We start from the raw sequence: 93597 nt of genomic DNA, 5'->3' as shown, positions 1-93597 counted from the left end.
ACAACTACTGAAGTTACTTCATCACAATTTGTCGGATTAGTTACTTCACATATTTTGTACGTTACATCGTAGTTTCCTGCTGGTGTATTTGGAGATACGGTTACAGTTCCGTCTGGATTTAATGTGAGTCCTGTTGGTACAGTTACTGGCGTTAATTTTACTTCGCCTGCGTTGGTTCCGATAACTACATCTACTCCGTTTAATTTATCGTTAGCTGTTAATGGTGGCGTTTTTCCGCCTGTGTTTCCGTTAATTGGAGAAGTCGTTTCGGTAATTGCTTCGATTAATGGTTTATCTACGATTATTTTAACTGTAGATGTACTACAATTTGTAATATTTGAAAGATCACAAATAGTATAATCAAATGTATAAGTTCCAGATGGAGTATGCGGATTTACACTTACCTCACCAGTAGCTGTATCGAAATTTACTCCAGACGGTAACGTACTAGCTAAAGTAATTTTTACTTGATTTGATATCACACTAACGCAATTCAATAAATCATTATTCAAAACGTTTGAAACTGCAATACCTCCTACATAACTATTTATTGAAACCCCTAAATCATCGTTAGATTTAATCGGACCAAACACAGTGACCGTTTGTGTACAAGTAGAAATATTACCATTATTATCAGTAACTGTCCAAGTTACAGTTGTAATTCCAATTGGGAACATAACAGGAGCGTCATTCGTTACTGAAGCGATTCCACAATTATCAGAAACAGTTGGTGAAATTAAAACAATTGTTGCTGTACATAAACCCGCATCTGTATTAGCTATAACCGCTGCTGGACAACTAATAACTGGTTTTTCTGTATCGGTAATGATGATCGTTTGCTCACATGATAATGAGGCATTACCTGAAGCATCGGTAGCTGTCCAAACTATTTTTGTTGTTCCCACAGGATATAAATCTGTCAATGATTTACTGTCTGAACGAACTCCTGTAAAAGTGAATGTTGTCGAACAATTATCGGTTGCTGTTGGATTTACAATAGAAACGGTTGCTCCACATTGTCCTGAATCAGCGATTTGGTTAATAGCTGCTGGACAACTAATAACTGGCTTTTCTGCATCAGTAATAGTAACTGTTTGCTCGCATGATGTTGAGATATTCCCTGAAGCATCATCTGCTAAAACTGGTTTAACTGGTTTAACTGGTTTTTCTGCATCGGTAATAGTGATCGTTTGCTCACATGATGCTGAGATATTACCTGAAGCATCGGTAGCTGTCCAAACTATTTTTGTTGTTCCTACCGGATATAAATCTGTCAATGATTTACTGTCTGAACGAACTCCTGCAAAGGTGAATGTTGTTGAACAATTATCTTTCTGCATCGGTAATAGTGATCGTTTGCTCACATGATGCTGAGATATTACTTGAAGCATCGGTAGCTGTCCAAACTATTTTTGTTGTTCCTACCGGATATAAATCTGTCAATGATTTACTGTCTGAACGAACTCCTGCAAAGGTGAATGTTGTTGAACAATTATCGGTTGCTGTTGGATTTACAATAGAAACGGTTGCCCCACATTTGTTAGCATCAGCGTTTTTGTTAATAGCTGATGGACAGGTGATAAATGGCTTTTCTGTATCGGTAATGGTAATCGTTTGCTCACATGATAATGAGGTATTTCCTGAAGCATCGGTCGCTGTCCATACTATTTTTGTTGTTCCTACCGGATATAAATCTGTCAATGATTTACTGTCTGAACGAACTCCTGCAAAGGTGAATGTTGTTGAACAATTATCAGTTGCTGTTGGATTTACAATAGAAACAGTTGCACCACATTGTCCTGAATCAGCGATTTGGCTAATAGCTGCTGGACAACTAATAACTGGTTTTTCTGTATCAGCTACAACTACTGTCGAAGCAGTAGAAGTTTCTTCACAAAAAGTAGAACCACTTATGATTCTTACTTTATAATCTCCATTTGAGGTTACAACTAATGTTGAAGCTGTCTCCCCATTGATAACTGAATTATCTTTGTACCAAACATAACTAGGAGAAATCGCATTGGTAACTGCTGTTAGTGTAGTAGTTAAACAAGCTTTTAATATTCCTGTTATTGTCGCTGTAGGCAAAGAGCTAACAGTTACAACTCTTTCTGCTGTAGCATCATCACAACCTCCAGTTCCAGTTACTGTATACTTAATTGTTGCTACCCCAGTTCCAACTCCAGCAATTGTTCCTGTTGATGCGTTTACTGTAGCTACTGCCGTATTACTACTACTCCATCTTCCTCCAGCAGCACCTCCTGATAATGAAAAAGCAGTATTTTCTGTTATACAAATATTTTGATTTCCTGATAACGTTCCTGCAATAGGAGTTTCTGTTACAATAACTTTTACTGCGATTCTTTCACTCTCACATCCATTAGTTGTTTGACTAGCATAATATGTATTTGATTCCAATAAGTCAGTCTCTTTATACAAAATACCACCCGTTAGAGCATTATACCATTGAATACCTGATCCTGTAGCAATTAAATCTTTAATTTTTTTAGCATCTACAAAGCAAAAATTTTGCTCTGTAGCCGTTGGCATAGCTGGCGTAGCTGGTTGTGCATTAATTACTGCAGCAACTGATTCAGCTGATATGCAAGCCCCTAATGTTGCCTTTACAGTATAACTTCCTGCTGGTGCTGTTACTGTAGCTCCATTTCGGTTAACTCCTGTTGACGGCGTGATTGTATAGGTATAAGTCGAGTCATAATTCGTAATTGTAAAACTTCCTGTAGCTGTTGCACACGTTGGTTGTGTTACATCGCTTACTGCTGGTATATCCGGTGTAGCTGGTTGTGCATTAATTACTGCAGCAACCGATTCTACAGATGCGCAAGTTCCAGAGGTAGCTTTTACAGTATAACTTCCTACTGGTGCTGTTACTGTAGCTCCATTTCGAACAACATTTGCCGATGGTGTGATTATATAAGTATAAGTTGGGTCGTAATTCGTAATTGTAAAACTTCCTGTAGCTGTTGCACACGTTGGTTGTGTTACAACACTTACTGTTGGCATATCCGGTGTAGCTGGTTGTGCATTAATTACTGCAGCAACCGATTCTACAGATGCGCAAGTTCCAGAGGTAGCTTTTACAGTATAACTTCCCGCTGGAGCTGTTACTGTAGCTCCTGTTTGAGAAACTCCTAGCGATGGAGTTATTGTATAAGTGTAATTTGGGTTATGATTAGTAATTGTAAAACTCCCTGTAGCTGTTGCACACGTTGGTTGTGTTACAGCACTTACTGTTGGCATAGCTGGTGTAGCTGGTTGCGCATTAATTACTGCAGCAACTGATTCTACAGATGCGCAAGTTCCAGAAGTAGCTTTTACAGTATAACTTCCTGCTGGCGCTGTTACTGTAGCTCCACTTTGGGTAATTCCTTGTGATGGCGATACCGTATAAGTATACGTTGGGTTATAATTAGTAATCTCAAAACTTCCCGTAGCAGTCGTACAAGTTGGTTGCGTTAATGTAGTTAATGTTGGTTTTGGAATCGATGCATTCATCGTTACCACTCCATTTATTGTAGCTGCTGAACATGGCATTGTATGTCCAACTGTTGTTATCGTATAATTAGCATTTGCCGTTGGAGTTCCTGAAATAGTTACTGTTCTTGCTGTTAAATCGACAACGGACTTTAACTCTGTTGGCAAATTTGTTACTATGGCATTTTTTGCGCTTCCTCCAAAAGTATAAACCGTAGTTGGAATTGCTGTTCCTGTACAAACTACCGGATTTTGTGTACCGCTGGTAAGCACAATTGTTGAGGCATCATTTATAACTGCTGCAACCGCAATTCTCGATGTTGTAGTACAACCTTCGGTCGTAGTAGCACCTACATAATAAGTAGTCGTAGTTGATAAGTTTGGAGTAATAAATTCTGCTCCTGTTCCTAATACCTGTTCACTTACCGGATCCGCATACCATCTGATAGTATCAGCTCCTGTTGATGCAGTTGCCTTTAGTGTTAATGCTGCCATACCACAGCTAGAGGCTTCTGTAGTTGAATTTATTGTTGGCCTAGTATTTATCGATGCTTTAACTGCAGTCCTTGTTGCTGTAGCACATCCGTTATCAGTTGCATCAACATAATAAGTTGTAGTAGTAGTTAAGCTTGGTGTTGTAAAACTTGTACCTGTTCCTAATGACGCGCCACCTGTTGCTGCAGCATACCAATTAATTGTTCCTGAAGAGGCTGTAGCGCCTAAAATCACTTCTCCAGTATCACATCGTCCCGCAGGTGTTGTTCCTGTAATTGTTGGTATTGCATTAATAACAAAATTAGTAGCAGTTCGACAACCTGTGCCACTACCACAAGCTGCATAAAAAACTGTAGTTCCTGCCTTATTTATATCTATTAAGCCTGTAACTGTAGTTGGATCAAAAGATGCTCCGCTACCTACTTTAGTGCCGCCCGAAGCCGATGTATACCATTGTATAGTACCTGAACATGTAGAAGTAGCCTTTAATGATCCTTTTACTCCTTGGCAAGTAGAAACTCCTGTAGTTGTTGGCGCCCCAGCAACTGCATTAATAGTTATAATATCAGTAGAAACCGAAGTACATCCATTTTCGTTTGTAGTTGTCACTACATAGTTATTTGGCACTAAGCCCGAAAAGATTCCTGTTGTATTAATTACTGGTGCTGTTACAGGATTAATTCCTTTTAATGTATAACTTATTCCTTCACCATTTGCAGGGGTTTTTACCGTTATTGTTCCTGTTGGTGTATCACAAGTTGATTGTACCACTTCAACTGTAGGAACATCTGGCAAAGCAAATATTTTTATATCATCTTCTGTTACAGTTGCGCCATCGCCTTTAAAGTTCGTTCCTGGCACATCGATTTGGTTAACGCCTTCATATTTTTTATTTATAGTTGTACCATACGCGTTTACAGCTGCCGTAATTTTTCTAGTAGGATTGGCAGTTGTACGTGTAGGATCAAAGTATAAAGCTTGTGCATTAGAACTATATGTACCAGCAGCAATAGGCGCTATAACTTTCCCAACCAAGATTATCGTAACCACTCCATTTTGAGCAATATTAAACCCTCCAAACACAGGATTATTCTTAGATGTAACTGTATTACTTAAAGCACCAGAAGGACCAGTAGTATCTGCTGAATATGTTGCCGTAGCAGAATCAAATTCGATACCTGTTGGAAAATAAAAGTCTAAATCGACCCCGGCAGCATTTCCTACCCCTGTATTTTTTATTTGTATTTCATAAGAAACCTTCTCTCCAATCGAATTACAAGCTGATGCTTTAGGTAACGATTTTACTTTGGTATCCAGAATAGGAAAACAATTTGAGTTAACCTGTAAATTTGGCGGTAGATCTTTAGAGATAAAAGTCGATACATGTCCATTTACGCCCTCATTAGCACCATGGACATTAGAACCAGTTCCACTTCCTTTATTAGTTTTACCTGCCAAACCACCAGTTACATTGGTAGTAATTTTTACAGTCCCCTCAAGATTATGTCTAATGATTCCACCACCACCACCACCACCTGGTCCGTGTTCGTTTTTAGTATCATTTTCTGTATTCCCTCCATTTCCTCCTTTTGCATTAATTGTAATATCTCCAGTACTGATATTAGAAATATTCAACAATACTGTCCCTCCAGCTCCAGCTCCTCCAGCTCCATCTGGTGTACCACCATATGCACCCGGAGCACCATTTCCTCCATTAACTTCAATTAACCCAGTACCTTGAACTGTTCCTGCATTAATAAGTACAATAGCTCCTCCGACACCTCCTTTTACACCATCGATAGCATTATTAGCATCTCCTGCGCCACCGCCACCTCCCATTATAAGTCTTGTTAATTCTGGTGTAGCATCTAGGTAGGATCTAAAACCAGGTCTTCCTCCCCCAGTATAAATTGGCCAAGTTTGTCCTCCAATTCCTTGCCAACCATAACCACCTAAACCACCAAAACCACCGTTACCACCACCGCCACCACCGGTGTTGTGGTCATTACCACCTCCACCAGCATTGGCAGGAGCTCCTCTACCTGAAGAACCTGCTGGCATACCTTCAACTTTATTATCTACCTGGTTATAACCGTCCCACATATATCTAGGCGTTCCCGCAATTCCTTCTCCTTTTCCTGAAATATAAGTTTTTGAAGCATCACCAACATAAGAAGTCGCATCATTTACACCTGAAAAAGCTTTAGGACTATATCCTCCTCTAAACCCTCTTGCTGTTCCATCAATAGAAAATCCATTAAAATCAAATGTTCCAGAAACATTAAAAGCAATAACTCCACCTGCAATACCATTAAATGGTGGTGTCGTTATCTTAGAAGTTAGCTTTAAATTAGAGTATTGTGGTACTCTAACAATTTGAAATGTTCTCTTCCCTCTCGTAGGTGTTGCATCCGCATTAAAAAAACTATTAAAAGTACCTCCATTAGTACCGGTACCTTTAAAAGTTAAGTTACCCCCTGCTAACGGAACACTATTGGTTGCAATAACATATTCAAAAACACCTGTATTACCAATAAGTGTAAATCCTGTACCCCCTAAATTGTCAGGACCACTATTTGAATTTCCTGAACCATAATTGGCATCATTCCTATAATCAATAATAGCATCCTGCATTTGGATAATCAAAATCAAATCCCCTGCAGATATTTGTATTGTACCGAAAACATTATTATGCTTATCCGTTGTAGGCACTTTGCCTAAAACTATAGATTGAGCTCCTTTACTTAAAGTTGTATTATCACTAACAGGATAATAAGTATTTATAGAACTTGATACTGTAACGGGACCATCTCCTCCTGGCGTTCCACAAATCTGTGAAAATAAGCTAGTTGAAAATAAAAGAAATGCAATGAAAAAGGTTTGCTTAAAAAAATTAAGCATTTTAAGAGTAGAATTATACATAAACAGTTTTGTTTTGGGTAATACTATAATTGTTCGAAAACCCAATGAAGGAATTCGAAGAGAATAAATTAAATAAGAGGGATTGTTCTACCGAAGATCTAAGGAAAAGATCTTTCAAAATTTTATAAAAGAAAAATAAAATAAGGGCCATAAATAAATTAGCTTCGACTCAAATTCGTCTTTAAGATTATAGAAATAGGTAGTTTGGTGGGGCGAAAGTATATAAAGGGTAAAATAATAACTAGATAACTCGTCGAACTACCTGTTTTATCGTTGAAGTACTCTTTTTTTCGAATAAATGTAGATTTTATCGAGAAAAAAATTAACAATTTAGCAACTAAAAGTTTTTATAACAACAACAAAAGTCATTTCGCGCACTAACTTCAACGCAAAAATTCATAACTTATTAAAGTTCAAATAATAGAATAAAAAAATACGCAACGTAGGGTTGCGTATTTTATACTTTCACGAGTAACTTATACTCAAATTTATTGCAAATTTTACTTTAAAAAATAATTTTATTAACAATTAAAACAGAACATCTACCCCTAATTAACAAATTATCCAAAATAAAAAAGCTATTTCAAGAAATTGATATTTCGTTTTAAACCATCAAATTTTGTTCTTTTTAAAGGGGAGTTTTTAAATACCACTTGAAAGGTTTCTTCAGTAATCTCTAACCACTCTTTTTTCGACATTGCCATAACATCTGGGTTAGGATTAAACAGTGGTTCTGAATGTGCTTTAGAAAATCGATTCCAAGGACAAACATCTTGACAGGTATCGCAACCAAATGCCCAATCATCAAATTTCCCTTTCATTTCTTGTGGAATATTTTCTTTGAGTTCAATTGTAAAATAGGAAATACACTTACTCCCATCAACTACATAAGGAGCAACAATTGCCTGTGTGGGACAAGCATCGATACAAGCTGTACATGAACCGCAATGATCTGTAGTGGCATAATCATATTCTAAGTCTAAATCAAGAATAAGTTCGGCAATGAAGTAAAAAGAGCCTACTTTTTGTGTAATTAAATTACTGTTTTTGCCTATCCAGCCTAAACCACTTTTGGCAGCCCAGGCTTTATCCAAAACTGGAGCGGAGTCAACAAATACACGACCAGAAACATCACCTATTTGCTCTTGAATGGAAAAAAGTAATTTTTTGAGTTTTTCTTTAATTACAAAATGATAATCTTGTCCATATGCGTACTTCGATATCTTAAAGCTATCATTTTCCTGAGTTTCGGAAGGGTAATAATTAAGTAATAACGACACTACACTTTTGGCATCATCAACTAATAAAGTAGGATCTAACCGCTTATCAAAATGATTTTCCATATAGGCCATTTGACCATTATGGTTTTTATTAAGCCAATTTTCTAACCTTGGGGCTTCTTGTTCCAAGAATCCTGCTTTAGAAATTCCACAAGATAAGAACCCAAGCCTTTTGGCTTCGGATTTAATAAATTGTGAATATGTGCTTTTTGAATTTATCAATGTAAATTTAATATGAAACGGTTTTAGCCCTGATGGGAGCGACATCCTTTTTTTGGCTTTTTAGCCAGAAAAAGATATAGCGGACAGCAGGAAATAGCTTCAAAAAAATTAAAATAATCCGCCTTGAATATTGGTATTTATTCTACCTAAATGTTTGTATGCTTTGTCGGTAACTTCACGTCCTCGTGGAGTTCTCATAATAAAACCTTCCTGAATTAGGAATGGCTCATATACTTCTTCGATGGTTTCGCTACTTTCGGAAACTGCTGTTGCCAATGTAGACAATCCAACTGGCCCTCCTTTAAATTTACTAATAATGGTAAGAAGGATTTTGTTATCCATCTCATCCAAACCATGTGCATCAACATTTAATGCCTTTAGTGCATATTGTGCAATAGCCAAATCGATAGTTCCGTTTCCTTTAATTTGTGCAAAGTCACGAACACGACGCAATAATGCATTTGCGATACGAGGTGTTCCACGACTACGGCCTGCAATCTCGATTGCTGCATCTAAAGAAATTGGCATTTTTAATATCGAAGCACTTCTTTCTACAATTGAAGTTAAAAGTTCTGTAGTGTAATATTGTAATCGTGACGAGATACCAAAACGAGCACGCATAGGTGCTGTTAACAAACCTGAACGTGTTGTTGCGCCGATTAAGGTAAATGGATTTAAATTAATCTGAACTGTTCTTGCATTAGGCCCAGACTCTATCATGATATCTATCTTAAAATCTTCCATTGCCGAATATAAGTACTCTTCGACAATAGGACTCAAACGATGGATTTCATCAATAAATAGTACATCTCTTTCTTCGAGATTAGTAAGTAATCCAGCTAAGTCACCAGGTTTATCCAGAACTGGCCCTGATGTAATCTTTATACCAACCTCTAATTCATTAGCAAGTATGTTTGCCAAAGTAGTTTTTCCAAGTCCCGGAGGACCATGAAAAAGCGTATGATCTAATGCTTCGTTACGCTGATTAGCTGCAGCAACAAAGACTTTCAGGTTTTCTAAAACCTGATCTTGACCCGCGAAATCATCAAAAGAAAGCGGTCTTAATTTTTTTTCAAGATCAAACTCTTCAGAGTTATAGCGGTTCGTTGTTGGATCTAAATTTTCATTCATTTAGCAAAGATAGAGAAAGAAAAAGGAAGTCAAAAAAAAACCTCTACTATGAGTAGAGGTTTTAAATATTTTTAGTGATGAAGAACTTCTTCTCCTTCTTTCATTGGTACGTTTTGAGGTACAAAATCAACGTCATAGTTTGGATTACTATAGTCATATGGCCAACGGTAAACGTGAGGAATTTCTCCTGGCCAGTTACCGTGAATATGCTCAACTGGTGTAGTCCACTCTAAAGTTGTAGATTTCCATGGGTTTTGTACTGCTTTCTTACCGTAGAAAATACTACTAAAGAAATTGTATAAGAACACTAATTGGAAAGCTCCTCCAACTAAAGCAAACACAGTTATTAAAACGTTTACGTTTTGTAAATCATCAAATAACGGGAAGTTTGTATTAGTATAGTAACGTCTTGGTAAACCTGCTAATCCGATAAAGTGCATTGGGAAGAATACTCCGTAAGCACAAACTGCAGTTACCCAAAAGTGAATATATCCTAAGTTTTTGTTTAACATTCTACCATACATTTTAGGGAACCAGTGGTAAATACCAGCAAACATTCCGTAAAGTGCAGAGATACCCATTACTAAGTGAAAGTGAGCAATTACAAAATATGTATCGTGAACGTTAATATCTAAAGTACTATCTCCTAAGATGATCCCTGTTAAACCTCCAGTAATGAAAGTAGAAACCATTCCGATAGAGAACAACATTGCTGGATTAAATTGTAAGTTACCTTTCCATAAAGTTGTAATCCAGTTAAATGCTTTTACAGCAGAAGGAATTGCAATCAATAATGTCGTAAATGTAAATACAGATCCTAAAAATGGATTCATTCCAGAAACGAACATGTGGTGTCCCCAAACGATTGTTGAAAGGAATGCAATTGCTAAAACTGACATAATCATCGCTCTGTATCCGAAAATTGGTTTACGAGAATTCGTAGCCATAATTTCTGAAACAAGTCCCATCGCTGGTAAGATTACAATGTAAACTTCAGGGTGCCCTAAGAACCAAAATAAGTGTTCGAATAAAACTGGTGAACCTCCTTGGTAATGTAAAACTTCTCCAGCAATATAAATATCAGATAAGAAGAAAGAAGTACCAAAACTTCTGTCAAAAATCAATAATAATGCAGCAGATAATAATACCGGGAATGAAATAACTCCAATAACAGCAGTTACGAAGAATGTCCATATAGTTAAAGGTAATCTTGTCATAGACATACCTTTTGTTCTTAAGTTAATAACAGTTACGATGTAGTTTAATGACCCCATCAATGATGAAGCAATAAAGATTGCCATAGAAACTAACCATAATGTCATACCTGTTCCTGAACCAGGAATTGCTTGTGGTAAAGCACTTAATGGAGGATAAATTGTCCAACCAGATGAAGCAGGTCCAGCTTCAACAAATAAAGAACTTAACATTATAACTGCTGATAAGAAAAATAACCAGTATGAAATCATATTCATGAATCCAGAGGCCATATCTCTTGCACCAATTTGAAGCGGAATCAATAAGTTACTAAAAGTACCACTCAAACCAGCCGTTAATACAAAGAATACCATGATGGTTCCGTGTATGGTAACTAATGCAAGATAAACATCATTAGTCATTACTCCATCTGGTGCAAATTTATCTCCTAATAAAACATTAAATATTTTAAAAGACTCTTCAGGCCATGCTAATTGCATTCTAAAAAGCAAGGACATTGCAATACCAATTACCCCCATAATAATACCTGTTATAAGGTATTGTTTGGCAATCATTTTGTGATCAATACTAAAGATATATTTAGTAATGAATGTCTCTTTATGGTGGTGTTCGTGTTCGTGATCTTGTCCGTGATCGTGACCTTCTGCTGACATATATGTATACTTTAAATTTCTTAAATAAATATTATTTCATAGCTACTTTAGGAGCTTCTACTTTAGCAGTAGTATCAACTTTGGTAGTATCAGTGCTTCCTGCTGCACCTTCTGCTGGAGCTGGAGCAACTGCTGCTTTAATATCCTGAGCTAATGTAGCTTTTTCGCTTAACCATTTTTTATACTCTTCTGGTGTATCAACAACTATTTTCATTTGCATGTTGTAGTGAGATGTTCCACAAATTTTATTACAAAGTAATAAATAATCAAAAGTATAAGGGTCAAGAGCTGTTTCTCCTTTTGCAACTAGCTCAACACTTTTCTTAGAACGTAGTTCATTAATATGAGCAACTTTCTTTACCATGTACTCTAAGTCTCTATATTCTGCAGTTGTGTAAACTGGCGTGAAAGCAAATTCTGTAACCATACCAGGAACACAGTTCATTTGCGCTCTAAAGTGAGGCATGTAAGCTGAGTGTAATACGTCTTGTGAACGCATCTTGAAATGTACTTTCTTTCCTTTTGGTATATGTAATTCTGAAACCACAATATCATCTTGTGCATATGGATCAGACATATCAACTCCTAAAGTATTTACACCTTCGATTAATCTTACGTTAGCTTTACCTAAAACATTATCAGGTCCAGCATATCTTGCAGTCCATTTAAATTGTTGAGCATATAATTCGATAACAACTGTATCTTCATCTTTGTCAACAAACATAATATTATTCCAAGCATATAATCCGTAAAGAATTAATCCTGCCAAAACAACTGCTGGAATAACACTCCAAAGTGCCTCTAATCTATTATTATCAGCAAAGTATAATGCTTTCTTATCTTTTTCTCCTTTATATTTAAAAGAAAAATAATAAAGTAATCCTTGAGTTATAAATTGAACTACAAAAATCAAAACCCAAGTAATGTTCATAAGGCTATCAACCAAACTACCATGCTCAGAAGCTGGCGTGTGTAATACTAATGGCCCCCATTTTAACAATCCATATATTGTAAAAATATAAATGAATGCTAAAAATCCGAACATTAAATACCCTTGAACATTATTATCATTATCAGATGCAACCTGAGAATCGTCCGATTTTGCTCCTACCTGAGTAAGATCAAATATCTTGGTCAATTGCCATAATGCTACAGCTAATAAAACTAAAACTATAATTACCAACAAACTTGTCATCTGTTTATTTCTTTAAATATTAATAATGAAAATGTTTACTTTCTTCTATAAATGGATTTCTTTTTGGTAACAAAGGAGCTTTAGTTAATGCAGTGAAAACTACAAAAATAAATAAACCTAAGAAGAAAAGTACTGATGCAATTTCTGAAACACCAATGAACCATCTATCACCTACTGTACCAGGCATAATCATATTGAAGAAATCAAGATAATGTCCTAATAAAATTACAATTCCAGCCATAACAATTACCCAGCTAATTCTCTTGAAATCAGTATTGATTAAAATCAACAATGGGAAAAGAAAATTCATAACAACAGCTCCAAAGAAAGGAAGGTTATAAAGTTGAATTCTTGTAACAAAATAAGTTACCTCTTCAGGAATATTTGCATACCAAATCAACATGAATTGTGAGAACCATAAATAAGTCCAGAAAACACTAATACCAAACATAAATTTAGCAAGGTCATGAATATGGCTTGTATTAACATGCTCTAAATATCCTTTAGATTTCAAGTATACAGTCACTAATGCAATTGTAGTGATACCACTTACAAAGAAACTAGCAAACACATACCATCCAAACAATGTACTGTACCAGTGTGGATCGATAGACATAATCCAATCCCAAGACATAATAGACTCAGAAACGATAAAGAACACTAAGAATCCAGCAGTCATTTTGAAATTCTTTTTGTAGTTCAAATCATCTTTAGCTTCGTCTTGTGCAAGACATCTTTGTCTAGTATAGTAGTTATACAAATTCCATCCAATCAAGAATATTGCAGCTCTAATAATCCAAAAAGGAAAATTTAAATATCCTGCTTTATTAGCAATGATTGCATCGTAATTTGGGCTTTTAGGATCTGTTACTCCATCTCCTAACCATACAAACATATGGTTGAAGTGCAGTCCACAAAATACTAAAATTATAAAAAATATTACAGAACCTACAGGTAAGTAAGCAGTTATACCTTGCATAACTCTAAACAATACTGGAGACCATCCTGCTTGGGCAACTTGTTGAATAGCGTAAAATGCAAGAACTCCCATAGAAAGTAGCAAAAAGAAAATACAAGCAACATATAATGCTGACCATGGTTTATTTTGCAATTGGTGTAAAACATGGTTTAAATGTTTTGTATGCTCATCTGCAGCACCAACTTGAGCGTGTTCTTTTTTTCCTTCAGCATGTGCTTCATGAGCTGGCTCAGCAGTTTCATGAGTCGCTTCTCCATGACCACCATGAGACTCAGCAGCTAGTATTTTTTCAACTTCTTGAATATCTTTAGGTGCATTTAAAAAACCATACCCAATACCCAAAAGACCTACAGCCATTAAGATGAAAGAAAAAGTTTTTAATTTACTTGAAAATGTATACATATCTAATACGATCAGTTTGTTCAACAATTATTATAATTGGCTTTTTAGTTTTAGAACATAGTCAGCAACTAACCAACGTTCGTGAGTACTTAATTGATTTGCATGAGAACCCATTGCATTTAATCCGTAAGTCTCAACATGAAAAATACTTCCTTCAGTAATTACCCTGTCTTTATAACTAGGAACTCCAAGAAATTTTTCTCTTTCTACCAATTTACCTTTTCCATTTCCAGTTGCACCATGACAACTCATACAATAGATTTCAAAAAGTTCTTTTCCTTTTTCTGAATTTCTATCTAAAGAATCTAAAGGTGATTTCAAATTAGCTTTTGCTAATTCATAACCTGCTGTAGAATTCTCATATTCATAAGGTTCAAAACCTCTGTTAATAGTTCCTTTTACTGGAAGTTGACCTTCCTTTCCTCCTTTAAAAATATTAGCCTCTGCATATGGTTCATACGCTAAAGATTCATACATATTAGGGAAGTACTGATAGTTTGGTGCCGAATTATTGTGGCAAGATGAAACTAAAATAGTTATACCAACTAAAAGTGTTATTTTATATATACTTTTCATAGCTACAATTAATTCTTTTCTATTACTTTAACTTCTACAGCTCCCGTGTTTTGGAAAAAAGAAACTAATTCCTCTTCATTATCATTAACAGCGATTTCCATTAGGAAATGATCATCTGTTGTTCTTACATCAGGATTTTCTGCTTCTTTGAATGGCCATAATCTACTTCTCATATAAAAAGTGATTACCATTAAGTGAGCTGCGAAAAACACAGTCATTTCAAACATAATCGGCACGAATGCAGGCATGTTTTGAATGAAACTGAAACTTGGTTTTCCACCAATATCTTGAGGCCAGTCGTGAATCATAATATAACTCATCATCGTAGTCGCAACTGTTATACCAATACATCCGTATATAAAAGAACATATTGCTAATCTTGTTGGCGCTAAGCCCATTGCTTTATCCAATCCGTGTACCGGAAATGGAGTAAATACTTCTTCAATATGATGATGTGCAGCTCTAGTTTTCTTTACAGCATCCATCAAAATATCATCGTCATTATAAATGGCGTATATTACTTTATTACTCATGGTGTGAATCTTTATTTGCTCTTTCTCTAATGTAATTATCTCCTGTTCCTTTCAAAATAGTTTTCACCTCTGCCTGAGCAATAACTGGGAATGTTCTAGAGTAAAGTAAAAACAATACGAAGAAGAATCCAATTGTTCCGATGAAAATTCCAATATCAACAAATGTTGGTGAGAACATTGTCCAAGAAGATGGAAGGTAATCTCTATGTAAAGAAGTAACAATAATTACGAATCTTTCAAACCACATTCCAATGTTTACAACAATTGAAATTATAAATGAGAACATGATACTCGTTCTTAATTTTTTGAACCACATGAACTGTGGAGAAAAAACGTTACATGTCATCATTGACCAATATGCCCACCAGTAAGGTCCAGTAGCTCTGTTTAAGAATGCATATTGTTCGTATTCTACTCCTGAATACCAAGCTACAAATAACTCAGTAATATAAGCAACACCTACAATAGAACCCGTAATCATGATTACGATATTCATTAATTCGATGTGTTGAACTGTAATATAAGCTTCAAGATTAGAAACTTTTCTCATAATGATCAACAAGGTGTTTACCATTGCGAATCCAGAGAAAACCGCTCCTGCAACGAAGTAAGGAGGGAAAATTGTAGTATGCCATCCTGGAATTACAGATGTAGCAAAGTCCATAGATACAATTGTATGTACAGAAAGTACAAGTGGAGTAGCTAAACCTGCAAGTACTAAAGATACTTCTTCAAAACGTTGCCAGTCTTTTGCTCTACCGCTCCATCCAAAACTCAAGATAGAATAAACTCTTTTATTAAAAGGAGTAATTGCTCTATCACGTAGCATAGCAAAATCAGGTAGTAAACCAGTCCACCAGAAAACTAATGATACTGAAAGGTACGTAGAGATTGCAAAAACGTCCCAAAGTAATGGTGAGTTAAAGTTTACCCATAATGAACCAAATTGATTTGGTATAGGTAATACCCAGTATGCTAACCATGGACGTCCCATGTGAATAATTGGAAATAAACCTGCTTGTACAACAGAGAAAATTGTCATTGCTTCGGCAGAACGGTTAATCGCCATTCTCCAACGTTGACGGAAAAGTAATAATACTGCAGAAATCAAAGTTCCGGCGTGACCAATACCTACCCACCAAACAAAGTTTGTGATATCCCAAGCCCAACCAACTGTTTTATTTAATCCCCATGTTCCGATACCTGTAGATACGGTGTAAATTATACAGCCTAATCCCCAAAGGAAAGCTGTTAATGCGATTGTAAATACAATCCACCAATGTTTATTTGCTTTACCTTCAACAGGTGCAGCTACATCTACAGTTACATCGTGATAAGATTTATCACCTATAACTAAAGGTTTTCTAATGGGTGCTTCGTAGTGAGACGACATAATCCTTTATATTGTTTCTTAATTAATAATTTTTTGTACTAAGTATTTCTAACTTTAACGTGATAAATCACATTAGGTTTTGTTCCTACATGCTCTAATAAGTGATACATTCTATCATCAGCAGCTAGTTTAGTAACTTTGCTTTCTGTATCATTCACATCTCCAAATACCATAGCACCAGAAGAACAAGCATTAGAACAAGCTGTTTGGAATTCTCCATCAACGATAGCTCTACCCTCTTTCTTAGCATTTAATATTGTAGCTTGTGTCATTTGAATACACATAGAACATTTTTCCATAACTCCACGAGAACGAACGTTTACGTCTGGATTCAATACCATACGACCTAAATCATCATTCATGTGATAATCGAATTCACTGTTTTTGTTATACAAGAACCAGTTAAAACGACGTACTTTATATGGACAGTTGTTTGCACAGTAACGAGTACCAACACATCTGTTATAAGCCATTTGGTTTTGTCCTTGACGACCATGTGAAGTTGCAGCAACTGGACAAACAGTTTCACAAGGTGCATGATTACAATGTTGACACATAACCGGCTGGAAAGAAACTTGTGGATTATCTCCAGCTTTTTCCATTTCGTTAAATGTAGACAATGAACTTGACAATCCTGCTATATTTTCTTTTCTTTCGTTGTCTCCAGCAAAAGTACTTTCAGAAGAGTAGTATCTATCGATACGCAACCAGTGCATATCACGACTTCTTCTTACCTCGTCTTTACCTACAACTGGTACATTATTTTCAGCGTGACAAGCGATAACACAAGCCCCACATCCTGTACAAGCATTTAAATCAATTGAAAGATTAAAGTGATGTCCTGTAGAACGATCAAATGAATCCCATAAATCGACAGATGTAGCTGCTACTTCATTGTGATCTAAAGATACTTTTGGTTGTTCGTTCCAAAATTCAGCATCTTTAGTATTAAATATTTCAAGAGAAGTTTCTTTTATAATATCCCCTCTTCCCATTAAAGTTTTTTGACCTTGAACACAAGCAAACTCATGCTCTCCACTAGCTTTTGCAAGCTTAACAGATTGTACATCATTAAAACCTTTATATAAAGAGTAAGCATTTAAACCTACAATCATTTCTTCTTTTAGAGCAGCTTTACGTCCATAACCTAAAGCTAAACCAATAGTACCTACCGCTTGTCCTGGTTGAACAATTACTGGTACGTTTTCTAATTTTACTCCATCAGCAGTTGTAATAGTAGCATAACTTCCGTTTAAACCTCCATTAGCAACAATTTCATTAGACATTTGTAACTTCTTAGCATCAGCATTAGAAACAGTTACATAATTATCCCAAGAAACTCTAGTGATTGGATCTGGAAACTCTTGCAACCAAGGATTGTTTGCTTGTTGTCCATCTCCCATTCCTGTTTTAGTATATAATACTAATTCGAAATCACCAGAAGCTTTAGATTGTGATACTGCATTTGCAGCAGCACTATAATCAACAGAACCTGCAGAAAGTGCCGAAGCAGTTCCAACAAAAATACCATCGTGTAAAACTTTATTCCAAGTAGAACCTGCAATTATTCCAGAAGCATTTGCTTTGATATAATCGTAGAATGTTCCAGAATTTCCTGTTAGAGATAACAAAACATCTTGAAATTGTTTTGTATCAAATATAGGACGAATAGTCGGTTGAGTAAGACCATAAGTTCCTTTTGTAATAGATACATCGTTCCAAGCCTCTAAGTAATGAGGAACTGGAGCAGCAATTGTTGCAAGCTCAGCAGTTTCATCTTGTTTTAAAGAGAAAGCAACAGATGTTTTTACTTTTTTCAATCCTGCAACGAAAGATTCGCTATCTGCTAATGTATAAACTGGATTAACTCCACTCATAAGTAATGTATGAACGCTACCTGCTTTCATATCATTAATTAATTGAGCTACTTTAGCATCAGATCCTTTTCTTATTTGTCTTGTTTCAGAAGTTGTAAAAGCCTCACTCACCAACGCTTGGTTGATAGCTAAAACTAATAACTGAGCATTTTTATCTTGAATTCCTGATACTAATACTCCTTTTGAACCAGCAGCTTTTAATTGTTGAGCTGCTTTAGTTACTTCTGCTTTAAACTGACTGTCTAAATTAACAGCTACAGAAGAACCTGTTACAACATTATATATATGAACTAATGCTTGTTTTTGATTTGCAGTCGACATAGGTAAACGCTTATCAGCAGCAGCACCAGACAAAGTCATATTTGCTTCTAATTGGAAGTGACGAGACATTTTTCCATTTCTAGGAATACGTCCTTGTGCATAACCTGAGTCATACCCTCCTCCTTGCCAATCTCCCAAGAAGTCAGCTCCTACCGAAACGATAAGTGAAGCTTTTGAGAAATCGTAATTAACTAAAGCTCTTTCACCATAAACTGTTTCAAATGCATCCAAAGCAGATGATGACGATACCGCATCATAAACAACATGTTTTGCATTAGGGTTTTTAGCTATAAACTCAGCAATTAATTTTTCAGTAGATGGACTTGCCAAAGTATTTGTTAATAATACAATTTGACCACCTTTAGCATTCGCCTCAGCAATACTAGATTTAATTTTTAAATCAACAGCAGACCAAGTTGAATTTTTTCCTTCCAATTTAGGTTCTTTCAAACGCATACTATCATATAATGATAATATAGACGCATGGATTCTAGCATTGGCTGAAAATTTCGCTCCTGAAATTGTGTTATTGTCAATTTTAATAGGACGCCCTTCACGTGTTTTTACTAAAAGATTAGCAAAATCGAAACCATCAAAAACAGTTGTTGCATAATAATCAGCTACACCTGGTATGATTTGTTCTGGTTGCAGTACATAAGGTATCGATTTGTGAACAGGGCCTTCGCAAGCTGCAAGCGTAACTGCTGCAGTACTAAACCCAACGTACTTTAAAAAGTCACGACGTGAAGTTGAAGACGATGCTAATGCATCTGCATTTCCTAAAAATTCATCAGTAGGAATTTCTTCAACAAATTCGTTATTTCTAAGCGCCTCAACAATAGAACTATTTTCGTCTAGCTCTTCAACACTTTTCCAGTATTTTTTGTTTGATGACATTGTATATAAATATTAAAATCTTAATAATTTGATTAATAGTGGCATTTACCACACTCTAAACCTCCCATTTGCGCTGCAGTTAATTTCTCTACACCGTATTTTTTAGAAAGCTCTTCATGTATTTTAGCATAATACTCGTTTCCTTCCATCTTAACATCAGTTTTTCTATGGCAATCAATACACCATCCCATTGTTAATTTAGAATACTGTTTCATGATTTCATACTCTTGTACTGGACCGTGACAAGTTTGACATTCGATACCAGCAACCGAAACGTGTTGTGAGTGATTAAAGTATACAAAATCAGGTAAATTATGAATACGAACCCATTTTACTGGTTGTGTTTTCCCTGTATATGTTTGAGTAGCTTTATCCCATCCAACTGCATTATACAATTTTTGGATTTGCTCATCATAGAATGCTTTGCTGTACTCAGGAGTAGCAGTAGATTCAGCAACCTCTGATATGTTTTTATGACAGTTCATACAAACATTCAAAGAAGGAATACCAGCAGTCCTACTTACACGAGCAGCAGAGTGACAATATTTACAATTGATTTCGTTATCTCCTGCGTGAATTTTGTGAGAATAGTGAATTGGCTGAATTGGCTCATAATTCTGATCTACACCTACTTGCATTAAGTAAGCATACACAAAATAACCACTTGCCAATAACAGGAATATAGAAGCAACTAAAACCAAAAATTGATTTCTAGCAAACGCTTTCCATAATGAAACTCTTGGCTCTTTTGGAGCAACATCGATTCCATTTGCTTTCGCAACTTTTCTTAATACATTGTTTACTAAGTAAAGCATCACTACTAACATACCCATTACCAGAGCAAGTGCCCCTAGGATTACGCTATTAGAAATAGCCCCACTTTCACCTCCTGTACCCGGAACAGCAGCAGTTGCCGTTGGAGTTTTAGGCTCAGCCTTAGGCTCAGAAGTATAAGCAATAATGTTATCAATATCCCCTGTTGATAATTGAGGAAATGGAGTCATCACTGCTTTGTTGTGATCAGCAAAAAGCTTCACAGCAACTGGGTCACCTGATTTAATCAAATCAGAGCTATTATGAATCCACTTGTACAACCAAGCTTTATCATGTTTTGCCGACACGCCTCTTAATTCAGGACCTGTCGATTTCCCATCTAGTTTATGACATGCAGCACAATTTGCATTAAAAAGTTCTTTACCCTTTACCGGATCACCTCCCTGAGTTGCTACAGTAGCAGCAGCATCAGGCGCTGCTGGAGCAGCAGCATCTTGTGCAAATGAAGTTAGCGAGAAAATTAACGTTAGCCCTAAGCTTAAAAATAATTTCCTTGAGATCGAATTATGGTTACCCACCTTTTCCATATTGTATAATGATTATCTACTAAAATTTGGTACGGTTTTTTCTGTATACGAATTACACAAAAAAGAATACCTTCTTTTAAAACTTGCACAAAAATACAATTTAAGAACTATTCTCAAAACCTTAAAATAGTCTTAAATACCAATTTATATCAATTCTAAATAATTTTTCTAATATCTATTTATATATTAAATACTATTTTTGCATAAAAACCATCACATTATGAGAATTTTAACCCCTAGAAGGAAAACACTTTACACATCATTACTACTAGTTTTGGCATATAACATTAACGCACAAGATCAAAACATTGCACTAAACCAAGACCCCAAATTCGAGCAATTATTGAATGAAAAACGTAAAATTAACCCGTCAATTAGCGTTAACGACAGTTACAAAATCCAGATTTTTAGCGGCAAGAGTGAAGAAGCAAAAAAAACACTGATTGACTTCAAACAAGAGTTCAAAAACATCGATGGAACAATAATTTTCAACACCCCAAACTATAAAGTTATGGTTGGAAATTTTAAAAGTAAAATTGAAGCTGAGAGAAATTTAGCCGACATAAAAAAGAGATATAAAAATGTATTTCTTATCAAACCAGGCAAATAAAATCATCATTTTAACACATAAGAAAAAGACAAAATCCATTCAACTTGAATGGATTTTGTCTTTTTTATTAGCCTTAACTAAAGGCAGTTTTATTTTACCAAATAACTCTAAAAAACTACCCAAATCACACATATTCAAATAGATAAAACTTAAAAATCTAGAATTCTTAATCAATACAACCCTTCCTTTAAGCTCATTATTTCCAAATACCAACCATCCTCATTCTCGCCCAATTCTTAGGTACAATTATTATTATCCCCCATTAAAAACAAACTCCATTCTTAAAGTATATTATTCTTGTATTGCCTCACTTCTTTTTTAGCCGCAGCCAAATCTTTTTGAAAATCTGCATTATCTCTAAGCCTATCCACAGTTACCTTACCCATCACCCTACCCATTTCTACATCGCTATACCAATGCGCATGACAAATAATACGGCTTTCGCCAAAATCATACCCTCGTTCCAAAATCATTTTTTCATTCTCAGGGAAAATTTCTTTAAATACTAATGCCCACGCCCACCCTACAGCAGTATGACCAGAAGGAAATGAACCAACTTTACGAAGAACTTCCTCTTGCTCCGGAGTACAAGTTTTGACATTATTCATCACAAATGGACGCTCTCTGTTATAATGATTTTTAGCCGCATAGGTTGACAAACCTGCATCTGTCATTATTCTACGCATAAGTATATAAAGCTTAGGAGTCTTTTCTTCACTAATTACAATCCCTAAAGTTGATTCAAAAGATTTTGCCGCTGCGGGAAAAGAGAGATTAGCATCCTTCTTAGCTTGCATGAATCGCATATCATCATAAGATTCAACTGCTCTTTTTGCATATTCTAAATCAATAGAAAAAGACGCAGAAGTATATTCTGGAGGTGGCGGTAACAACATTAAACTATTTGGCATTTCTTCCTCAGACAAATACCCCTGTAACAAACCTGGCATAACTTCTCTTAGCTGCTCAACATTTGTAAAATTGTAAGCAACATTTTTTGAATTAACTTTAAAAGACGTTAATCCCTTAATAATATGAAATATTTTAAACCTCATAAAAAACTTGATTAAAAACATTTACACCACAAAAGCTCCTTTAACACAACAAAAGCATTTTCATGATAAAAATTCCTTAACCCATTTTAATTTATACCATATAAAACAAAACACATTTGATTACCAATACTCCTATAATTTAGAGTACAAATAACAAGTAACACTTATATAAAGGACGGAATAATACTTTTGTCGCTTCTAAACATATTTCATCTTTCTGTTTCATATTCTAATTTGCAACCTATCCATTCTTAATATTTACGTTTTATATCAATAAACTACTGAATTTTGTAGTCACATTCACATAATTAACTTTTACCTAATACAACTAAGCCAACATCTTAAAAAAACATAATCATGAAATCAAAAGTTTTTTCAACAAGCGCACTGTTATTTGGAATGTTATTACTGCCAATTCTAGCATGTTCACAAGAAGAAGTCGCTAGTCTGCCAAATGAGCCTTTTAACAGCTCTCTTTATAGTCTAGACCCTCAAGATTTAACAATAGAAGAAGGATCCATTAATGATTTCAATTCCTTCAAAAAACAAAAACCTACTCCGCCATGGTTTGTTAAGCGCTTTAAGGTTACTGCTGGTATTTTTTTTCCTATAAACAACACTAAGGTTGAAGTAGGAAATCAAAATCATACTTTTGGAACAACAATAGATTTTGAAGATGATTTAGGCTTCCGCGAATCAACAACTACTTTCTTAGCTAATTTACAATGGCGAATATCTCGTAGATCAAGATTAGACCTCAGTTACTTTAACCTAAATCGTGATTCTCATCATACACTACAAAAAGATATCGAGTTTAAAGATCATACCTATACCGTTAATTCAGACATTACAGCCTTTTTTGATACGAATATCTATATGATTTCATATGGCTACGCATTTCTTACTAGTCCGAAATATGAATTAGGCTTAATGCTTGGAGTACACGTTCTAAAAAGTGATGTCGGTATCAACTTCGAAGGAAATACCGCAAGTATTGGCTATGAAGATAGCTTTGGTTTTACCGCTCCTCTACCAGATATAGGAATATGGGGTGGGTATGCTTTTACAGATAGACTAGCTCTCAATGGTAATATTAGTTACCTTTCAGTAAAAATAGACAACATAGACGGAAAAATCATTAGTTACAATTTCTCCCTCATGTATGAAGTCGTAAAGAACTTAGATCTCGCTTTAGGTTATACAGGACTAAACTTCACTGTAGATGCAGAAAAAAACAGAGCACAAGGTTATTTAAAATGGGGATATAACGGACCTTCTTTAACCGTATCTTATTCTTTTGGTAAAAAGAAATTCTAGCACATAACAAAAAAATCCCGACAAGTCGGGATTTTTTTTTGAAAATATAAAATTCTATTTCAATTTCTTTTTGATTGCTACTTCATGGTAAGCCTCGATCACATCACGCTCTTCGATATCATTGAAGTTCTTAATTTGAATACCACAATCGTATCCTTTAGAAACTTCTTTAACATCGTCTTTGAAACGTTTCAATGCCAATAACTCTCCAGTAAATACTACAACACCTTCTCTAATAATTCTGATTTTAGAGTTTCTTGCAATTTTACCATCCATCACCATACATCCTGCAATAGATCCAACTTTAGAAATTTTGAATATCTCTCTAATTTCTGCAGTTCCAAGAATTTCCTCTTTCATTTCAGGAGCTAACATTCCTTCCATTGCATCTTTTAAGTCATCGATAGCAGCATAAATAATAGAGTAGTAACGGATATCGATTTCTTCTTTATCTGCTAACTGTCTTGCATTTCCTGCTGGACGAACATTAAATCCGATAATAATCGCATCTGATGCAGAAGCCAACATAACGTCAGTTTCAGTAATCGCTCCAACTCCTTTATGGATAATATTAATTTGAATTTCTTCAGTAGACAATTTAGAGAACGAATCAGATAATGCTTCAACAGAACCATCCACGTCACCTTTAAGAATCACGTTCAATTCTTTAAATTGACCAAGGGCAATACGACGACCAATTTCGTCTAATGTAATATGTCTTTGTGTACGTACAGATTGTTCACGCATTAATTGAGAACGTTTAGACGCAATTTGTTTTGCTTCTTTTTCATCTTCAAATACATTAAACTTATCACCTGCAGTTGCCGCACCATCTAAACCTAAAACAGATACTGGAGTTGACGGACCAGCTTCTAGAACTGTATGCCCTCTTTCATCATGCATGGCTTTAATTTTACCATGATGTTTTCCAGCTAGCATATAATCTCCAATTTTAAGCGTTCCGTGTTGTACTAAGATAGTCGAAACATATCCTTTTCCTTTATCTAAGAAAGCCTCAACAACAGTTCCCTGTGCTGCTTTATTAGGGTTTGATTTTAAATCTAAAATCTCAGCCTCTAATAATACTTTTTCTAATAAGTCTTTAACACCTAATCCTGTTTTTGCAGAAATATCATGCGATTGGATTTTTCCTCCCCAATCTTCTACAAGTAAATTCATACTTGCCAATCTTTCTTTAATTTTCTCAGGGTTAGCATTTGGCTTATCAACTTTATTTATAGCAAATATAATTGGTACCCCTGCAGCTTGTGCGTGAGAAATCGCCTCTTTTGTTTGTGGCATGATATCATCATCCGCCGCAATTACAATAATAGCAATATCGGTAACTTGAGCTCCACGTGCACGCATCGCGGTAAACGCCTCGTGACCTGGTGTATCTAAAAATGCGATTTTTTGACCATTATCCAATGTTACACCGTATGCTCCAATGTGTTGTGTAATTCCTCCAGACTCACCAGCGATAACATTTTCTTTACGGATATAATCCAGTAAAGATGTTTTACCGTGATCGACGTGACCCATTACAGTAACAATTGGCGCTCTTACAACTAAATCTTCTTCTTTATCTGCAACTACTTCGATAGCTTCTTCGATATCTACAGTAATAAACTCAACTTCATAACCAAACTCATCGGCTACAATAGTTAATGTTTCTGCATCAAGACGCTGGTTCATGGTAACCATGATACCAAGTGACATACAAGTACCAATAACTTTAGTAATTGGCACATCCATCATAATTGCAATTTCACCTACAGTAACAAACTCAGTAACTTTAATAGTTTTACTTCCTTCGTCTAAAGCTCTTTGCTCATCATCAGATTTCTGACGGTGTGTGTCTCTCTTATCCCTACGGTATTTAGCAGCTTTTGATTTTCCACCTTTACCTTGTAGTTTTTCAAGCGTTTCTCTAATTTGGTTTTTTACTTCCTCTTCAGTAGGCTCTACTTTTGCAACAATTGCAGGACGGTTTCCTTTTACAAAACCTGGTCTTGCACTTCTGTTAGCATTAAATCCTCCTCCAGCTCCTCCTGTATTTGGAGTAATTTTATTAGGATTTGGTGTTCCTGGTGGCGTTGCCGGTCTAGGCGCACCTGGCTTAGGAGCAATTCTTTTACGCTTATTTTTATTAGCGTTATTTGCAGCTGCTCCTGGAGCTCCTGGTTTATTAGGAGTTATCTTTGGATCTTCTTTCTTCTTTTTAGGCTTATTAAATTGAGATAAATCAATTGTTTGACCAGTAAGAGTAGTACCAGATAATTTTTGATATTGTGTTGTTATCGATTCTTCAACAGGAGGCGTAACTGGAGCAACAGGTTCTGCTTTTACAACAGGTTCCTTTACTGGAGCAACTACAACTGGCTTAGACTCTTTTTTCTCAACAACTTTCTCAACAACAGGTTTTTCTTCTTTTTTCTCAGCAACAGGAACTGGTGGTTGTACAGGTTGAACTACCTCTTTTTGAACAGGTTTTTCTTGCTTTACAACTTCCTTAGGTATTTCAACTTTTTCTGGCTCTGCTACTGAAGGAGTGTTTGGAATAATTGCAGGCTTTTTCGGATTTAAATCAATTTTACCAACTTGAACTGGACCAGTTACAACAGCTCTCGCTTTTATAACCTCTTGTTGTTTTTGGCGCTCTTCGTCTTGTTTGCGTTTGTCTTCAATTTCTTTTTCGCGTTCTACACGCAATGCTTCTTTCTCTTTTCTCTTTTCCTCACCAACTTCTTTAGAAGCCTCCTTATTTCCCTTATCGCCCGCAAATTGGCTTTGTAGGATATTAAATTCCTGATTAGAAATTTTTGCGTTTGGATTTGCATCAATAGCAATTCCCTTATCTTTTAGATAATCCACAGCTCTTTCTAATGAAATATTTAATTCCCTTAAAACCTTGTTTATTCTTATTACTCTCTCTTCAGACATAAAACCTTTTTATTATTACCTATTCGTTGTGTTGTGAGAAAGATAGACTAACTATCAAACTCTTCTTTTAGTATTCGCATTACATCTAAAATCGTTTCCTCTTCTAGGTCTGTTCTTCTTACTAAATCTTCTACTTCTTGTTTTAAAATACTTTTTGCAGTATCTAATCCTATTTTAGCAAACTCTTCGATAACCCAATCTTCGATTTCATCAGAGAACTCAGTTAATTCTACGTCATCGTCTTCACCGCTTGCTACATCACCTTCTCTAATAACATCAAGCTCATAACCTGTTAATTGGCCAGCCAGTTTAATGTTATGACCACCTCTACCGATAGCTTTAGAAACTTCTTCTAATTTCAAGAAAACTTCGGCTCTTTTTGTTTCTTCATTAATCTTAATTGAAGATACTTTTGCAGGACTTAAAGCCCTGGTAATATATAATTGAATGTTACTAGTATAATTAATAACATCTATATTTTCGTTTCCTAACTCACGTACAATTCCGTGAATACGAGATCCCTTCATACCTACACAAGCTCCAACTGGGTCAATTCTGTCATCATAAGAATCTACCGCTACTTTTGCTTTTTCACCAGGAATCCTAACTACATTTTTAACTGTAATTAAACCGTCGAAAACTTCAGGAATTTCTTGTTCAAACAATTTCTCTAAAAACTTCTCAGAAGTTCTAGACATAATAATTTGAGGTTTATTCCCTTTTAATTCAACACTTTCAATAATACCACGAACGTTATCTCCTTTACGGAAAAAGTCAGATGGGATTTGTTTTTCTTTTGGTAAAACAATTTCATTTCCTTCATCATCGACCAAAATTACAACTCTTGGGCGAACATGATGCACTTCGGCAGTATAAATATCTCCAATAATATCTTTAAATTGCTTGTAAAGATTTGTATTATCGTGTTCATGTATTTTAGAAATAAGGTTTTGACGCAAAGCTAAAATAGCTCTTCTACCTAAATCAATTAATTTTACTTCTTCAGAAACTTCTTCACCAATTTCAAAATCCGCTTCAATTCTTCTTGCTTCAGTCAAAGTAATTTCTTCATTTTCAAAATCTAGATCTTCGTCGGCAACGATTACTCTTCTTCTCCAAATTTCCATATCTCCCTTATCAGGATTTATGATAATATCGAAGTTATCATCTGAACCGTATTTTTTCTTCAATGCATTTCTAAATACATCTTCTAAAATTGCCATAAGCGTTACACGATCAATAAGTTTATCATCTTTAAACTCTGAGAATGAATCGATTAATGCTAAATTTTCCATGCGAATTCTTTAATTAAAATGTTACTGTAACAATTGCCTCTTTAATTTCTGTATAAGGTATTTGTTGCTCTTTTTGAACTGTTTCTTTTCCTTTTCCTATTTTCTTAGGTTCTCTTGCTTCCCAAGACAAAATTATGAAATCTTCATTAGCATCAACTAATTCAGCCTCAATTTTTTCACCATTAGTATTCACAATCAATGTTCTACCAATGTTCTTCTTGTATTGTCTAACCATTTTTAATGGTGAACCAACTCCTACCGAAGCCACTTCCAAAGAAAAATCTTGTTCTTCTCTGTCCAAATTATTCTCAATAGCACGGCTAACATCAATACAGTCTTGCAAGAGCACACCATTATCTCCATCCAAAGATACAATTATCTTGAAAGCATCGGTAATGGTTAAGTCTATTAAAAAAATTGATGGTTTTTCTAAGAGACCTTCAGCTATTAATACGTTTACTTTTTCTTTAAATGTCATACTTTTATAAAAAGAGGGGACATTTAGTCCCCTCATTATTTAGATTTTAATAAATAACGGTGCAAATATAGTGTTTTTTTATAAATCAAAATAAATTGATTGCTGTAAAAATATTTCTTATCTTTATTAAAGCATTAAAATAAATGATTTTTCACATAATTTAACACCACAAAGTTATGAAACGCATTTTAGTTCCTACCGATTTTTCTGAGCATGCAGAAGACGCTTTAAAAGCCGCTGCACAAATCGCTAAAAAAAATAACTCTGAGATAATCATACTTCATACACTAGAATTACCTAGCCAAATGAATGATGCAATTACTGGCGGAATCAGCATCCCTGAGACCATGTTATTTATGAAAAAAGCCAACGAAATGCTTTCTAAAATCACCGAGAGACCCTACCTAGACGGACTTACAATAACTGAGATGGTAAAACTCGACAGACCAGCTGAAGGAATTGCAAAAGTAAGTAATGAACATGAAATCGACTTAATCGTTATGGGCTCACATGGCTCTTCTGGATTTGAAGAATTACTTATAGGATCGAATACTGAAAAAGTAGTTCGCCATTCTGAAATTCCAGTTTTGGTCATTAAAAAACACATGGAAACTTTTAAAACTACAAATTTTGTTTTTGCTTCAGATTTCTCAAAAGAAACTGAAAAACCTTTTAAAAAATTGATTGAATTTACCAAATTCTTCGATTCTAAATTACATTTAGTCATGATTTGCACTCCAAATAGTTTCAAACCGACTCATGTTGCCGAAAAAATAATGAATGATTTTATCGCCCCATTCAATCTTAATAATTATTCAACCAACATTTACAACGACACTAATATAGAAAACGGTATTATAAATTTCTCTAATAGTGTTGACGCTGATTTAATCGGAATGTGCACACATGGAAGAACTGGATTCGCACACTTCTTTAACGGAAGCATTAGCGAAGATTTAGTAAATCATGCGATCCGCCCAGTAATAACTTTTAAAATTTAAGAACACAATCACCATTAACACAAAAGCTTCTCAATTGAGAAGCTTTTGTGTTAATAATTTTAGACTTAAAGAATTTCAATGCGTTCCTTTATGCTACTGCATTTAGTAATGGAGCAATAATAGGCTCTAAAACAACTATTAGCTTTCCAACTTCATCCAGCAAACCTCCCCCTTGTACTTGTTTCATTTCAGAAGAATCTAACTTCTCAAACTCAAATTTTTTTAAATTGTCCATAATTTTAATTTTTATAATTATTATTTAGTTAAACAAAAATAAACTACAGTATTTTTTATTAGATCAAATATACATAAAATATTGACAATCAAGAAGTTAATTGCAAAATTATTATTATTTCGAGATAAAAACTATATTATTTAGCCATGAAACACAATTAAATAATTGTAAAAAACCGTATCACAGAAGTGTATTCTAAATCAATTTGTTAAAAAAATTAACTTCAGATATATAGAATATCATTTACTTTACTTTGTAATCGCATAGATTTTGGGATTGATCTCAAAACAACATTACTATTTATAATTTACAGCAGCTCGCTGTAAAATATACAAAATGAGAAACCTAAATTTCTCATTTTTAGCATTTTTTCAAAATACTCTAATTCAATAACTTAAATTACATCAATCAATTACATCAACTGCATTATTCAATAGCCCCCCCTAAGTTGAAGAAGCTTGAACTCATCACCGATAAGATTACCAACAGGTTTTACTAAACGACTCAATATCCTCCCTCCTTGTACTTCTTTCATTTCTGAAGAATCCATCTTCGCAAATTTGATTTTTTTTTTAAAATTGTCCATAATTTTGATTTTTAGAATTATTATTTAGTTAAAACAAAAATGAACTGCAGTATTTTTTTTGCCGAATCAAATATACATAAAACACTAGTAGACAGGTAGTTGTGTTGAGAAATATCATTTTTTAAGACATGAACATTACTAAAGAAATACAAAAAAAACTTGTTGACCCGAAGTGCGATCAAATAGAAGAAATTTTAGCATATAATCAATTTTATTTACAAATAAGTAACCTCAGAATATTAAAGTATCGTTTGCATTATTTTGTAATCCCGCAGGTTTTAGAATTAACCCATTACTATTTAGTCAAAACAAAAATGCCGCAGTATTTTTTTTGCGATATTTAATATACGTAAAACACCAACATGCGGTTTTACAAATCAGCTATTATTTTCAAAATAAAAATTATACTGTTTAAAAACACAATTAAAAGAAAGACAAAAAACCTTATTGATCGTTTTGCTTTATTTACATCCCCAGCTTTTGCACATGATCCAGAATTGGAATTTGGAATTTCAAAAATTAGATTTTCTTTCTTTTACTTTATTCCATAAAAAAAGCCTCTCGATTGAGAGGCTTTTTATGTTGGTCTACAAGGACTCGAACCTTGAAAGACTGCACCAAAAACAGTTGTGTTACCATTACACCATAGACCAGCAATGCTGTTAAGCGAGTGCAAATTTAAAGCTTTTTTTAGTTTGTGCAAATTTTTTTATATCGCACCATACAACAAAACCTTTTTACAAAAAAATCAAATTGAAAAAAAATTAAATAAAAAGAGAGATTACCAAACAGCAATCTCTCTTTTTAAACTTATCATCATCTCCCCATGAAGTTTTTTTTTAAAATCTCCTAAGACATCTGACTTTATTGCATAAAAAAAGCCTCTCGATTGAGAGGCTTCTTATGTTGGTCTACAAGGACTCGAACCTTGAAAGACTGCACCAAAAACAGTTGTGTTACCATTACACCATAGACCAGCAGTGCTGTTAAGCGAGTGCAAATTTAAAGCTTTTTTTAGTTTGCGCAAACTTTTTGAACAAAAATTTGAAAAAAAATTGATTTTTTTTCGAACAAAGCTCCGCCGTTTCTCGAAACCTATTCAGAAACAACATGTTAGTTTTTGTAATTACTTTTTTAGAAAAATTTGTTAATGCTAGTTTGATTACATAAAAAAACATTTTCTTTGTAAGATAAAATAAGGACAAATTTTTAATACCTAAATATGGCACAATTCAACTTTAATAAATGGAATACAATTATTGGTTGGTTAACATTTACAATCGCTTTAATAACTTACACCCTAACTGTCGAACCTACCATGAGTTTTTGGGATTGTGGCGAGTACATCGCTACAGCAGCTAAGCTTGAAGTTGGTCACCCTCCTGGTGCCCCTTTATACCAAATGATGGGTGCTTTCTTTGCCATGTTTGCAATAGATAACCAGCATGTGGCATTAATGGTTAATATGATGTCTGTTTTTTCAAGTGCCTTTACAATATTATTCATGTTCTGGTCGTCCTCTATTATCCTTAAAAAATTAGTTGGTCGTTTTGCCGAAGTAAATCAAAATAACGCTATTGTAATTTTAGGAAGTTCTTTTGTAGGGGCTCTAGCCTATACTTTTTCTGATAGTTTCTGGTTTAATGCTGTCGAAGCAGAGGTTTATGCTATGGCATCCTTATTAATCGCTTTACTTTTTTGGTTGGGATTACGTTGGGAACAAGACATGAATACTCCAAGAGGAAATAAATGGTTACTAATTATTTCATTAGTTGTAGGTCTTTCATTTGGAGTACACTTCATGGCTTTGCTTACAATTCCAGCAATTGGATTTCTTTATTTCTTTAAAAATTACGAAAAAGTTACTATCAAAAACTTCATTGTTGCCAATATAGTAGTTGTAGCTGTCTTATTATTTATCTTTATATTATTACTTCCTTTAACGATGGCTTTCTTTGGTAAAACCGAGATTTTCATGGTTAACGAAATGGGATTACCTTTTAACTCAGGAACTATATTTGTTGCCTTAGCTTTTATCGCTTTCTTTTATTTTGGATTACGTTACACAAAACAAAAAGGACTTGTTTTTTACAACACTATAATTCTTTGTATCTTATTCATTTTAATTGGATTCTCTACTTGGTTAATGCTACCTATCAGAGCAAATGCTAATACTGTAATTAACGAAAACAAACCTTCGGATGCGACCGAAGTACTTGCATATTACAACCGTGAACAATACGGTGTAAACCCATTGTTTTACGGACCTCAATACACGGAAGTTTTTGCAGGATTAGATAAAAACACTCCTTATCTAGACAAAAAACCGAATTACGAAAGAGACTATAAAACTGGTAAATATATTATTACCAATAATTATAAAAATGCAGTACAAAATACTGACGATGCCCAAAAAGCTTTTTTACCAAGAATGTGGAGTACTGAGCATGTAGAAAACTACATTAACTTTACTAATCCTCCTGCATTTAAGATAAACCCAAATTATCCTTATGAAGATGATTTGCAAAAATACGGTATCGACCCAAGTCAATTATCTGAGGATGAGTTTAACAAAGCAACTGCTCAACTTAGACATGAAGTTGAAAAAACAATCACTGAATTCAGAAAAGCATACGCTCAAAAACAAATTGATAATGAGGGTTATGTGAAATTCTTAAGAAGTTATGGCGATTATTTAATTGTTGAAAAACCAACAACTGCAGACAACTTTAGCTTTATGTTCGAATACCAATTCGGATATATGTACTGGAGATATTTAATGTGGAACTTTGTAGGTCGCCAAAGTGACACTCAAGGGAAATATGATAATTTAGATGGAAACTGGATCAGTGGAATCAAATTTATGGATTCAATTCATTTAGGTTCTCAAGACAATTTACCATCGGATGTATTAAATAATAAAGGAAGAAATGTTTACTTCTTCTTGCCTTTCATCCTTGGTTTAATTGGTTTAATGTACCATGCAAATAAAGATTTAAAAAGTTTCTATGTCCTATTAGCTTTATTCTTATTTACTGGTTTAGCATTAAAAATTTACCTAAACGAAAGACCTTTTGAACCTCGAGAGAGAGATTATGCATTAGTCGGATCCTTTTATGTATTTGCAATCTGGATAGGATTTGGGGTCTACGCACTCTATGAAACCCTGCAGAAATATATAGCACCAAGAATTGCCGGACCTATAGTTATTGCCGGAAGCTTACTTGCTGCTCCGATACTTATGGCTTCTCAAAACTGGGATGATCATGATAGATCTAATAAATATACTGCTGTAGCAATGGCTAAAGCGTATTTAAACTCATGTGATCCTAATGCCATTTTATATACCATTGGAGATAATGATACCTTCCCGTTATGGTACGCTCAGGAAATAGAGAAAATAAGAACCGATGTTAAAATCGTAAATACAAGTCTATTCATGACCGATTGGTATATCGATCAGATGAAAACAAAAACATACGAATCGAATGCATTACCAATATCTTTTGTTCATGAACAATATGTAGGTGATAAATTAGATTATGTGGCGCATATTCCAAAAATAGATAGTCGTTGGGACATTAAAGGTTTTATTGATTTTATAAAAAACCCTAAGTCAACAGTTGAAATGCAAAACGGACAAACGATTCACTTTTATCCAACTAATAAACTCCGTCTTACTATAAACAAGGATAATATTATCAAGAATAAAGTAGTTGCTCCTAAGTATTACGACTCTATTGTTCCTTATATCGACATTGATATTAAAGGAAGTGCTTTATACAAAAATCGTTTAATGATGCTTGATATATTAGCTAATAACGATTGGAAAAGACCAATTTATTTTAGTGGTGGTGCTTTTGATGATGAAGATTATTTATGGCTAAAAAACTATCTACAATTAGACGGAATGGTGTATAAACTTGTACCAATTAAAACCGTTCCTAATAAAGATGGCGGACCAATGGATATGGGACAAATTGATGCCGATAAAATGTATGATATCGTAATGAAATGGGATTGGGGTAATAGCGAAAGCGATAAAATTTATCATGATCCAGAAACAAGACGTAACAGTATCACGTATCGTACTAATCTTTCCAGATTAATGAAACAATTAATTACTGAAGGTAAAATTGACAAAGCCAAAAATATTATCAATTTAGCTATGACAAAAATGCCATTAGATAAATTTGGTTATTACTCATTAGTTGAGCCTTTTGCTAAAGGATATTATGATGTTGGCGAAAAAGCCAAAGCACATGATTTACTAGAAAAGTTAATAAACAAATACAAAGAAAATCTAGATTATTACAGCCATTTAGACCCATCTGAACAAACAAGTCTGGCTATTGATATAATTACTGATATCGAAAGATACAGAAGCTTATTACAAGTAATGAAGGAAAGTAAAGATTTACCTTTTTACAACAAGCAAAAAGCAATTTTCAATACTTATGTAAATGTTTTCGAGCGATTTGGTCGTGAAAAAGAATAAATAATATTCTAAAAATATAATAATTAAAAAATGTAGCGCTATTGAAAAATACCGCTACATTTTTTATTTTTACATAAACTAAAATTTCAGAAAATGAGTTTTTACTGGATTAAGACGAACAAGCTGATAAAACGATTCTTCTCTAACTATTATTGGGACATTCCTAATAAGGAGAATAAAGTTTATTTAACTTTTGATGACGGTCCAACTCCCGAAATCACAGAATGGGTTTTATCTGAACTAAAAAAACGCGATGCCAGAGCCACTTTCTTTTGCATTGGCAATAACATCGAAAAACACCCCGAAATTTTCAAAAAAGTAATCACCGAAGGTCATTCGATAGGAAATCATACTTATGATCACTTAAAAGGCTGGAAAACGACCACAAAAACGTATTTAGACAATAGTCTTTTATGCGGCAAACAAATCCAGAAATCTTCTACTGAAAATCTTCAGCCTAAGATTTTTCGTCCTCCTTATGGCAAAATCACCAAATCGCAATCGACACAATTACGCCAATTGGGGTATAAAATAATAATGTGGGATGTTTTAAGCGCAGATTTTGACCGAAGCATATCTCCAGAAAAGTGCTTACAGAATGTAATAAAAAATGTAAAATCAGGAAGCGTAATTGTTTTTCACGATAGCATTAAAGCATCGCAAAACCTTAAATTTGCATTACCAAAAACATTAGATTATTTAAAGGAAAACAATTTTATATTTGATGTTATTTATTAAACATACGGTCATTTAATAAAACACATAAAGAATACTACAAGTTTAGTATTCAGAAGAAATTAGAATTGTTCTTGTACAATCCCTATAATAGTATTTGCATCCAATTCGCCGGATTGCCTCCAAATCATTTGACCTTCTTTATAAATCATTAAAGTAGGTAGTCCTTTTATTCTTAGTGCATCAGCCAATTCCTGATTTTTATCCACATCAATTTTAATGACTTTGGCTTTATCGCCTAGCGCAGCTGCAACATCTTTTATTACAGGATGCATTGACACTGATGATTCGTTCCAATCGGTGTAAAAATCAATTAACACTGGAACTTGAGCATTTATAAGTTCTCCAAATTTTGACATAAAATCAACTATTTAATCTTTTTAAATCTACTAAAAAGAGATTATTATATACAAATGTAGCATTTTTAACGAATTATGCCACATCCTTCCCTTTTTTTAGTTCAATCACGGTTATTTCGGGCATAATCCCTACACGTCCTGGATAAGCATGAAATCCAAAACCACGATTTACATATACATAGCGACCTGCGTTTTCATACAAGCCAGCCCATTGTTTATACACATATTGTGCCAAGCTCCATTTAAAATAGCCCGGAATTTCAATCCCAAACTGCATTCCATGAGTATGTCCTGACAAAGTAAGGTGAAAATTCTTAGGATGATTTTTTATTTCATACTCCCAATGACTAGGATCATGACTCATTAATACCTTAAAATCATCTTGTTGAACACCTTGCGAAGCTTTATTTAAATCACCCGCTTTTTTAAAATTATGTCCCCAATTTTCAACACCTACCAAAGCGATTTTATCCTCTCCTTTTTGAATGTAAGTATGTTCATTCAATAATAATTGAAAACCAATTTGTCCGTATAAGCTTTTTATAGCTTCAAAGTTTTCATCTTTCTTTTGTTCAGATGGCCAAGTAACATATTCGCCATAATCATGATTTCCTAAAACCGCATATTTACCAAATTTAGGATCTTTTATTTTATTAAAAGTCTCTAACCAAGGATGCATTTCGGTAGCATGCGTATTAACGATATCTCCCGTAAACAAAATCATATCCGAGTTTTGTTCATTTACTAAATCAACGGCATAGCTTATTTTCTCTGGATTATCAAAGCTTCCCGAATGCACATCAGATATTTGTGTAATCGTAAATCCATCAAAAGCATCTGGTAAATCTGGAAAAAATACAGTTTGCTTGATTACTTTAAAATTATATTTTCCTTCAAAAATTCCATAAATTAAAGACAGAAAAGGAACTGCTGCCAAACCAACTGCCAATTGACTCACAAATTTTCTTCGGCTCGGAATTACGCTATCTTTCGTTAAGTTAGGATTCTCGATAAAATAGTTAACTAATCCAGCTCCTACACGAAAAATATCTTCGCCCAAAAGCACTAATGTTATTACAATTTTTGGTACATAAACCACCAACATCAGCCCCATTGTAAACATGGTTTGCTTAGTTTGCCCAATAGAACGGTCAAATTGCGTAAAGGAATATATTATAAATATAAAAAGTAGTAAACTTATTATTTGGTAACTTATCAGGAGCCATCTTAGCTTAATCAATGTTCTAACAGCCTGAAAAGAATAAAACTCTATAAATAAAAAAAGAGCACAAATAATTATAAAACGAATGACCATTGGAAAAATTTTTAAGCAAAGTAACAAAGAATGAATATGTGAAAACTTTTTGTTATCAAAATTTTAACGCAAACAATAACAAAAAAAGCTGGTGATTTTACTCACCAGCTTTCCACCTACTAAAACTATTATCCTACCTACCCCCTTATATAAATTATTAACCCTAATTTATAGTAAGTAGAATATTAATCAAACCCTTATTTTTTAGCTTTTGCAGCCTCTGGTTTAGCTACTTCAGTTTTTGTAGCTTCAGCTTTTTTATCTGCTTTCTTTTTAGCATGTTTAGTAGCTTTCACTTCTTTTGTTGGAGTCGTTTGAGCTGGAGTTGTTTGAGCATTTACCATTGCTGTTGTTCCTAAAACTGCTATAGCTAGCATTAATACTTTTTTCATGATTGTTAGTTTTATGATTATTATTATTTCATTATTTATAGGTCAAAGATATATCTGCTAAATGAAGATTAAATGAAGATTTACCTTGCCTAAAAATTTTAACTTTTAATTAGGCTTTGACGCTATTTGGAAACAATAACAAAAACGTAGTACCCTCATTAGGAGTCGAGGTTACCTTAATCTCTATATGATGAAAAGAAGCTATACTATCGGCTATAGCCAAGCCTAAACCTTGACCATCCTGATCAGAACTAATTCGGGTAAATCGATTAAATATCTTTTCGACTTGAGTTTCATTCATTCCTATTCCCGAATCAGAAATAGACAAATAGTAATGTTGATTTAAAAACCCATCGCTAATAGTAATACTTCCGTTCTCTTTATTATATTTTATTGCATTGGTAACTAGATTATACAATAGGATATGCATGAGCGTATTGTTACCCATAAAATTAAAATCATGCTCCATTTTATTAGAGAATTGCAATCCTTTATCATCAATCCTATCTTGTAAATCATCGTACAATCCGTTTACAATTCCATAAAAATCAATTGCTTCATTGGCAGCATATTGATTATTTTCGATTCTGGAAATTAACAATAAGTTATTGATTATTTTTTTCAGCATATCCAATGTCCTGAGTGAGCCTGCAATTTTATCAACTGCATTATCATCCAAAGATTCATTTTGTAATAAGTTCTCGAATTTATTTTTTAATAATGCAATCGGGGTTAAAAGTTCATGAGAAACATTGGATATAAATTGCTTTTCTTTTTTAAATAGCTCTCCTATCCTATCCATCATTTGGTTTAAAACCGAATCTAATTCTCTAAAATCTGCCGAATGCGCCTTAATCGGAGTATGATCAAAAGCTTCAGGCTCATTTACTCTACGTATTTTAGTATCTATTATTTTATAAAAAGGCTTGAGTAAATACTCTATATAAAAAGTATCTGCCAAGAATGTTATCAAAACAATTACAACTAAGACAATAATAATAAAGAGCTTAATAATAAAAGTAAGATCTTTTATTTCTGCCAAACTGCTACCTATCTCTAACTGATATCCTATATTTTCATAAGTAAAATGATATCGTAATATCCTATACTCATTTTCTTCACCTTCGATAATCCTATTCTCATTAACAAAAGTGGTCTTTTCTAGATTTGGTAATTTTGGCAATCTCGATAGTACCAAAAACTCACTATGTAAAGTCGAAAATTGCGAATAAGTTTCAGTAGAATCATCCGCATTTTCGATAAAATCATCAATTTCATTTTGATTTAAATGCTCAATAAACTTTTTCTTTTTTTCGATAAGTCCATTATTAATGTGTCTATAAACCACATTCTGAACTAAAATAGGCAGCATTAACCATAAAATCAAAATCACTAACAATCGCGTTAGTGCATTAAAAATGGCTAATTGATGCTTTATTTTCATATTACTTTATCTAGGTATTAATTCGATATCCAACATTTCTTACTGTTTCAAACCAATCAATTGTAGTGTGTTTGTCTAATTTTTTTCGAAGGTTACGAACGTGAACATCAATAAAATTTGAATCTGAATTTATCTCCAGAATATCTCCCCAAATATGTTCTGTTAATTGTAATCTGGTAATTACACGATTTTTATTCAATACTAAATATTGAAAAATATCAAATTCTTTCTTGGTCAAATTAATCGGCGTTCCATCATAACTTACTTTGTAATCTTGTAATTGCAACGAAAATCCATGTATAATTAAATCATTTAAAGTATACCCATGCATTCTACGAATAACAGCAAACAAACGTGCACTTAACTCTGTTAGCGCAAATGGCTTGGTAAGATAATCATCGGCACCAAGATGCAATCCATCAATCCTGTCGTCTAATTCTCCACGAGCGGTAATAACAATTACTGCAATTTTGGATTTGGTTTTTCGAACCGCTTTTAAAACATCAAAACCATCTCCATCTGGCAAACCTAAATCAAGCAGCATGGCATCATAATCATTTCCGCCAATTTCATCTAATGCTTCATTACACGTATTAGCAATTTTACATACATAACCACCATCACTCAAAAAATCTTTAACCTCGATGGCAAGCTCTTTATTATCTTCGACAATAAGAATATTCATAAACTGTATTTTATAAATTAAAAGTAAGCAAATAATGAAAACGTAATTTTTTAATTATTAAAAATTTAACGCCTGTACGAACAAAAAAGGCTGATAAATTTCTTTATCAGCCTTATCAATAATTATCCTTTTTGTTTTGCCTACCGCTATCAACCTTCATTTAAAGCAAAACAAAAACGACATCTATTTTTTAGCTTTCATTGGTTCTGCTTTTGGAGCTGCTTTTTTCTCAGATTTTGTTTTTTTATCTGTTTTTGCTTTTGGGTGTTTGGTTGCTTTAACTTCTTTTGTTGGAGTTGCTTTAACCGGAGTTGTAGCTGCGCTAACCATTGCACTTGTACCTAAAACTGCTACTAATAACATTACTAAATTTCTCATGATTTCTAATATTTAAAAGTTAATTATCTCTTATTTTATACACCAAATTTACATCTGTAATATGAAGACAAAATGAAGAAAACAATCATCTGAAAATTTTAACTTGACATTAACTTTTGGTACTTAATATTCAATCTTACAGGACTTTTACGAATAAAGTAATACAATAGCATTACCAAAGACGCACTACTGTACGATTCTATAGATAGCAAAAAAGCATCTCTAATAAAACATTTCAATTCTAATTTGAGTTTATCCAGATTAAATTTTCAAGAACCGAATCGTTTTTAAAACCCAATTGTTTATTTTTACAGACTAATATTTTTTTTATGTCAACTCAAAAACGCCTTTTTCTTCTTGATGCTTACGCTTTAATTTTTCGTGGCTATTATGCTTTTATAAAAAACCCGCGAATTAACTCCAAAGGAATGGATACCTCTGCAATTATGGGGTTCATGAACTCACTTTTGGATGTGATAAAAAGAGAAAAACCAGATCATTTAGCAGTAGCTTTTGATAAAGGAGGAAGTGCTTTGCGTAATGAGATATTCCCTGAGTACAAAGCCAATCGTGATGTAACTCCCGAAGCTATAAAAATTGCTGTACCTTATATACATGAATTATTAAAAGCAATGCATATCCCGATTATAGAAGTTGCGGGTTTTGAAGCCGATGATTTAATTGGAACTATTGCAAAGCAAGCCGAAAAAGAAAACTATAAAGTATTTATGGTAACGCCAGATAAGGATTTTGCACAATTAGTATCTGAGAATATATTTATGTACAAACCAGCCCGAATGGGTAACGGAATAGAAATTTGGGGTGTTCCTGAAGTATTGGCAAAATTTGAAATCGAACGTCCGGAACAAGTAATTGATTTTCTTGGTATGATGGGCGATGCTGCCGATAATATCCCGGGGCTTCCAGGAGTTGGAGAAGTTACTGCCAAAAAACTATTGAAAGAATATGGTTCAATGGAAAACCTTTTGGCAAATACTGACAAGCTAAAAGGAAAAATGAAAGAGAATATCGAGGCTAACGCTGAGAAAGGCTTACTATCTAAAACATTGGCAACTATCCTACTAGATTGTCCTGTAACTTTTAACGAATCTGATTACGAATTAACTCGTCCTGATATCGAAAAAACGGATGCTATTTTTCAAGAATTGGAATTTAGAAGAATGGCGGAACAATTTGACAATCTTTTTAAAGCAGATGGAAGCGGATTAACAGCTACTGCAGCTGCTCCTGATGCTAAACTATACAAAAAACCACAACCGAAAAATGATGATCAATTTGATCTTTTCGGAAGTGCTACTACTGATGAAGAAAATCCAGAAGCGCAAAGAACTTCTTTTTACAATAATCTAGAAAACACGCCTCACTCTTATCAAATTATTCAAGGAGATTTAGGTTTAAAATTGCTTTTACAAAATTTACAAAACCAAACTTCTGTTTGTTTTGATACTGAAACTACAGGATTAGATGCTTTACACGCCGAATTGGTTGGAATTTCATTTTCTTACGAAAAAGGAAAAGGATTCTATGTTCCGTTTCCAGAAAACCAAGAAGAAGCAAAAGCATTGATTGAAAAATTTATTCCGTTTTTTGAGAATGAAGCAATCGAAAAGATTGGTCAGAATTTAAAATATGATTTAAAAATATTATTGAATTATGGTGTTTCTGTAAAAGGAAAATTATTTGACACTATGATTGCGCATTACCTGATTAATCCAGACATGCGTCATAATATGGATATTTTATCAGAAACATATTTAAAATATTCTCCAAAATCAATTGAAGATTTAATTGGTAAAAAAGGAAAGAATCAAAAATCGATGCGCGATGTTGCACTCGAAGATATAAAGGAATACGCTGCAGAAGATGCCGATGTAACGTTGCAACTTAAAGAGATATTCACCACAGAATTAGACAAAACCGGAACTAAAAAATTATTCGACGAAATCGAAATTCCGTTGGTTAGTGTTTTGGCTGCTATGGAAACTGAAGGAATCAGACTAGATGTTGACTTTTTAAAATCACTATCTGAAGAATTAGGTAAGGATATTAAAACATTAGAAGCTAAAATTTACGAAATCGCAGGAGAACAATTCAACCTTGCATCACCTAAACAATTAGGAGACATCTTATTTGATAAATTAAAAATTGGTGGAGCAAAGCAAAAGAAAACTAAAACTGGTCAATATGCAACTGGCGAAGAAATCTTAAGCTATTTAGCCAAAGACAATGAGATTGTTGCTGCAATCCTAGATTGGCGTTCTCTTGTAAAACTACAAAATACTTATGTAGAAGCTTTGCCATTACAGGTAGATCCAGTTTCTAAAAGGGTTCATACCGATTATATGCAAACTGTAGCTGCAACTGGTCGTTTAAGTTCAAACAATCCTAACTTACAGAATATCCCAATTCGTACCGAAAGAGGAAGACAAATACGTAAAGCTTTTATTGCTCGCGACGAAAATTACACCTTAATATCTGCCGATTATTCTCAAATAGAATTACGAATCATCGCTGCTTTAAGTGGTGAAGAGAATATGATAAAAGCATTCCAGAATCATGAAGACATTCATAAATCTACCGCTTCTAAAGTATTTAATGTAGCATTAGAAGAAGTAACTCGCGAACAACGTAGCCATGCCAAAACTGTAAACTTTGGTATTATCTATGGTGTTTCGGCTTTTGGATTAAGTAACCAAACTTCATTATCAAGAAGCGAAAGCGCAACATTGATTGAAGCATACTATAAAACATACCCAAGATTAAAATCATACATTCAGGAACAAATAGAATTTGCGAGAGAAAATGGTTATGTACAAACTATTCTGGGTCGTCGTCGTTATTTAAAAGATATTAATTCGCAAAACGCAGTTGTTCGTGGTGGAGCCGAAAGAAATGCCGTAAACGCACCAATACAAGGAAGCGCTGCCGATGTTATTAAGATTGCGATGATTAATATCCACAAGAAACTAACATCTGAAAATTGGAAATCTAAAATGTTGCTTCAAGTACATGATGAGCTTGTGTTTGATGTACACAACTCTGAACTTGAAAAAATCCAACCCATGATTAAACACGAAATGGAGAACGCATTTATAATGGCAGTTCCACTAGAAGTAGAATTAGGTTTAGGGAAAGATTGGTTAGAGGCACATTAAAAAACAAAAAAATGTTTATTACATTTATTTCTCAATTGAGTCTCTTCATTAAAAAACCAAAATAATGAACAAGAAAATTCATACATTGCAAAAAAATATAAATTAATAAGACTAACCTTCTCTAAAATAAAAATGAAAAAAAATACCTTATTAGCAATAATATCAATTTGCATACTTGCAACAGTAAATTTATTTTGGTTTATACAATCTACTGCATCAATATCAATAGATCCAGAAGTACACTATCGGTTATCACAAATCATAGGGTTTCTAGAGCTTATAGCGTATGCCGGATTATTGCCTTTTTTTGTAGCATTATACAAAAAACAATAAATAAAAATCATCATGAATGAAGAATTAAATAAACTTTTTGAGATTAAAAATACTCAACCAGAAGAAGATACAGACTCAGATCTATTCAACATAATTGTTCACTTCGTGATCAGAATAGTTATTCCACTTTTTGTATTTTTTCTATTATACTCGATTGTAGATTATTCAGGCAACATAGGAATAGCATATATAGTTTTTTTTATCTCCCTTTTTATCCTTTTTTTAATAATTGTTGCCCTTTTAATTGAGGCTTCTAACCTTAATAAAAAGAATAAAATATATCTGAGAAATACTAATTATGTCATATTAGCTTTTTATGCTCTCCCTTTTATACTGGGATTAATTATAATTGGAAGAAATTCTTAAATAAAATTTACAATGTAATTATAAAAAAGACATTGAATTTAAACCAATTATAATGAGCGTTCATTTAATAAAAACATAAACTAAAAAAAATCCATTAGCGCGCTAATGGATTTTTTTATTATTTAGATTTTCTTGATGATTCTCTTTCTTTCAGTTTGGTTTTAATTACTATGGTTTCGTAATCGCTGCTCTCCCCTTCTTTTTCTTCTAATCTTGAGATTAATCGTTTGGCAGCAACCTCACCAATTTCTATTCCGTGTTGGCTTATTGTGGTTAAACTTGGTGATAAACGTCTCGAAGCCAAAATTCCGTCTGCAAAACCTATTATCGATATATCTTCTGGAACTTTATATCCTTTTTTCAAACTAACCCTTAAAGCTGCAACTGAATCATTTTCGTCTAAAGCGAAAATTGCATCTATTTTATGATCAAAAATGGCATCTATTTTACTTTTCATATCCTCTTCAGAATCTGTACGAAGAATGATATTTTCGTTTACAGGAATATTATTGTCATTTAAAGCTTTTAGATATCCATCTGCTCTCAATTTTCCAACACTTAAATTATCTACAGATGAAATCAAGGCTATATTTTTACATCCTAAATTAATTAAATGTTGTGTTGAATTTAATGCTGAATCAAAATCATCAACTACCACTTTATCACACTCTACACCTTCTGCAATCCTGTCAAACATTACAATTGGCGTTCCGTCGTTTATAATTTCTTTAAAGTGATTGTATTCTTGTAATTTCTGAGCTTCTTCAGAAACCGATAATATAAAACCATCAATAGTTCCATTACTCAACATTTCAAGCGTATGAATTTCTTTCTCCAAAGACTCATTAGAAATACATGTAATAACATTATATCCCTTTTTATCTGCTACTTTCTCGATACCACTAAAAACTTTAGCAAAAAATGAGTTTAATATATTAGGTATAATAACTCCAATAGTTTTTGTTTTACGGTTCTTTAAATTCAAACCAATAACATTCGGCTTATAGTTTTTTAGTTTGGCATACTCTTTAATTTTAATTTTAGTTTGCTCACTAATTTCAGGACTATCATTAAGTGCCTTAGAAACTGTAGACACAGAAACGTTAAGTTCTTTTGCGATTTGTTTTAAAGTTGCTTTAGCTTTCATTTAAGATAATTTTATTGAATTAATACAAATATAGTAGAATTAAGGAAATTAAAACAAAAACAAGTCAAAACATGCTTTAAATTTTCAAGTAATTACATCTCCTTCTTAAAATAATTTAAACAAAAAATTAAAAAAAAGCCAAAATCTAAAACCGCCCATCCAAAAATTTCGTTTATACCTATTTACATATAATTATAATTTGCTATTAACAACCACTTAAAGAAATTGAATTATGAAAAACGAAGTTAAAATCCATGAAGTTAACCCCTTACTTAACAACAGAAGGAGTTTTCTTAAGATCAGTGGCTTAACCATTGTTGGCACTGGCTTACTTTTGGCAGGATGTAATCACGATGACGATGATGAAAATATGCCTGTTGACGACACTTCACTACCTGGAATTAGAAATGGCGTCTTCGATTTAGGCTCTGGAGATTTCGGTGTATTAACCTATGCATATGCCCTAGAACAACTAGAAGCCGACTTTTACACTAAGGTTGTAAATGCATCAAACTTCAATAGTGTTTTTAGTGATATCGAACGTCAGGTTCTTACTGATTTATATCATCACGAAGTGATTCACAGAGATTTTTTTAAGGCAGCTTTAAGCGGAGCACTTCCTAACCCAAGCACACAATTACTTCCTAGCTTGGCATTTAATTACGGATCTATGAATTTTAACAGTCGTACAGAAGTACTTGCAACTGCTAAAGCTCTTGAAGATACAGGAGTTGCCGCATATAATGGCGCAGGAAAACTAATTAAAAGTGCAGATTATTTGGTATTGGCAGGAAAAATTGTTTCTGTAGAAGCAAGGCATGCTGCGGCAATTAGAAGTTTAATAAACCCAAATTCTAAAGATTTTGCGGGCGATGATGTGGTAAATGCCACAACTGGTTTAGATGTAGCGAAAGATCCATCTAAAATCTTAGCTGTTGCGGGAGGATTTATAACAACTCCATTCACAGCAAAATATTTACCATAACCACAACCCATAAAATCTAGAAATTATGAATATATTAAAATTTATAGAAACCTTTGCCGACGAAAGCGCAATGAGAAGCACGGGCTCAAGAAGAGATAGCTTTACACAATTTGGAAATATCGGAAAGACTTTGGCAATAGCCTCAATTCCGTTCGGATTATCTTCATTGGCCAATAAAGCTTTAGCCAAAGATATAACTGCAACTCCAGCAACACCAATTGGAGCATTACAATTTGCATTAACCTTAGAATATCTTGAAAATGAATTTTATGCTATGGCATTAGATTCAGGAGTTATTCCAGCATCTGAAAATGGCGGACGCGATTTAAAAGTTTTTCAACAAATTGCTGCCCACGAATCAAGCCATGTAAATTTTTTAATTGCAGGATTGGGAGGGACAGCAAGTGCAAACTTTGTTCCTAAACCTACTTTTGACTTTACTGTTGGTGGTGCTTTTGATCCATTTGGTGATTATCCAACGTTTTTAGCTTTGGCACAAGCCTTTGAAGATACAGGAGTAAGAGCCTATAAAGGTCAGGCAGGAAATTTAATTTCTACGCCAGATTTACTAACAGCTGCACTGCAAATACATTCGGTAGAAGCACGTCACGCATCAGAAGTACGACGATTACGCGGCCTTAAAGGATGGATAAGCGGTAACGAGAGAGGCGCAGGAATGCCATCAGCGACTCAAGCAGTATATAATGGAGAAGAATTAACCGTACAGGCAGGATACAATACCGCAACCTTATTTGGAGCCGCAGCAGGCTCAGAAGCCTATGATGAACCACTTACTACGCAACAGGTTGTAGACATAGCAAATTTGTTTATTGTGTAACAAAATATAGTCGCAAAAATCCAAACCATCTCTACTTAATTGTAAAGGTGGTTTTTTTATTCTTTTAAATAAAAAGATATCTCCTGATTTTCAGTAGTTAAAATAATCTTTTAAGGTATTTGGTTTTAAAATAATTAATTGTACTTTTGCAACCCCTTTATTGGGGATGGAATGTTTAATTAAAATAATATTATGGACGCATTAAGCTACAAAACAGTTTCAGCTAGCAAAGCCACTGTAACTAAAGAGTGGATTGTTGTTGACGCTGAAGGTCATAACTTAGGACGTCTTGCTTCAAAGGTTGCAATGATCTTAAGAGGTAAGTACAAACCAAGTTACACACCGCACGTTGACTGTGGAGATAACGTAATTGTTATCAACTCAGAAAAAATTAACCTTACAGGTACAAAAATGGATGACAAAATTTACATGCGTCATACAGGTTACCCAGGAGGTCAAAGAACTTTAACTGCTAAAGTATTGCAAGCAAAAAACCCTGCATTATTAGTAGAGAAAGCAGTAAAAGGAATGTTACCTAAGAACAAATTAGGAGCTGAACTTTTCAGAAATTTAAATGTTGTTGTAGGATCTGAGCACAAACAAGGAGCTCAAAAACCTAGAACTGTTAACCTAAACGATCTTAAGTAATGGGAGTTATTCACAAAATCGGTAGAAGAAAAACCGCTGTTGCACGTGTTTATGTTTCAGAAGGAACAGGAAAAATCACTGTAAACAAAAAAGAATTCGCAACCTATTTCCCAACTGCAACTTTACAGTACAAAGTTTTACAACCAATGTCTATGACAGAAAATGTAAACAACTTTGATGTAAAAGTAAACGTTTACGGAGGTGGTTCAACTGGTCAAGCAGAAGCTGTAAGAATGGCATTAGCACGTGTTATGTGTGAAGTAAATGCTGAAAACAGAGCTATCTTGAAACCAGAAGGTTTATTAACAAGAGATCCAAGAATGGTTGAACGTAAGAAATTCGGTCAGAAGAAAGCTCGTAAGAGATTCCAATTCTCTAAACGTTAATATTACCTGTCTTGTTCATTTAGAACAAGGCATATCAATTATTATTGAATTTAAAAAACACAGTTGTTGTTGCTCTCCTATCGAGGTAGGAAATAGTTTAGCATCTAAATGTATAAAGCCGACAAAATCGCCATTTATGCATTGCTAATCAACAGAACGTAAACTAGTACAAAAATGGCAAACAAAGTAGAAGTAAAAGAATTACTAGAAGCAGGTGTTCACTTTGGACACATGACTAGAAAATGGGATCCAAACATGGCTCCTTACATTTATATGGAGCGTAATGGTATTCACATTATCAATCTATATAAAACTGCAGCAAAAATTGAAGAGGCTAATGAAGCTTTGAAAAAAATCGCTGCATCAGGTAGAAAAATATTATTCGTTGCTACCAAAAAACAAGCTAAAGACATCGTTGCTGATAAAGCAAAAGCTGCAAACATGCCTTATATCACTGAAAGATGGCCTGGTGGAATGCTAACTAACTTCGTAACTATCCGTAAAGCTGTTAAAAAAATGGCTACTATTGATAAAATGAAGAAAGACGGTACTTTCATGACACTTTCTAAGAAAGAGCGTTTACAAGTAGATCGTCTTCGTGCTAAATTAGAGAAAAACTTAGGTTCAATCGCAGACATGTCTAGACTACCTGCAGCATTGTTCGTAGTAGATATCAAAGCTGAACATATCGCAATAAAAGAAGCACAAAAATTAAACATTCCAGTTTTTGCAATGGTAGATACTAACTCTGATCCTAGAGAAGTAGAGTATGTTATCCCATCAAATGATGATGCTTCTAAATCAATTGATAAAATTTTATCTTTAGTTACAGCTGCAATCGTTGAAGGTCTTTCTGACAGAGGTTCTGACAAAGAGGCTGAATCATTGTTACCTGCTACAGAAGAAGCAACTCCAGCTGCTGAGGCTGTTGAAGCTCCTGCTGAAACAAAAGAATAAATAAACATTTAAATTCCAATTTTTAAATTCCAAATCCCATAAAAAATTAGAAACGTTGAGTTGATAATTTGATAAAACTGGAATTTGAGATTTAAAGATTGGAATTTTTACTTTTAACTCATAAAAAATCATACAATATGGCAACAATTACTGCTGCAGACGTAAATAAATTAAGACAAACTACAGGTGCCGGAATGATGGACTGTAAAAAAGCTTTAGTTGAAGCTGAAGGAGATTTCGATAAAGCTATACAAAACCTTAGAGAAAAAGGTCAAAAAGTTGCTGCTAATCGTTCTGACCGTGAGTCTTCTGAAGGAGCTGCTGTTTCTTTTATTAATGCTGACAAAACTAAAGGAGCTATCATCACTTTAAACTGCGAAACAGATTTCGTAGGTAAAAATGAAAACTTCGTAAATTTAGCTAAAGAATTAGTTGAAAAAGCAATAAACTTCTCTTCTAAAGAAGAATTCTTAGCTTCAGATTTCAACGGAATGACTGTTGCTGAAAAGTTAATCGAGCAAACTGGTGTTATTGGTGAAAAAATCGAAATCGGTGGTTTTGAAATTTTAGAAGGAGCTTTCGTTGGATCTTATGTTCACGTTAACAAAATTGCTGCATTAACTGCAATTTCTGCACCAATTGATAACGCTGAAGTTTTAACTAAAGACATCTCTATGCAAGTAGCATCTATGGGAGCTGATACATTATCTTACAAAGATTTTGATCCTGCTTTCGTTGCTTCTGAACTTGCTGCTCGTATTGCTGTAATCGAAAAAGAAAATGAAGAGGCAAAACGTTTAGGAAAAACTTTAAAAAATGTTCCTAAATATATCTCTTTCTCTCAATTAACTGAAGAAGTTATTAAACAAGCTGAAGAAGATGCTAAAGCTGAATTAAAAGCTGAAGGTAAACCAGAACAAATTTGGGATAAAATTATTCCAGGAAAAGTTCAACGTTTCATCTCTGACAACACTACTTTAGATCAAGAAAAAGCTTTATTGGATCAAAACTTCATCAAAGATGATAGTAAAAAAGTTGGTGATTATGTTAAAGGATTCAACGTTGAAATTACAGGTTTCAAAAGAGTTACTTTAGGATAATCTATATTCTAGATTCGCATATAAAAAAAGAGAGACTTAACGGTCTCTCTTTTTTATTATAACTATTTGTTTGATTTTGTAACTGGAGCTTCAAAACCTCTAGCTTTCATTAAAGCATTAATCTCAGGATTATGTCCTCTAAAAGATTTATAAGCTTCCTCTTGATCCGTTGTATTACCTACACTAAATATCTTATCGTGTAATCTTTTAGCAACATCTTTATCATAAGGTCCTTTTGCCTCTGTAAATGCCTCGTAAGCATCGGCACTAATAACATCTGCCCATAAATAACTATAATATCCGCTCGCATATCCATCACTAGAAAAAATGTGCCCAAATTGAGGAATACGATGACGCATTACAATTTCTTTAGGCATATTAAGCTTAGTCAATGTTTCTTTCTCAAAAACTGTAGGATCAATAACAGAATCTCCTGCTAAATGTAATTTCATATCAATAAGTGAACTTGAAATTGTCTCAACAGTAGAAAATCCTTCATTAAATGTTGCTGCTTTTGCAATACGCTCAACCAAATCTTTAGGAATAGGCTTTCCTGTTTTATAATTTAAAGCAAATTTATTCAATACCTCAGGAGTTTCTAACCAACGTTCTAAGATTTGAGATGGAAACTCTACATAATCTCTTGCAACAGCAGTTCCTGATAATGTAGGATAGGTAACATCCGAACATAAACCATGTAATGCATGTCCGAATTCATGAAACAAAGTAGTTGCATCTGACCATGAAATCAAAACTGGCTCATTATCATTTCCTTTTATAAAATTACTATTATTAGAAACTATCGTGAGAACATTTCCGTCTAGTTTTTGTTGCTTTCTATACGCATTCATCCAAGCTCCAGAACGCTTTCCTTTACGGGCGTAAGGATCAAAATACCATAAGCCTACTGCTTTACCAGTCTTTATATTAGAAACTTCCCAAACTCTAACATCTGGATGATATACAGGAACATCTGTTATTTGTTTAAATTTTAAATCAAATAATTCTCCTGCAACCCAAAACATTCCTTCACGTAATTTTTCTAATTGAAGATATTCCTTAACTACATTTTGATCTAAGTCATATTTTGCTTTTCTAACTTTTTCAGCATAATAACGATAATCCCAAGGTTCTATCTGAAATTTTCCTCCTTCGGCAACAACAATCTTCTGCATATCAGCAACATCTTTATGAACCTGATTTACAGCTGGCTCCCAAACAGCTTCCATTAAAGCCATCGCTCTTTCAGGAGTTTTAACCATTCTGTTAGTTAAATTCCAATGAGCAAAAGTAGGATAACCTAAAAGTTTTGCTTTAGCAGCACGAAGCTGCAAAATTTCAACCAAAGTCGATTTATTATCATATTCATCTCCGTTATCTCCTCTATTAATAAACATTCTCCAAACTTTTTCTCTCAACGCTCTATTGGTAGAAAAAGTTAAAAAAGGCTCTACAAAAGAACGTGTATTAGCAATACAACCCAATGCCGAAAGTTTTCTTTCTTTAGCATCGGCCATAGCAGCTTTTTTTATTCCGTCAGGCAAACCATCAAAATCTGCATCGGTTACCAAAGCAACATATTGGTTATTTTCTTCTGCCAATAAATTCTGGCTAAACTTAGAAAATAACGTTGATAATTGCTTATTGATTTCTCCAACTTTAGCTTTATCGGCATCACTTAAATTTGCCCCTTGTTTATTAAACTCCGTATAATAAACCCAAATAAGTCTTTGTTGTTCTCCGGTTAGTTTCTTTTTATCTGGAGAATTATATAACTTTTCTATTCTGCCAAATAGTTTTCTGTTTTGATAAAACTCAGTAGATTGAGCAGCAAGTAATGGCTCAATATCTTTTTGTATCAATGCAAATTCAGGAGTACTAATATTTGAAGAATAAATTCCATAAGCCGTCATAATTCTCGACAACGTTTTACCAGAACGTTCCAATTCGGCAATTGTATTATCAAAAGTAGCAGGTTTTGTATTATTAGCAATAGCATCAATCTCATTACTTTTTTGTTTGATAGCAACATCAAAAGCGGGCTTAAAATCGGCTATTTTATACTCTGTAAAAGCAGGTACACCACCATAAGGACCAGTCCATTTTTGCAATAAGGGATTTTGTGAATTTGTTTGTGCCTGAACAGAAGTTAAAGATGTAGCCATAATTAGAATAGTGACAATTTTTTTCATGTACGTTATTTAATATTTTATAAAATAAATGCAATTCCCCAAATATAGCCAATAATTAGAATAGCTAACGAAGAAAAAAGCCACATCTTAAATACATCTCAACAATGTTTTTTATAAAAATAAATACTCCGAATAATATCTTAAATTTGGCATATTAAAATTTATCTATGTTTAAAACCAAGAAAGAAATTGTTTTTGTTATCCTCGCCGGAATTTTTATTACCAATGCAGTTGTAGCAGAGCTAATTGGAGGGAAATTAATCCAAATTGGTCCATTTGTAATGAGTATCGGAATCCTACCTTGGCCTATTGTTTTTTTAACAACCGACTTGATTAATGAGTATTTTGGAGAAAAAGGAGTTAAAAAACTATCTTTTATAACAGCATGTTTAATCGCTTATGCTTTTCTAATATTATTTATGTCAATCGTAATTCCTGCAGCAAAAGGCATTAGCCCTGTAAATGACGAACAATTTCAAGCTGTTTTTGGGCAAAGTATGTGGATTATTGTAGGTAGCATTATTGCATTTATGGCATCTCAACTGATAGATGTATGGATGTTTTGGTTTTTTAAAAGAAGAACAGGAGAAAATAAAATATGGCTTAGAACTACCGGATCAACTGTAATTTCTCAACTATTTGATTCTTTTATTGTTTTAGGAATTGCTTTTTGGTTACCTGGAAAAATAAATTTCGATACTTTTATATCATCAGCTTTAACTGGCTATACATTCAAACTTACTTTGGCAATAGTATTAACTCCACTGATATATGCTGGTCATCATTTGATTAAAAAATATCTGGAAGAAGATAATTCCGAAGAAAAGAAAAACAACCATACCGCATGAAACATCACAATATATTTTTATTGATTTTAATTTTATGCTGCTTGTCTAGTTGTAATAAAAATGATAGAGATCAATTATTAGAGTCAACAACAACTGTTTCCAAAAAAATAAAAGACATCTCAAAAAGTACAATAGAAACTATAACTTCGGCTAAAGATTCTATTACAAAAACTATATTCACGCCTAACAAAACAAAAAATAACGAAACTATTACTGAAGAAGGTTCTGTTATAAAAGATAGCATAAGGATAGAAAACTTAGAAACTGAAAAACTTAAAGGTTTTACCTATTTTAAAAAATTACTTTCTGTATGCAAAACAGGAGAAACACTAACCCAAAAAGAATTAATTGAAGACCATAACATCCCAAAAGAAGGAGTTAAATTAATAAAAAGCATAACTAAAACTGCCGAAGATGAAATCGATATCAAATGGAATTCTACTTGGTTTATTGAGAAAATTTCGGATGCTAAATTTGCTGATGCTCGAATGAAAATTAAATTTGAAGCAAACAAAATGTATACTTCAGGAAAAGCTATCGGAATAAAATACAACAAGAAAATCTATAACGACTTAATCATCATTGGAACCTCTGCCTATATTCCTTCTGTAAAGGGTTACCATTGGAAAATTGGAAAGTAAAGAATAATGATTCTAAAATAGTAAGAAAATTATTATTTTAACAAGAAAAAACTTAGTTTACTAAATTATATACATATGTTTGATACTTTGTATTAAAAATTTCGTAATGAAAAAAATTAAAATTCTGTTTGCTTTTGCAATTGTATTGGGATTAACTGTATCATCATGTAGTGGGAGTAGTAGCGATGATGACAATAATAACAAAGAAGCTTCAATTATAGGTCAATGGGAACTAACGAAAGTAGGAAACATTTTAAATGGCACACAACTATTACTTCCTTTTACACAAGAAGGTGGATGTAATAACAATGTCATAGAATTATTAGATAATGCAAAATATACCGAATTGGAATATGAGTATGTTAATTCAAAATGTAAACTATACAGTGATGAAGGAACATGGTCAACAGCGAATAAAACTCTAACAGTAAAAGATATTCAAGGCAATACAACCATCTATGAAATATTAGAATTAAGCAATACAACATTGAGATTAAAGATAACTCAAGGTAATGACAACAGTTCTATTTATGCTTTAAGTGAATATAAAAGGAAATAACACCTAAAATTACATAAATTTAAATCCTCATTTCATCCCGAAATGAGGATTTTTTATACATTTGAAATAAAAAATGGAACCAATAAGATGTGGCTGGTGCTCTGCAAGTGATTTATATAAAAAATACCATGACGAAGAATGGGGGATTCCTGTTTACGACGATGCATCATTATTTGAGTTTCTAACTCTCGAAACCTTTCAGGCAGGATTAAGCTGGATAACGATATTAAACAAAAGAGAAAATTTTAGAGCCGCTTTTGACAATTTTGATTACAAAAAAATCGCTCAATACACCGAAGACAAAATCGAATCTTTGCTTCAAGATACTGGAATAATCCGAAACAAATTAAAAATACGTTCGGCAGTTAGCAACGCACAGGCATTTATAAAAATACAAGAAGAATTTGGAAGTTTTTCTGATTATATCTGGAAATTTACTGATGGAAAACCCATCATCAATAATCCAAAAACACTAAAAGATGTTCCCGCTACTACTCCACTTTCTGACACAATTAGTAAGGATTTAAAGAAAAGAGGTTTTAAATTTGTTGGTTCAACAGTTATTTACGCTCAAATGCAAGCCACAGGAATGGTCAATGATCATATTGAGGATTGCTGGACAAGAAAAAAATAGTTTGCAGTCATAGTTACAGTTTGCAGTCACAGTTTTCAGTTTCAGAAAAACTTAATTCCTCTTATATTTCTTAATGGTTCAAAAAATATTTTTGTAGCTTTTTTTAAACTACAAAAACTGTTCTTCAACTTTAAACGTTAAACATTAAACGTTTAAACAAAAAATTATTACATTTGCTTCACACTTTAGGGGTGTCTACAATAAAGTAGGCTGAGATTTTACCCTCTGAACCTGATCTAGTTCATACTAGCGTAGGGAAAAGTAAGATGACTTCCGTGCATATCTATATGCCATTGTAGCCATTCCTAAAGTATAACTATATACTAAATTCTAGAGGAATGGAACTAAAAATCAACCAACAAACCAAACAATTCAATGCTGAATCTCTTAGCGTTCAGGCATTGCTCGATCTCGAAATTCCCAACAAACAAAATGGCATTGCCGTTGCCATAAACAACACCGTTATTCCAAAACCTATCTGGAATACTCATATCCTAAACGAAACCGACGATATTTTAATTATTTCTGCTACGCAGGGAGGATAGTCCCGATAGCTATCGGGATAAATTCCAATAAAAAAATTTCAAATTCCAATTGAAGAAGCACTGCGGTGTGCCTGTATATATGCATATCTACAAAACATCTCACAACTAACAAAATTTACAATCAAGTTAAAAACTTTAGACTTTAAACTTTAAACTTCCTCCCAATGACTAACGAAGAAAAAATATCCAGAACTCCTTTTCCTAACTCCAATAAAGTATATGTTAACGGAGAAATACATCCTATAAAAGTGGCCATGCGCGAGGTAATACTTAGCGACACCAGACTTTCTAATGGTGGTATCGAAAAAAATCCTTCCGTAACTATTTACGACACATCGGGTCCTTATACCGATCCAAATATCGAGATAGACATTCGAAAAGGACTACCTCGTTTAAGAGAAGAATGGATTTTAGGTCGAAATGATGTAGAAATCCTTGACGAAATCAGCTCAGATTACGGACAAATGCGATTAAACGACGAGAATTTAAATCATTTACGTTTCGAATATTTACATCAACCAAAGCGTGCAAAAAAAGGCGCAAACGTAACACAACTTTATTACGCGAAACAAGGAATTATTACTCCCGAAATGGAATATATTGCGATTCGTGAAAACCAACGTATTGAGTTATTAAATGAGCAAACTAAAGCCATGCAATGTCAACATGCTGGACATAGTTTTGGTGCTAATACTCCAAAAAGTAAGATAACCCCAGAATTTGTGCGTAGTGAAGTAGCAATTGGTCGTGCCATTATTCCGAACAACATTAACCATCCCGAAAGTGAGCCTATGATTGTAGGACGCAATTTCTTAGTAAAAATAAATGCTAATATTGGTAATAGCGCTGTAACATCGACCATCGAAGAAGAAGTTGAAAAAGCTGTTTGGGCTTGTCGCTGGGGAGCAGATACCATAATGGATTTATCTACAGGAAAAAATATTCACGAAACCAGAGAATGGATTATTCGTAATTCGCCAGTGCCAATCGGGACAGTACCTATTTATCAGGCTTTAGAAAAAGTAAAAGGAATCGCCGAAGATTTAACTTGGGAAGTTTTCCGCGATACACTTATCGAGCAAGCCGAACAAGGAGTTTCTTATTTCACTATTCATGCTGGTGTTTTATTGCGTTACATTCATCTTACTGCCGAACGTGTTACAGGAATTGTATCTCGTGGTGGATCTATAATGGCAAAGTGGTGTTTGTTTCATCATAAGGAAAACTTCTTATATACTCATTTTGAAGAAATCTGCGAAATCATGAAACAATATGATGTAGCATTTTCTCTAGGCGATGGTTTACGCCCAGGTTCTATTGCCGATGCCAATGATGCTGCACAATTTGCCGAACTGGAAACTCTTGGAGAATTAGCCAAAATTGCTTGGAAACACGATGTTCAAGTATTTATAGAAGGTCCTGGTCACGTGCCAATGCACATGATAAAAGAAAACATGGACAAGCAATTAGAGCATTGTAACGAAGCTCCGTTTTATACTCTTGGTCCATTAACTACAGATATTGCACCAGGTTACGACCACATTACATCTGCAATTGGAGCTGCTATGATTGGTTGGTACGGTTGCGCGATGTTGTGTTATGTTACCCCAAAAGAACATCTTGGTTTGCCTAATAAAAAAGATGTAAAAGATGGAGTTATCACTTATAAAATCTCAGCTCATGCTGCCGATTTAGCCAAAGGACATCCCGGAGCACAATATCGTGATAATGCATTAAGCAAAGCCCGTTTCGAATTCCGTTGGGAAGATCAATTTAATTTATCACTAGATCCAGATACAGCAAGAGAATTCCACGATGAAACACTTCCAGCCGAAGGTGCCAAAATCGCTCATTTCTGTTCGATGTGCGGTCCAAAATTCTGCTCCATGAAAATATCTCAGGAAATACGTGATGTGGCTGCAGCCGAAAAAGGAATGCAAGAGAAATCGGAAGAGTTTATTGAGCAAGGAAAAGAGATTTATATTTAATTTCAGAATAAAGAAGCAAGAGAAAAGAAAGTCAAGAAATAGAGGAAAGAAGAAAGATTATGATAGTTCTATCAAATCCAACTGCTATAGCAAATGAAATCAATGTAATCCATTCTCTTTTTGAGGAAGGATTACAATTGTTTCATGTACGAAAACCAGATTATTCGCTAAAGGAAATGATTTCGTTTGTCGAACAGATAAGTCCCGAATTCCGATCTCGATTGGTATTACATAGTCATCATGAATTGATAGAAAACTTTAAGATTAACCGAATTCATTTTACAGAGGAAAAAAGAAAAATCAATCTTGGTTTTCCTGCAAGATTTACAAAACCATGTAGGTCTAAAAATATAGTTTTATCAACATCGACACATTCAATTCACGATTTTAATTCATTAGCTCCCGAATTTGAATATGCCTTTTTGAGTCCAGTTTATCCGAGTATTTCTAAAGAGAATTATCTCCCTAAAACAGATTTATTTGAAGCCATAAAGAACAGAACTAATGCAAAAACTAAACTAGTTGCTTTGGGAGGAATTAATTCAGAAAACATAGAAAAAACACTCGCAACTGGTTTTGATAATGTTGCACTATTAGGAAGTATTTGGAATGCCGAAAATCCAATTAAAAATTTTAAATCATGTCAGGAAATCGTCCTTTCGTCCTTACAATAGCTGGTTTTGATCCTTCTGGTGGCGCAGGAGTTTTGGCAGATTGCAAAACTTTTGAACAACATCATGTATCTGGACTTGCCATAAATACAGGAAATACAATTCAGACAGAAAAAGAATTCTTTCAAATAGAATGGACATCGCTTGATTTTGTGCTACGTTCCATAAAAACACTTTTTGAAAATTATGATATAAAGGTGGTGAAAATCGGGATTGTACCTTCTCTCCATTATTTAAAAGAAATTGTTTTTAATATAAAAAAACTTTCTCTTAAAACTCAAATAGTCTGGGACACAGTTTTAAAATCTACAACCGAATTTGATTTTATTACCATCGAAAACAAATCAGATTTAAACGAGATACTTTCCAAAATTGATTTGATTACACCAAATTATAATGAAGTAAAAAAGCTATTTCCTGATTTCGATTTTGACGCAAGTCAATTAAACAAACAAATCCCAACGGCTATTTTATTAAAAGGCGGACATAATAACAAAGCTATCGGAACTGATTATTTATATAACCAAAATGAAGTTTTCGTGCTTACGCCAAATAACACCAAATGCTACGCAAAACATGGTTCAGGTTGTGTATTATCATCGGCTATTGCTGCTAATTTGGCTTTGGACCAAGATTTAAAATCAGCCTGTATAAATGCCAAAAATTATATCGAAAAATACTTGAATTCAACTTCAACCTTAATCGGCTATCACTATGTATAATAAACTACAATACATCTCACAAGGAAATACAATCGAGGCACAATTGTACAATATTCATCAGGCGTTAGATAATGGCTGTGATTGGGTACAAATGCGATTTAAAAATCAAACAACAAAGAATTCTTTTGCTTTAGCAGAAGCTGTAAAGTTTTTATGTGAAGAATATCTAGCCAATTTCATCATCAATGACAATGTTTATCTGGCTCAACAAATTGCTGCCGATGGTGTACATCTAGGGCTTTCGGACACAAAAATTGAAGAAGCCCGAACCATATTAGGAAATACAAAAATTATTGGCGGAACAGCCAATACATTCGAAGATATCACCAAGCATATAAAAAATGGTTGTGATTATATTGGTCTTGGTCCATTTCAGTTCACAGAAACCAAAGAGAAATTAAGTCCGATTCTAGGCATAGAAGGATATCATGAAATCATACAAAAAATCAAATCCAACAATCTCGAAATTCCTATTTATGCTATTGGCGGAATCACATTAGAAAACGTTGATCAATTAATAGAAACCGGAATTCATGGAATTGCTGTTTCTGGAATAATTACCAAAAGTCCCGAAAAAGGAAAACTCATTACACAACTTAACGAAAAATTATATGCAAACGTCATCATTTAAAATAGGCGACAAATTACTTGAATCCCGTTTGTTTTTGGGAACAGGAAAATTTGGCTCAAATCTGGAAATGGAAAAAGCTATTTTGGCTTCGGGAAGTGAATTGGTTACAGTTGCTTTAAAACGTATTGATTTAGAAACTGAAACCGATGCTATTTTATCACATTTAAAACATCCGAGGATTAATTTATTACCAAATACTTCGGGAGCAAGAAATGCAAAAGAAGCAATATTTGCAGCACAATTAGCACGTGAAGCACTTGAAACCAATTGGCTAAAACTCGAAATTCATCCTGATCCAAAATACTTAATGCCTGATGCTATCGAAACTTTAAAAGCTACCGAAGAATTAGCAAAACTAGGTTTTATTATTCTGCCGTACATACATGCAGACCCCGTTTTATGCAAACGATTGGAAGATGCAGGAACAGCAGCTGTAATGCCTCTGGGCTCTCCTATTGGCAGTAATAAAGGATTAAAAACAATCGATTTTCTAGAAATTATAATAGAACAAAGCAACGTTCCTGTAATTATAGATGCTGGAATCGGAGCCCCATCAGACGCTGCAAAAGCAATGGAATTAGGCGCTGATGCTGTTTTAGTTAATACTGCGATTGCTGTAGCAGGAAATCCAGAATTAATGGCAGAAGCCTTCAGAGAAGCTGTAATTGCTGGTCGAAAAGCATTTGAGGCTAAACTAGGAAAACAATATAATCAAGCTGTAGCTTCGAGCCCATTGACTTCTTTTTTATATGATTAATATATTTAAACACAGTTTTTTAAACCGCAAAGGGCGCAAAGTTTTACGCAAAGTTCGCTAAGCTTTGTGTTCTTAGCGTTTTCCCTTAGTGCCCTTTGCGGTTAAAACCTTTTGCGGATAAAAAATATTTACAGATAAAACCTCTTTACGGTTAAATACAACATAAAATGAACACATTCAAATCTGTTTTTAATCAATACGACTGGAATACCATCCAATCCAAAATATACCAAACTTCCCCACAGGAAGTAGAACGCGCATTGACCAAAAACAAACGAAATCTTGATGATTTTCTGGCACTTATCTCACCAGCAGCTTTGCCTTATTTAGAGCAAATGGCGCAAGAATGCCATGAACTTACTAAGAAACGTTTTGGTAAAACGATTCAGATGTACGCGCCACTTTATTTAAGTAACGAATGCCAGAACATTTGTACCTATTGTGGTTTTAGTTTGGATAATAAAATCAAACGAAAAACACTTTCAGACCCTGAGATAAAACTGGAAGTTGAAGCTTTAAAAAATGTTGGATTCGACCATGTTTTATTGGTAACTGGCGAAGCAAATTATACTGTAAATATTAATTATTTCCTGAATGCAATTACACAAATAAGAGAGCATTTTTCGATTATTTCTGTTGAAGTCCAGCCACTTTCTACTGAAGAATATGAAAAACTTCATGAAGCTGGAGTTTACTCTGTTTTGGTATATCAGGAAACGTATCATCAGGAAGTTTATAAAAAGTACCATACAAAAGGCAAGAAATCAAATTTCGATTTTAGATTAGAAACTCCTGACAGAATTGGAACTGCGGGTATTCATAAAATCGGATTAGGCGTTTTATTAGGTTTAGAAGACTGGCGTACCGATAGTTTTTTTAATGCTTTGCACATCGATTATCTCCAGAAAAAATATTGGCAAACAAAATATTCCGTTTCTTTCCCCAGATTACGTCCTGCCGAAGGAATCATCGAACCTAATTTTATTATGGATGATAAAGATTTAACGCAACTTATTTGTGCGTACCGATTATGGAATGAAGATTTAGAAATTTCTATATCGACACGTGAAAATGAAAAATTCCGAAATAATATTATTCCGATTGGAACGACGAGTATGAGTGCAGGTTCAAAAACAAACCCGGGTGGATATGTCGTTGACCCACAATCATTAGAACAATTCGAGATTAGCGATGAACGTTCGGCTCAGGAAATCGCTAAAATCATCAAAGAATCAGGTTATGAGCCAGTTTGGAAAGATTGGGATAGAACATATAGTCAAATATCTTAAAGTCATTAAACCAGATACTCTCGAATCTTAATTTCATTTCACATTTCACCTCTTCACTTTAAACACAAAAAATGAGTATTATACAAGATTTTTTACGCTATAACCGCCAAATGATGTTGCCTGAAATTGGTGATATTGGGCAAGAAAAAATAAAACAAGCAAAAGTATTGGTTATCGGTGCAGGTGGCTTGGGTTGCCCTATTTTGCAATATTTAGCAACTGCAGGAGTAGGAACTATTGGTATTGTAGATTTTGATATAATAGAAATTCATAATCTACATCGCCAGATTTTATATACCGAAGAAGCTGTTGGTCAAGCCAAAACTCTGACTGCTAAAACTGTAGTCGAAAAACTAAATCCATTAATTACTGTTATCGCTTTTGAAGAAAAACTAACTCATGAAAATGCATCTCAAATTATTCAGGATTTTGATATTGTTGTAGATGGTTCGGATAATTTTAAAACACGATATCTCGTTAATGACACATGTGTGAATTTAAACAAAACATTGGTTTACGGAAGTATTCTAAAATTTGAAGGACAAGTAGCTGTTTTTAATCATAATGGAAGTAAAAACTTACGCGATTTATTCCCTAAAATGCCCGATCCAAAGGATGTGCCTAATTGTAACCTCAACGGTGTCCTTGGAACATTACCTGGAATAATCGGCACAATGATGGCACACGAAACATTAAAACTAATTCTGGATTTACCTACATTAAAAAATGAATTGGTTCTTTTTGACACGATAAACTGGAACTTTACTAAACTGAATTTCTAGAAAACAATAGCATCTCCAACATTAATAATAGCATTTTCCAAGCACACTAAATTTGTACCAAAGAAAACAGAATTATCAACTTTACGATACTTGCTTAATGTTTTTAACGGTTCTTTTTTCACAACACCTTTACTAGGATCATTATTTACCATAATACATCTTCCGCAAGGTTTTATATTTTTGAATTTGCCATTTCCAATCTGAAAAGCTTCGAAAGTATCTTCTTCATGTGCAACTGCTGTACTAATTACAATATTGGGTCTGAACCTTAAAACAGTTATTTTCTCTTGGAGTTTTTCATTTAAATTATCTAGACTTTCGCTTCCAATTAATAAGTACGGATAACCATCGGCAAGACTAACATTAAATGTGGTATCTAGTTTTGAATTTGTATGTTTTCTATCTCCGCTATTAATAATTTTGACTAGTTTACAAATAAATCCTAACTGAGCAGTAAACCATTCAGAAGTTGTTTTATTTACCTCAACAACTTCGCTTTTATCATCCCATACCATCGAAGAAATAGGTATGCCTAAGTTTTCATCAATAAAAAACTCATGTTTTTTGTCTAGATATGTTATTGTCATTTTTCCATCCGAAATTTGTGGATAAAACTGACTTAAAAAAGGATATTCTCTTTGAGTAATAAATTGATTAAATTCATCAACAAGCATCCATCTGCGGTCATTTTCAAACCCCATTTCTTCTGCCCTAGCGCTTTTACAACTAATTCCTGCCAAACTTTTGATAGGATAGATATAAAGTTCTTTTACAATGTAACTAGTACTCATCATTATTTAAAATTTGCATAAAAACATCACGTTCAATTTCCCGACATCCTAAACTTTCCAGGTGTGGATTATAAACCTGACAATCTAAGAGTTTATAATTCTCATTTTTTAATTTATTTACTAAAGCTATAAAAGCAACTTTGGATGCGTTAGACACTTTAGAGAACATACTTTCTCCACAAAAAACATGTCCTAAATCTACCCCATATAAACCGCCTACCAATACATCATTCTCCCATACCTCAACCGATTTTGCAAAACCCATCTCATGAAGTTTACAATAGGATTCAATCATGTTATTAGAAATCCATGTTCCGTTTTGACCATCACGTTTTATCTTTTGGCAATTTGAAATTACATCTCTAAAATTCTGGTTGAAAGTTACCTTAAAAATATTTCGATTAAGAATATTACGCATGCTTTTAGTCACAATCAATTCATCTAAAAACAAAACCATTCTAGGATTTGGCGACCACCATAATATTGGTTCTCCTTCATTAAACCATGGAAAAATTCCGCTTCGATAAGCTAGCTGTAATCGTTCTGGAGATAAATCACCTCCAATTGCCAAAATACCATCATAATTAGCTTCTGAAACTGGCGGAAAAAATAAAACATCGGATAAATGATACATTTTTAAGTAAAATATAAAACCCGACAAATTTGAAAAAATTGCCGGGTTTGTTTATTATAAAATCAAAACCTATTGATTAAAATGGTAAATCGTCTGGTTCGTCTTCATTTAAGTTTGTTGCTGGAGCAAAAGCTTCTGCAGCAGGCATTGGTGGAGTTTGAGCTGGAGCAGCTGTATCTAATCTTTCGATTCTCCATCCTTGGATACTATTAAAGTATTTAGTTTCTCCTTGTGGATTAACCCATTCTCTTCCTCTTAAGTTAATTGAAACTTTTACTGGATCTCCTGTTTTATAGCTACTCAACAAATCGCATTTATCTTGAGTAAATTCGATCATGATATGTTGAGGATATTGCTCTTCTGTAGTAACTACAAGTTCTCTTTTTTTGAATGATGCACTAACTTGTTGTTCTGGATTAACAACTTTTACTTTTCCTGTAACTTCCATCTCCGTTTTTATTTAATTGTTATTTATTTTTTTATTTTCTTAGCCAAAAGTACTTTCCAAGCCGATATTACATCGTTTTCATCAAGATACTTTTTAGCTTTTTGATGCACTTTTACATCATCATCTGAGCTCAATACTCCCTTCACAGAAAAGTTTTCTTTCACAAATATACTAACTTCTTCTGTTGTAGGCAAGGCTTCAATATTCCCTAATTTACCTAAATCATTCCCGTCAAAAACAGGACTTTCCTTTACATAATCAGGTATCGCATCTACTCCTACTCCTAGAGTTGTAAGGGGTTTTTCGACCTCAAAAAGTCCTTGATTCGATCTTGAATACCAATTACTTCCTAAGCGGGAAACCAAGTCTATTTTATGTTGATCGATTGCTCCATTCTCATCCAAAATTGCTTCGTGAATATGAATTTTTACCACCTCACAAAGAATAAGATTCCCTGCTCCTCCTTCTGTCCCTAACGGAATAATTTGAGTTACTTTACATTCAAACTGTACTGGCGACTCTTTTACTCTATACGGTTTTACAATATCCGATGGGATTTGTGTTAATCCCGATTTTATAAATTCGTTTACACCATCGGCATATTCTGTACTAGCAAGCGATGTTTGTTGTACAATATCATAATTAACCACGTTAATAACAACTTCGCGTGTAGCTTCGGCATTTATCAAAGTATGTTTTATAGAATTGTCACGTACTCTTCGAGAGGGTGAAAAAACTAAAATAGGCGGATTGGCGCTAAAAACATTGAAGAAACTAAATGGCGATAAATTCGGATTTCCGTCTTTATCTATAGTACTTGCAAAAGCAATAGGCCTTGGTCCAACTGCACTTTGTAAATAACCTTGCACTTTTGCGGTCGGAATTTCCTTTGGATCAATACTAATCATACTTTTATTTTTCTAATCATTTTTAGAAGACAACAAAAGTACATAAATCGTTTAAGTTTCGAAAGAAGTCTATTCATTTTAAAAATAAAAATCTTTGTACCCGTACAAAATATATACTATGTTTATTTCGTTATATTTATACCTCAAAATTTAATTTATGTTTTTTTCAGAAAGAAGAAATACAACCCGATGGATCATTATTTGTGCTTCCTTTTTGATTATTTCCTTAATTCTTTGGAACACTTATACCTTTTTTCAGATTTTTAAAAATGAGGAACGCTTAAAAATGAATCTTTGGGCTAATGCTCAAAAAACATTGATTAATGCTGATGAAAATACCGATGTCGAATTACCATTACAAATATTTAGCAACAACACTTCGATTCCTATTATTTTAACTGAGAAGGACAGTATTATAAGTGCAGTAAATATTGATGAAACCGTTATAAAAGATAAACAAAAGGCTAGTTCTTTTTTAAACAAACTAAAACGGGAGAATGAGGCAATTGTAATTGAGTATGCTCCTGGAAAACATCAGGAACTATATTATGGCAACTCCGAATTATTAAATAAACTTAAGTATTATCCAATTGCTTTATTATTGATTATCTTTTTGTTTGGAGGCCTGGTTTACAACTTTTACAGAAGTACCAAAATGGCTACCCAAAATAAACTTTGGGCAGGAATGGCAAAAGAAACAGCACATCAAATAGGAACTCCACTATCATCTCTGATTGGTTGGGTCGAGTTCTTAAAGACTGAAAATATTGACCAATCAATTACTTTAGAGATTGAGAAAGATATTGAGCGTTTACAAACTATTACCGATCGTTTCTCTAAAATAGGATCTACTCCAGTTCTTGAAAATAAAGATATTGTACAGGAAACAGTAAATACCTATGATTATTTACAATCTCGTTTCTCTAAACAAGTAAATTTTTCTTGCCAGACGCCTGAGAATCCAATTATGGTTATGATTAATCCTATTCTTCATAGTTGGACTATTGAGAATTTGGTAAAAAATGCCATTGATGCTATGAAAGGAAAAGGCAATTTGTCATTGAAAATTGAGCAAGACGGAAACTTAGTAAAAATAAATGTTTCAGACACTGGAATCGGGATTCCTAAAAAACAATTTAAAACCATATTCGAACCTGGTTTTACAACCAAAAAAAGAGGTTGGGGATTAGGTCTTTCATTAACAAAAAGAATTGTCGAGGAGTATCATAGCGGAAAGATAAGGGTTTTACAATCTGAAATAGGAAAGGGAACAATCATCCAACTTAATTACAAAATAAATTCTCCATCATAAAAATAAAAAACCACAAACTCATGAATTGAATTTGTGGTTTTATTTTATTTAAAAGATACTTATTTAAGACTTATAAATTAGCCTGAATACTTTTGGCCAAAGCCTCAAATTCTTCTTTACTAAGTGATACTTTATTATGGAAACGCATTTCATCCATTTCGTTAAGCGGAATCAAGTGTACGTGTGCATGAGGAACTTCAAGTCCTACTACTGCCATTCCTACTCTTTTACATGGAACTGTTTTCTCCAGAGCAATTGCAACTTTTTTAGAAAACTGCATTAATCCTAGATATAATTCATCATCCATATCAAAAATCTTATCGATTTCTTTCTTCGGGATGCAAAGCGTGTGTCCTTTGGCATTTGGATTTACATCCAGAAACGCCAAAAAATTATCATCTTCGGTAATTTTATAACTTGGAATTTCTCCGTTTACTATTTTGGTAAATATTGACATTGTTTATTCGTTTATTTGGTTAATCGTTTAACCGATTTAACGATTAAACAGTTAAACTAAAAATTTAGTCTCTTGTAATTTCAAGAATTTCAAATTTCAAAACTCCGTTTGGTACTGTGATTTCTGCAACTTCACCAACTGATTTTCCAAGTAACCCTTTTCCTATTGGAGAAGTAACTGATATTTTTCCAGTTTTTAAATCTGCTTCACTTTCTGCAACAAGCGTATATTTCATTTCCATACCGTTGCTTTGATTTTTAATTTTTACATTAGAAAGCACCAACGCTTTAGAAACATCTAATTGCGATTCATCTATTAATCTTGCATTCGAATACACTTCTTCCATCTTAGAAATTCGCATTTCAAGTAGGCCTTGTGCTTCTTTGGCTGCATCATATTCGGCGTTTTCAGATAAATCACCTTTATCTCTTGCTTCGGCTATATCTTGAGATGCCTTTGGACGCATTACACTTTTTAAGTGCTCCAATTCATCTTTTAATTTTTTTAATCCTTCTGCTGTATAATAAGATACTTTACTCATAACTTCATCGTTTATATAAATAGAAAAAATCCCATCGGGACGGGATTTCTTATTACAAAGATACTATTATTTTTAATAGTACATAATTATATGTTAATCATATAGATTTCAAATCTAATTAAATTAATTTTGTCTTACTAATTCTTTTTATAATAATGAAAAAATTCTGGCTTTTATCCCTGTTTGTTGTTCTGCTCATGTCTTGTAGTGATAGTCGTGACAGAAGTAAAAATCCTAACATTCCAAATTATTCAGTAAATCTTACCATTGATACGAATTTGCCTGCCTATTCCAATCTTAAATTTATAAGCAACCCTGTATATATTCCTAACTATGGAGCAAAAGGTTTAATTGTAATGAAAGTTGGCGAAACCTCATATAATGTTTTTGATGCTGCTTGCCCTAATGAAGCGATATCAAGTTGTGTAGCCATGACTATCGATGGCATAAATGCTGTTTGTTCTTGTGACAAAAGCGTTTATAGTTTATTTACAGGACTAGGGGATAAAGAATACCCTATGAAACAATATCGTGTAGATGTAGCTGGAAGTACATTACGTATATATAACTAAAATGAATTATAATTTATAGTTTATCGAAAACAAAATTACTCGAGGTAAAATATAAGTTGCTTGTTCACTAATCATATAATCCGAAAAAGAATAAGTCTCTTTCTTTCTTACATCAAACAGATTGTTTACTGTAAGTTCAAATCCAAAGGGACTATCTTTCTTTTGATAAAATAATGATGTATTCATTATTTCATAAAAATTAGATTGATTGTCATTATTTGTATTCTTTAGATTTTTGTAATCAATTTTATAAGTCCAAAATTTCAACAAATTAATTTCAAACTCTGACTTTAAAGCATCAGTTTGGTAATTAGACTTCAAGGCACTCAAAAATTCGCTATACCCTTTAGTATAACCAATACTAAAATAAGGCCATTTTTTATAAGCTGTTCTAAACACAACCTCTATATCTTGATTATTTCTTTGATTGTCTGTGGCTACATCATTTAACATTTGTGTATAATTAAGCGAGCTGAGATTCACATTGACTTTTAAATTAAACCGATAAATGTTTTTAGAAATCGAGCCATCAATATTCCAATTTGTTTCGGGATTATCTGTTAAAACAGGTCTGCTAAATTGATTAATCCCATCAAGTTCAACTTCATTCCGAATAACTTTTACTTTTTTCGAATAATTTACCATTCCATTCCATACAATCCCTCTGTACATATTCATTTTTGAATAATGCAAATTAGCCGAGTGGTATCTTTCATTCTTTAATAATGCATCTCCTTTATAAACTGCATTATAATATTGTAAAGTATATTGATTGGCTAATTGATTGGCTTCGGGGAAACTGTTCACTAATTTATATGCAAAATTCAATATTTCTGACTTATTAAACTCATAATCACTATTCCATTGTGGCTGAAAAAACGTTCTTCCCAATGAAATATTTTCATCATTTTGTTTAGTCTTCATCTGATACCAGTGCAAATAAACACCCGGTTTATTTGTCCACTTACCTATCTTAAATTTATATTCTAAACCAACATAAGTATCATTTAATTGATATTTTACATTATTACCAAAACCTGCATTCACAAAGTCATTAATAGTACCATCTGTTAGAAATTGTTTCTCTGAAGTATCAAATTTAGATGTTCCAAAATTATTACCAACATTAGCATATAGATGATTAAAATTATTAATAACCCAATAATGCTTAAATAATGCATCAATAGTATTATTTTTTATTTCATTAATCTGCTGCACATTATACATTTCATCTTTAATTAATGGAATCAACCCTGTCAAAAAAGGTTGGTTAGTAGACCAATAATTTTTCGGTGTAAGTTTATCATACGCTTGATTAATCACAAAAGTAGTAGTATGATATAAATCATAATTTTTATGCCATTCGATATATTGCTTTACCGATACATTATCTGCTTTACTAATTGTCTCAAAAAGACTTGAATCTGTATTTGTTATGGAGGTTAAAACACTAGACAAATCATTTGTACTAGACTGATATTGGCTATTATAATACCATTTTTCTTTATTACTAGGTGAATAATCTAATTTTACATTTCCAATTCCTAGTACTGATTTATTATCAGCATTTCGAAGTTTGTATTCATAATCAATAGTACTATTATTTAGATATTCATTTTTATTGTCTATTCTAGATTTCGTCAATACGTTAGAAAATATAGCGAACCCTGAAACCGATAGTTCAGGCGAAGTATCAAAACTAAAATTTAAAGCTCCAAATTGTGACTTATTCTTTTCCATATCACTATTATCATTAGCGAAAGAATACAAATTAGTCAACGATTTTCTTCCAGAAAGAAAACTACTTACACCTCCTCTAAATCTTAATAAGTCATCAAAAGTAAAACTGCTTTTCCCTATATTATTAAGGTCAGTTATAAAACCAAAATTAGCCTTAGGACTATAATAAAATAAGGCTGCATGTACTAAATAAAACCCATTTTCATCAGCGCCTACTTCTGCTCCTGCTTCTATGTCTCCAAAAACAAATTTTTTCTTATCCTCTTTTAATTTTACATTTATCGCCAAATCATCGTTATCTGAGACTTGCTTCATAAACCCTACCTCATTAAAATTATCAATTACTTCAATTTTATCGAGTGCATTTGCTGGAATATTTTCTACCGCTAATTTCGATCCACCACCAAAAAAGGATTTTCCTTCCACCAACATTTTAGTTACTTTTTTCCCTTGTACCGTTACAGTTCCATTTTTATCTACTTCTACTCCAGGTAATTTTTCTAAAATTTCTTTCATCTTACGCTCATTACCATTCGAGAAGCTTTTTACATCAAAAATAAGGGTGTCTTTTTTAACTATAATTGGTTTAAAATCATGTTTTATTACAATTTCTTTAAGTTTTTCACCTGTAGGTTTTAATTTAAAATCATGAGCCATTTTATCTGATTCAGCTTCTAATATAAAGACATCCTCTACAAACCCAATATAAGAAACTATAATCTCATACTTAACTTGCTTATCAAGTTCTAATTTGTAACGCCCCCTATTATCCGCAATAGCAAATTTTAAATCAGCTTTTTCTTGTAATGGCTTAGCAATTACATTAGCGGACTCTAACGGCTTATTAGAATCATCCGAAATGACCCCTACAAAGCTTTTTGTTTGAGAAAAAGAAAAAGTTGAGAAAAGAAAAAATAGTATACAACGAACCATTTAAAGATGTTATTTTGATATTGCATTCATATTATTCTGATGAGTCTGTTCTACTATTTTGTTAAAATCATCTTCTGTAATTGTTTTTCCTTTTACTTCTTTAATCTTAATATCTATTTTTGAATATAAATCTATTTTTGAAACTAAGTAAATTATTTTATCATCTTGCAATTCTAATATTAACCCTGGTAATCCTCCAAATTCTTTCGGTCCATAACTTAATGGTATAGCTGGACAATACCAAGCTATTACTTGTGCCATGTTGTCTGTTTTTTTTAAAGTAATTTTCTTTTCTATCAAAGCTTTATAACATAAATAACCATTTATTGTTTTTGTTTCATTTGTAAGCTTCCAATTATTATTAACATCAGATAAAACATTAAACATTTCTCCAGAAAAATCAATAATTTTCAAAATTGTCTTTTTATTATTATCTCTATAATAATCATATCGTCCAGCGAATATCTTAGCCATTCTCGTTATTCTCTCATTTATATCTAATACAGAAATGAGAGAAAAAAAAGACTTATTATTCTTTATCAACAACTCATATTCCAATTTTTTAAGTTCTTCATCAATCCCATCCACACGTAATTTACCTTTTGCTATAACTTCATTTTTTTCTAAAGATCCTCCAGTGGGCACAACTATATAATTTACTCTGGCACTATTTTGTGCATTTATTACAATCGAAAAAAAGAAAAAAAGAATATATTTATATTTCATATGATTTAGTTATTATATTCATTCTATCATGTAAACAATAGGTTACTTATGAAATGAAAATCTATAAATTATCCTGACTTGAATCTATAAATTATTATTTTGATATCGCATTCATATTATTTTCGTTCGTTTTCTCTACTATCTTATAATAGTCATTTTCAGTAATTACTTTACCTTTTATTTCACCTATATTAATTTTCAACTTCTCATCAATCTCTATTTTTGAAGCTAAATAAATTATTTTATCATCTTGTAATTCCAATATTAATCCTGGTAATCCACCAAATCCTTTTGGTCCATAATTCATCGGAATACTAGGACAATACCAAGCTATTACTTTCGCGAAATTATCTGTTTTTTTTAGCCAAATCTTTCTTTCAGTAATGGCTTTATAGCATTTATAGCCATTAATTAATTTTGTTTCATTTACAAGTTCCCATTCTTTATTTACATCCGCCAAAACATTAAAAGATTCCCCCCAAAAATCAACAACCTCTATTAGTTCATTTTTATTATTATCTCTATAATATTCTTTACGCCCAGCAAGCGATCTTGCTAATCTTGTAGCTCTTTCATTAAAATCAAGACTTGAGATTAAATGAAAATAAGATCTATTATTACTTACCAACAACTCATACTCTAATTTTTTTAATGCTTCATCAACACCATTGAATGATACACTCATTTTCATTATAGTTTCATTTTTTTCTATAGAACCATTAGTTGGCATAACTATATAATTTACTTTAGCTAGATTTTGAGCAGTTAATCCAATCGAAAAAAAGGAAAAAAGGATATATTTATATTTCATATAATTTAGTTTTAATCCGTTTAAACTAAACATCTAAACGGATTATTAATAACAATAAACTTTATTTATCCAAGACATTCTTTATAAGCTGCCCAAGCTTCACCAGAAGCGTCATCTTCAAGGCCTATGTCACAAAATTCTATATATGTACGATGATATACACCTCCACAATTACTTACAAAAAAAGTCGAAGCCACATCAGACTCTACTGTATTTGCCATTGCTGGCCCACTAAATGCTACCGCTAATAAAGCAGAAAATATTAATTTTTTCATAATTTACTTTTTTAATTTTATTAATAGTGTTATTGGTTAACCATCGTAAACATATCAATAAATAAATATTATTCTTACATTTTAAGATTATATTAACAATATAAATATTAAAAAACACAAATATTTTTATCAAAAGCTAAACAATCCTATGAAGAAATCTAGATTTTAAACAATATCGTGTAGATATAGCTGGAAGTACATTACGTATTTATAACTAAAAAAGAAAAGCCTGAAAAATTAAAATTTTCAGGCTTTTTTAATATAAAACTAAATAGATTTAAAACTTAAGGGTTAATCCAGCTAGGAAATTAATTCCTGCCTGCGGATAATAAGACGGATAGATATCCCACATAGCTCCGTTTGAAACATATTTTTTATCCAGAATATTATTTACTAAACCAGTAATTGTAATTGATTTAAAAATAGATTTTGGTTTTATCTCGTAAGCAATATTCAAATCGTTTGTAAAATAATCAGCTAGTTTCGCAGCTGGCAATTCTATATTATTCATGAATTGTTCTCCTACGTACTTTTGCAATAGCGAAACATATAATCCTTCTATTGGTTTATACACAATAATGTTCCCTACTATTACCTCTGGAGAATAGGCAATACTTGTAGTACCATAATACTCTCCATCTACTGCCAAATCAACATTTTTATTACTACTTAATGTAAAATTAGGTCTTATTATAAACTTCTCCGACAAGGCAATCGTAGCATCAACCTCTAAACCTAAACGGTAACTTTTTTCGGTATTTGCACGGATTGGAGCACCAACATCATCTAACCTTCCTGTTAAAATCAATTGATCTTTGTACCCCATATAATATACATTTGAAGTTAATTGTACTTTCTCTGAATTATATCTCCATCCTAATTCAAAGTCGTTTAATTTCTCTGGCTTTACATTTCCTCCTTCATAATCTGTTCTATTTGGCTCACGATTGGCTCTTGCATAAGAGAAATACAAAGTGTTTTTTAAGTTAATTTCGTAATTCAATCCTGCTTTTGGATTAAAGAAATTAAAATTATCATTGACTAAACCAGTTTGTTTACTATTGGCTTTATACTGAACACTTCTATATTGCAAATCACCATAAAAACTAAATTTATCGGTTAATTGATAATTTGCTTTCGCAAAAATATTCCCGTCTGATTTAACCGAATGGTCATCATAATAATGATCTCCAAGTTCTGTTAGAGCAGCATTTCTCGCCCAAATTACTTTACCAAAATGATCACCTTCATATCTATTCCAGCCTCCCCCTAAAATTACATCTAACTTATCTGTAACATATTTTGCAGAAAAAGTAGTTCCATAAAAATCGTTATCCAACCATTTCTGGCGAATTAAATCTGTTCCCGGAACTAATTCTCCTAAATCATTATACACCATCTTAGTAGGCTCAATCCCACCGTAACCTTCAACTGGTTCATTATATTTATAATTTTCATAATATCCTTTTCCTTTTGTATAATGTGCAGCAAGGTTTGTACTCCATTTTTCGGACACAAATTCACTCCAATGTAACTGATAATGGTTTTGATTATAATTATCGGTTTCATTATCATAAAAACGAGTATTCCCTAATGCATCTTTAAACTTTCCTGCAGAGTTGTAGGTTCTGTCAGTATTTAGAGTTTCTGCATCGATTCCGTTCCAGGCTTGATACGTTTTTTCGGTTCCTCCAAAAACCAAAGCTTTAATTAAGGTTGTTTTACCCACATACGCTCCTTGCAAGAAATAGGATTTTAAATCTGTGCTTGCTCTATCTATATATCCATCTGATTTTATGGTCGATAAACGTCCTGCAATTTCAAAATGGTCATTTAATAAACCAGTACTAAACTTAACTGTGTTTTTTAATGTATTGAATGAACCAAATGAAGTAGCAATTTCTCCTGTAGCTTTTGTAGCATAATTATCTGTCAATAAGTTTAAACTTGCTCCAAAAGCGCTCGAACCGTTTGTTGAGGTACCAACACCTCTTTGTAGTTGTAAACTCTCTACTGATGAAGCAAAATCAGGCATATTTACCCAAAATGTTCCTTGGCTCTCGGCATCATTATACGGAATTCCGTTTATGGTAACATTTACTCTCGTAGCATCGCTTCCTCTAACACGAATTCCTGAATAACCTACTCCGTTTCCAGCATCTGAAGTCGTAACAACCGATGGCATATAATTCATAAGAACAGGAATATCCTGACCTAAATTTCTGAATTTAATGTCTTTTTTAGTTAAATTACTAAAACTTACAGGGGTTTTCGTAGTAACACGTACTGCCGAAACCAACACATTATCTAATTGATTTACTTTGGTAGTATCTTGTACTTGCGCAAAAGAAGAAAGAGAATAGAAAAAAGAGAATAGAAGAAAGGAAATAAATTTTCGGCTCAACTTCGAACCTTTGTGCCTTTGAACCTTCGTGCCTATAAAAGCACCTTTAATAATAGTTTTCATCCGTAAAAAAATTACGAATAAAAGGGGGAATTATTCTTTTTGTTAAATTAATAAATGTTTCACGACAAAAGATAGTGTGCACGCTAAAATTGTCGTTTATTCCCTTAGCGACATTACTCGCTCAGGTTCTTTGGGTATGATCTCAGCTCGTTATTTAGAGCACCCCTTTGAGACAGTGCAAATGTAGTGTTAAAAAACAAATTCCAAAAATTAAATTCCAAATTCCAAAAACTCGTTTTTACTATCATCTTTATTAGAATTTGGAATTTAATTTTTGGGATTTTATTCTAAATTTGGTTTCTTTCGAGATTGCTTAATCTCCGAAACGTTCTTTTTATCCTTGATACGTTTACGAATTACTGATTTTGGAATCTTAGTTGCTTTTCGAGGTTTCTGGATTATTAAAGCGTTTTTAATCAATTCCAAAAATCGTTTTGTTACGATACTTTTATTTTTTAGCTGACTTCTATCCTCATCACAATTCAAGATTAAAATTGTATCTAATGTTAATCTTGTTGCTAATTTTATTTCCAAAAGTATTTTCTCTTCTTCGGATAAAGCTTGCGAATTTCGCAAATCAAAGCTCAAAACAACCTTCGAGGATACTTTGTTTACATTCTGTCCGCCAGCGCCACTACTACGAACAGCTTTATAAGTTAGTTCTGTAACAATCTTTTCTATCTCCATTATTGTGGCTGATGTGCTGGTTTTAATAAATCGTTTACCGTTTTTACAGGATTAAAAGTAATTATTGGTACTGCAACAAAAACGGTTAACCATTTTGCCATTGCACCATTCCATAATCCTGGTAATTCATATCCTTTTACAGTATCTTTGCCTGCGCTTTTTTCGACTATAAAACCTGCGTTATGATTTATAAATTTTGTTAAATCAAACTTTTCGTTTTTATAATTTTTAATCCCACAAACTAAATCAACCGGATTAAAATGAGTTGCATTTGCTAAAATAGCTGCTTGGTTTTTGTCTGCTAAATCTACCTGAGAAGCTTCTACAATCTGAAGCGAAATTACTCCCTCTTCGTCCTGAACCCAAAATGGCCCTCCTCCTGGTTCTCCTTCATTCTTCACCATTCCGCATACGCGAATTGGCCTATCCAAAACTTCTTTTATTCGATTTATTTCATTTTCAAAAGTGAGTTTTTCAATAGCTACTTCTATGTTTAGATTTTGTTTTAAAAACAAAACTACCTCAGCGATTTTTCCTTCAGTTATTTGTTGATTTTCAATATCATTTAGGTAACCAAAAACTTTATTTTGCAATTCTATTAAAATACCTGCTAATGCTTTTTTATACAAAGCAATTTTCTCTATATGATTCTGGATTACATTATCGATGTTCTTGATAAAAATAACATCAGCATCCAGATTATTTAAATTTTCGATTAAAGCTCCATGTCCGCCTGGTCTAAAAACCAATTGTCCGTCATCCGTTCTTACTGGTTGATTTTCTAAATCAACTGTAATTGAATCGGTACTTTTATTTTGATAAGAATAGCTGATCCCAATTTTTGTCCCTGACTCTTTCTCAATTTTTGTTTTAACAGCAGCAACACACGCTTCAAATTGACTCTGATGAATTTCTGAAACTGTAAAATGCAAATTAGAAACAGAATTTGAACTGGCATAATAAGCGCATTCATGCAAGTGTTCCTCGATAGGATTTGCAATATGAGTTTTATATTGATGAAAAGGTAAGACCGCTTTTGGTTTATTTGCAAAATCAAAATAATCTGAAGCCAATAAGATTTTTATAAAATAATAATTTTTATAGTCTTTATTTAAAGAATCAAAATCAGGATATACTTCTCTTAATTTTTTATCCACAGTTTCAAAAAAAGGAAACTTATCTATCCCTATAATAAAAAGAGATAATTGACTTTCTTTTTTTCTGTTGATGTATGCATTAATGCTTTCCTTTTCGATATTAAAATCATTTAGGAATGCACTCAAGAATTTAAACATTCTGCTTGCAGCTCCAGAAGCTGGAACGAATTTTTTTAATTTTAAATTCGATTTATTAGCATCAAACGTAGCCGCTTTTATCTCAAAATCGGCTTCTGATAAATTCAAAATTCCGTTTAAAACTGTAGCTGGACTTATTAAGTTACTTTTGTTTATTCCGTTTTTAAAAATCGTTAATTGATTTTTAATTTTTTCAATAGGAATTCCGTGCTCATAAATCTGTACAAAATCGGCCGAAGAAAAACCTAATTCTTTAGCAATCGTCAAATCATTAATTATTTCTATTGCTTTGGCTAAGCGTGACTTTTTATTTCCTGATAAGGTTATATACGGTTTTTGGGTCTTGATTACTGTTTCTTTAAAGATCGAGAAAACAGATTCTCTTTCTTTTGGGCTGTCCCGAATATCATCCTTTTCCCAAGGAACATCTATATCGGTAAGAAAAAACAAATCGTATTCGTGTTCAAGCGCAGCTTCATTTAATAACGGATTACAAAAACCATAGTACATCTCTGAGAATACCTTGGTTACCATAAGATTGGTATCACAAAATAAATATTTATTTGCTAAAGCTAATTTTTCGTTTTCTAATTTTGTTTGCCCGTAAGCAATTGGCATCATATCTTCTTCAATACAAATATGCTGATTTTCTTCCCATCTTTCCTGAAGATAATCACGTGCAAACTCAGGAACCCACTCCGTTTCATAATACGAGGCAAGTTGCTTTGCTAAAGTTGTTTTACCAGTACTTTCAGGACCAAATAAAGCAAATTTTAATATTCTTGTATCCTGTTGTTTAAGATTTTCTTCCATTCTAAATAAGCTGAAATAGCCAAAATTGTAAAAATTAAATATTGGAATGATAACATTCCTAACCCACGATAAGCATATAAAGGCACTACAATAATATCACCGATAATCCAGAGAGTCCAATTTTCTATCTTTTTCTTTGCCATATACCACATTCCTGTAAAGAATATGCCTGAGGCAAGAATATCAATATAATTATCTTTATGTAACTCATAATCGAAAAATTTATAAATGCCGAAAACTACAACAATTGTAATAAAAAACAAGATAATACCTGTTAATTTTTCCTTAATATTTGTACGTGTAATTGGCAAGGTATCTTCTTGATTTGTTCCTTTTGCCCAGTTGTACCAACCGTAAATACTCATAATCGAGAAGTATCCATTAATCATCATATCGCCTAAATAACCTGCTACATAAAGCAAATAAACAGATATCACAGTAGCAATTAATCCTGTAGGATATACCCAAATATTTTCTTTTTTGGCAAACCAAACGCTTAAGATTCCAAAAACAAAAACAAGAAATTCCAAGCCAATATGCCAGAGCGGAACATTTTTATACGCATTAAGAAAAAAATCAATCATTGAGCTTGTTTGTTTTTATTACATAAAAAGGTTTACGATTCAAAAAAATGAATGTCGTTTTCAAAAGCTGTACCTATAACTACAAGGTCTGCTCCCATTTCATACACTTTCTGAATTTGTGACAAAGCTACAATTCCACCACCAACAATTACTGGTATGTTTACATTTTGAGAAATCAGCTGAATCATTTCTAACGGAACAGCTTGCTTTGCCCCACTTCCTGCTTCTAAGTAAATTAATTTATTCCCTAACATTTCGCCTGCCAGAGCTGTTGCTAATGCCAAATCAAGATTTGTTCTATCTAATGGTTTTGTTTTGCTTACTCGTGCAACCGCAGTTTCATTGCCGCTTTCAATTAAAATATATCCTGTTGAAATAATCTCCAGATTCATTTTTTTTAAGATTGGCGCTGCCTGAACCTGATATTCGATTAAATAATCTGGGTTTCTACCCGACAACAATGATAAAAACAAAATTGCATCTGCTTGTGGTGAAATTTGCGATGGGTCTCCAGGAAAAATCATAACTGGTAAATTAGTTTTTAATTTTAACTGAAAAACTAAATCTTCCAAAACAGTACTTTCGACCAAACTACCTCCTACAAAAATATGTGTTGCTGGCGATTGATTAATTTTTTGCAATAAGCTATCAAGGTTTTGCCAAGTAATTTTATCTGGATCCAAAAGAATCGCAAGTAATTTTCGATTCTCAACTTTGGCCAAACGTATTTCTTTATATATGTTTTGTAATTTTTGTCCCATAGCGAGCGTAAAAGTAAAAGTTTTTTTATGCAAGAGAACTATTTCGAATCAATTATATTTGTGTATTCGCTTTAACTAACGAAAGAAACAAACCTATGATTGCTATTGAATTACTAGAAAAATACGACGCAATACAGAAAAAATTCACAAAAACAACTGTTGTTTTTAAAGAAGGTAAGTTGCCTGCGTACTATTATCAGATTCTTTCGGGCGAAGTAAAAATGAATAATTATAATGATGATGGTCGGGAATTTATTCAGGGAATTTTCTATAAAGGTCAATCATTTGGAGAACCTCCTTTATTCTTAAATCAAAAGTATCCCGCTAGTGCTGTTGTTGTAGAAGATGCCGAAATACTTTGTGTTCCTAAGGAAAGTTTCATGAGGCTATTAAACGAAAACCCTGCTATAAGCATTAAGATTATCGAAAACTTAGCACAACGGTTGTATTACAAATCTGTAATGGCTGCCGAAATATCTACTCATGAACCTGAACATCGTGTGTTGAGATTGATTGACTATGCTATTGCAAATTTTAATTTCAAGAAAGATGTAAACGGTTACCTCATCAATTTTACCAGGCAACAAATTGGTGATTTATCTGGGCTTCGAGTTGAGACTGTTATACGTGCTATAAAATCCTTAGAGAAGAAAGGCGAATTAAAAATCATAAACCGGAAAGTGTACCGATAGTTTTTGCTTTATGATTTGAGTCATAAATGTGAGATATATGTAGGCTGTAACTTTGTTACTCTAAAATTATATATCATGACACTTTATAACTCAACATTCGAAAATTTTAATAAAAGTTACATTGGCTCTGCAACTATGGCTATTATAGGACAAAGCTGTCTTGGTGCTGCTGCAGCAATGTTTGTTCTGGCTAATGGAACATCGGTAACACAAATGATTCAGCTTGCTATAATTGTTTTTGCTAATATCATTGCTAATACTTCTATCCTGGCACAAATGAGCCATAAAACGGTTTTTAACCTAATTATAACAAGCGTCTTTTTTAGTATCTTGTTTATTATTATAAATAACATTTAGTTATGAAAAAACAAATAGAAAACAGAGAAGATATATCGCTTCTGGTAAACACTTTCTATACAAAAATAAGAGCCAATACTGAGATTGGCTTTTATTTTAATGATATGATTAAAGATTGGGAGGAACACCTGGAGAAACTAACCGATTTTTGGGAAACCAATTTATTCGCTGTCAAAAAATACAAAGGCAATCCTATTGAAGCACACAATAAAGTTGATGATCATTTTAACAATCAGATTTCATCGCATGAGTTTGGAATCTGGCTAAATGTGTGGTTTGAAACGCTGGAAGAACTTTTTGAAGGAGAAAATGTAGATACTCTTAAACGAAGAGCTCGAAAAATGAGTACGTTTCTTTATTTGAATATGTTTGAAAACCGCTCGAAAGCTTAGATAATATTACGCGAATAATTACACAAAGTTTCGCAAAGGAAACACGAAGAATTATTAAAGGTGCGCATCTGATTACTGAAACTAAATACTGCGACTATTTTTTACCACGCAGATTTGGCTAATTTCAGCAGATTTTACTGAATACTGCAACTGAAAACCGAGACTTTTTTCACTGAAACTGAAAACTGCGACTGAATACTAATTACTAAAAAACTAAAAACTACTTCTCCAGCGCGTAGACTAAAGTAAAGTTTTCTATTTCTTCATAGTACACTACAAAGTCTTTTACCAAATCATCAAAATGTAGGCTTGCCAATGTTTTGTTTTCCTCCAGAGAGAAAGAATTTACACGAATATGGTCTTTAAAACTGATTCCTTTTTCGTTTCGGATTTTGAAGATGGCTTCTTTTGCTCCCCAAATTACGGTAAGTTTTTTTATGTATTCTTCTAATGCATCGGAGTTTAAATAATCGAATTCTCTATCGACAAATTTATCAGCAATTCTTAGAATTTTTTCGCGTTGGAGTTCGATATCGATTCCTACGGTTTCTTCGCTAATAATTATTGCCGAAAAATTATGCGAATGTGTAATTGATATATGATTGTGGCAACTTAAATACGGTTTTCCGAATTGGTCATAATGCAAATCCAGATCGGTAAAACCTGCTTCTTGCAAAAGCATACGTACACTTAAGAATCCTCGTTTATGCAAATCGGATTTCATTCCGTTTAAACGAAGTTGTGTTTTTTCTTTTAAAACTACTTTATCAAGCAACTCTTCGAAAGACTCGGTTATCTTCCAAATTAAAATTTGTGTTGTTGGGTTAAACTGTATTGTTTGATGTAAAGGCATTTGTTTTAATTGTGAATTATAAATTATGAATTATAAATTTTGCTCCTGTCGAAAATATTCTGAAGCCAAATATTTATAATTTTCTCTTTTGCTATATTAAGAAATAGAAGTTCATATACACTTGTAATCTCTTACGTTTCTAGCCCTGATGGTAACGGCATCCTATTGTGGCGGTGTTCGCCGCAATAGATATAGTGGACAGCAGGAAATAGCTTCATATTTTGACTATGCTCAATATGACAATTATATTATTTATCTAATGTTCAAAAGATTAAGTGATTAAACATTTCACAAATCTTTTAGAAATTAGTTAAATTATAAAGTTATTCCGTAAATTTGCAAAAAAATTTACAATTACAAATATACTATAAATGAGTACTACAACTATGCCTTTTGTGGCTTTCAAAGTAAAAGATATCTCTCTAGCGGCTTGGGGAAGAAAAGAAATTGAACTAGCTGAAGCTGAAATGCCAGGTTTAATGGCGCTTCGTGCTGAATATAAAGACGAACAACCTCTTGCAGGTTCTCGTATTGCAGGATGTTTACACATGACTATCCAGACTGCCGTTTTAATCGAAACTTTAATTGCTCTTGGTGCTGAAGTTACTTGGAGTTCTTGTAACATTTTCTCTACTCAAGATCAGGCTGCTGCTGCTATTGCTGCTGCTGGAATTCAGGTTTATGCTTGGAAAGGTCTTAACGAAGAGGATTTTGACTGGTGTATCGAGCAAACTTTATTCTTTGGTGAAGACAGAAAACCATTGAACATGATTCTTGATGACGGTGGAGATTTAACTAATATGGTTATTGACCGTTACCCTGAATTGGTTGCTGGAATTAAAGGTTTGTCTGAAGAAACTACAACTGGTGTACACAGACTTTACGAAAGAGTAAAAGCTGGAACTTTGCCAATGCCTGCAATTAACGTAAATGACTCTGTTACTAAATCTAAATTTGATAACAAATACGGTTGTAAAGAATCTGCTGTAGATGCTGTACGTCGTGCAACTGACTTAATGTTAGCTGGAAAAAGAGTTATCGTTTGTGGATACGGTGATGTTGGAAAAGGAACTGCTGCTTCTTTTAGAGGTGCAGGATCTATTGTAACAGTTACTGAAATTGACCCAATTTGTGCTTTACAAGCAGCAATGGACGGTTATGAAGTTAAAAAATTAAACTCTGTAATTGCTAATGCTGATATCATCATTACAACTACTGGAAATAAAGATATCGTTCTTGGAGAGCACTTCGAGCAAATGAAAGACAAAACTGTTGTTTGTAACATCGGACACTTTGATAACGAAATTGATATGGCTTGGTTGAACAAAAACCACGGTGCATCTAAAATCGAAATCAAACCTCAGGTTGACAAATATACTATCGCTGGAAAAGATATCATCATTCTTGCTGAAGGTCGTTTAGTAAACCTTGGTTGCGCTACAGGTCACCCAAGTTTTGTAATGAGTAACTCATTTACAAACCAAACTTTGGCACAAATCGAATTATGGAAAAACAGTGCTGCTTACAACAATGACGTTTACATGTTACCAAAACATTTAGATGAAAAAGTTGCTGCTTTGCACCTTGCTAAATTAGGAGTTGAATTGGAAACTTTACGTGACGATCAAGCTGCTTATATTGGTGTTCCAGTTGAAGGTCCTTTCAAACCAGAATACTACAGATACTAAATAATTTTAGATTTAAGATTGTAGTCCCGAAGCTTCGGGATAGATTTTTAAAATTAACTGAATATTAGAACCCTTGCAGAAATGTGAGGGTTTTTGTATTATTGTAACAATCTAAAAAACATGAAAAATTATATTTTTATCATTATTTTTTTAATTGTGTCTATTGAATTAACCGCCCAAGGCAATTCTAAATATGAATTTCAAAAAGACAGATTTGATTTAGGAGAATCTTTTTTACAAAAAGGGCAAAATGAAAAAGCAATCCAATTATTTTTTTTTGCCCATCATATTATTCCCGACAACGAACTAGGACAAATTGCATATAAAAAATATGATTCTTTAAAATCAATCGTCAGAGAAAATTTGTTGAAAAACATATCTGGAAATTGGAAAAAAATTAGCACCGATTCAAATTGGGTTATGCCCGATGAAAATGGTTTGATTGGAGAAATGTTAACAATTAATTCCAATGAAATATTATTTTTTGAGCTTTACAAAAAATCGAAAGAATGGTGTTTCATAAAAACTGAGCCAGTGATTTTTTGTAAAAAAGCAGAAATTGCAACTTACATCTACTATGATTCTAACTTTACAGAATTTGTGTATAAAAATAAAGAAGTTTGGCGATATTCTATTGATGAAAATTCAGGGATTTTAAATGCTTATTTTATCGGTTTTGAAACAGAAAATGGAGTTTCTGAGATGATATGCGGTAATTCTCACTTTCAATATTTTAAGTTACAATAATTTATCTCTACAATTTATCAAAATCTCACCCAACCAGGCATAAAAAACATTTCACTCAAAAAATTGCACGTTTATAAATATCTACTTACTTTTAATAATTAAAATAAGAATCTATTTCTCAAATACTTAAATAGTACAAACTTGAAAAAAACAACTTTTTTAATCATCTTCTTATTTTTACTTATTCTCCCGCAAATTATTTTTTCTCAGGAAAAGAAACCTAAAGTCGTTTTAGTCTTAAGTGGTGGCGGAGCAAAAGGAATTGCACATATTCCGCTTTTACAAAAACTAGATTCTCTACACATCGTTCCCGATCTTATTGTAGGAAATAGTATGGGAAGCGTTATAGGAGGCTTATACGCCATGGGATATTCTGGCGATAGTATCGAAAAATTAACCAAAAACATTAATTGGGATAAATTACTTGGCGGAGGCCAGTCGTTAAGATCTGTAAGTGTAGAGGAAAAAAGAGAATTTCAGCGCTATTTAGTTGGAATAGGAATTAAAGATAAAAAACTAAACAGCGTTGGCTCTCTGTTAAATGATCAAAATTTAAGAGAATACCTTGCTGAATTGACCTATCCTGTATATAATGTTAAAGATTTTGACAGTCTGCCAATACCGTTTAGAGCCATGGCTACCGATTTATCCGAAGGAAAAGAAGTTATTCTAAGCAAAGGTAATCTTGCTTATGCCATGAGAGCCAGTATGTCTCTGCCTGCTATTTTTAAACCCATGGCATATGAAAAAACAGTATTAGTTGATGGTGGTGTAATGAATAATTTCCCTACAGATGTTGCCAAACAAATGGGCGCCGATATTATTATTGGTAGTGATGTAGGTGGCGGATTGGAGCCAATAGACAAACTGAATAATCTTGTGACTATATTGACACAAACCAGTATGTTCCCGAGTAATATTAAGAATCCAGCAAACCGAAAACTCTGTACGATCTTAGTCGATCATTTGCCGAACTTACGTTTTTCTACCGCAGATTTTGCAGATAGTGATGAAATCTACAAAGATGGTAAAATCGCAACAGCAGAAAACCTTCCGGCTTTAATTGCATTATCCGAAAAATTAAAAGGATACACACAACGAATTCACGAATTACCAAACATGCCTCCAGAATTTGTTCTTGACACAATTGTTTACAAAAAAATTAGTCCCGAAAACCTTGCTTTGGTATTAGGAAGAACAAATCTTAAAACAAATACAAAATATACCACCAAAGATTTAATAGCAGGCATTAACAGAGCCATGGGTACCAATCTCTTTGATGAAATTACATACAGTTATTTCATCAAAGATGGCGATAAACTAGGAGTTACTCTATTTGGACATGAACGCGCCAAAAACCAACTCAACACATCTGTACATTACGATACTTACCGAGGCGTTGGAATCATTTTTAATTACACTGCAAGAAATGTTCTTGCCAGAGCATCTCGTCTTCTTGTAACAGTGGATATTGCAGAGCAGCCAAAAGCAAGAATCAATTTTCAGAAAAATTTCGGAAAAAACAGAGACTGGTGGTGGTCATCTGAACTTTATGGAGCTTTTTTAAGGCAAGAAATTTATTTTGATGGCAAAGCTTCAGATAATGTACTTTATAATTATTTTGAATTTAATAATGAGATTAACAGAAACATAAATTCACTAAAAAGTTATTTTGGCTATGGTTTACACTATCAATACGCCAATTTAAAACCAAAATACGACAGAGAATACAATCCTAACTCAATCGACATCACCGATTACTCCTTAAACAGTATAGAATTAAACATGCATTATGCCTACAATAATATGGATAAAGTTTTCTTTGCCGAAAATGGAACAATTATAAAAGCAAATGTAACCCGCTCATTGTTAACAGATGTCTACACCTCTTTTAACGATCCAGATCAAACAAGCATATCTGGTGCAACCAATGGTTATACAAAATTTGGTTTCAGCTTTGAAAAAAGAGCTCTTATAAGAAAGAAAATTACAGGAATCATTGGGTTTGATTCTTATTTTATTTTTGAGGATAAACTTAAAGACAATCAAATTTCATATTCCGATTTTGGTTATGCTTCAAAATATTTCTTAGGAGGAATTATACCAAGTTCTGGTAGTAATCGTTTTTCATTTCCTGGCCTACATGAAGATGAACTCAATGTTTCACAATATATGGGCTTAAAAATTGCTTCTCAAATAAACCTTATGGGAAAAATCTATCTTACTCCCCATTTTAATATTGCAACTGTTGGGTTTGAATCTTTTGATAAATACATTAATAAGGCATTTAGTCCAAAAGGAAAATGGGATGATGGCTTCGACCCTAGCCTTGTAATATCTGGAGGTGCCGCGATTTCCTACCAATCCATTTTGGGTCCAATCCATTTTGATACTTCCTGGATAAATAATATCGACAAAGTAAGATTGTTTTTTAGTGTCGGATTATCACTAAATCCTTAAGAAAAATCGGGTTTCTTTTTTAAATCTAAAATTTATAATTTGGGCGTGCCACCATTAAAAAAAATACCCAATAAGCATTACGTTCATTGGGTATTTTCTTTAACGCTGTCGGCTTCCCGATAGCTATCGGGAGGGCTACTTTGGTAGCTACCTCCTATCCCTCACGCAAACAAAATCATCAAATTAATTTAAGACCTTTCTTTTTACATTCAGGAACTAACTCCTAGATTATATTTATATATTAGCTATAAAACATTATTAGGATAAAGAAAATGTTTTAAAATCAAATCAAGAACTAGTTAATCATATCAACGTAATGAGCTTGAATATTTTAAAACCTCAACTATCTATAATGTAAATAAACCCGATTAGATTAATTACGATTAAAAATATGATTGAAAAAGTTATATGTGAACTACATGGTTCAAAAGATATGTCTTTTGCCTGTATTCATCTTGCAATGGCAATAGACAAAAAAGAAAAAGTTGGCTTTTTTTATTCCGAAGCCGAAGAAGATCTTCCGCAAATTGCCTGGTGTGGATCATGCGAGCAATGGTTACTCGATAACGGCGAAGAGTGGAATGAAGCATTTGAAGATTTAGCCGATTTCAAAATATTATGCTCCGATTGTTATGACGAAGCCAAAGAAATACAGTTCGGAACTGATAAAATATAAACAAACATGATTTCTACAAAAGACTTTAAATTATTACCTAATAAAAAATCACTCCAGAATATCTGCAAAGCAATTTCAGTTCTGGACGCTATTATTTGTCAAGAATGGGAATATCGATATTACTCCTACAACTCTAAATGGGGAGAAGGTGAAGAGTATTGCGAAATGAGAGACGGATCTGGAGATTTAATGAATATTCTTTTTCTCGAAAATCATTGCGTAATAAATGGTTTTGCACATGAATATCAGCATAACGAGAAAAGTGATCTGACTAAAAACCTTCCTGAGATTTATAATGACTTTATTTTTGGGGAGCCTGTTGCATCCTTTGGAACAACATTTTGTTTGTGGACAAACGAAACCGAGAATTGGGAAGTTGGAACGATTGAAGATTATAATGACAACTCAGCAGAATTACTAACTATTTTTGATGGAAATCCGCAAACATATATCGATTGGGCAAGCGAGTATTTTGATGAATCTTATAAAGAAACTGGAATTCCATTAAAAACTGTAACCGAAATTTACCAAGGTAAAATCCTGACCAAAGAAATGGTTTTGTCTATTGTAGACGAAATTGAAGATTGGGAATTACTAGAAGAAGATTTAAAAGAAATAAATTACGAATACGATTTTAAATAGATAAACAGCAATGAAACGCATTTTCCTCATCTATATATTTCTCCTTATAAACTGTATGTCATTTGCACAAAATAATGATACATGGACTCCCTTCTGGGACAAAGACACAACGCATACCGGATATAAAGATAAAAACAGCATTATAAAAATCGAACCTAAATTTATGGGAATGACAATTGCCAATAAATTTGATGATATTATTGTTGTTTCCGAAGAAGAAAATGAAAGTTGGAAAAACTATTATTTAACAAAGACTGGAAAAATAATTGGTCGAGATAGTTTGTATATATTCGACAATGGTCCTGATTGCGAAAACGAAGGTTTTATCAGATTTCGAGACCCAAAAACTGATAAAATGGGAGTGTTTAATGGTCATGGTGAAATTGTAATTCCTGCCGAATATAGCAGCATAACCAAAGTTATAAACGGAATGATTATAGCATTAAAAGGCGCCGAAAAAGTAAATGATAATCATGGTGGAGGTTGCAATCATTTTAGTTGGGCTGGTGGAAATAACTATCTTATTGATACCAATAACAAAATCCTTATCGAGAACTTTGTATATAATGATGAGTTGAATTTTTATTCTTTACAAAAATCAAAAGAACCAAGCTTAGACCCGATAAGAGAAAATTTCCTTGGTGTTGATGGACAATACTATTCATTTATAAATTATGATAAAGAGTTTAAATTATGGCTAAAAAACAGTTTGCTCACAGATTTATCCAAAGAGAATTTACTAAAACATTCCTATGAAGAATTTTTCTATTGGAAAGAACCAGTTGGCTGGATTAATGAACCAAAAACTAAGTTCATTAATAAAAACTACAAACTCATAAAAGATAAATTGCTAGAACTTAGCAATCCTACTTGTGATTACTTTGTTACGACAAATGGCCTAAATCAATTTATCTACGAAGCAGACAAATACAATCAGTACTTTAATAATTGTAATGAATCCAAAGACTGGAAATATCCAATGATGAGTATTATTATTAATCACCGTGATAAAAAAAATTCCTCGCAGGATCATTTTGATTTCCTGAGAACCGAAAATGGGTATCAATTAATAAGTGTTTCTATACGTAAAGGGAATCTTAAATAAATTATGACAAAAGAAGATTTTAAAATCAATTTAGAAAAAGCCCTTGACGGACTTATAGATTTTACACAAGAAATGGTAATAAACAAATTACCACACGATTGTAAATTCATAATTAAAACTAATTGTTCGTACGATGGAAATGAGCTAGAAAACGATGAAGAAATTTATCCTGATGATAAAATCAATGAATCAAGCTCAATTAATCCTGCTACAAAGTCGACTGTAATTGATTATTTATGGCGAAATGGTAAAGTCCCACAATGGATTAATCTTCAGGTTAATAGTTGTGACCTAAATTTTAGCTACATCACATTAGAGTGCTGCGGAAGATACTCGGCTTTTTTAAATCATAAGGATGGTCCTTTTCGTGGGTTAGGACCTAGTATTCCCTATCGCTATTATGATCCAATTTCTGAAAAACTCATCCAAAAAGTAGATTTGAATGAAATAAAACAATATTCAATAAATTCTTCTTTTCACTAAAACACAAAGGTTAACTTTGTAAAAACGTGAATTATGAAAAACTTTTTATTTTTAGGAATTGCCATTATATTTGAAATCATTGCAACTTCAGCATTAAAAAAATCAGAGCAGTTTACTCAACTTATCCCAAGTATAATAACTTTTATAGGATATGCAGGTGCATTTTACTTCCTTAGCTTTGCTATAAGAACAATTCCTGTTGGTGTTGCCTATGCTATTTGGTCTGGAGTTGGGATTGTATTAATTACTATTATTGGTGCCGTATTTTTTAAACAAACTCCCGATTTACCTGCAATAATAGGATTGGCATTAATTATAATAGGTGTTGTTGTTATCAATGTTTTTTCTAAAACTACAACACATTAGATTAAAAAATAGTACTTTTGATAGTATCAAATGATACTATCATGAAGCCTCCATATGACATTACTCCAATTATATTAAAACTTATCAGTTCTATTTCTGAAAAAATTGGAGCACTAAACGCCGTCAATTTAGACAAGCAATCTCCTCAGTTAAGAAAACAAAACAGAATAAAAACAATTCATTCTTCTTTACAAATTGAAGGAAACACTTTGACAGAAGAACAAATTACAGCTTTAATAGAAAATAAACGTGTCTTTGGTCCTGAAAAAGATGTCCTTGAAGTTCTTAATGCCATTAAGGTATATGAAAAATTAGATCAGTACAAATCAACATCATCTAAAAGCTTTTTAGATGCACACTCTGCATTGATGAAAGGTTTAATTCCTGATTTTGGAAAATATCGAAAACAAGGTGTTGGAATAGTAAAAGGTTCAAAAGTTACACATGTTGCCCCGCCACATGACAATGTTCCTCATTTAATGAATGATTTATTTGATTATTTAAAAGATAAAGATGAATTAACTCTAATAAAAAGTTGTGTTTTTCATTATGAAATGGAGTTCATTCATCCTTTTTTAGATGGAAATGGTAGAATGGGAAGATTATGGCAAACCTTAATTTTAATGAATGAATATCCCGTTTTTGAATTTTTGCCTTTTGAAACTTTAATTAGCCAGACTCAAAAAGAATATTACAAATCACTTGAAACAAGCGACAATACTGGAAAATCAACTCACTTTATTGAGTATATGCTTGGGGTCATAAATACATCGTTGGAGAATTTATTGAACTACAACAATAGAACAATAAGAGATATAGACCGCCTGGATTACTTTTCGATGCTAGGAGTTCGTGAATTTACAAGAAAAGATTATATGAATGTTTTTAAAGAAATATCATCTGCTACAGCAAGTAGGGATTTAAAAAAAGGAGTGGAACTTAAGATTTTTAAAATTGAAGGAAATCAAAATAAAACAAAGTACATTTTACTATAAATTGAATTTCTTTATCATATAATTACAAATACAATGAACTTCCGAAAAGCTACTATTTCCGATTTAAAAGAAATACAGGAATTGTATGTCGAAACTATAAAACATGTTTGCAAAGACGATTATAATCCAGTCCAAATTGATGTTTGGATTTCGGGAGTTGATAATACCGAACGCTGGATTGAAGTTATTAATACACAATTTGTTTTATTAGCAATTATAGCAAATAAAATTACTGGTTTTGGAACTTTAAAAGATGGAAATTACATCGACTTCTTTTACATTCATAAAGAGTATCAACGACAAGGAATCGCTGATAAAATCTTAACCGAATTAGAACTTGAAGCAAAAAAATATCCCAACGCTTTGGGACAAAAAACCATAACATCTGACATAAGTATAACAGCAAAACCATTCTTCGAAAAGAAAGGCTTTATTGTAAAAGCCGAACAACGAAATATAAGATTAGGCGTAGAACTGATTAATTACAAAATGGAAAAAGATTTATAGCGAACTTTATAATCTCGGAAAGTTTTAATTTTAAAATTTATGCCAATCTTTGGCGATGTCCTTTATGCTCCTTCGACTTCGCTCAGGATGAAAATATTGCGAAAATAAATTTACGCCCTTTTGAGTTTTCGAGTAAAAAACATCGCGTTCTTTGCGGTTAAAAAAACACAGCAAGTTTCGGATTTTATGACCGAAGAATCCTGTTGATATTTGTATTATAAAATTGAACGAAATGAATACACAGGAAAACATTAATTATAATCGCATTGCCGATGCAATAGATTATATCAAAGCTAACTTTAAGGAGCAACCCAACTTAGATGAGGTTGCCGAAAAAGTGCATTTAAGTCCGTTTCACTTTCAGCGTTTATTTACCGAATGGGCAGGAACAAGTCCGAAGAAATTCTTGCAATATATAAGTGTTGAACACGCCAAAAAAATCCTCAAAGAAAACAATCAGGCAACTTTATCTGATGCCGCTTTCGATACTGGTCTTTCGGGTACAAGTCGCCTTCATGATTTATTTGTAAACATCGAAGGAATGACGCCAGCCGAATATAAAAACGGAGGTAAAAACCTGGAAATCAATTTCAGTTTTGCCGAAAGTCCGTTTGGAAATATTATTGTAGCTTCGACCAGTAAAGGAGTTTGTTTTATGGCTTTCGCCGAAAATGAAGAAACTGGTTTTGAAAATTTACAACACAAATTCCCAAATGCAACATTCTCCCGAAAACTGGATTTGGTACAACAAAATGCACTATTTATTTTTCAGAATGACTGGAGTAAATTATCCGAAATAAAACTGCATTTAAAAGGAACTGATTTCCAATTAAAAGTTTGGGAAACGCTACTAAAAATTCCAATGGGGCAACTCTCCACCTACGGTTCTATCGCACAACAAATAGAGAAACCTAATGCTTCTCGTGCAGTAGGAACTGCGATTGGCAGTAATCCTGTAGCTTTTCTTATTCCGTGTCATCGTGTGATTCAAGCTTCTGGAACTTTTGGCGGATATATGTGGGGAAATACCCGAAAAACTGCTATAATTGGCTGGGAAGGCGTACAGGTAAATCCAATAATCTAAAACTACACAACATATACATGTAGAGACGCACCGCAGCGCGTCTAACGTTCCGTATTTCTATTTACAATCTATGACGATAATCTTTGCGTAGACGCACTACGGTGCGTCTCTACAATAAAAACCGTAATCCCATAAATAATTCACATGATATATTTTTCACGCAGATTTAACAGATGTAGCAGATTTTTTCAAATCATTTTAATCCTTGAATCTGTGGCAAAAATTAGGACAATCTTTGTGTAGACGCACTGCGGTGCGTCTCTACAGGATAAAAATTGCGGTAAAATATAAACATAATTTTTTTCACGCAGATTTAGCAGATATGGCAGATTTATAAATCATTCTAATCCTTTTAATCTGTGGCAAAAAATATGACAATCTTTGCGTAGACGCACTGCGGTGCGTCTATGCAGATATACTGTATGTGAATGATTCTTTATGATAAATTCAATAACATCTAAAATTACCATGCAAAATATACAATCAAAAATTACTTCTCTTAATTGGGAAAGCATCACCGAATCTATGCACGAAAATGGATTTGCAATAATTCCGAATGTGCTTAATAACGATCAATGTGAAGATTTAAAATTTGACTATTCAAATCCTAATTTATACCGAAAAACGGTCGTTATGGAACGTTATCGTTTTGGTTTGGGCGAATACAAATATTTTAATTATCCATTGCCAGATTTAATCCAAACAATTCGAACAGCTATTTATCCTAAACTCGCTCCAATTGCAAACGCCTGGATGAAAGCATTAAATATAAATACGGTTTTTCCTGAATCTCATGAAAAACTATTAGAGCAATGTCACGCCAATAATCAATTAAAAGCGACTGTTTTAATTTTAAAATATGGCAAAAGCGGTTTTAATACCTTACATCAGGATTTATATGGGGATGTTTATTTTCCGATTCAGATTGTACTTTTTCTAAACAAACCCGATGAAGATTTTACTGGTGGTGAATTTGTATTAACACAACAGACTCCCAGAGCACAATCGAAAGCCATAGTTCTGAAACCCAAAAAAGGTGATATTCTAGTTTTTACCACCAATTTCAGACCCGTAAAAGGTTCTAAAGGTTATTACCGCGTTAATATGAAACATGGTGTTAGTGAGATTCATTCTGGCGAACGACATACGCTGGGGATTATTTTTCATGATGCGTTGAGTTAAGGTACAAAGGTGCTGAGGTACTAAGGCACAAAGGTTTTAACATACAGCATGTCTGTAGAGACGCACCGCAGTGCGTCTACGCAAAGATTGGTCCTCATAGATTAATTACGTGATGTTAGACGCACTGCGGTGCGTCTCTACAGAA

General features: G+C 33.2%; 84 protein-coding genes, 2 tRNA genes and 2 riboswitches. Of the genes, 43 read left to right on the top strand and 43 right to left on the bottom strand.

Annotation, left to right across the window (positions count from 1 at the left end; translation table 11 throughout):
• The 12 genes from B8T70_RS11090 to B8T70_RS11035 form a co-directional block, all read right to left on the bottom strand.
• Positions 1 to 1340 (bottom strand): HYR domain-containing protein (locus tag B8T70_RS11090; protein WP_165763205.1); only part of this gene is annotated, 1340 nt, incomplete at its 3' end.
• On the bottom strand, positions 1327 to 6912 hold the full coding sequence (locus tag B8T70_RS11085; RefSeq protein WP_086894886.1) for an HYR domain-containing protein: 5586 nt from the start codon (positions 6910 to 6912) through the stop codon (positions 1327 to 1329). The genes B8T70_RS11090 and B8T70_RS11085, both read right to left, overlap by 14 nt.
• Before the next feature lie 578 nt (positions 6913 to 7490).
• Entirely contained in the window at positions 7491 to 8414 is a 924-nt protein-coding gene (gene queG, locus B8T70_RS11080; RefSeq protein ID WP_086894888.1) for a tRNA epoxyqueuosine(34) reductase QueG, read from the bottom strand.
• A 108-nt stretch (positions 8415 to 8522) separates the two neighbouring features.
• Positions 8523 to 9545: a Holliday junction branch migration DNA helicase RuvB gene (ruvB, locus tag B8T70_RS11075; RefSeq protein WP_039111898.1), complete on the bottom strand. Its 1023-nt coding sequence runs from the start codon at positions 9543 to 9545 to the stop codon at positions 8523 to 8525.
• A gap of 71 nt (positions 9546 to 9616) precedes the next feature.
• Positions 9617 to 11413, bottom strand: a complete 1797-nt coding sequence (locus B8T70_RS11070; protein ID WP_039111897.1) for a cbb3-type cytochrome c oxidase subunit I — start codon at positions 11411 to 11413, stop codon at positions 9617 to 9619.
• Positions 11414 to 11444: 31 nt separating this feature from the next.
• Positions 11445 to 12608 (bottom strand): cytochrome c oxidase subunit II, encoded by a 1164-nt coding sequence (locus B8T70_RS11065; protein WP_039111896.1) that lies wholly within the window; start codon positions 12606 to 12608, stop codon positions 11445 to 11447.
• Between the two features lie 19 nt (positions 12609 to 12627).
• On the bottom strand, positions 12628 to 13989 hold the full coding sequence (locus B8T70_RS11060; RefSeq protein ID WP_086894885.1) for a quinol:cytochrome C oxidoreductase: 1362 nt from the start codon (positions 13987 to 13989) through the stop codon (positions 12628 to 12630).
• A 30-nt stretch (positions 13990 to 14019) separates the two neighbouring features.
• Positions 14020 to 14565: a cytochrome c gene (locus B8T70_RS11055; protein WP_039119291.1), complete on the bottom strand. Its 546-nt coding sequence runs from the start codon at positions 14563 to 14565 to the stop codon at positions 14020 to 14022.
• Between the two features lie 8 nt (positions 14566 to 14573).
• Positions 14574 to 15098 (bottom strand): DUF3341 domain-containing protein, encoded by a 525-nt coding sequence (locus B8T70_RS11050; RefSeq protein ID WP_039111893.1) that lies wholly within the window; start codon positions 15096 to 15098, stop codon positions 14574 to 14576.
• A complete protein-coding gene (gene nrfD, locus B8T70_RS11045; RefSeq protein ID WP_039111892.1) occupies positions 15091 to 16491 on the bottom strand; it encodes an NrfD/PsrC family molybdoenzyme membrane anchor subunit in 1401 nt (466 codons plus the stop codon). The genes B8T70_RS11050 and nrfD overlap by 8 nt, the downstream gene beginning before the upstream one ends.
• A gap of 38 nt (positions 16492 to 16529) precedes the next feature.
• A complete protein-coding gene (locus B8T70_RS11040; RefSeq protein ID WP_086894884.1) occupies positions 16530 to 19586 on the bottom strand; it encodes a TAT-variant-translocated molybdopterin oxidoreductase in 3057 nt (1018 codons plus the stop codon).
• Positions 19587 to 19618: 32 nt separating this feature from the next.
• The gene (locus B8T70_RS11035; protein ID WP_039111890.1) at positions 19619 to 20947 is read right to left on the bottom strand and encodes a c-type cytochrome; all 1329 of its coding nucleotides are present in this window, start codon (positions 20945 to 20947) and stop codon (positions 19619 to 19621) included.
• Positions 20948 to 21167: 220 nt separating this feature from the next.
• Between B8T70_RS11035 and B8T70_RS11030 the strand changes: the two genes are divergently transcribed.
• Entirely contained in the window at positions 21168 to 21557 is a 390-nt protein-coding gene (locus tag B8T70_RS11030; protein WP_039111889.1) for an SPOR domain-containing protein, read from the top strand.
• Positions 21558 to 21838: 281 nt separating this feature from the next.
• Here the strand turns inward: B8T70_RS11030 and B8T70_RS11025 are convergent, their stop codons facing one another.
• Positions 21839 to 22612 carry a phosphatase PAP2 family protein gene (locus B8T70_RS11025; RefSeq protein ID WP_086894887.1) on the bottom strand — a complete coding sequence of 258 codons (774 nt, stop codon included), beginning with the start codon at positions 22610 to 22612 and terminating at the stop codon, positions 21839 to 21841.
• A gap of 399 nt (positions 22613 to 23011) precedes the next feature.
• On the opposite strand from B8T70_RS11025, the gene B8T70_RS11020 reads away from it, so the two are divergent.
• On the top strand, positions 23012 to 23929 hold the full coding sequence (locus B8T70_RS11020) for a hypothetical protein (protein WP_123912104.1): 918 nt from the start codon (positions 23012 to 23014) through the stop codon (positions 23927 to 23929).
• A gap of 54 nt (positions 23930 to 23983) precedes the next feature.
• Here the strand turns inward: B8T70_RS11020 and infB are convergent, their stop codons facing one another.
• Genes infB through rimP form a run of 3 tightly spaced genes read right to left on the bottom strand, consistent with a single transcriptional unit; the run spans position 23984 to position 28645 of the window.
• Complete coding sequence (gene infB, locus B8T70_RS11015; protein WP_039119292.1) at positions 23984 to 26872, bottom strand: translation initiation factor IF-2; 2889 nt, start codon at positions 26870 to 26872, stop codon at positions 23984 to 23986.
• Positions 26873 to 26919: 47 nt separating this feature from the next.
• The gene (gene nusA / locus B8T70_RS11010) at positions 26920 to 28167 is read right to left on the bottom strand and encodes a transcription termination factor NusA (RefSeq protein ID WP_035623592.1); all 1248 of its coding nucleotides are present in this window, start codon (positions 28165 to 28167) and stop codon (positions 26920 to 26922) included.
• Between the two features lie 13 nt (positions 28168 to 28180).
• On the bottom strand, positions 28181 to 28645 hold the full coding sequence (rimP, locus tag B8T70_RS11005; protein ID WP_035623815.1) for a ribosome assembly cofactor RimP: 465 nt from the start codon (positions 28643 to 28645) through the stop codon (positions 28181 to 28183).
• A 176-nt stretch (positions 28646 to 28821) separates the two neighbouring features.
• Here rimP and B8T70_RS11000 point away from each other — a divergent pair, with 176 nt between their 5' ends.
• Complete coding sequence (locus B8T70_RS11000) at positions 28822 to 29646, top strand: universal stress protein (RefSeq protein WP_086894881.1); 825 nt, start codon at positions 28822 to 28824, stop codon at positions 29644 to 29646.
• A gap of 88 nt (positions 29647 to 29734) precedes the next feature.
• Here B8T70_RS11000 and B8T70_RS23795 read toward each other — a convergent pair whose 3' ends face one another.
• The 3 genes from B8T70_RS23795 to B8T70_RS10980 all read right to left on the bottom strand — a co-directional run bounded on the left by B8T70_RS23795 (position 29735) and on the right by B8T70_RS10980 (position 31444).
• Positions 29735 to 29881, bottom strand: coding sequence for a hypothetical protein (locus B8T70_RS23795; protein WP_165763204.1), 147 nt, complete (start codon positions 29879 to 29881; stop codon positions 29735 to 29737).
• A gap of 1168 nt (positions 29882 to 31049) precedes the next feature.
• Positions 31050 to 31120 (bottom strand) — tRNA-Gln (locus B8T70_RS10985).
• Positions 31121 to 31373: 253 nt separating this feature from the next.
• Positions 31374 to 31444: transfer RNA gene (locus B8T70_RS10980), tRNA-Gln, on the bottom strand.
• Positions 31445 to 31689: 245 nt separating this feature from the next.
• Between B8T70_RS10980 and B8T70_RS10970 the strand changes: the two genes are divergently transcribed.
• Both B8T70_RS10970 and B8T70_RS10965 read left to right on the top strand, forming a co-directional pair.
• Positions 31690 to 34965 (top strand): DUF2723 domain-containing protein, encoded by a 3276-nt coding sequence (locus B8T70_RS10970; RefSeq protein ID WP_039111884.1) that lies wholly within the window; start codon positions 31690 to 31692, stop codon positions 34963 to 34965.
• A 93-nt stretch (positions 34966 to 35058) separates the two neighbouring features.
• A complete protein-coding gene (locus B8T70_RS10965) occupies positions 35059 to 35703 on the top strand; it encodes a polysaccharide deacetylase family protein (protein ID WP_039111883.1) in 645 nt (214 codons plus the stop codon).
• 59 nt (positions 35704 to 35762) lie between these two features.
• On the opposite strand, the gene B8T70_RS10960 is transcribed toward B8T70_RS10965, so the two are convergent.
• From B8T70_RS10960 to B8T70_RS10935, 6 genes are all read right to left on the bottom strand, one after another.
• Positions 35763 to 36059 (bottom strand): co-chaperone YbbN, encoded by a 297-nt coding sequence (locus tag B8T70_RS10960; protein WP_035623602.1) that lies wholly within the window; start codon positions 36057 to 36059, stop codon positions 35763 to 35765.
• Between the two features lie 73 nt (positions 36060 to 36132).
• Positions 36133 to 37374 carry a metallophosphoesterase gene (locus tag B8T70_RS10955; RefSeq protein ID WP_086894877.1) on the bottom strand — a complete coding sequence of 414 codons (1242 nt, stop codon included), beginning with the start codon at positions 37372 to 37374 and terminating at the stop codon, positions 36133 to 36135.
• A 197-nt stretch (positions 37375 to 37571) separates the two neighbouring features.
• The gene (locus B8T70_RS10950; protein ID WP_039117514.1) at positions 37572 to 37766 is read right to left on the bottom strand and encodes a hypothetical protein; all 195 of its coding nucleotides are present in this window, start codon (positions 37764 to 37766) and stop codon (positions 37572 to 37574) included.
• A 109-nt stretch (positions 37767 to 37875) separates the two neighbouring features.
• Positions 37876 to 39210 (bottom strand): cell wall metabolism sensor histidine kinase WalK, encoded by a 1335-nt coding sequence (locus B8T70_RS10945; protein WP_242667453.1) that lies wholly within the window; start codon positions 39208 to 39210, stop codon positions 37876 to 37878.
• 10 nt (positions 39211 to 39220) lie between these two features.
• Positions 39221 to 39895, bottom strand: coding sequence for a response regulator transcription factor (locus tag B8T70_RS10940; protein WP_086894875.1), 675 nt, complete (start codon positions 39893 to 39895; stop codon positions 39221 to 39223).
• A gap of 183 nt (positions 39896 to 40078) precedes the next feature.
• Positions 40079 to 40273 (bottom strand): hypothetical protein, encoded by a 195-nt coding sequence (locus B8T70_RS10935; protein ID WP_039117512.1) that lies wholly within the window; start codon positions 40271 to 40273, stop codon positions 40079 to 40081.
• Positions 40274 to 40602: 329 nt separating this feature from the next.
• Here B8T70_RS10935 and polA point away from each other — a divergent pair, with 329 nt between their 5' ends.
• From polA to B8T70_RS10925, 3 genes are all read left to right on the top strand, one after another.
• Positions 40603 to 43449, top strand: coding sequence for a DNA polymerase I (gene polA, locus B8T70_RS10930; RefSeq protein ID WP_086894874.1), 2847 nt, complete (start codon positions 40603 to 40605; stop codon positions 43447 to 43449).
• A gap of 132 nt (positions 43450 to 43581) precedes the next feature.
• Entirely contained in the window at positions 43582 to 43782 is a 201-nt protein-coding gene (locus B8T70_RS23610; RefSeq protein ID WP_123912103.1) for a hypothetical protein, read from the top strand.
• Between the two features lie 12 nt (positions 43783 to 43794).
• Positions 43795 to 44148, top strand: coding sequence for a hypothetical protein (locus B8T70_RS10925; RefSeq protein ID WP_039117510.1), 354 nt, complete (start codon positions 43795 to 43797; stop codon positions 44146 to 44148).
• Positions 44149 to 44266: 118 nt separating this feature from the next.
• On the opposite strand, the gene B8T70_RS10920 is transcribed toward B8T70_RS10925, so the two are convergent.
• Positions 44267 to 45295 carry a LacI family DNA-binding transcriptional regulator gene (locus B8T70_RS10920; protein ID WP_039111876.1) on the bottom strand — a complete coding sequence of 343 codons (1029 nt, stop codon included), beginning with the start codon at positions 45293 to 45295 and terminating at the stop codon, positions 44267 to 44269.
• 232 nt (positions 45296 to 45527) lie between these two features.
• On the opposite strand from B8T70_RS10920, the gene B8T70_RS10915 reads away from it, so the two are divergent.
• The 6 genes from B8T70_RS10915 to tsf all read left to right on the top strand — a co-directional run bounded on the left by B8T70_RS10915 (position 45528) and on the right by tsf (position 50209).
• Entirely contained in the window at positions 45528 to 46280 is a 753-nt protein-coding gene (locus B8T70_RS10915; RefSeq protein WP_039111875.1) for a ferritin-like domain-containing protein, read from the top strand.
• Positions 46281 to 46305: 25 nt separating this feature from the next.
• Positions 46306 to 47118 (top strand): ferritin-like domain-containing protein, encoded by an 813-nt coding sequence (locus B8T70_RS10910; RefSeq protein ID WP_039111874.1) that lies wholly within the window; start codon positions 46306 to 46308, stop codon positions 47116 to 47118.
• 192 nt (positions 47119 to 47310) lie between these two features.
• Complete coding sequence (gene rplM, locus B8T70_RS10905; protein ID WP_039111873.1) at positions 47311 to 47766, top strand: 50S ribosomal protein L13; 456 nt, start codon at positions 47311 to 47313, stop codon at positions 47764 to 47766.
• Positions 47766 to 48152: a 30S ribosomal protein S9 gene (gene rpsI / locus B8T70_RS10900; protein WP_007808909.1), complete on the top strand. Its 387-nt coding sequence runs from the start codon at positions 47766 to 47768 to the stop codon at positions 48150 to 48152. Before rplM ends, rpsI begins: the two co-directional genes overlap by 1 nt.
• Before the next feature lie 174 nt (positions 48153 to 48326).
• Positions 48327 to 49109: a 30S ribosomal protein S2 gene (rpsB, locus tag B8T70_RS10895; protein WP_039111872.1), complete on the top strand. Its 783-nt coding sequence runs from the start codon at positions 48327 to 48329 to the stop codon at positions 49107 to 49109.
• 137 nt (positions 49110 to 49246) lie between these two features.
• Positions 49247 to 50209 (top strand): translation elongation factor Ts, encoded by a 963-nt coding sequence (tsf, locus tag B8T70_RS10890; protein WP_039111871.1) that lies wholly within the window; start codon positions 49247 to 49249, stop codon positions 50207 to 50209.
• Between the two features lie 62 nt (positions 50210 to 50271).
• Here tsf and B8T70_RS10885 read toward each other — a convergent pair whose 3' ends face one another.
• Entirely contained in the window at positions 50272 to 52401 is a 2130-nt protein-coding gene (locus tag B8T70_RS10885; protein ID WP_086894873.1) for a M3 family metallopeptidase, read from the bottom strand.
• A gap of 167 nt (positions 52402 to 52568) precedes the next feature.
• Between B8T70_RS10885 and B8T70_RS10880 the strand changes: the two genes are divergently transcribed.
• The 12 genes from B8T70_RS10880 (at position 52569) to B8T70_RS10825 (ending at position 62468) form a co-directional block, all read left to right on the top strand.
• Entirely contained in the window at positions 52569 to 53249 is a 681-nt protein-coding gene (locus B8T70_RS10880; protein ID WP_039111870.1) for a queuosine precursor transporter, read from the top strand.
• Positions 53246 to 53890 carry a hypothetical protein gene (locus tag B8T70_RS10875; protein ID WP_123912102.1) on the top strand — a complete coding sequence of 215 codons (645 nt, stop codon included), beginning with the start codon at positions 53246 to 53248 and terminating at the stop codon, positions 53888 to 53890. The genes B8T70_RS10880 and B8T70_RS10875 overlap by 4 nt, the downstream gene beginning before the upstream one ends.
• A gap of 106 nt (positions 53891 to 53996) precedes the next feature.
• Positions 53997 to 54449: a lipocalin family protein gene (locus B8T70_RS10870; RefSeq protein ID WP_086894871.1), complete on the top strand. Its 453-nt coding sequence runs from the start codon at positions 53997 to 53999 to the stop codon at positions 54447 to 54449.
• A gap of 73 nt (positions 54450 to 54522) precedes the next feature.
• Entirely contained in the window at positions 54523 to 55083 is a 561-nt protein-coding gene (locus B8T70_RS10865; RefSeq protein WP_086894870.1) for a DNA-3-methyladenine glycosylase I, read from the top strand.
• A gap of 177 nt (positions 55084 to 55260) precedes the next feature.
• Positions 55261 to 55358: riboswitch (TPP riboswitch) on the top strand.
• 63 nt (positions 55359 to 55421) lie between these two features.
• Entirely contained in the window at positions 55422 to 55628 is a 207-nt protein-coding gene (thiS, locus tag B8T70_RS10860; RefSeq protein ID WP_039111866.1) for a sulfur carrier protein ThiS, read from the top strand.
• Between the two features lie 164 nt (positions 55629 to 55792).
• Positions 55793 to 57616 carry a phosphomethylpyrimidine synthase ThiC gene (gene thiC, locus B8T70_RS10855; protein WP_039117504.1) on the top strand — a complete coding sequence of 608 codons (1824 nt, stop codon included), beginning with the start codon at positions 55793 to 55795 and terminating at the stop codon, positions 57614 to 57616.
• Between the two features lie 59 nt (positions 57617 to 57675).
• Entirely contained in the window at positions 57676 to 58290 is a 615-nt protein-coding gene (locus B8T70_RS10850; RefSeq protein WP_086894869.1) for a thiamine phosphate synthase, read from the top strand.
• Positions 58257 to 59009 (top strand): hydroxymethylpyrimidine/phosphomethylpyrimidine kinase, encoded by a 753-nt coding sequence (locus B8T70_RS10845; RefSeq protein ID WP_086894868.1) that lies wholly within the window; start codon positions 58257 to 58259, stop codon positions 59007 to 59009. Before B8T70_RS10850 ends, B8T70_RS10845 begins: the two co-directional genes overlap by 34 nt.
• A complete protein-coding gene (locus B8T70_RS10840; RefSeq protein WP_086894867.1) occupies positions 59002 to 59640 on the top strand; it encodes a thiamine phosphate synthase in 639 nt (212 codons plus the stop codon). Before B8T70_RS10845 ends, B8T70_RS10840 begins: the two co-directional genes overlap by 8 nt.
• The gene (locus tag B8T70_RS10835) at positions 59621 to 60397 is read left to right on the top strand and encodes a thiazole synthase (protein ID WP_086894866.1); all 777 of its coding nucleotides are present in this window, start codon (positions 59621 to 59623) and stop codon (positions 60395 to 60397) included. The genes B8T70_RS10840 and B8T70_RS10835 overlap by 20 nt, the downstream gene beginning before the upstream one ends.
• 167 nt (positions 60398 to 60564) lie before the next feature.
• On the top strand, positions 60565 to 61686 hold the full coding sequence (gene thiH, locus B8T70_RS10830) for a 2-iminoacetate synthase ThiH (RefSeq protein ID WP_086894865.1): 1122 nt from the start codon (positions 60565 to 60567) through the stop codon (positions 61684 to 61686).
• A 71-nt stretch (positions 61687 to 61757) separates the two neighbouring features.
• Positions 61758 to 62468 carry a HesA/MoeB/ThiF family protein gene (locus B8T70_RS10825; RefSeq protein ID WP_086894864.1) on the top strand — a complete coding sequence of 237 codons (711 nt, stop codon included), beginning with the start codon at positions 61758 to 61760 and terminating at the stop codon, positions 62466 to 62468.
• On the opposite strand, the gene B8T70_RS10820 is transcribed toward B8T70_RS10825, so the two are convergent.
• The 4 genes from B8T70_RS10820 to B8T70_RS10805 form a co-directional block, all read right to left on the bottom strand.
• Positions 62465 to 63262: an MOSC domain-containing protein gene (locus tag B8T70_RS10820; RefSeq protein WP_242667452.1), complete on the bottom strand. Its 798-nt coding sequence runs from the start codon at positions 63260 to 63262 to the stop codon at positions 62465 to 62467. The two genes, B8T70_RS10825 and B8T70_RS10820, sit on opposite strands and share 4 nt — an antisense overlap.
• A complete protein-coding gene (aat, locus tag B8T70_RS10815) occupies positions 63249 to 63893 on the bottom strand; it encodes a leucyl/phenylalanyl-tRNA--protein transferase (protein WP_086894862.1) in 645 nt (214 codons plus the stop codon). The genes B8T70_RS10820 and aat overlap by 14 nt, the downstream gene beginning before the upstream one ends.
• Positions 63894 to 63969: 76 nt before the next feature.
• Positions 63970 to 64341, bottom strand: coding sequence for a DUF3127 domain-containing protein (locus tag B8T70_RS10810; RefSeq protein WP_039111856.1), 372 nt, complete (start codon positions 64339 to 64341; stop codon positions 63970 to 63972).
• Positions 64342 to 64364: 23 nt separating this feature from the next.
• The gene (locus tag B8T70_RS10805; RefSeq protein WP_039111855.1) at positions 64365 to 65249 is read right to left on the bottom strand and encodes a flavin reductase family protein; all 885 of its coding nucleotides are present in this window, start codon (positions 65247 to 65249) and stop codon (positions 64365 to 64367) included.
• Positions 65250 to 65406: 157 nt separating this feature from the next.
• Between B8T70_RS10805 and B8T70_RS10800 the strand changes: the two genes are divergently transcribed.
• A complete protein-coding gene (locus B8T70_RS10800) occupies positions 65407 to 66561 on the top strand; it encodes a PAS domain-containing sensor histidine kinase (RefSeq protein ID WP_086894861.1) in 1155 nt (384 codons plus the stop codon).
• Positions 66562 to 66631: 70 nt separating this feature from the next.
• Here B8T70_RS10800 and B8T70_RS10795 read toward each other — a convergent pair whose 3' ends face one another.
• Together B8T70_RS10795 and greA are read right to left on the bottom strand one after the other, a co-directional pair.
• Entirely contained in the window at positions 66632 to 67018 is a 387-nt protein-coding gene (locus tag B8T70_RS10795; RefSeq protein WP_039111853.1) for an HIT family protein, read from the bottom strand.
• Between the two features lie 64 nt (positions 67019 to 67082).
• The gene (gene greA / locus B8T70_RS10790; protein ID WP_039111852.1) at positions 67083 to 67559 is read right to left on the bottom strand and encodes a transcription elongation factor GreA; all 477 of its coding nucleotides are present in this window, start codon (positions 67557 to 67559) and stop codon (positions 67083 to 67085) included.
• Between the two features lie 155 nt (positions 67560 to 67714).
• Here greA and B8T70_RS10785 point away from each other — a divergent pair, with 155 nt between their 5' ends.
• Positions 67715 to 68131: a hypothetical protein gene (locus B8T70_RS10785; RefSeq protein WP_086894860.1), complete on the top strand. Its 417-nt coding sequence runs from the start codon at positions 67715 to 67717 to the stop codon at positions 68129 to 68131.
• Between the two features lie 6 nt (positions 68132 to 68137).
• On the opposite strand, the gene B8T70_RS10780 is transcribed toward B8T70_RS10785, so the two are convergent.
• The 9 genes from B8T70_RS10780 to B8T70_RS10740 form a co-directional block, all read right to left on the bottom strand.
• Positions 68138 to 70804, bottom strand: coding sequence for a carboxypeptidase-like regulatory domain-containing protein (locus B8T70_RS10780; protein WP_086894859.1), 2667 nt, complete (start codon positions 70802 to 70804; stop codon positions 68138 to 68140).
• Between the two features lie 9 nt (positions 70805 to 70813).
• Positions 70814 to 71530 carry a GLPGLI family protein gene (locus B8T70_RS10775; protein ID WP_086894858.1) on the bottom strand — a complete coding sequence of 239 codons (717 nt, stop codon included), beginning with the start codon at positions 71528 to 71530 and terminating at the stop codon, positions 70814 to 70816.
• Between the two features lie 94 nt (positions 71531 to 71624).
• Positions 71625 to 72341: a GLPGLI family protein gene (locus B8T70_RS10770; protein ID WP_165763202.1), complete on the bottom strand. Its 717-nt coding sequence runs from the start codon at positions 72339 to 72341 to the stop codon at positions 71625 to 71627.
• A gap of 65 nt (positions 72342 to 72406) precedes the next feature.
• Positions 72407 to 72616 (bottom strand): hypothetical protein, encoded by a 210-nt coding sequence (locus tag B8T70_RS10765; protein ID WP_039111847.1) that lies wholly within the window; start codon positions 72614 to 72616, stop codon positions 72407 to 72409.
• A gap of 277 nt (positions 72617 to 72893) precedes the next feature.
• A complete protein-coding gene (locus B8T70_RS10760) occupies positions 72894 to 75083 on the bottom strand; it encodes a TonB-dependent receptor (RefSeq protein ID WP_086894856.1) in 2190 nt (729 codons plus the stop codon).
• Positions 75084 to 75166: 83 nt separating this feature from the next.
• Positions 75167 to 75260: riboswitch (TPP riboswitch) on the bottom strand.
• A gap of 105 nt (positions 75261 to 75365) precedes the next feature.
• Positions 75366 to 75770: an alternative ribosome rescue aminoacyl-tRNA hydrolase ArfB gene (arfB, locus tag B8T70_RS10755; protein WP_086894855.1), complete on the bottom strand. Its 405-nt coding sequence runs from the start codon at positions 75768 to 75770 to the stop codon at positions 75366 to 75368.
• Positions 75770 to 77878 carry a DUF4301 family protein gene (locus B8T70_RS10750; RefSeq protein WP_086894854.1) on the bottom strand — a complete coding sequence of 703 codons (2109 nt, stop codon included), beginning with the start codon at positions 77876 to 77878 and terminating at the stop codon, positions 75770 to 75772. Before B8T70_RS10750 ends, arfB begins: the two co-directional genes overlap by 1 nt.
• Positions 77839 to 78462, bottom strand: coding sequence for a nicotinamide riboside transporter PnuC (pnuC, locus tag B8T70_RS10745; protein ID WP_086894853.1), 624 nt, complete (start codon positions 78460 to 78462; stop codon positions 77839 to 77841). Before pnuC ends, B8T70_RS10750 begins: the two co-directional genes overlap by 40 nt.
• Positions 78463 to 78494: 32 nt before the next feature.
• The gene (locus B8T70_RS10740; protein WP_039111842.1) at positions 78495 to 79223 is read right to left on the bottom strand and encodes a geranylgeranylglyceryl/heptaprenylglyceryl phosphate synthase; all 729 of its coding nucleotides are present in this window, start codon (positions 79221 to 79223) and stop codon (positions 78495 to 78497) included.
• A 95-nt stretch (positions 79224 to 79318) separates the two neighbouring features.
• On the opposite strand from B8T70_RS10740, the gene B8T70_RS10735 reads away from it, so the two are divergent.
• From B8T70_RS10735 to B8T70_RS10725, 3 genes are all read left to right on the top strand, one after another.
• Entirely contained in the window at positions 79319 to 79915 is a 597-nt protein-coding gene (locus tag B8T70_RS10735) for a Crp/Fnr family transcriptional regulator (protein ID WP_086894852.1), read from the top strand.
• A gap of 75 nt (positions 79916 to 79990) precedes the next feature.
• Positions 79991 to 80272, top strand: a complete 282-nt coding sequence (locus B8T70_RS10730) for a hypothetical protein (protein WP_039111840.1) — start codon at positions 79991 to 79993, stop codon at positions 80270 to 80272.
• Positions 80273 to 80274: 2 nt separating this feature from the next.
• Positions 80275 to 80664: a group III truncated hemoglobin gene (locus B8T70_RS10725; protein WP_086894851.1), complete on the top strand. Its 390-nt coding sequence runs from the start codon at positions 80275 to 80277 to the stop codon at positions 80662 to 80664.
• 220 nt (positions 80665 to 80884) lie between these two features.
• Here B8T70_RS10725 and B8T70_RS10720 read toward each other — a convergent pair whose 3' ends face one another.
• Positions 80885 to 81517, bottom strand: coding sequence for a 4'-phosphopantetheinyl transferase superfamily protein (locus B8T70_RS10720; protein WP_086894850.1), 633 nt, complete (start codon positions 81515 to 81517; stop codon positions 80885 to 80887).
• 371 nt (positions 81518 to 81888) lie between these two features.
• On the opposite strand from B8T70_RS10720, the gene ahcY reads away from it, so the two are divergent.
• The 12 genes from ahcY to B8T70_RS10660 all read left to right on the top strand — a co-directional run bounded on the left by ahcY (position 81889) and on the right by B8T70_RS10660 (position 93452).
• Positions 81889 to 83205, top strand: coding sequence for an adenosylhomocysteinase (gene ahcY / locus B8T70_RS10715; RefSeq protein ID WP_086894849.1), 1317 nt, complete (start codon positions 81889 to 81891; stop codon positions 83203 to 83205).
• A gap of 120 nt (positions 83206 to 83325) precedes the next feature.
• Entirely contained in the window at positions 83326 to 83952 is a 627-nt protein-coding gene (locus B8T70_RS10710; RefSeq protein ID WP_086894848.1) for a hypothetical protein, read from the top strand.
• 141 nt (positions 83953 to 84093) lie between these two features.
• Positions 84094 to 86412, top strand: a complete 2319-nt coding sequence (locus B8T70_RS10705; protein ID WP_086894847.1) for a patatin-like phospholipase family protein — start codon at positions 84094 to 84096, stop codon at positions 86410 to 86412.
• 391 nt (positions 86413 to 86803) lie between these two features.
• Positions 86804 to 87088, top strand: a complete 285-nt coding sequence (locus B8T70_RS10700; RefSeq protein WP_086894846.1) for a hypothetical protein — start codon at positions 86804 to 86806, stop codon at positions 87086 to 87088.
• A gap of 6 nt (positions 87089 to 87094) precedes the next feature.
• On the top strand, positions 87095 to 87730 hold the full coding sequence (locus B8T70_RS10695; RefSeq protein ID WP_086894845.1) for a hypothetical protein: 636 nt from the start codon (positions 87095 to 87097) through the stop codon (positions 87728 to 87730).
• 55 nt (positions 87731 to 87785) lie between these two features.
• The gene (locus B8T70_RS10690; protein WP_165763201.1) at positions 87786 to 88835 is read left to right on the top strand and encodes a hypothetical protein; all 1050 of its coding nucleotides are present in this window, start codon (positions 87786 to 87788) and stop codon (positions 88833 to 88835) included.
• Positions 88836 to 88838: 3 nt separating this feature from the next.
• Positions 88839 to 89318 carry a hypothetical protein gene (locus B8T70_RS10685; protein WP_086894843.1) on the top strand — a complete coding sequence of 160 codons (480 nt, stop codon included), beginning with the start codon at positions 88839 to 88841 and terminating at the stop codon, positions 89316 to 89318.
• Between the two features lie 33 nt (positions 89319 to 89351).
• Positions 89352 to 89684, top strand: coding sequence for a multidrug efflux SMR transporter (locus B8T70_RS10680; RefSeq protein WP_086894842.1), 333 nt, complete (start codon positions 89352 to 89354; stop codon positions 89682 to 89684).
• A gap of 41 nt (positions 89685 to 89725) precedes the next feature.
• Positions 89726 to 90679: a Fic family protein gene (locus tag B8T70_RS10675; protein ID WP_086894841.1), complete on the top strand. Its 954-nt coding sequence runs from the start codon at positions 89726 to 89728 to the stop codon at positions 90677 to 90679.
• A gap of 33 nt (positions 90680 to 90712) precedes the next feature.
• Positions 90713 to 91186: a GNAT family N-acetyltransferase gene (locus tag B8T70_RS10670; protein ID WP_086894840.1), complete on the top strand. Its 474-nt coding sequence runs from the start codon at positions 90713 to 90715 to the stop codon at positions 91184 to 91186.
• A gap of 232 nt (positions 91187 to 91418) precedes the next feature.
• A complete protein-coding gene (locus B8T70_RS10665) occupies positions 91419 to 92270 on the top strand; it encodes a methylated-DNA--[protein]-cysteine S-methyltransferase (protein WP_086894839.1) in 852 nt (283 codons plus the stop codon).
• 468 nt (positions 92271 to 92738) lie between these two features.
• Positions 92739 to 93452: a 2OG-Fe(II) oxygenase gene (locus tag B8T70_RS10660; protein WP_086894838.1), complete on the top strand. Its 714-nt coding sequence runs from the start codon at positions 92739 to 92741 to the stop codon at positions 93450 to 93452.
• Positions 93453 to 93597 lie beyond the last annotated feature (145 nt).

This window comes from Flavobacterium sp. AJR (assembly GCF_002156885.1).
Classification (GTDB): domain Bacteria; phylum Bacteroidota; class Bacteroidia; order Flavobacteriales; family Flavobacteriaceae; genus Flavobacterium.
Note: the sequence above shows the minus strand (reverse complement) of the source record. Positions and strands in the feature narration are given on the sequence as shown.

Excerpts from the sequence above, each read along its gene's own strand:
- B8T70_RS11085 (WP_086894886.1), bottom strand. The coding sequence starts at position 6,912 with ATGTATAATTCTACTCTTAAAATGCTTAATTTTTTTAAGCAAACCTTT.
- ruvB (WP_039111898.1), bottom strand. The coding sequence starts at position 9,545 with ATGAATGAAAATTTAGATCCAACAACGAACCGCTATAACTCTGAAGAG.
- B8T70_RS11070 (WP_039111897.1), bottom strand. The coding sequence starts at position 11,413 with ATGTCAGCAGAAGGTCACGATCACGGACAAGATCACGAACACGAACAC.
- B8T70_RS11065 (WP_039111896.1), bottom strand. The coding sequence starts at position 12,608 with ATGACAAGTTTGTTGGTAATTATAGTTTTAGTTTTATTAGCTGTAGCA.
- B8T70_RS11060 (WP_086894885.1), bottom strand. The coding sequence starts at position 13,989 with ATGTATACATTTTCAAGTAAATTAAAAACTTTTTCTTTCATCTTAATG.
- B8T70_RS11055 (WP_039119291.1), bottom strand. The coding sequence starts at position 14,565 with ATGAAAAGTATATATAAAATAACACTTTTAGTTGGTATAACTATTTTA.
- B8T70_RS11050 (WP_039111893.1), bottom strand. The coding sequence starts at position 15,098 with ATGAGTAATAAAGTAATATACGCCATTTATAATGACGATGATATTTTG.
- nrfD (WP_039111892.1), bottom strand. The coding sequence starts at position 16,491 with ATGTCGTCTCACTACGAAGCACCCATTAGAAAACCTTTAGTTATAGGT.
- B8T70_RS11040 (WP_086894884.1), bottom strand. The coding sequence starts at position 19,586 with ATGTCATCAAACAAAAAATACTGGAAAAGTGTTGAAGAGCTAGACGAA.
- B8T70_RS11035 (WP_039111890.1), bottom strand. The coding sequence starts at position 20,947 with ATGGAAAAGGTGGGTAACCATAATTCGATCTCAAGGAAATTATTTTTA.
- B8T70_RS11030 (WP_039111889.1), top strand. The coding sequence starts at position 21,168 with ATGAGAATTTTAACCCCTAGAAGGAAAACACTTTACACATCATTACTA.
- B8T70_RS11025 (WP_086894887.1), bottom strand. The coding sequence starts at position 22,612 with ATGAGGTTTAAAATATTTCATATTATTAAGGGATTAACGTCTTTTAAA.
- B8T70_RS11020 (WP_123912104.1), top strand. The coding sequence starts at position 23,012 with ATGTTATTACTGCCAATTCTAGCATGTTCACAAGAAGAAGTCGCTAGT.
- infB (WP_039119292.1), bottom strand. The coding sequence starts at position 26,872 with ATGTCTGAAGAGAGAGTAATAAGAATAAACAAGGTTTTAAGGGAATTA.
- nusA (WP_035623592.1), bottom strand. The coding sequence starts at position 28,167 with ATGGAAAATTTAGCATTAATCGATTCATTCTCAGAGTTTAAAGATGAT.
- rimP (WP_035623815.1), bottom strand. The coding sequence starts at position 28,645 with ATGACATTTAAAGAAAAAGTAAACGTATTAATAGCTGAAGGTCTCTTA.
- B8T70_RS11000 (WP_086894881.1), top strand. The coding sequence starts at position 28,822 with ATGAAACGCATTTTAGTTCCTACCGATTTTTCTGAGCATGCAGAAGAC.
- B8T70_RS23795 (WP_165763204.1), bottom strand. The coding sequence starts at position 29,881 with ATGGACAATTTAAAAAAATTTGAGTTTGAGAAGTTAGATTCTTCTGAA.
- B8T70_RS10970 (WP_039111884.1), top strand. The coding sequence starts at position 31,690 with ATGGCACAATTCAACTTTAATAAATGGAATACAATTATTGGTTGGTTA.
- B8T70_RS10965 (WP_039111883.1), top strand. The coding sequence starts at position 35,059 with ATGAGTTTTTACTGGATTAAGACGAACAAGCTGATAAAACGATTCTTC.
- B8T70_RS10960 (WP_035623602.1), bottom strand. The coding sequence starts at position 36,059 with ATGTCAAAATTTGGAGAACTTATAAATGCTCAAGTTCCAGTGTTAATT.
- B8T70_RS10955 (WP_086894877.1), bottom strand. The coding sequence starts at position 37,374 with ATGGTCATTCGTTTTATAATTATTTGTGCTCTTTTTTTATTTATAGAG.
- B8T70_RS10950 (WP_039117514.1), bottom strand. The coding sequence starts at position 37,766 with ATGAAAAAAGTATTAATGCTAGCTATAGCAGTTTTAGGAACAACAGCA.
- B8T70_RS10945 (WP_242667453.1), bottom strand. The coding sequence starts at position 39,210 with ATGAAAATAAAGCATCAATTAGCCATTTTTAATGCACTAACGCGATTG.
- B8T70_RS10940 (WP_086894875.1), bottom strand. The coding sequence starts at position 39,895 with ATGAATATTCTTATTGTCGAAGATAATAAAGAGCTTGCCATCGAGGTT.
- B8T70_RS10935 (WP_039117512.1), bottom strand. The coding sequence starts at position 40,273 with ATGAGAAATTTAGTAATGTTATTAGTAGCAGTTTTAGGTACAAGTGCA.
- polA (WP_086894874.1), top strand. The coding sequence starts at position 40,603 with ATGTCAACTCAAAAACGCCTTTTTCTTCTTGATGCTTACGCTTTAATT.
- B8T70_RS23610 (WP_123912103.1), top strand. The coding sequence starts at position 43,582 with ATGAAAAAAAATACCTTATTAGCAATAATATCAATTTGCATACTTGCA.
- B8T70_RS10925 (WP_039117510.1), top strand. The coding sequence starts at position 43,795 with ATGAATGAAGAATTAAATAAACTTTTTGAGATTAAAAATACTCAACCA.
- B8T70_RS10920 (WP_039111876.1), bottom strand. The coding sequence starts at position 45,295 with ATGAAAGCTAAAGCAACTTTAAAACAAATCGCAAAAGAACTTAACGTT.
- B8T70_RS10915 (WP_039111875.1), top strand. The coding sequence starts at position 45,528 with ATGAAAAACGAAGTTAAAATCCATGAAGTTAACCCCTTACTTAACAAC.
- B8T70_RS10910 (WP_039111874.1), top strand. The coding sequence starts at position 46,306 with ATGAATATATTAAAATTTATAGAAACCTTTGCCGACGAAAGCGCAATG.
- rplM (WP_039111873.1), top strand. The coding sequence starts at position 47,311 with ATGGACGCATTAAGCTACAAAACAGTTTCAGCTAGCAAAGCCACTGTA.
- rpsI (WP_007808909.1), top strand. The coding sequence starts at position 47,766 with ATGGGAGTTATTCACAAAATCGGTAGAAGAAAAACCGCTGTTGCACGT.
- rpsB (WP_039111872.1), top strand. The coding sequence starts at position 48,327 with ATGGCAAACAAAGTAGAAGTAAAAGAATTACTAGAAGCAGGTGTTCAC.
- tsf (WP_039111871.1), top strand. The coding sequence starts at position 49,247 with ATGGCAACAATTACTGCTGCAGACGTAAATAAATTAAGACAAACTACA.
- B8T70_RS10885 (WP_086894873.1), bottom strand. The coding sequence starts at position 52,401 with ATGAAAAAAATTGTCACTATTCTAATTATGGCTACATCTTTAACTTCT.
- B8T70_RS10880 (WP_039111870.1), top strand. The coding sequence starts at position 52,569 with ATGTTTAAAACCAAGAAAGAAATTGTTTTTGTTATCCTCGCCGGAATT.
- B8T70_RS10875 (WP_123912102.1), top strand. The coding sequence starts at position 53,246 with ATGAAACATCACAATATATTTTTATTGATTTTAATTTTATGCTGCTTG.
- B8T70_RS10870 (WP_086894871.1), top strand. The coding sequence starts at position 53,997 with ATGAAAAAAATTAAAATTCTGTTTGCTTTTGCAATTGTATTGGGATTA.
- B8T70_RS10865 (WP_086894870.1), top strand. The coding sequence starts at position 54,523 with ATGGAACCAATAAGATGTGGCTGGTGCTCTGCAAGTGATTTATATAAA.
- thiS (WP_039111866.1), top strand. The coding sequence starts at position 55,422 with ATGGAACTAAAAATCAACCAACAAACCAAACAATTCAATGCTGAATCT.
- thiC (WP_039117504.1), top strand. The coding sequence starts at position 55,793 with ATGACTAACGAAGAAAAAATATCCAGAACTCCTTTTCCTAACTCCAAT.
- B8T70_RS10850 (WP_086894869.1), top strand. The coding sequence starts at position 57,676 with ATGATAGTTCTATCAAATCCAACTGCTATAGCAAATGAAATCAATGTA.
- B8T70_RS10845 (WP_086894868.1), top strand. The coding sequence starts at position 58,257 with ATGTCAGGAAATCGTCCTTTCGTCCTTACAATAGCTGGTTTTGATCCT.
- B8T70_RS10840 (WP_086894867.1), top strand. The coding sequence starts at position 59,002 with ATGTATAATAAACTACAATACATCTCACAAGGAAATACAATCGAGGCA.
- B8T70_RS10835 (WP_086894866.1), top strand. The coding sequence starts at position 59,621 with ATGCAAACGTCATCATTTAAAATAGGCGACAAATTACTTGAATCCCGT.
- thiH (WP_086894865.1), top strand. The coding sequence starts at position 60,565 with ATGAACACATTCAAATCTGTTTTTAATCAATACGACTGGAATACCATC.
- B8T70_RS10825 (WP_086894864.1), top strand. The coding sequence starts at position 61,758 with ATGAGTATTATACAAGATTTTTTACGCTATAACCGCCAAATGATGTTG.
- B8T70_RS10820 (WP_242667452.1), bottom strand. The coding sequence starts at position 63,262 with ATGATGAGTACTAGTTACATTGTAAAAGAACTTTATATCTATCCTATC.
- aat (WP_086894862.1), bottom strand. The coding sequence starts at position 63,893 with ATGTATCATTTATCCGATGTTTTATTTTTTCCGCCAGTTTCAGAAGCT.
- B8T70_RS10810 (WP_039111856.1), bottom strand. The coding sequence starts at position 64,341 with ATGGAAGTTACAGGAAAAGTAAAAGTTGTTAATCCAGAACAACAAGTT.
- B8T70_RS10805 (WP_039111855.1), bottom strand. The coding sequence starts at position 65,249 with ATGATTAGTATTGATCCAAAGGAAATTCCGACCGCAAAAGTGCAAGGT.
- B8T70_RS10800 (WP_086894861.1), top strand. The coding sequence starts at position 65,407 with ATGTTTTTTTCAGAAAGAAGAAATACAACCCGATGGATCATTATTTGT.
- B8T70_RS10795 (WP_039111853.1), bottom strand. The coding sequence starts at position 67,018 with ATGTCAATATTTACCAAAATAGTAAACGGAGAAATTCCAAGTTATAAA.
- greA (WP_039111852.1), bottom strand. The coding sequence starts at position 67,559 with ATGAGTAAAGTATCTTATTATACAGCAGAAGGATTAAAAAAATTAAAA.
- B8T70_RS10785 (WP_086894860.1), top strand. The coding sequence starts at position 67,715 with ATGAAAAAATTCTGGCTTTTATCCCTGTTTGTTGTTCTGCTCATGTCT.
- B8T70_RS10780 (WP_086894859.1), bottom strand. The coding sequence starts at position 70,804 with ATGGTTCGTTGTATACTATTTTTTCTTTTCTCAACTTTTTCTTTTTCT.
- B8T70_RS10775 (WP_086894858.1), bottom strand. The coding sequence starts at position 71,530 with ATGAAATATAAATATATTCTTTTTTTCTTTTTTTCGATTGTAATAAAT.
- B8T70_RS10770 (WP_165763202.1), bottom strand. The coding sequence starts at position 72,341 with ATGAAATATAAATATATCCTTTTTTCCTTTTTTTCGATTGGATTAACT.
- B8T70_RS10765 (WP_039111847.1), bottom strand. The coding sequence starts at position 72,616 with ATGAAAAAATTAATATTTTCTGCTTTATTAGCGGTAGCATTTAGTGGG.
- B8T70_RS10760 (WP_086894856.1), bottom strand. The coding sequence starts at position 75,083 with ATGAAAACTATTATTAAAGGTGCTTTTATAGGCACGAAGGTTCAAAGG.
- arfB (WP_086894855.1), bottom strand. The coding sequence starts at position 75,770 with ATGGAGATAGAAAAGATTGTTACAGAACTAACTTATAAAGCTGTTCGT.
- B8T70_RS10750 (WP_086894854.1), bottom strand. The coding sequence starts at position 77,878 with ATGGAAGAAAATCTTAAACAACAGGATACAAGAATATTAAAATTTGCT.
- pnuC (WP_086894853.1), bottom strand. The coding sequence starts at position 78,462 with ATGATTGATTTTTTTCTTAATGCGTATAAAAATGTTCCGCTCTGGCAT.
- B8T70_RS10740 (WP_039111842.1), bottom strand. The coding sequence starts at position 79,223 with ATGGGACAAAAATTACAAAACATATATAAAGAAATACGTTTGGCCAAA.
- B8T70_RS10735 (WP_086894852.1), top strand. The coding sequence starts at position 79,319 with ATGATTGCTATTGAATTACTAGAAAAATACGACGCAATACAGAAAAAA.
- B8T70_RS10730 (WP_039111840.1), top strand. The coding sequence starts at position 79,991 with ATGACACTTTATAACTCAACATTCGAAAATTTTAATAAAAGTTACATT.
- B8T70_RS10725 (WP_086894851.1), top strand. The coding sequence starts at position 80,275 with ATGAAAAAACAAATAGAAAACAGAGAAGATATATCGCTTCTGGTAAAC.
- B8T70_RS10720 (WP_086894850.1), bottom strand. The coding sequence starts at position 81,517 with ATGCCTTTACATCAAACAATACAGTTTAACCCAACAACACAAATTTTA.
- ahcY (WP_086894849.1), top strand. The coding sequence starts at position 81,889 with ATGAGTACTACAACTATGCCTTTTGTGGCTTTCAAAGTAAAAGATATC.
- B8T70_RS10710 (WP_086894848.1), top strand. The coding sequence starts at position 83,326 with ATGAAAAATTATATTTTTATCATTATTTTTTTAATTGTGTCTATTGAA.
- B8T70_RS10700 (WP_086894846.1), top strand. The coding sequence starts at position 86,804 with ATGATTGAAAAAGTTATATGTGAACTACATGGTTCAAAAGATATGTCT.
- B8T70_RS10695 (WP_086894845.1), top strand. The coding sequence starts at position 87,095 with ATGATTTCTACAAAAGACTTTAAATTATTACCTAATAAAAAATCACTC.
- B8T70_RS10690 (WP_165763201.1), top strand. The coding sequence starts at position 87,786 with ATGTCATTTGCACAAAATAATGATACATGGACTCCCTTCTGGGACAAA.
- B8T70_RS10685 (WP_086894843.1), top strand. The coding sequence starts at position 88,839 with ATGACAAAAGAAGATTTTAAAATCAATTTAGAAAAAGCCCTTGACGGA.
- B8T70_RS10680 (WP_086894842.1), top strand. The coding sequence starts at position 89,352 with ATGAAAAACTTTTTATTTTTAGGAATTGCCATTATATTTGAAATCATT.
- B8T70_RS10675 (WP_086894841.1), top strand. The coding sequence starts at position 89,726 with ATGAAGCCTCCATATGACATTACTCCAATTATATTAAAACTTATCAGT.
- B8T70_RS10670 (WP_086894840.1), top strand. The coding sequence starts at position 90,713 with ATGAACTTCCGAAAAGCTACTATTTCCGATTTAAAAGAAATACAGGAA.
- B8T70_RS10665 (WP_086894839.1), top strand. The coding sequence starts at position 91,419 with ATGAATACACAGGAAAACATTAATTATAATCGCATTGCCGATGCAATA.
- B8T70_RS10660 (WP_086894838.1), top strand. The coding sequence starts at position 92,739 with ATGCAAAATATACAATCAAAAATTACTTCTCTTAATTGGGAAAGCATC.